Raw genomic sequence first — 115,343 nt, 5'->3', positions numbered from 1 at the left:
GAAAGCGTCCGCCCTGCAGCGGAAATCCTGCGGTAACTTTCTTACGACACAGTATCTCTATACGGGGTAGTATTTGATGTAATTATTAATGCAACTTTCCATGTAAAAAGGCTATCCCTTAAGTCAAAGTTGACTTAAAGGATAGCCTTATTTATTTTATTCCTGCGCACTACATACAACTTGTCCCACAGCTTTTGCCGCGACTAACAATGATGCTTCGTCTATGTCAAACTTTGGATGATGATTGAAATATGGATCTTCCACCCCTTCAGGTGTACAAGCAATATAGAAGAAGCACGCCGGGAATTTTTCTGCATAATAAGCAAAGTCTTCCGATGGCGCCATCGCTGGGAATTCTTTCACTTCTTTAATATGTGGATCATTCGCATTCTTAAGCGTTTCAGCCACTTTAGCTGTCAATTCAGGATTATTGTATAGTGGCGGATAATCCGTCTCATACGTTAATTCACAAGTAACACCAAACTCTTCCTCTAACCCTTTAACAAGACGTTTTACTTCTTGTTCGATCTTTTCTTTCGTTTCAACAGTCATATAGCGAATGTCACCTTCTAGCTCTACGCTGTCTTTAATGACATTAAATGTACCTTTCCCATCAAAAGAACCAATTGTAATAACACCAATTTCAAATGGACTTAATCTACGACTAATAACCGTTTGAACTGCAGTAACGAAATGAGCACTTGCAACAATCGCATCATTCGCTAAATGTGGAGAGGAACCATGCCCTCCTCTACCTTGTACTTTCAATTTCATGTACGCTCTTCCATTGAATGAAAACCCTGCGTGGTAGCCAACTAATCCTGCTGGTCCCATTGGAAGTAAATGGATTCCATACACTTCATCTAAATCATCGAGCAATCCAGATTCTACAATACTTTTTGCACCACCTGGTGGAACTTCTTCTGCATGTTGATGGATTAGTTTAACCGTTCCAGACAACTCTGATTTCAATTCGATTAAGCAATCTGCTAACACTAATAAATACGCTGTATGCCCATCATGACCACATGCATGCATGACGCCTTCATTTTTTGATTTAAATGGTACTGTTGTTTCTTCCACAATTGGGAGTGCGTCGAAATCTGCACGAAGTCCAATTGTTTTACCAGGTTTTGCTCCTTTAATTGTTACAATAATACCGTAGCCATTTCCGACATTTGTTTGAATATCGACTTCTTTTCCTTTATAAAAGGCTTCAATGTACTTAGCTGTCTTTTCCTCTTTAAATGATAACTCTGGGTTTTCGTGTAAGTGACGACGAATTTGAATAATTTCATTTTCTCGTTCTTCTAACATTTTCATTAATTTTTCTCTCATTAATTGCACTCTCCCTTATTTAACGTCACTTTTACCGGCATTATTTGGAACCATGAAGATAATTGATAACAATGCGATAACTCCGAAAATTACATTGGCAATAATACCTCCAGTTGCCGCTGCATCTACCCCACTTTTGGCTGCAATCATTGCATATACTGTTGCTGAAATTGCAACCCCGAAAGCAGAACCAAGGGAGCTCGCCATTTTATAAATACCTGATGCTGCACCAATTTTATCGTCAGGTGCGTTCGATACCGCGGTGTCTGTAGATGGTGTTGCATAGATCCCTAATCCTAAACCAAACAGAGCGAATCCTATAAATACGACCACTGTGTAAGCAACATCTGGTAAGAATGTTAAACCCATCACCCCAACACCGATAAGCGTCAAAACCGTACCCCAAAGCATTGGTTTTTTCGCACCAACTTTTTGAAGAATCTTTTCTCCAACACGAATCATCGCAAGCACAGCAATTAAATAACCGATGGAAAGCATACCCGATTGAAAAGATGTAAAACCTCTTCCTTCTTGTACATACGTATTCGCAACAACAAGCGTTCCGGCTATAGCATTGAGCAAGAAGTTTGACACAGTTGCACCAGTGTACGGCGCATTTTTAAATAATCCAAAATCGATTAACGCATTCGATTTACCATTTTCAACTTTTATAAAGATAATCGCACCAATCACTGTGACAGCTAACAGTACGATCGTAATCCAGTTTGTCCAACCAATTTCAGCACCTTGTGTGATGAAAATATTCAACGCTAACATTGTTATAATGAAGATAATTAGACCACCAACATCAAACTTCGATTTGTCAGTTTGTTTTGCTTTGCTTTCAGGCGTGTCTTTTAATAACCACAATGCAAGAATTGCGATGATAATGGAGAAGATGAAAATCCATTTCCACCCCATATATGTTGCAATTGCTCCGCCGAATAACGAACAAACACCTGAACCACCCCAAGAACCTATTGACCAGTAGCTAAGTGCCCGTTGACGTTCAGCCCCTTCAAAATAGGCTTTCATCAAGCCAATCGATGCAGGCATAATACAAGCAGCCGAAAAACCTTGAATGATCCGACCAATAATGAGTAATGTTGAACCATTTGCTAAAACTAAACAAAGTGAACCAATAATACTTAAAATGAGTCCGATATTCGTCATTTTCTTCCGTCCAATTTTATCAGCAAGTCCACCGGCTGCTACGATGAAAATACCCGAGAATAGCGCTGATAAACTAATTGCAATGTTTAATGTACCAGATGAAACTCCTAAATCACTTTGAACTGCTGGAACTACGTTGACCATTGCTTGGGCAAATAACCAAAATGTTAATACCCCAAATACAATACCTATAATCATTTTATTTGTACCTTTGTAGGTTGTTTCCATAATGTACACTCCTTTAATTTTGTGTCACTTTACTTGAGTATTTGTTAAAAGTTCTGTTTCATGCAAATTACTTAGGAAAATATTCAAGGACTTTATTATGTTGCTAGGTAAGCTTTCCTATAGCTAAATTCTACAACAAGAATCATCTTGTCATCATGCCTTTTTCGATGTATTTCTTTGTAAAATTGTATATTTTTTTGATTGAAGAAATGGTTGGTACAAAAAAGACGGTTAATATTTCACCTTTGAGTTTAACATGTTTTTGGAAGCTTTCTTCGAAGGTAGGAGGACCTTGATAATCTTAGTGCTTTATTCGATTTAGCTATTGATTAGTCAGCAAGCAAGTACCATTGATTTTCGCAGCGGGCGGCGACTCCAGCCCGATGAGTGAAACAGATGTGACATCACAACGTAAGCGTGAGCTGTGGTGATGGCTCATCGCTCACCGGGCGGAAAGCGTCCGCCTGCAGCGAAAATCATAGCGGTAACATAATAGGGCTTTTTAAAACGCTTTATTCCACACCCTAAATTAGCGAGAAAAAGTTATCCACATACCATATAACTCAAAATTTCTTATAGTATAAAAAAACACACCAGTGGACACTAGCTATGCTAGTATTCACTGGTGTGCTTAGGAACATCAATTTTATTATTGTTAGATGAAAGACTTTCGAATATCAAAAAAGTGTATGGCGTTAATTGTTAGATAGGAATAAAATGACCAGTCCCCATCTATTGTTTCATCAAATATTTGCAAAGAAGGATGACTTAATCGATTAATATATTCTGCAATTTCTATATCTACTCCATGTTTACTACCTAAATTCCACCAATTCGTATAAAGTGCTCCATTGTCTTTATCGAACGTATATTTTCGAACCTGATATTCACCATGCTTCAAGCCCGTAATGATAACACGAATATCTTTATTTAATTTTTCCAAAAACGCATCTTCAATGGAGAAATATGGGTTTACATTAATACAATTCATCAGTATTAATTGATAGCCTCTCTCATACTCCGTCATGATGAAATCTGGTCCTTGTGCGATAATGTTCCCAGATAGTTTTTCCGCAAACAACATAGCATAAAAAGCTGGACGTCTCCCATTAAAATAATGAAACAATTCCATCCCTTCTAATTGAATGCGATGATGTTGATCAGCCACTTCATGCAGTTCAGTATTAATCCAAAACGCAAGTGAATGGATATCGTTTGAAATATCCCAGGCACTTTTTAGCACTAATGCCCCACGGAAAAATGTACCATTTGTATAACGTGTATTTCCGGAAAGCGTATTCCATGTTACTAAATGGAGTGGCTTATCCATATGATGCTGCTTCAAATAATATTTCACTTTATTCGTTTTATCTTTAACATAATTCTTTGCGAGCAAAAATCGATCATTACTCGTATCTTCAAAATCAATCACTTCATTTTGATTGGCATGGAAACCAATAAAATCAATGCGTTCGTCTTCTTGTAAAATCCACTCATGACGCTCACTTGTTCTTTCTTCTTCATAGGAGAATGGCAAAAACACACCGATATGAATTCCAGGTACTACCTTTTTAATAATATTATACATTTTCGTATAAACGCGACGCAGTTCTTTTTGATCGACTACTGTGACATAGGATTCGTAAAAAAGAACATGCCACTTACTAACATAACATTCCCCGTACACTTGTAGACAATGCCGTAAAAACCCCTCCAATTTGATAAAATACGACTCTTCATCAGTAGATATATCTTGATAACTAACGCGACTAAATATAGCAAGATCATGCTTTTTCAAAAAGTTTATTGCCAAATCTGCTTTAAAATAAGGGGAAGAAGTAGCAATTGTTTCATCTGTTTCGACTGTTGGTAGAAATGTGGCACTACTGACTAAGTTTTGAATGCCTATATAACTTAGTCGCAACTCCTCTTTTACCGCTAATACTTGTTCACGTATATCCTCTTTTAATAGCTCTTTCAATTCACGAATGATTAAGACATGATCTGGACGTGTAATTTTTTCTCTTGAAGGAACAGACACATCAATATGCAACTCCTCAAAACGAGTTTCCGTATTGCTGTATGTTTTATTTGTTTGAGCAAGCATTGATCCCAATTGAATAAAAATAGAGGTCGAGCTAGTGAGTGTTTCAATGCCTTTTATGTTAGCTGTTTTATCGATATTTACTTTCTCTTTCATATTACGTTCTCGATATACTTTGGGTGTCTCCTCATAAATTTCCTTAAAAAGGCTCGTAAAGGATTTCGTGTTCGGAAAACCATTATTCATTGAAATAGTAGCAATGGAATCTGATGAATAAAGTAAGTCTTTCACACTATGCTTCAATCGAATATCCATCAAAAAACGACTAAATCCCACTCCCATTTTCCGCTTAAAATAGCGTGATAAGTACCCGGGAGACATATAAAGCTTATGAGCCATCTGTTCTAACGTAATTTGTTCTTGATAATGTCTCTCCAAATAATCTACGAGCTGTACAAGTCTATTATCCTCAGTATCAAGCTGTCCTAATGCATTTCCTTCCTCTTTGAAACGACGAATCAGTATTAGAAGAATTTCACTCACGATACGTTGCATTTCAATCGTGTAAATATCGTCTTTACGGAAGTATGTAATGACCATTTCACCAAAGAAAGTACGAAGCTGGTCCATTAATGCTTCTCGACCAATATCAATATCTTGCGAAAAACATTCAAACCGTTGATGCCGATACTCTTTATAGGATTGTTCCATATACGAATCAGAAATTGTGAACCGTAGAACACTATTCTCTTTATTTCCCTTCATTTCAAAGAGCTCGTTTCGATTAATAACAAGTAGATCCTTTTCTTTCATTTGATAAATTCTACTGCTAGTCTCAATCGTAAGCTTACCTTCGATCACTAAAACAAATTCAATTCCACGATTCACCACACGGTCAACATGACCGATTTTCTGTATTCGTAGATGAAAATCCTTTAATCGCTCATCCATGATGATCACCCCTTAAACCTCTTATCGCCATCTTACTAACATAGAAGTAACTTGCGCAACACATATCATTTCCTTAAATGACTGAATAATAAAACTTTCCACCTTATCTTGACAGTTGAGGAGTGAAAACCCTTAAATTGTTGTTGCAGTTGTTTATCAATCGCCAAACCGCTAAATCTTAAATATATTTACTAGAAACAACTTCGTATTAAGTGAAGTTCCATTGTTTTTGTGGTAATAATAGTAGTAGGTAAAAAACTCTGATAAGCATTTTTTACCTTCCTTTAATAATAAAAATCAGAATGTATTATTAGTTCTATTTTTTGAAACTTTTTGTACGCAATAACGTATCATTTATAAGGCTATTTAAATGGAGGGATATGAATGGGCATTAATTTGGTAAAAGGTCAAAAAATAGATTTAACTAAAGGTAGATCTTCCTTATCTAGCGTTATGGTTGGTTTAGGCTGGGATCCAGTAGTAAAAGAAAAGAAAAAAAGCGGTGGATTTTTAAGTGGACTATTAGGTGGCGGTGGTGCTGCTGGTGGTGCTGAAATAGACTGTGACGCTTCTGTAATTCTTTTAGATGAAAAAGGAAAACTATTATCTAAAGAAAACTTAGTCTATTTTGGGAACAAAACAAGTAAAGATGGTAGCGTTGTCCATTCAGGCGATAATCGTACTGGAGATGGCGAAGGTGACGATGAAGTAATAAATGTGAACCTAAGTGCTATTTCACCATCTGTACATAAGTTGGTGTTTGTAGTTAATATTTATCAAGCAGCACAAAGAAAGCAAGATTTTGGACTTATTCAAAATGCCTTCATCCGTCTTGTAGATAGTGGAAGTAAAGAAGAATTAATACATTACAACTTATCCGAAAACTATGCTGGAAAAACATCTCTTTTCCCTGGCGAATTATATCGTCACGGCTCTGAGTGGAAATTCTCTGCTATAGGTGAAGGTACATCAGATTTAGACATTGGTTCGATTGCAAAAAAATACTTATAAGGAGTGGTTTATTAATGGGCATTAACTTATCAAAAGGACAAAAGGTAGATTTAACTAAAACAAACCCAGGTTTGGTGAATGTTACAATAGGATTAGGTTGGGATACAAATAAATACGACGGTGGTAATGATTTCGATCTAGACTCATCAGTATTTTTACTTGGAAGTAACGGGAAATGTTCTTCTGAAAGCGACTTCGTATTCTATAATAATACAACAGGTGCAGGTGGTGCTGTTGTTCATACTGGAGATAATCGCACTGGTGACGGTGATGGTGACGATGAGCAAGTAAACGTTAACTTATCAACCGTTCCAGCTTCCATTGAAAAAATCGCATTTAGCATTACTATTCACGATGCAGAAACACGTGGACAAAACTTTGGTCAAGTAAATAACTCATATGTACGAATTTTAAATGCAGATAGTGGAGAGGAATTAATCCGTTATGACCTTGGGGAAGACTTCTCTATTGAAACTGCAGTTGTTGTAGGAGAATTGTATCGTCACGGCGGCGAATGGAAGTTCAATGCAATTGGTAGTGGATACCAAGGTGGTTTAGCAGCTTTAGTTACTGACTTCGGCCTAAACTAAAACATTACGAACAAAAGCGGAAGCGCCTATATTTGACCCCAAGGGGCAATGCGCTGAAGTCTTGATGCAGAACAAAAAGCAAGGGTATTTTTCCTTGCTTTTTATTTTACAAAAACTATATCAAAAGTGGAATCTGGGTGAACCTAACAGCGCCTTCTTCATATTTTAGGAGTGAAAGTTATGAAACATTTTAGAGGAGTGCATGAAGAGGTAATAAGCCATTTTTTTCATGTACCACCTAAAGAATTCTCGAGAAATTTAGAGAAAAAAAAATTAGGCATCGCACTAGGAGCTACTCTGTATATTCCAGGTTCCATGCCCAATATCACATCAAAGCTAACGAATGATCACTTAAAAAATTTAACGAACGCAATCATTTGTTTAGAAGATTCGATTGCTGACTCGGAACTGATCGAGGCAGAAAATAATGTGGTACATGAGCTCCGATTAATAGAGCAAGCTTTTGAAAAAGGAGTTACTACTAAACACGAGCTCCCCCTTCTATTCCTTCGTATCCGAAACATCGAGCAACTTCAAAAACTAGCAGAACAATTAGGGAGCACCATTCACCTATTTACCGGGATAGTTTTCCCAAAATGCACCACTTCCAATGCAGAAAGCTTTTTAGCTTGCTTACAAACAATCAATCTGCATTATTCAATACATTTATATGCATTGCCTATTTTAGAAACAAAAGAAATAATTTATACAGAGTCCAGGGAACAAGAACTAACTGAACTGTACAAGCTATTCAAGCAATTTGAAGACATGATTTTAACAATTCGTGTTGGTGCAACTGATTTTACAAGTCTTTTCAGTTTAAGACGTCCTGGCAATCGAAACGTATATGATATAAAGCTCATTGCAGATTGTTTAACTGCCATTTTGAATAAATTTACCCGGCAAGAAGATAACTTTGTCATTTCTGGTCCTGTCTATGACTATTTTAAACCACAGAACAACATGGATTTAACAAATAACTTAAGCGATTTTGAAACTGTCTTGTGGAACGAAGTACAACTAGATGTTGCAAATGGTTTTTCGGGAAAAACATGTATTCATCCTTCTCAAATTGAAATCGTTAATGCCGCTTACATAGTACCAAAAGAAATATACGATGATGCACGCTTAATTGTCGGAAACAAACAAGAGACGAACGGAGTTTTACGAAGTTCGGCTAGAAATAAAATGAATGAAGTGAAGCCCCATTACAATTGGGCTTTGAAAATACTAATACAAGCAGAAATATATGGGGTGCTTAAAGAAAATGTTACATCACTCGACTTCCTCCAACATATTAAAAACGTATAACTTACATGGAGATCTGAAATTAACGATTGAAGTAAAAAACAATCCAAATAATTTCTCACCTGAAGCCCTTTTTGAAATGGGTGTAAGAATCAACAAAAAAAGAAGCTTTTTATTCGTAAGCCGCTTACTCGGAAAACATTTGGCGGTAGATCCCGCTATTTCCCTTGGAACCGGCTCAATCTTAGCGTCTATGCTTCTTGAAAGTGAAGGGGAAAAACCTCTTCCGCATTTAATTGAAATTGTGGAAATGGTAAATTCGGGTGTTCCAGATCGAGCGTTAAGCGCAAAATCTTTGGCATACAAAGCAAAATTACCGACAAAAACTGTTTTTATTGGTTTCGCGGAAACCGCAACTGGTTTAGGACACGCTGTATTCCACCACTTTCACGACGCTACGTATATTCATACAACGAGAGAAGAAATAATCAATTTAAAGCCTTCTTTTTATTTTGAAGAGGAACATTCTCATGCTACCTCGCACCGCGTTTATGCACCTGAAGAAATACTAATGGAAGCAGAAACAATTGTCCTGGTGGATGATGAAATTACAACAGGTCTTACCGCGTCCAACCTAATCGCTGCATTAAATGAATCATTCCCTGGAAAACAATATAAAGTATTGTCTATTTTAGACTGGCGAAATGATGACCAACAGATTGAATTTAATCATGTCATGAAAGCTCGTGGTATATCTGCAGAAGTTATTTCCATTCTTTCTGGGCAGTTTTCATTGAGCAATGAAACGTCAATTGAAGAAAAAGAACTGACTTACCTTAACGAATATAAGGAATTTGAAGTATTTGCGAATGAAGCATTAACGGCACCATTTACTTCTACTAATTATAGTGCTCATGCAGCGTACAACACTTTTACAGGTAGATTTGGTTTAACCGCTGATCATCACGAAGAAATGGAAGAATGGATTAAACAACTGATAAACACACTTCCTTCTATTGATAGAAATAAATCTACACTTGTAATTGGTGTTGGAGAAAATATATATATTCCACTAAGATTTGCTTTAGCTTTTGGCAAAGAGACAAAAGTACAAACAACAACAAGAAGTCCTATTTTCGCTAAAAATGAAAAGTCCTATCCTATTAAACAAAAATGTAAATTTACCTTACCGGACTCAAATGGAATAGATCAATATGTATATAACCTATCGGATGTAGCAGTCGAACAAATCATTGTTATTGCAGAATCCGTGAAAGAAAATACTAGCTGGTTTCCACTACTTACACATCTTGAAACCTTTGCACCTGTTACATGGGTATCCCTTACTATGCCATATGAAGGAGGAGAATAAGATGAAGTTACATACGAATGAGTTAGTAAAAACAAGCTATTCTCCAGACGATATTACGTTTTTATTGAAGGATTTATCGAATGTACAAATCGAGTCATCTATTGAAACACGGGAAAAGTCTTTTAAGAACGGGTCCCACTATGCTGAATCTTTACCAATTGAATATCGCCCCACTGCTGAATATAAAAAAGTTTATGATCAAGCACTGGAGGATTCTGCTGACCATGTTGCACAACTAGTTGGCATTTTAACAAGACGAGTACGAAAATTCGCAAACACGGATGATGTCATACTCGTTTCCCTTGCACGAGCAGGAAGTCCAATTGGCATATTAATGAGAAGATATGCTAATAAATTTTTGAAACTTAATTGGCCTCATTTTAGTATATCTATACTAAGGGGAAAAGGAATCGACGTAGAAGCAGTTAAAACGATTAGGGAACTATACCCAAACAGCCATATACAGTTTGTAGACGGTTGGACAGGTAAAGGAGCAATTCAAAACGAACTAACAAAATCAGTAAAGTATTTAAATGAAGCATACCAACTTCGTTTAAATGATGATTTGGCTGTTTTAACCGACCCAGGGGAATGTGCCACACTTTTTGGCACGAGGGAAGATTTCCTCATTCCAAACGCTTGCTTAAACTCAACAGTTTCCGGACTTGTCAGTCGCACTGTTTTAAACGATCAACTTCATCAAGCTGGTGATTTTCACGGCGCTAAATATTATGCAGAACTTGAAGAAGAAGATGTTTCCAATGCATTTATAGACAATATTTCTAAACGATTTCCAGACCTGGAAGCAAGTATTAACAAATTAGCAACAGAATTCCCCATCACGAATGAAAGAACTTGGAAAGGAATGCAAGAAGTAGAAGCAATCTCTAAACAGTTCTATAACACATTAGATATTAGTAAAGTAAAACCAAGTGTTGGGGAAACAACAAGGGTATTATTGAGAAGAAAACCATATAAAATATTAGTACGCAACACGAAACACGAATCAGTTCGCCATATCTTGCAGTTAAGCAAGGAAAAAAATATTCCGATTGAAGTTGTTCCGGAGTTATTTTATCTTGCCATTGGACTGATAGAATCGGAGGATCTACGATGACTATCCTGTTTGCGAGCGATTTAGATCGAACACTTATTTACAGTAAAAACTCTAGAGGTACCGAGGTCGAAGAACAGGATCTTACTGCTGTAGAATGGGTCGACGAAAAACCAACTGCTTTTATGACCAAAAAAGAAATGGAATACTTTCATAAACTTTCACCCGAAATCACTTTTGTACCTGTCACTACAAGGACTGCCAGTCAATATAACCGAATCACAGGAATATTTAAACCATCTGAAAAACCAACCTATGCAATTGTCTCCAATGGTGCTGTCATTTTAGAAAATGGTAAACCTCTTACCGAGTGGTCAGACAAAGTGAAAAAACAACTCCAGATAGATTGTACAACGATTGAACATGTAATGCCCCAGCTAGAGGCATATGTTAAAAAAGAGTTCGTTCTTCGCGTTTTACATGCAGAGTCTTGGTTTGTATATATGATTATTGATGAAAAAATATTCTCAGTGGAGGAACTTGAAAATCTCTCGCAAATTTTTCATGAGCAAGGTTTTACACTTTCCCATCAAGGTAGAAAATTGTACATCATGCCAAATTGTATTAATAAATCAACGGCTCTTCAATTTGTGAAAGAAAGAATACAGGCTAAAACTGTTATTGCTGCAGGTGATTCCATGCTTGACTATGATATGGTTATGAGTGCTGATCAAGGCTACATCCCCTCTCACGGTGAAGCAGTTAAACAAAGAGAGCTACTCCCTCCTCATATTTTCGTTACAAATAATAGCGGAGTGCTTGCTGGTGAAGAAATACTAAAAAAAGTGTGTGAATATTTGTTATAATAGTTGTGAATAGGGGGAGAACCCATGGTGAATTTAAATCCAAAACGGATGAACGCGTGGGATTCATCCAATACTGGAAATTGGTTAAAAGATTCTTTAGGAGATCCTACGAAAGTATCTATTGACGGGGAACGTCTAACTTACCCTCAATTAGTTTGCCAATACGTTGGTATGTCCTTAGATGAAGATGAATATTTCTCTTTCCTGCATACACAAGTAAACGAATCTTCTGGCATGTTAACAATCCTGTCTGATGGACTAAATAAAGAAATCACAGCAGATAGGTTACGCTCTATCAATCAATTATTCGATATGCATCGAAAAGAAAAAGGATTATCCCCAAATCGGATGGTCGCCTTTTTAGATGGATATGCATTATTACCAGCCATAAAAGACGCTGGCCTAAATAGAAGAATTAGGACGACACTCATAGATCTATTAAAAAAACTGCAAGCTACTTATGCGGAAGGAACCCTTCATCATGAATATCGAAGAATTACAACCGATCTTGTGAAGTGGATTTTCAATCATGTAGAACCAGCTTTAGAGAAAGCAGATTTTAATAAAGGACTACCAGGTTATCTTTGGTACGGCTCCTCTTCACCGAGCGAAAAATGGTTTCTTACCTATTTAGCTAATTTCGGTTTTCATGTTGTTCTTTTTAATCCTTCTGATGATCCTAGGCCAAAACAAATGCTAGGAATTGACGCAGAACATAGCCATCGCTTTCCAAAAATAGAAACTGAACTAAAACCATTGCCAGATGAAATGCCTAAAATTGCAGGAACTGTTGCATTTAAAGCAACGCAAGAAATTAATGAACTATTACATCATGAAAACTCAGGATTATATAAGCCGTTCCAATTCAAATCTTTTTCCACTAACTCCATCAGGTTAAAAACGACGGAAGATGAAGTATTTTTAATCGCAAAAGAAAGAGCAATGATTCGTCCATATTTCGAGGTAAGCAATAAGCAAGTAACTATTCCTGTTGTGTTTGCTAAAATGATGGGAATAGATAAAAATCGTAAGCGCTTCTGGAATAATGTGCATTCCTTAACTGAACGAGAAGATACACATGTAATTCGGCATTTTCCATTCACAAAAGAGCAAAAAACAAACCAGCTATTTCATTATCGAGATGCATTAGGAGCAAATGGAATACTAGATCCCGAAAAAATGAAATCTGCTAATTGGTGGACGTACGGCAAATTACCAATAGGAACCCAAACTGTAATTGGAGAAGCGATAGCTAAACATGCGGAAGATCCAATTTTACTCCGCCAAGGAAGAGAGACAATGGAAGATCTTCAGCTATATGCATTTGCACAATCGATGGTATTGCCGGACTTTGTCATTCGCCTAATGCAAACTTTTGACTATCCACAGTTCGTTCCTACCATCTTTCTCTATAATGAAGAAAATGGTCCGGAGTTAAGTAGAGCCGACGCTAACGCATTATGTATGATGCATTTACTTGGGCTAGACGTTATCATTGTTAACCCTAAAGGTCATCTGGATATCGAAAAATGGGTAGAAGAAGGTATGTTTGACTTACACTGGATGGATGATCGTAGCTTTAATGAACCGTTTAAAAATCCGAGCGTCGTACAAAAAATCTTTAAAAAATTTCGTTAGTATGAGGGGGAATTAGAAATGGAACTAGAAAAGTTAGCAATAGACCAAAAAGAAAAGCTATTAGAAGAAAGTACGGATTTAAAGGCACAATTAAAACGAGATCCTCAAGTACTACAGCTAGTAGCTAGAATAGATCCTAAAAACCAAATTGAACTTTTGGAATTTGGGCGCGAACCAGCAAATGAAATATCCACATTTACAGGCAAAATTCTAAGTACTATTAAATCGAGCAGCATGGAAGAATCAAGCGAACTTTTAAAGCAACTCGGTAAAATTATGGATAAATTCGACAAAAAAGATTTTGTTGAAAAGCCTTCTTTCTTAGGAAAGATCTTTAAACAAGGTGAAAAAATTATCGAAAAGTTATTTAACAAATACCAAACGATGGGTAGCGAGATTGATAAAGTATTCGTAGAAATAACAAAATACGAAAAAGAAATGAAAAACTCCACAGCTACGTTAGAGGAACTATACGATAAAAACTTTAACTACTTTATGGAATTAGAAAAGTATATTGTAGCTGGTGAACTAAAAGTAAATCAGTTAAGACAGCTTGTTCCTAATTTACAACAAAAAGCAGAATCCGGTGATCAGCTTGTCTTAATGGAACTAAATAGCCTACAAAATGCGATCGAACTACTTGACCAACGAATTTATGATTTAGAAATGGCCAAACAAGTTTCGTATCAATCAGCACCGCAAATTAGAATGCTACAACGAGGTAATACAAAACTAATTGGAAAGATAAACTCTGCTTTTGTAACAACTATTCCGATTTTTAAAACCGGTCTGATTAATGCTATTTCCGCAAAAAGACAAAACCTTGTTGCACAATCGATGAGTGAATTAGATCGTAGAACAAATGAAATGCTTCTTCGAAATGCCAATGATATTTCGAAACAAAGTGTGGATATCGCTAGAATGTCTGGTCAACCGAGCATTAAAATTGAAACTATTGAACAAACATGGGATACAATTATGCGTGGAATGAACGAAACAAAAGCAATTGAAGAAGAAAACCGTAAAATGAGAGAACAAGGTCGCCTTCGATTAGAAGAGCTACAGAAAAAATACGAAGATGGCCAACGAAAATAATTAACTTTACCTGAGTCAACGCATTTTGCGTTTTAAAAATGGATGAGGAGGAAACAGAATGTCAGTTATTAACCTTTCAAAGGGGCAAAAAATTGATTTAACGAAAACGAATCCAGGATTAAAAAATGTCCTAGTCGGATTAGGCTGGGATACAAATCGGTACAGTGGTGGGAATGATTTTGACTTAGACGCTTCCGCTTTTATCGTTGATGGGAATGGAAAAGCATTTAATGAAAAAAGCTTTATCTTTTACAATAACTTACAAAGCGAAGATGGCTCAGTTATCCACACTGGGGATAATCGTACTGGAGTAGGTGATGGAGATGATGAACAGTTACTCGTTAAATTACCACTTGTACCAAGCGTCGTACAAAAAGTTGTTTTTACTGTTACTATTCATGATGGAGAAGTGCGCAAACAAAACTTTGGTCAAGTTTCCAATGCTTTTATTCGAATTGTCAATGAAGATACGAATGAGGAAATTGTCCGTTATGATTTAGGTGAAGACTTTTCCATTGAAACAGCGCTTGTAGTCGGTGAAATTTACCGACATAATACTGAATGGAAGTTTAATGCAATCGGTAGCGGCTTTCAAGGTGGCTTAGCTGCATTAATTAACGAATTCGGACTAAACTAAAACGACAAGAAATAAAGAACTGGGGCTATCCCCTCGTCAAAAATGACTTGTGGATAACCCCATTCACTTTATCCTGACTTAACCTTTATCTTGGTACATTTTAGCGGCCATCCCCTCTTTACGTTGGTTCGGCGTCATAGGCTCTTGCTTTGGCAGCAGGCTATCAAATTCAGCTAGCTCAATCGAAATTTCTTCATTAACCTTTTTGTTTTTAGCGTCCGGATTTAACGAATTTGTGTATTTACTGGCTTTTTTATAATTCTCAAAAGACATATCAAAACCACCCTTTCATCTCATTCGTACACTTATAATATGGCTAGTAAAGCCGTTTTAATTCATGCACTGAAAATCGACGAAGACAGTCTGAAAGGACAATTGCAACTAGAAGAAAACAAGCGATTATGCTAACAACACCACTCCAACCAAACTTGGACCAAAAAATACCACTAGCAGTCCCACCTATACTCGAGCCAAAATAATAAAAGAATAAATAAAGCGAAGTGGCTTGTGCTTTATCATGTTTTGCTCGCTGACTCACCCAGCCACTCGCAATCGAATGTGCACCAAAAAAACCAAAAGTAAATATTGTAATTCCAACAATTTTTAATGCCAGATGAATATCAAGCGTAATAAGACTACCCGCAAACATGATGATAATACCCGCTATCAAGACTCTTGAGCGACCATAACGATCAGCAAGGCTACCGAACCATGTAGAACTGAACGTCCCAACCAAATAAATAATAAAAATCCAACCGACAATCGTAGTACTTAACGAATACGGGGGATCGAGTAATTTAAAACTAATATAGTTATACAAAGAAACAAAACCCGCCATCAATGTAAAGCCAATACCAAAAAGACATAGCATTCCCGGATCTTTTAAATGGGCTAATAACGAACTGGCCAATGCTTTAACCTGTAATTTTCGCGGTTCAAAATGTTTGGAGTTAGGCAATGCAACAACAAAGTAAATGCTAATCGTAATGCTTAGTAGTCCAAGAAAAATCATTCCAACTTTCCAGCTAAACAAATCTGTCATCGTTCCCATGATAATTCGCCCTGCTAATCCACCAACTGAATTCCCACTTATATAAAGTCCCATAGCAACTCCGAGACTTTTCAGCTCCATTTCTTCTCCTAAATATGCCATCGCAATAGCAGGCAGACCCGCAAACGTAATCCCTTGAATGATCCGCAAAACTAGCAGAAGTTCAAAGCTCGGAGAAAAAGCAATTGCCAACGTTAATACAGATGCTGAAACAATAGAAATCGTCATCAATCTTTTACGTCCCCATGCCTCTGAGAGGGATCCAAATATGACGAGGCTGATCGCTAATGCAAAAGTTGCAAGGGACAAAGACAAACTCGCCACAGTCGGTGAAATATGAAATTCCTTTGAAAACTCCGGAAGCACTGCCTGTGTACTATACAAATTAGCAAATGTAATAAACCCAGCCGCAAACAGGGCCAAATTCGTCTTTCTAAAGTCTCTCGTTCCTTTTTGTATATAATCCATTATTAAAAATCGCCTCTTTACTGAAACTACACATCACATTTTATTATCTCAAAACATTTCGGTATGTGTTCAAGAATCATCTTTCCTCTTTTAATCTTCTGTACCTAAATATGTTGTGGATAACTTTGTTTCTAAGTCCTTATCCACATGATATCCATATGCTTGTGGACGAGAGCTCACTACATCTTCTAATTTCTCATTTACAAAATGTAGCGCAACTCCATCATCGGTAGCGTAACCAGCTACAATAACGCCTTCTTCGATGAATTTTTGATAAGCGGGACGTCTATCTTTCTCTCCATCATAATGTGGACAATTGCTACCGCTTATTAATCCAAGACATGAAATAGGCTCAAGTTCGTCTCCGTATGAATCCGTCACCCCTTCTTCAAACCAGCAAAGCGAGCCGGCACTAATACCCGATAAAATTGTTCCATTGTTATAAGCTTGTCGAATAGCTGTATCTAGCTCCCACTCTCTCCAAAGAATCATTAGGTTTTTGGTGTTGCCTCCACCTACATATAAGATATCCTGTTCCATAATGAATTTCTTAATATCACGCGTCGGAGGTTTAAATAAAGATAAATGTGTCGGCTCACATTCTTCTTGCTGAAAAAAGTGATAAAACTTTTCAATATAACTATCTGCATCCCCACTAGCCGTTCCGATAAAACAAATCTTCGGTCTTTCTTTTGATGATTGCTTCAATATGTATCGATCCAATAACGGGTTTTCCGGTTCCATCGAAAAACCGCCGCCCCCCATTGCAATAATTTGTCTCATTTCTTTATCCTCCTAAGCAATCTTTACTTTAATTATAATAATAACATTAAAGAGGACTTGAACTAAAACTAGTCCAAGTCCCCAATGACTTCTAATATTCCCCTGTCGAAACCGAAAAGATAACGATAAATGTTATGATAAACACAATGATTCCAATAGTTATCGCCGGGATAATTAACGTCGAAAACCCTCTCCAACTAGAAAACTGATGTACTTCACCAATAGCTTTACTTTGAATGATAACCATCCATATCGAAAATGCACTCATGATAAAAAAGGACAATAACAGCCAACCAATTACACCTGCAGGTACTGGCCAAATTGTTATATCTGCAAATCCATTACGGGCAATAATTGCCGCTACTATATAGTATGGTGTCATCCAAATTATCGGAATCATGTTAACCCCACCAGCTTGTAGCATTTCTTTAAATTTTCCAGTACCACCAAACCATTTTCCAACCAAAGTATAAATAGCTGCTCCAATTACTAATCCAATTAAACCAAATATCGGACCAAGTACAAAAATACCAATTAGCATTAGCCAAAAAGGAATATCATAACTCTTTTCCCATTCGCCTATTACACCGATTGTGTTTGGTATACTTGCAACAGCCGCTATCGTTAACGAATATCTTAAATCCTTATAATCTAGCACATAACGAATCGTTTCTCTTGTGGAAAGCCAAATGGAGAAAAACGGATTTAGTATCTCAATTTCTTCCTTTTTCAAACTACTCCCCCCTCGTGAATTTCTTTCTCTCTTAAAATATGCCAAGGTAACCATTTTTATTCAATTCCGTTCCAGATGGACGCTTTGCGCAGGAGAAGGATGTGGCAAATTTAGATTGCCTATCATTGACGCGGCGTTCTTAGCCTTCCTTCCTCAAGGTGTTCCCACAGGAGTCTTCGTGGCGGTCCTTACCTTATAGATATCCACAATCAATACTTTTTTTGATAAAACACCCCTTTAGGAAGTTTATTATTATTCATAACGACTTTATAAATGCTTTTGTCGTCACCCTGAATTGAGTTATATACATATCTCAATTAGAATAAAGCTAGGAAATAATTGTGAGGTGCTGAAAATTGACAAAAGAATCTATACTACTTGTAGAAGATGAAGTGAAAATTTTAAGACTTCTGGAAATCGAGTTAGAATATGAAGGATATCAATTAGGAAAAGCTACAAATGGTGTAGATGCGCTAGAAGCCTATCTCTCTAGGCAATGGGACTTAATATTGTTAGATGTAATGTTGCCAGGGATGAGTGGAATTGAGCTACTTAGACGTATTCGACTGAAAGATTCCTTCATCCCAGTTATTTTGTTAACTGCAAAAGATTCAATTGAAGACAAAGTATCTGGTCTTGATCTCGGTGCCAATGATTATATTACCAAACCTTTTCGAATGGAAGAATTACTTGCCAGAATTCGCGCAGTCCTACGAATAAAACAAGTTGCAACATCCATTGTAGTAGAGGATGAGTGGCTTTATGCCGGTGATTTAAAGGTAAACGAGAAGACTCGAGAAGTTATTCGACAAGAAAGTGATATAGATTTAACACCAAAAGAATATGACTTACTTTTATATTTATTAAAAAATAAGCGGCAAGTTTTAGACCGCGATCAAATTCTCGAAGCGGTTTGGGGCTATGATTATGATGGAGAAACAAAAATAGTCGATGTATATATTCGTTATCTTCGTAAAAAAGTTGATGCCAATTATGATCAGACACTCATCCATACGGTAAGAGGCGTTGGCTATGTCTTAAGGGATGCGACATGAAACTTCGAAATAAGATTAATTTATATACTTCGGTGTTATTTATTGTTTTATTAATACTTATGAACGCTTCTATTTATTTTCTTTTCAGCCATTTAATGACGACAAACGAACTCAATAGAGCAGAAGCTAATGTCGAGAAGATTGTAAGCGATATCGGAAAGACTATGGACCGTATTTCACCTGATCAACTTCTTCTTGCTTATGTTCCCGTCAATGGGATGATTCGAGTATTAAATAATGATTTAACAATTAACAAGAAAATTACTACCCCTTCAGAGGGCGAGGCTGCATTAAAATCACGACCTACTCGTTTTGTAGCTGGTGCAACTAGTGAAGTAATCACCCTTGAAAATAAGCGCTATACGTTTGTCTCCTACCCAGTAGTTTGGAATGATGGAAGTGTTGCAAACCTTCAAGTAACAAGCAGTATCCAGGCAACAGATGACATGATCAATATACTACGAATTTTGCTAATTGTTGTAACTATTACCGCTATGATACCTGCTTTTCTGTCTAGTAGAGTTTTGAGTAACTTAATAATCCTACCAATTAGATCCATGATTGATACGATGAAAGATATTCAAAAAAGTGCTCAATTTAAAAGACTAGAACTAGAAAAAACTTCGGAGAGCGAACTGGTGGAAATGGGAGAAACATTTAATCATATGATTGATATACTTCAGACGAACTTTGAAAAACAAGAACAATTCGTCTCGAATGCTTCACACGAATTAAGAACGCCTTTAACAATCATTGAAAACTATGCTGACCTATTAAAACGAAGAGGTTTAGAAAGACCTGACTTATTTGAAGAATCTATTGAGGCCATTCACTCTGAAGCCGTGCGGATGCGGGAATTGACAGAGCAGTTATTACAATTAGCAAGGCAACAGGAACAATGGAATATCCAATTGGAACAAATAAACGTAACAGAACTTGTGACAAACACGGCAAACACCTTTCAAAACACCTATCAACGAAAAGTATTAGTTGAAGGCAACGAAATAACAAATGGTTACACTGATCCACAAAAACTGAAACAATTACTTTATATCTTTTTAGATAATGCTCGGAAATATAGTGAGGACCAGATTACGATTCATGTCGGCCAAGCATCCGACGAGACATATATCCAAATTGAAGATAAAGGAATGGGAATTCCAAAGCATGATTTACCTCATGTGTTTGACCGTTTTTACCGTGTCGACCAAGCAAGAAGTAGAAAACAAAGTGGGTCAGGATTAGGACTTACGATGGCAAAGCAAATAGCCGATGCAATTGGTATACGAATGGAACTTAATAGTTTAGAAAACCGCGGAACAACTATTATACTTTTTTTCAAACAAACAGAAATTAGTTAAAATAATTACCTATTTCTCATCATTTTCTTACTTTCAGGTTATATACTATGCCTAACAAATTGTTACATGGAGTGATATATATGAAGAATAAGAAATGGATATGGCCGGTAGGAATCATTCTCCTTATTGTTTGTTTAATCTTCAGTTTCCAATGGCTGGTCCCTTCTATATCGGCAAAGGACATAACAGAAGAAGAAGCGAATTCGGTTGTTCTGGAAAAGTATCCAGGAGATATCATCAAGACAAAAAAGACGGAAACTGAATATCAAATAGAAATGAAGCTCGATACTGGGTTATACGTCATTAAAATAGACGCAAAAAGTGGTGATGTAAAATCCTTAGTACAAACAGAAAAAGCAGAGAAGCCCGTCGAAGAAGCACCTCAGCAACCACCAAAAGAAGACATAGCACCTACAAAAGAAACTACTGAAATCAGCGTAATAACAGCACCAGAAGCGGTAGAGATAGCAGCCAATCATCTTAAGGGAACGGCCGATATGGATGATACAGAGTTTTACCAATTACCTGGTCAAACACCATATTACCTAGTAGAAGTAGAAATCGAGAACGGTGAAGATGATCGTGAAGCGGTTGTCCAAGTTGATGCTTACACAGGGGAAGTGAAATCAGTCAATTGGGATGACTAATGAATATAAACACCGGGTTCACCTAATTAGGATTGAATCCGGTTTTTTAATTTAGAGCAAATACGACTCGGCGAATTTGCTTCCGCTTCACTTTGTTCAGCTCCGCAAGAAAAACATTGCTTCCACTTCTCTTCGTTCAGCTCCGCAGAAAACAGTGCGCCATTAGATCCACTAAAATCTGTGGCATTCGCCGAAGACTTTGGCCCAACAAGATGTTGGTCACTCAGGCGTTGAGGCCCACAGCGTCAAGCAATCGTTGCCGCAAGACGCGGCGATTCATCGAGAGTTCCTAAATATTCAGCCCAGAGGTTTGTGGACCCCACTGAATTGTATACCTGCTTTGCATTCATCTCACCATCTATAGAAGTGAGAGACTTCTACTCCCACGCAAGCTTATCGCAAGTAAACATTTGCTGAATGAAGTTAAAATTTTTATTCTAATTCTCTCCAAATTTTAACCTTTCTTTCCCCGTCCTCTAGTTTAGTCTGGTTATAGTATTAACTGTAAGACAAAACAAACTTAGGAGGAATTAAATGATGAAAAAATTATTTATTGGTTCGTTAGCAACTACTCTTTTAGTAAGCGGTGCTGTCGGAATTCATGCATATGCACAAGAAGATGAAGGAAAATTAGAAAGCATACAGATCGAGCCTAGTACAAACTCACTTATCACTGAAAAAGAAGCCATTGCTATTGCAAAAAAACAAGTAAATGGAGAAGTTGTTGAAATTGAGTTAGATTCCGATGATGGAAGATATGAATATGAATTAGACCTCCGAAATGCTAAAGGAGATTACGACATTACTATCGATGCTTCAACCGGCAAAGTGCTTGAACTGGACTGGGACGATCATGATGATAACGATGATGATAAAAAAGCAGCTTTAGCTAATAAAACACTTATCACTGAAAAAGAAGCTATTGCTATTGCAAAAAAACAAGTTAACGGCAAAGTGACTGAATTCGAATTAGATGAAGATGACAATAAATATGAATATGAAATAGAACTCCGTACAAATAAAGGGAAAGCTGAAATTACAATCGACGCTACTAATGGTAAAGTACTTGAGTTAGAACTTGATGACGACAATGATAATGACTAAAAATATTAGATAGTCACCAAATAACCCATCCGAATCATACAGATGGGTTTTTTAATCTTAAGCTTTCTTGTTATTCAGTATTGAAACTTAACCCTAACCGTTGCACTAATCGTGATTTGCCCTTGTTCAATTGGAGTCGTAAAACTTTGTTCGGCCATGGCGACGGACTTAAATGCTATCGGTGGGGTCTGACTCTCCTCCACAATTTCTATCGGATGTGGATGCAAAGGTAATTGCATCGTCTCGGCTATCGTTTTTGCTTTCGTTTGAGCATCTTGGAGAGCTAGACGAAGCGCTTGTTGGTAATATGGGTTCGGATCATCGATTCTAAACTGCACAGATGAAACACGATTTGCACCGTTTTGCACAGCAGTATCAATAACAGTACCAACTTGACTAGTGTCTGTTACTTTTATAGTAATCGCATTCCTCACTTCATACCCTCGAAAAACTTGTCTTCCCTCTACATAGTCATAATTTGGTACTATGTTATAAGCCGAAGTTTGAATATCTTCTCTAGGAATGCCCAACGCTATAATAGACTGAATGACTTGGTTCATCGTGTTGGCATTTTCTTGTTGTGCTACACTTAAATTTTTATCCTCAGTACTTACTCCTAGCTGGAGTTGCACATAGTTTGGTTGTACGTCAACTTTTCCATTCCCCGTCACTGTGATGAACCGCATGGGAGGATATGGAACGCTCGAAAAATACATTAAATTGCCCCTTTCGTATTGTTCTTACTAATTATTCTATGCTCCTAGTTATAGAAACATAATACCCCCTCAATAAAGCAAAGAAGCGACACATTAATTTCAAACGATTCAGGTTTATACTACAACTAGTATGTACAGTTATACCGGAAAAAAGAATTATCTTAAGTGAGCTTTCAACTGAGGGGAGCGTGACGAATTTTTTCCTTTTAAGAGAAGAGAAAGAATGAAGATGCAGAATAACACGTTGTATTATCGTTATTCACCAGGATCATCAAGCGAAGAAGATATGAAGGAAATGTCCCTTCTTAGCAACGTTCTTCTGCGACGAGCTGTGCGTAGGAGCAAGGCGATGGAGCTAGATCAACACTAAGTAAAAAAATTTATACTTTCTTATCCTTTAAAAAAAGACGACGAATCTTTTTGATTCATCGTCTTTTTCGTATTATCCAATTGTAATAACACCTAATACTAACGCTCCGACTGTCATCACAACAACTGTTCCAAAAGCCCATTTTAATGCAAAACGTTGTAAATCACCGAACTCCGTTTCAACTAAGCCAATTAATAAATGTGCTGCTGCAACTAAAGGACTTAGTACATGAATCGGTTGACCAATTAACGACGCACGCCCTATTTCTACTGCACTAACACCATATGCTTCGGCAGCTTGCGAAATAATCGGTAAAACACCAAAATAGAATGCATTGTTGGACATGAAGAACGTAAAAGGTGCACTAAGAAATGCAACGATAACCGTCAAATATGGTCCTAGTGCATCAGGAATAATGGCAACTAATGTCTTTGCCATCGCATCAATCATTTCAGTACCACTCATAATTCCAGTGAAAATACCTGCTGCAATAACAATTGATACAACGGCTAGCGCATTTTTAGAATGCACCGCAATACGTTCTTGTTGAAGTTTTAAATCCGGATAGTTGACAAGCAATGCTATTGCAAAAGCAATCATAAACAAGATAGCTAAAGACATGAAGTCAAGGATTAGGCAAACCATCAGTAAAATCGTTAATCCTAAGTTGAACCAAACAAGTTTTGGTCGTTTATAATGCGGAACCTCAGTTGTTGCAGCTAGCTCTGGGTTTGCATCGAACTGACTCCCCCCAGATTTTTGAATAGGTTCTAGTTCAATAACACCAAGTCTTTTTCGTTCCATTTTTCCTAACATTAAAGCTGCTACAATAACCCAAACAAGACCGATTCCCATTACCGGAATCATTGGGATGAACAATTCCGAAGAATCTAGTCCTAATGATGCCATAGCCATCGCAGATGCTCCGCCCCATGGTGTCATATTCATAACTCCCATAGATAACATAGCTACTGTTGCTAAAACTAGACGATTCATACCAAGTCTTTTATAGAGTGGTAGCAACGAAGATACGGTGATGATATAAGTAGTTGTTCCATCTCCATCTAACGCTACCATCATAGAAAGTACAGCAGTCCCGACAACAATTTTTAAAGGATCCCCTTTTACTACCTGTAATATTTTAGCGATTAAAGGATCAAATAGACCCGTATCAATCATTATTCCAAAATATAAAATAGCAAATAAAATCATAATAGCCGTCATTGAAACTTTTTCTACACCAGCTGCCATCATTGGTCCTAAATCTGTTAGGAATCCACCTATAATCCCAAATATAATTGGAACTATCATAATAGCTACTAATGCTGAAAGTCGCTTCGACATGATTAAATACATAAATACTGCGACCATCGAAAAACCTAATATTGATAACATATATTAACCCCCCATTACTTTTGAAAACGTCCTCGCTGTCATTTAACATCCCCATCGTCCGAACTAAATGATAGCGCTTTCTTGGATTTTTCTAATTTTTATTATCTTATCAGCTATGAATTATTTAACATATAAAAAAATAATAATTGGTATTTTTTTTATTGTTATTATTTTTTTCATATTTTTCACGACTATTTTCTGAAGCTTTCCGCTGGCGAAGAATCGCAAGATCAACGTCGAGAATCGCAAATTGAAGTCCATAAATCGCAAGATTCCTTTTTATTGTGAAGTTATGCCAGAGTAGTAAGTATGTAAAAACCCCTGTTAAGGAACGTATGAAACGGTTCATTAACAGGGGTTTATTTGATGAGCCTTTTATATTTTCTCTCCGGTCTTCCGACGCTTCCGTATAGAACTTCTACTTCCATTTCTTCCAATGAAACCAAATATTCCAAATAGCGTCGAATTGTTGAATAGCTTATCCCAACTAGTTGACTAAATTCATCTGCACTTAAACTTTCACTCGTGTACCGGATTTTATTTCGAACTAACTTCAAAGTATGCTTATCGATTCCTTTTGGATAAGTAACTTGTTTAGTACCAGATACTGACTCTACTTTATTGTTCGAACGGAATAAATCATCTATATTTGCCTGATTTACCAATGCGTTTAGATGTAATTGTTCTCTTACTTCATCGTATTGCTTTAATGTGGCGATAAACTTATCAATGATGATGGGCTTTATAAGATAACCGAAGGCTCCACCCCGAATCGCTTCGCTAACAGTTTTGGTGTCATTTGCTGCGGTAATCATAATAACATCGATGCCACGATACTCTTTCCGAATTTCCCGAAGCAGCTCAATTCCATTCATATCAGGCAAATATACATCAAGCAGTAGTAACTGGGGTTGAACAACTTTTAATAATTGTAACGTTTGACTTCCTGAACTAGCTGTAGCAATGACATTAAAATGATCGAGTTGATTAGTAAACTGCTTATAAATATTCACTGCATCTTCATCATCTTCGACAATAATGACATTTATCGTCTCTTTCGACATATTTACACATCCTTTTTAAGACAACTGTTTTTGTGGAATAATAATGGTAAATCTAGCTCCACCTAATTGACTTTTATCGACATAGATCTGTCCATTCAATAATCCGATGGAACTTTTCACAATAGCCAGTCCAAGCCCATGGTTTTCTCCACTTTTAGTCGTGTATCCTTCTTGGAAAATTATATCCTCCATCATTATAGGAACGCCCGGACCATTATCTTCGATATCAAAAATGATTTCTTTTCCTAAATCAGTAAAAGAAACTTTGACTAAGCCTTTATGCTCGTTCTTTTTTCTTGCTGCTTCCATTGCATTGTCTATAATATTACCTATTATTGGGACAAAATGATTCGACTCTGCATTATCTAAGACGCTATCCAATCGACTATCAGGATCAATTTCCAATGTGACTTGAATTTCTTTTGAACGATTCATTTTACCAAGCAAGCAGGCCGCGATTAAAGGATCTTTTACAGACTCCATAAGGAAAGAAACAATATTTTGTCGTTCACTCACTTCCGAAGAGACGATGTTAATCGCACGGTCATATTCTTTCAAAATGAGCAACCCATAAATCGTGTTTAATTTATTCAAAAATTCATGATTTTGGGCTCTCATGTTTTCGGAGAAAGTTTTTATTTTCGAGAATTCTTCGGTCAATCGTTCAATTTCTGACACTGTTCTTAACGTTAAAACAACCCCCATCAGATCTTGCTTGCTTAATATTGGAGAAGCATCCAAAACATAAAGTTGTTGGTTAAGCAACAGCTTTCTACTTGTATAACTTTCTTTTGTTTTGATTGCTTCATTAATATAGTTCTCTAATTGGTTGTCTGCAATAATTGAACCCACAATAAGCTGCTGATCCTGGAATAATTCACGTGCTCGTCTATTCATAGATGTAATTTTCTTCTCGATGTTCACGGTAATCGTTGCATCGCGAATGGATTCCAGCGTTGCTTCTTTTTCTGTAAAAAGAAAGGATATCTCCCCTGGTTCTAATCCGTAGGTCAGTTTTTTTAACCTTCGTGCTATTAATATTGCACCACCTATTCCTATTAAAAGCGGAATAATAGCTAATTGAATAACATTCTTTTTATAATTTAGTACTTGTTGCTCTATGCTATTTACTAAAAATCCAACAGAAGAGACGCCGATAACTTCTCCTTTATCGTTCCAAATTGGTGTTTTTGCTTTTATGGCCGGACCTGATATCCCGTTACCTCTGTAAATAATGGATTTGTGCTCACGAAGGGACGCATCGTTACTCGTAACGGTTGGTTTTCCGATATTTTCAGGATTAGGATGCGAATAACGTATCCCTTTATCATTCGCAACTGTTACGTAATCTGCTCCGGTTGTTTTACGTATTGTTTCTGAAATTATTTGAATGCGCTTGGATGGATCTTCGTCTCCAAATGCTTCAATAATCGTAGGATTTTGTGCAGTTAGTTTTGCCACAGTCATCGCTTGTTTTCCCATATTGTTTTCCACAATATCATCGAGCATCGTAGAAAAAAGTATGCTTACTAACAATGTGCTGATTAAAACAACAACTATTATAAGTAACGTCATTTGTGTCAATAACGTCACTCGTGATTTTTTCATTGAAACACCCATAAACTCACTGCTCGCCTTCGATATCATTAATAGAGATAGTGTTAAAGCCTATCCAGTTATTATATAGTTTGTATCTCGTTTCTTCAATGTATGGAATAGGAACACTTTTTATCTAACAAAAAAAGTGTAAGTGGACTTTAAGTGTATTTTGTTTACTGGAGCTACCCACAAAGGATTGTTTGTGCAATATAGGAATACTGCTTCTTAAAAAGCTGCCGGCTAATTAATAGTCACATCGAATAGAGCATTATATTTATCAACATCCAACTACCAGTGACTTAGTAAAATTCAATTTTTCCGCAATATAACATCGCCTCTAGGCCATTTTGTCGCTTTCGAAATGTGTTTTGTCGTGTTCGGAAGGTAGTTTGTCGCGTTCACAGCATATTATGTCTTTTTCAACCATTTATTGGATTTTATTTTCAAGAAATACTACTTAAGATTGAATATAAAACAGTGACTCAGATTAGCTAGCAATTTTCGTGGATTGGAGCGGAAGGGCGGCGACTCCAGATGAGGCCAGCAGGATGATGGTCACGAGGGAGTTGAGGCCCACAGGATGTGGGTCATGCAATCGTTGCCGCAGGAAGCGGAGAACTTAGATTGCCTTCCTTTTGATGTGGCGATCTTAACCTTCGTTCCTCTGTTGAGACAGATGAGCAATCTCATCGTACGCGCAAGTGGCGGTGATGGCTCATCGCTCACCCCGCGGTAAGAGTTCGCCCTGCAGCGGTAACTTCCTTACGTCGCATTATTCCTGTAAAGAGGCATAGCTTACGTTGGTTGTGCAGAGAAAGATCCACATACCTTGTATTTGATAATTTCCTAAAACACAAAAAAAGATGAGTGCTAGGACCCACCTTTTACATCTTATCTTAATCTAAAATTTTTATTTTTACGGTTTTCCTACCCCAATTAATCGCATCTTCTTTTGATGGTATGAAAATATCTATTTTATTTCCTTTAATCGCCCCACCAGTATCTCCAGCAATTGCTTCACCATAGCCTTCTACCCATACTTTTGAACCTAGTGGAATAACTGAAGGGTCTACAGATATAACTTTTTGGTCTGGGTTTGCAAGTAAGTCAATCCCTGTCGCTGTTATACCTGTGCATCCTTCACAAGTTGCTGTATAAGCGGTTGAAGTAACAGTCAGTTCTTTTGCTGTCGATGCTACAGGTGCTGATGTTTTAGCCGCAACAGGTGCCGAAGTTTTAGCTGTCGTATTAGATACATTTACGCTTGGTAAAGATGCCGCACTTACTTTATGTACAACCTTTTTAGTTCCTTCAATTACTAATTCATCTCCTGGGTGGATTAATTCACTAGTAAGTTGATTGCGCTCCATTAACTCATCCACAGAAAGATTATGTTGTTTGGCAATATCGAAAAGAGTATCTCCCAAAACAACGATATGTGTTTCAAGCATCTCTTCTATTTTTAACTCTTGAGATGGATATATAACAGTTGAGTCAAGTCCATTCCATGATTGTAAATCTTGCACAGTTACATTCATCTCTTTTGAAATAGACCAGAGTGTATCTCCTTTTTCTACCGTATGAACGCTTGATGCGGATGCTTGTCCCGCTGCTCCTACTGATAGTGCTGCAATTACCGTTAGCGCAACAATTTGTTTTTTCATAAAATGAATTTCCTCCTTTTCACTAACGCTACTTAGTCTAACATCTAAAGATGTCAATACTATTGCAGAATTGTGAGAAGGAGATATCAATTAAATGACGAAATTCTTCATCTTGAAACAATTGTAATCTAAATTGACCTTTATAAAGTTTCAATCCACTAAAAACAATCCCATTGAAGTTATTAAATGGGATTCAAAAAGAAAGTTACCAGGCACTATAATATTCCGTTGTGACCTGGTACTTTACATTCATTTGAAGTGTTTCTTGATTTCTATTAATAGTTTAATCCCATACCCCTCTTTCCAAGTTTAGTTAAATGAGATTACCATACTACCCTTTGTCTACGTCTATATACTTTATTCTCCTTATAGTTCTTTTCCTCTTTTCCTATACCTAAATAATGCTCGCGAACCTCTTCATTTGATAATAGATAGTCCGCATTTCCTTGCATGACGACCCTACCATTCTCCATAATATAACCGTAGTCGGCAATAGATAAGGCAACATGGGCATTTTGCTCCACTACTAACATAGAAGTACCCTCTTCTTGATTGATTCTTTTAATGATTTGGAAAATCTCTTTTACAAGTAACGGTGCAATCCCCAAAGATGGTTCATCCAGTAACAATAGCTTTGGTTTTGCCATAATTCCCCTACCGATTGCAAGCATTTGTTGCTCTCCACCAGATAAGTAACCTGCTTTTCTTGAGCGTAAAGCTTTTAGTTTCGGAAAATAGACAAATATCTTTTCCATATCCGCTTTAATATTGGAACGATCCTTACGTGAATAAGCCCCCGCCATTAAATTTTCCTCGACTGTTAAATCTCTAAATACATGCCGTCCTTCCATACAAAGGAATATGCCATTCTTTACAATTACATCAGGCGTAATATTGTTCAAATTTTTTCCCTGAAACTCAATTGTACCAGCCGTGATTTGTCCACCGTCGCCGGAAAGCAGCCCGGAAATCGACTTTAAAGTAGTCGATTTCCCTGCCCCATTGCTACCTAACAACGTAACAATCTTCCCCTCTGGTACGTGAAGCGACATCCCTTTCAAGGCTAATATTATTTTCGAATATACCGCTTCAATATTATTTACATGGAGCATCTTATTCTCCTCTCCACCAAAATTAGTTATTTAATTCTTCATTAATCTTTATGGCTGAAATAATCAGTCAATGGCTCCCATTTCCCATCTTTTACAATGCCAAGACGTGTCTGTTCAGTACCTGTATGGCTATCTGCACTAAAGCTTACAGGAGCTCCTAAACCACCAAGATCCAAATCCTTTAAAGACTCCAGACCTAAACGAATTTCTTCCCCTGTTAAATCACCATCCGGATGTTTTTTAGCTGCTTCTTGGATCCCCGCTACTAAAATTTTTGCAGTTGTCCATCCTTGAATAAATTTCTGATTTATGTCTTCGAGCGTCTTTCCTTCTGAATCTAAATACTCTTTTATTTCAGCCATTCCTGGAAGATCTTCTGATGGCATCGCATGTGAAAGAATCCCTATATATCCTTCAGCAATATCAGCACCAACAATATCAATTACTCCTTCACCAGATGCCCAGTTCAAACCGATGAATTGCGTTTCAATTCCAAGCGTATTAGCATCTTTTAGAATTGTTGCTGTTGCTCCCCATGTTTCTTGAATAATGGCATAGTCAGGATTTTTCTTTTGCATATTTAATAATTGAGATTGTGCTTCTGTTGCTCGCACATCAACGATTTGCTCATCAACAATTTTCACACCTATTTCCTCACCATATGCTTTAATATCTTCAATCGGCGAACGTCCAAATGCAGTATCATTGTATAATAGCGCTACTGTTGGATCAGATCCTTTATGATTATCTTTAATCCATTTCAAAATGGAGCGCCCTTGGTCTGAGTAAGACGCGGCAGCCAAAAAGTTATACGGACTTTCCTCTAGACTCTTTAAGTTTTCCGAGTAGGAAGCAGAAAAGTATGGTAGCTTATCACTAGCTACTTGTTGACGTAAAGCTTCCGTATCACCAGTTCCCCAACCAAGTACAGCAGAAACCTTTTCCTTATCACGAAGTTCCTGATAAATTTTTTGCGCTTGAGGAATTTCATATGCATAGTCTTTTCCTGTCAATTCAATGTTAAGACCTTCTACTCCACCTTTACTCTTTAAATACTTGAAATATGCTTGCTCCCCTTCTGCGTAAGGCGTTCCGACATCACCAGTTCCCCCAGTAATATCATAAAGTCCACCAATTACAACTGTTCTAGCGCCATTTTCCACTTCTCCGTTTACCGCTACTTTTTCATCTGAACACGCACCAAGCAATAAAACGAACATTATTCCCATTAATAAGCTTGTATACATACTTTTTCTAATTTTCATGAATATCCCCCTCTGTTTTTAAAACGCGTTTTACTAATAGGAAAACGGCCATAGTCTAAAGTACTTCTTCATATTTATCCAAATATGAGCTAACCCACCTGGTTCAAATATTAAAAACAAAATAATTACTGCACCAAATACAAAGTCCTTAAAAGCGGAAAGCAGTTGGTACAAATCTGGTGCAAAAGCAGCTAAAACGTCAATCATTGAACTTAAACTAACCGGCAAAAGTGTGATAAAGAAAGCTCCCAAAATCGAACCAAATATACTACCTAAGCCTCCGATTAAGATCATAGCCAAATATTCTATTGACACATGAAAATTATAAAGTTCTGGGCTAACAATCATCGTATAATGTGCTAATAACGCACCAGCAATTCCTACAAAAAAGGAACTTATAGCGAATGCCATTACTTTATATTTGAAAAGATTAATCCCCATAATTTGTGCTGCAATATCACGATCACGGACCGCTAAAAAAGCTCTACCAGTTCGTGTTCTTAACAGATTTGTTGCATATAATATGGTTAATAAAAGAATAATTGCACATAAATAGTAATAACCTGTATTACTTGATAAAGAAAATTCCCCAATTGTAGGTCGGTTAAGGACCATTCCTGCCGTTCCACCTGTTAAACTGTCCCACCTACTAATAACAAACAGAATAATGACTTGTGCAGCTAGGGTGGCAATTGCTAGGTACAAGCCATTTAAGCGTAATGAAGGAATACCAAATAGACCGCCTATTAGTGCCGTTACGATTCCTGCTATTGGCAATGCAATCCAAAAACTTAAACCATAAGTGGACGTCAATATTGCCGAAGTATAACCTCCAACCCCTAGAAAGGCTCCTACTCCAATCGATATTTGACCCGTTAAGCCGGTCAAAATATTAAGACCGATCGCCCCCACAGAAGCAATTGCACATAATGTGAACAGTCCTATCCAATAATTGGACGCCACAAGAGGAAGTGTGAGAACGATAAGCACAATGAGTAGGGCTTTGACTTTAGCTCCAGTAGTCCCAAACAACTTCATATCGTCACTATAGGAAGTTTTATAATTCCCGCTTTCCCTTACAAATAAATTACGCAATCTATCACACCCTCTCGATTCTTCGACTACCAAATAATCCATGTGGTTTTAACATCAATATAAGGAGGACAATGACAAACGGTACAACATCCTTTAGTCCCCCTCCTACAAGAGGGTCCAAATATCCTCCAGCTAAGTTTTGAAGAATACCAATGATAAATCCACCAATAATTGCTCCTAGAACACTATCGAGGCCACCTAGAATAACGACAGGTAAAACCGTTAAACCTATTGCGGACATGGTAGGACTTAGACCATTTATGTTACCAAGTAGCACTCCCCCAACAGCAGCTACAACCGCAGCAATCATCCAAGTTGCAGCATAGACGTATTTCACACTCATCCCCATGGATAGTGCTGCTTGACGATCATCTGCAACTGCTCTCATAGCAATCCCCATTTTAGAAAACTTGAAGAAGAGAGAAAAAATGACTAGTAGAAAAACTACCACTATAAATGACCAAAGATAAACAGGAGTAATAATGACTCCCGCAATATTAATAGGGGTTTGTGGAAAAACCGGCGGAAATGTACGTGTCTGATGACCCCAAATCATATGCACTGCTCCGCCTAGTAAGCTCGACAATCCTATGGTGGCCATAATGACCGATACAACAGGTGCATTTTGTATAGGTCTAATAACCAGCCTCTCTACAACTAATCCAAGAACAGCGCTAAAGACAAGCGTTATAATTAGCGCATAGAAGAACGGAATTTTATAAGCAGTCATTAAGATTAAACAGATATAAGGTCCAATAATAACGAATTCCCCATTCGCCAAATTCAATGCACCGCTTGCTCTGTAAATTAGAACGAATCCTAATGCGACAAGTCCATAAATACTTCCGACTACCACTCCTGTTACGAGCATTTGAAGAAAAAATGTCATGTTTATGCCACCCCCTGTTTCATGTTCAATTGAATGACCTGCAAACTAATCTCCCCTATAGATTCTTTTTCAAAATTAGTCATCGTCACTTTTTGTGTCTCAGAATACATACCATTTATAAGCATTTGATACTTATCCTCGATGAACTTCCTTCTTACTTTTAATGTACGTGTGAGTTCACCATCATCCGCAGTAAACTTTTTGTGTAAAATAGTAAACTTTTTCACTCGTGCATAAGCTGGTATTTGACCCATTAACCCAGTAACTTGTTGTTCAATAAACTCTACAACTTGGGCATTTCTCGCTAAATCAGAATACTCCGTATAAACAATTCTGTTTTTATCCGCCCAGCGGCCAACGCTATTCAAGTCAATATTCAAAATAGCGGTCATATAAGGCTTATCCTTACCGAAGCAAACAGCCTCTTGGATATACGGACTTGTTTTCAATTTACTTTCTACTATTCTCGGATAAATGAGTTTATCATTTTGGTCCTTTATAATATCCTCTCCGCGATCAAGCATATAAAGATGTCCATCTGTTCCTAAGCGCCCACAATCACCAAGAGTAATCCAACCGTCGATCTTTGTTTCGCGATCTTCCTCATGTAAATATTCCGTAGAAATAGAGGAATTTCTTACATAAATAGCTCCATCTTCTCCAATTCTTACTTCCGTTCCAGGCAGAGGAACACCCGCACTCTCCACATTAATATCGTTATCATGCTGAACAAATGCAATTCCGGCTAATTCTGTCCCACCATACGTTTGTTTTATATTGACTCCAATACTATGAAAGAAATGAAAAGCCTCGGCCTCAAGTGCCGCTCCGGCAATGTACGCCCTTTTTATTCGAGATAATCCAAGATGATCTCGAATTGCACTGAAAATAAGGAGATCACCAAGTTGATACATGAATTTCTCTCCATACGAAAGAGTTTGTTTCTTTAACTTCGCTTGGGCCATTTTGTCACCAATCTTTTTAAAAGTTTGGTAGACTTTTTTCTTAAACCAACTCGACCCTTCCATTCTTATCGTAAAATCAGACATGATCTTTTGGTAAACTCTTGGTGGTGCTAGCAGTGTATTGGGACCTATTTCGCGTAAATCACCGATAACGGTATGTGGCTTTTCCGGAAAATTTACCACGATTCCAGTTGTTAAAGGAATAACACTACTTATCACTTGCTCGTGAATCCAAGAGAGAGGTAAAAAGGAAAAATAATCGTCCTTGTTTTCCATTTTATCTACCATCGTAAGGCTTTTTGCGGCCTCTATTAAACTTTCATGTGTAAGTAATACCCCTTTTGGTTTTCCAGTTGTTGCAGCGCTATAGGCAACCATTGCATAATCGTTTCCTAGTCTCTGCGCTAATTTTTCTTTAATAAATTGATGATTATCTTCTATTAAACTAGTTCCATGATCTAATAAGTCCTCAAAGTCTATTAGCTTCGAATGCTTATAATGGCGCATTCCTTGTTTATTGTAAAAAATAATATGTTCGACAAGTGGAATTTCTTCTTCGATTTCAAGCAATTTATCTACCTGCTCCTGATCCTCCACTACAACGATACGTGCTTGACAGTCGTTTAAATAATAGACAAGCTGTTCTGGAAGCGACTCTTGATAAATTCCAACCGATATGCCACCCAAACTTTGGGCAGCCATTTGTGAATAGAGCCACTGTGGTCGATTTTCCCCTATGATCGCAAGTTTTTCACCACTTTTAAAATCCAGCCTTTTAGCAAGCGATATGGACAATTGCTCTACTTTTTTAAAATAGTCACCCCATGTGATTTCGTTCCATATTCCAAGATGTTTTTGCCTGAGTGCAATTTCGTGTTCGTGCTTAGACGCACGCTCCGCTAAAAGATTAGGTAATGTATTTTTTGACCCCATTTTTGTTCCACCTTTCTATATAACGGTTTCTTCCCCAATATAAGCTCGAATTACATCCGGATTTCTCTGTATTTCTTCCGGAGTACCAAATCCGATACGTTTTCCAAAATCTAAAACTGCAATATGATCAGATAAATTCATGACGATCCCTAAATCATGCTCGATTAATACAACGGTTATATCCATTACTTCATGCATATCTAGTATGAAACGAGCCATCAAATCTTTTTCTGTATTATTCATCCCAGCCATTGGTTCATCTAATAGTATTAACTCCGGCCCGAGTGCCAGTGCTCTGCCTACTTCCACTCGTTTTTGTAATCCGTAAGGGAGTGTTCCAACTGGAGTATGTCGGATATCTTGCAGTTCTAGAAACTCAATGACTTCTTCTACTTTTTTCCGATGCTCAATTTCTTCTTTTGCCGCTTTGCCAACATAAAATCCTCCGCTTATTGCCCCCGAGTTCATCAATGTATGTCTACCTAACTTTAAATTGTCTAATACTGACATATGAGCAAACAATGCTATATTTTGAAAAGCCCGTGCAATCCCAAGTGTTGTCCGATGATAGGGCTTCATGTTCACTATTTCCTGTCCTTTATAACGGATTGAACCGTTAGTTGGTTGATATAAACCGCTAATACAGTTGAGCATACTTGTTTTCCCTGCTCCATTAGGACCAATAAGTGAGAAGATTTCTCCTTGTTGTATATGATAGGTGACGTCATCTAAAGCTTTTACTCCACCGAATTGTAAAGACACGGCTTCTATCTCTAAAATAGGCTCCACTAGGATTCTCCTTCCAAGGTTTGCTAGATAATTTTTAATATATTCTGAATACTACTTCAGGTTCAACGGCTTTGTCAATCTTATTTATGAAACTTAAGAACTAGTATTTTGTCGATAATTGCATTAAATTGCACATCCGATTCTAATGAAATACAGCATATATTTTTCTATATTATTACAATTAAGTAGTCTATATAACTCATTCCGTTTGGTATTTTATTGAATTCTGTTTTTTCTCCGACATAAAAAAACTCCATCTATGACGATTGGTCATAGATGGAGTTACATAAGTTATTCAACTTTCGACATGATTTTCTTCAATCATGCCTCTTTCAGCATTTGAAATTTTTTCTTTAAATGATGGAGATATATTATTTCACCTGAAAATATTATGTTTAAATAAGTATTCATAGGAAATATCAATGAATAAATACCCATTCGCATTTATTGGCACTGAAAAAGTTCGCGTCATTTCCCCAGTGTCGATGTCGCTATACACATCAGAAAAAACACCATTTTGATCATTGCGCATCGTAATAATCGTTTTCAAAAAGTATGGACGCCAGCTCCAATTTTTATTAATCGCTTCTTTTTGTATATGCCATTCGTTATCGATACGCATAATATTAGGAGATGTTTGAAAACCCTCCTCATCGCAAATATAGAGCCGGAAGGAATAATCATCAAGCGTGTGAGCGAGCACCAGAAGCTGTTCGGTATCATTATTTATAGGCTTTAAATGGTGGATAGATTTTTCTAATATACTCTGCAAACTTTTTAACTCTTTGTAATTTTCTTCAAGTAGTCGTTTTTCTGCGGAGATGAACTGCCGACATTTTTCTTTAAAGCTTTCTTTTAATTGATCACGTGGAATCATTGCTGTATGTACATCAGCTAAATACTTCCCTTGATAATAGCGTCCTCCGTTTTTCCATGCAAATTGAAGTTGATGTACACTATCGATGCCTTCAAATAACATATTTGCACCAATTCTACGCGCCATTGTACTAAGTGATGTGAATAAATCATTTTCCACACCCCAAGACTCATAACTTAACTTTGTTATATTCAACTTCAAAATATTAGGCGATAGCATGTTTATATAATCTAAATGACTTTCTGAACCAACTTGGTTTATAGCAATTTTTATCCCGTATGTCCGGAAATAACGAAGTACATTATTTAGTTCTTTAAATGCACCTTTAAAATCATGCTCCGATACGACGATAACTACGCGTTCAAGCTCATCTTCTGGAATATATTGTTTGATGATATCAAAATAACTTTCCCCGTAGTCGAGCACTAGCAAATTGGCGTTGCAAGGTAAGTAAATATCAAAATCCTTCGCTTCCCTCGTTAATTGAGAAAGCGCAAGACTCCAAATTTTATGTGTCACTTCCACACGGTACTCTTCTGGAATTTCCTCATCATAGGCAAATGAATTCAAGTTCACCTTTTTATCGTCAACGGCCAGCTTACCCGAGATTTCATATGCAATAACTACATGCTCATCCGCACTAAAAATTGGCTGAAAACACACTTTTAGTTTATCTAAATTCGTTAGGACTTCTATTGCATCCATTTACGTAATCCCCCTTAAACTTCAATCGATTTCATCCTCTCTTCATGGTATTCCAATAAAATACGATATGCAATCGAATTGTATATGAAAAACTACCCTTATAGGGGATAGTTTGTGCCAAATAGGAATAGTGAGCCAAAAGGAAATTTCCGCTAGAATTTCCGCTGCAGGGCGGACGCTTTCCGCAGGGTGAGCGATGAGCCATCACCACAGCTCTCGCGTACGTTGTGATGTTTCATCTGTCTCACTCATCCTGCTGGAGTCGCCGCCCTTCCGCTCCAATCCAAAGGAGATTGATAACTAAGCAGGGGCGCTGCCCTAATTCCAGTTTTATATAGTATTTCTAAATATAATATCTAATAAATCGTTGAACGAGACAGGATCAACTGCGAATGCGACAAACAAACTATCCTTCGAACGCGACTAAACGACCGCTGAACGGACAAACTAACTCTCTTATAGCAAAGCCTTCACTTGAAATGAGATGGCATTTTTTAATTAGCTTTTAAATATATTACACAAACTGCTTATATATTTCGAATATGCACTGGAATATTGCGCTTAATTATATAATGTGCATAATATGATTCTAACTATTTAATTGCTAGGAGGATATTGATAAACCTAGTAATCGAATTGTATATCCAAATATAGAGGATTGAAAACAAAATACAAGAAAAGCTTAGGACACCCTATATTTTATGGACTCAATATTTTTTTTGCTCTATAATTACGTCTATATTTCTAAAATACGAACGTTGGGGTGTAAACTTTGAAAAAATATGCGCAAATTTTCCAAGGAACTGCTTTTACAAGTAAGTCACCGAAAGAAGTCGAAATTCTAAACAATTATCTTTTTTGTATTAATGACAACGGAATGATTGAAAAAGTCGTTGCACCAGACGATGCAGATTATCAAGTTTTACTAGATACCTATCAAGGTGAAAAAAACTTTCAACGCTTAGTTGAAGGTCAATATTTCTTACCCGGTTTTGTCGATTTGCACGTTCATGCACCACAATGGGCTCAAGCTGGAACCGCATTAGACATTCCACTCTATGATTGGTTAAACACGTATACCTTCCCAATTGAGTCGAAGTTTTCAGATTTAGATTTCGCGAAAAATGTATACGAGGATGTAGTAAGCACTCTACTTGCAAATGGAACAACTACGGCTCTTTATTTTGCAACTGTTCATAAAGAAGCAAGTTTTTTGCTAGCGAAAATATGTTCAAACAAAGGACAACGCGGTCTAGTTGGGAAAGTTGTGATGGATAATCCCGATCAAAATCCAGACTTTTATCGTGACGCTGATACGCAAACTGCATTAGCTGATACGGAAGAATTTATTTTAGCTGTGAAAGAACTAGCGAAGTCAACCAAACAAGGTGTGTATCCAGTTGTAACCCCGCGTTTCATCCCAAGTTGTACTGATGATGCTTTAAAAGGTTTAGGAGAGCTCGCTACTAAGTACGATACGCATATCCAATCTCATTGTAGCGAAAGCGATTGGGAGCATGGCTATGTACAAGATCGTTTCCAGAAGAATGATGCATTTGCCTTACATGATTTTGGTCTATTACGTGAGAAGTCTGTAATGGCACATTGTAATTTCTTAGATGATAACGATGCACACCTATTTGCTGAAACGGGAACTGCCGTTAGTCATTGCCCAATCTCCAACGCATACTTTGCCAACAGCGTCATTCCAATCGCTCATTTACACACTAAAGGTGTGGAGATAGGTTTAGGATCTGATATTTCTGGCGGTTTTTCGCCTAGTCTTTTCGATAATGCTAGACAAGCTGTAATATCGTCTAGAATGTTAGAAGATGGTGTGAATACAGCTCTCCCTACCGAAGAACGTGGAGTACCAAATTCACGTATCACGATTAATGAAGCATTCTATTTAGCAACTGCTGGTGGAGGAAAAAGTTTAAGTTTACCAATAGGTCGTTTAGAAGAAAACTATACGTGGGACGCACAAATCATCGATACAACATTAACAACTGCAAAAATACCAATTTTTAATGCGAATGAAGATTTAGGGGACGTCTTCCAAAAGATAATGTATTTAGTTCGTCCAGAAAATATTCGTGAAGTCTGGGTACAAGGTGAAAAAGTTCATGAACGCAAATAAGAAAAGCGTAAGCGCCTATTAGAGGAATACAGACTAAGTTCGCGACATCGTGGTGCTCCTGCGCAAAGCTCGTCGCAAAATAAAAAAACATTTCGCAACGACTGCATGACCTACATCCTGCAGGGCTCCGACAGGCAAATGGGGATAGGGTAGGTCTGCAAAGTGCGCCACATCCTGTGGCAAAGCAGACATGACCCGCATCGTGCGGGCCCAGGAGGCAGCTCCTCAGCCACCACAAGTGATTTTGTTTGCGACCCTTAGCGCAGGAGCAGCTTTTTCATATTTGACCCCGAGGGGCAACGTTCTTCTGCGACGAGCTGTGCGCAGGAGCATAGCGTTGGACCAATACTGAGTAAAAAGTATATACTTACTTATCTTTTAATAAAAGGCTCATCATCCAATATGGAAGATGAGCCTTTCCTATATAAACCTTCTTATTCTTGTAAATCTTCAATAGATGTAATGTCCATATAAGATGGGACAACTAAACCGATTTTTACACCTGTCATACTAGTACCAAGATCCTCAAATTTTCCATCAAATTTTTCGGAATACGTTGCATGCGTTATCGGTAACCATGCTGCTAGAGATGCATCCGCGCTGCCATCTGCAATCGCAGTCCACATAGGACCTGCTTCTACTTGTACTGTTGTTACTTTATAGCCCATATCTTCTAACACGATTTTCATCACATTTGTGCTAGCAATTTCGCTATCCCATGCAACAAATGCAAGCTTGATTTCATCTCCATCAACCTTTTCAACACCATCTGTCCATTCAGCAATTTTATCTGCATTTGCGTCTACCCAGTTTTGCGCAGCTACTTCTGGTTTTTCACCTTCTTGGATAGCAATCATAATTTCACCCATATCATCTTCTGACCAGCTGAAGTTTGATAAGATTTGGTGAGCTTCAGGTAAATCTTCTTGTAATCCTGTTCGTCCAATTGTATGGATTTCTTCTTCCCCACCATATGAACCTTTTGGATCTTCAAGATATTTCAAATCGTATTGAGCGAATTTCCAGTGCGGTGTCCAGCCTGTAATAATAATTGGTTTCTCTGCATCATACGCTTTTTTCAAAGCAGCAGTCATCGCAGCACCTGATCCAGAAACTAAATCCCATTTTTCTAATTCATAATCTGTTATGGCACGTTCTGTTGCTTCCATAATTCCAGCACCTGGATCTATTCCTGTAATCTTATAATTGACTGACTCTCCAACTGAACTTGCTCCTGCGTTTGAAGTGTTATCTGTATCCTCATCTGACCCACATGCAGCAAGACCGATGGATAGTAGAGCAATTGCTCCTAAACCTGTAATCTTTTTAGCTAAATTCATTACATTCTTCCCCCTATTTTTTGCTTTCTCATTCCTGCTTGTTGTGTAATACGATCTAATATAATCGCTACAATAACGATGGAAACTCCAGTTTCAACACCTACACCTGTTTTCAATTGTGTCACCGATCGGTAAACTTCTTCTCCAAGTCCCGGTGCACCAACCATTGATGCAATAACAACCATCGACAAGGCAAGCATGATACTTTGATTGACCCCAGCCATAATTGTTGGTTTAGCAAGTGGAATTTGTATTTTCATTAATCGTTGACTCGTCGTAGAACCAAATGCTTCTGTTGCTTCTATTAAATCTTTTGGAACCTGTTCAATTCCTAACATCGTTAAACGAATTGTCGGAGGCATCGCAAAAATGACCGACGCTACTACTCCCGGAACGACCCCAATATTAAAGAAGAAGATGGCCGGTATTAAGTAAACGAATGCAGGCATTGTTTGCATTAAGTCTAGTAGCGGATTGACCACCTTACGAACACTCGCTTTTTGAGAGCCCCAAATACCAATTGGAATACCTATTACAACAGCAAGAAAGACAGAGGTCAATACGAGTGCTAACATTTGAAGCATTGGATACCAATAACCTAAGTAATCAATGAATAAAAGTCCAATTAACGTAAATAAGGCAATTTTTCTTGTGGCAATAAAATAAGCGATTAACGCGAAGATGATTGCAAGTAAAATCGATGGAACCATATCCAGAACGGTTACCGCTCCTTCAACAACCCCTCCCAAGACATTTGCAATTCCGTCTAATACAGAACCAAATGTAGAAACGAGCCAATCGACACCACTATCTATCCAATCTGCAAACGGAAGTCTAGGTAATAATTCATTCATATCATATCTCCTCCGTATTCAATTGGTCTGCCGGTGCGATTATTCCATCATTATTGATAAACTGGTTGTCACCTGATAAAGCACCTATCAGTGCACCACGAATAATAATCCCTAGTAACTTTTGATCTTCACTAATAACTGCTACCGGAATGGACGCAGTGGATACAACATCAAAAAGCTCCGTTAACACAGTATCTGGCGAAATCATTGGAAGATTAGAGATTAATACATCTTCTAGTGACTTATCTGTTTCTGATGCTGCTACCGCATCCTGTGCAGTTACTGCGCCCATTAAACGATTACTTTTATCTACTACATAAATAGAAGAAATTCCGAGTTGTTTCATTAAACGAAGGGCAACGCGAGGTCCTCTGTCCACTTGTATAGCTTCTGCCTTTTTCATAATATGTCCCGCTGTTAATACTTTCGCTAAGTCAACGTCCTCGACGAAGCGTTCTACGTATTCATTCGAAGGACTCATCAATATCTCTTCTGGCGTACCAATCTGAACAATTTCTCCGTCTTTCATCAATGCAATGCGATCTCCAATTCGAAGTGCTTCATCTAGATCATGGGTGATAAAAATAAACGTTTTCCCCATGTCACTATGAAGCTGTAGGAGTTCATTTTGCATATCTTTCCGAATAAGGGGATCTAGTGCACTAAAAGCCTCATCCATCAATAGAATATCTGGATCATTGGCAAGTGCTCTTGCAAGTCCCACGCGTTGTTGCATTCCGCCGCTTAGTTGGTTCGGATACTGATCTTCATACCCAGCAAGGCCAACAAGTTTTAATGATTCGACCGCTTTTATTCGGCGCTGATCTTTTGGTACTCCTTGGATTTCCAAACCATATTCGGTATTTTCAACAATCGTCTTATGTGGAAAGAGAGCAAAGTTTTGAAAAACCATACCTATTTTTTTACGTCTTACTTCACGTAGTTGCTCTTTATTCATCTGAACAATGTCTTCACCATCAAGCAAAATTTGCCCTACTGTCGGATCGATCAATCTGTTCAACATTCTAACTAAGGTCGATTTACCACTTCCTGAAAGACCCATAATGACAAAAATTTCGCCATCGTTTACATCAAAAGTTACATTTTTAACACCTACAGTTGCGCCAGTTGCTTTTAAAATGTCGCTTTTTGATTTCCCTTCTTTTAGAAGCTGTACTGCTCGCTTCACGTTCTTTCCGAAAATTTTCGTAGTATCTTTTACCACGATTTTTTTCTTGATACTTTGTTCGTTCATATACACACTCCTAACTGCTCATAATAAATGAACACCTAATCATTATATATGTAATATGTTTGCAAAACAACCGTAATAACTTTATTCATAGTTTATACAGTAAAAACTGTACAAACTATGAATAAAAAAATTGCTTTTTAAACAAGGATATAATACATTTAATAAAGTCAGCTAGTTTAGTGAAGAGAAGCTGATTTCAGTGGAGGGAAGACGCAAATGGAAGGTCACGAAAAACTCGAAAAAGCACGGGAACGCATTATCGAGACAATTGCACAAAATATACATCTATACGGTTTGGTACCTTCTGCAGGTAGACAGTACGGAATGATGTTTTTTCAAAATGAACCATTAACATTAGATGACATGACGGAAAAGCTTGGGATGAGTAAAACAAGCATGAGTACTTCCGTTAGAGCTTTGTCTGATTTAAAATTAGTAGAACGCGCATGGAAAAAAGGAGTTCGAAAGGATTTATATAAAGTATCAGATGACTGGTATCAAAGTTTTATTGATCTGTTTTCAATTAAATGGCGAAGATCTGTTACGCTTCATTTGGTCGCTATTAAAAAATCATTAGCAGAGCTCGAAGAATTATCAAAAGATCCAACAGTTAACGAGGAATTACAAGAAGAAATCAAGATTGATATCGAAAAACTAAAATATATTAGAAATTATTATGACTGGCTCGAACGTTTGGTTGATGTATTTGAAGATCAGAAGATTTTCGATCTTGTCCCAATCATGAACGATTCACAAGACTGACTAATTAAAAGGCACTGCTGAAAGAAAAAACCTTCTTCAGCAGACCTTTTTTTCATTTCATGTAAAATAAACCACCATTTATAATATCAATTTTAATTCTCGCCTCGTATTGCTCTTCCAATGCCTTTTTTTCCATATCGTAGCATTCTGGCTTGTTTTCTACTCCTGCGTAGAAATGTTCTAAAATTGCTTGATCTTTTTGCCATCTTCCTTTTGCTTCTTCCGCCCATGTGTGATCATCTTGCTGTATTAAATTTTCAACTACAGCATCTAATCTATCTAGCGCACGAAGAGGCTTGATAATATATGGCAATAAAAATGCCCTTTCAGACTTCTGTACATCCAACTCTTTTGTCGCTAACGATTCTTGGAAACCATTTATTACTTCTCCAGTCATTAAATTTATTCCTAAAGAATGGAGCATTTCTTTTGTTCGGTCACAATAATACGATATTTTATAATTCACCCCTAGCCATGGGGTTAATATAGGTCTCGTTTCCAAGTTATTTAATACCTTTTCATACATTTGTACATAGGCACCAAGCTGGTTAGTCGTTTGAAAAAGCTGACTTAGTCTCGGAGAACCGAAATGTACCACTTCTCCTTTTATATCCCTACTAATTTTAGTTTGATCGGTGATTAAAGTTATTTGAGCGGGGTCTGGCACCCCGTTTGTATTTTCTATATACTGCCAATGAAAAGGGCGATTCATAATTTTTTTATCGATATCAACTGTTAATTGAACCGTCATGTAGTGCTCATTACCATCTACTATTTCACAATTATTTTCTTTGAAAAATTTCTGTAAGTAATCGTGAACTTGCTGTGGATACATATTGATCCTCCTCAAATTGTCTTCTTATATGTTGATAAAATATCGTCCAGCTCCCCTACTACTTTTTCAAAGACGTCTAATTTAACGTAAAGTAAGTCTAATATATCTTTTTCAATCGTATTTTCGATTGCTAAATTGTATATATGAACGTCATGTTCTTGCCCTAATCGATGGACACGTCCAATCCGCTGCTCTAACTTCATCGGATTCCATGGCAAATCATAATTTATGACGTGATGACAAAATTGGAGGTTAATCCCCTCACCACCAGATTCGGTTGCGATTAACACTTGAAATTTTTCTTTAAATAGATGCTTCATATAATCTCTTTTACTCTTATTAAACTGCCCGTTGAAGGGTACACTTGTGATGCCTTTGGAATTTAAATACCATTGTAAGTAAACTTGACTGGCTTTATATTCTGTAAAAATAATGACCTTATCATTTGCTTTGGAAATAATCTCATATGCTTTTTCCGCCTTCGAATTTATTTCTAATGTCATTAGTTTTTGAATAATACCGTCAACGAAGTCAATTTCTTCTTGGTTGGTACAGTTTTGACGCATTTTTGTTAACGTCAAATAGGTTGCTTCTTTACTGCTACACATTTCCTTTTGCAAAGTAATCATTGAAAATGCACCTGAAAAGACAGAGGAGACATTTTTAAGTTCCAATATTAAATCATAAACTTCTCTTTCTTCATCTGTAAATTCGATTGGTATTGTTTGAACGCGTCGACTTGTCCATTCAATACCAGTCTCTTCTCTTCTATTTCTTACCATTACTTGATTAACCAATTCTCTTAAGTATTCATCATGTTCTAGACTGTGTTTACTAGCGGAAAACGAAGATTGAAATGTCTCGTAATTACCTAGGTGTCCTGGCTTAAGCAGAGAAATAAGGTAAAATAGTTCAAATACGTTATTTTGAACAGGAGTTGCTGTTAATAACAAACAAAACTTTTTCTTCAAACCTTGAACAAACTCGTAAATTTTCGTTTTATGGTTTTTAAGTTTATGTGCTTCGTCAATAATAATCATGTCATAATTTTGTGCATTTATAAGTTCTTTATGTGGGCTTTTTTTTGCGGTATCCATACTCATAACAATTACATCGTAGTAATCGATTGATGTATTTTTTTTATAGGGAATTGCGGGAATGTAAAACTTGTAGTTCAATTCTTCAACCCATTGATTTATTAAAGAAGCGGGTGCCAAAATTAATACTTTTTTCACAAGCCCACGGATGAGATATTCTTTTAATATCAAACCTGCTTCAATCGTTTTACCAAGACCAACCTCATCTGCTAGAATTGCTTTTCCATTCATCCTAGTGATTACCGTTTCTGCCACATCTAATTGGTGGGCTAGTGGCGTAAGGTTTGGTAAGTATTTAGGCGATTGAAGACCTGAAAAATCCGTTATGAGATTGTCTTTTACTACTTCATAACTCATCTTATACAATGTCCAATTATCCCATTGTTCCTGATTTTCTACTCTATTTGTGAAACCTTCTTTCCATTCAGACGACCTTTCTATTATCATAAAATCACCTCATACAACTTTCTTCTTTCTCTTAGATTGTCCAAAAAAGAAGCACCTATGTTCATATAAACGAGATAAATTTTACAATTAAAAAAGATGGAGCATTTCTCTCCATCTTTTTACTAATTATTTATGAATAACCATTTTTTCGTGCATTCTCTTCATCAACGATCTCTTTTCGAAAGGCTTCAAGACTCTCTTCACGACGTTCATTTTTCTGTTTGAGTGCCTCACGTTCCCTACCATTGGTATAACCCATTAATTCTTCAGCGGCTTCCATATTGTCCTTTGTATTCTTCACCATATCTTGAAGCTTTTCTACATTATCTGAACGATCATCTGGCTTTGGAGTGTTTTTACTCATTTTTGTTCCTCCTTTTTTTCAAAATATGTTCACACGACAATTATAGTCCCCATTCAAACTAAAACTATTCAGCTTAATAATTAACACAAAAAAAGATTATAAATAGCATGAATTAAATGAACAAATTAGGAGAAGATAGAAGAGGAAAAATACTACAAAAGAGGCGAAGAGGATATGTCGATGGAATGGTTTAACAGAGTAACTAGTGAGCTTCAGGAACAATTGGAATCCATTTGTGAGGAATATGACAAAAGTGGACATATGAGTATAAATAAGGCTTCCAAACATCCACGAATTGAATTTTTTGTCGAAACAGATACAGATGAAAGAGAATATTTCTATACTCTGCTTTTCGACCCTCACAATGAAGAATTTTACGAGGAAAATTTTGATACAGTACTCCAACAACCAACACGAATTATTTTAGATGACATAACGGATATCATTGAAGCCATTCATGAAAGCTTTCATGAATTTATGGAAGATGATGACGCCGATTATTATGATTTGGAAGAGGAATACGAAGTTCTAGATGGAGAAATTACGCTTGAAGAAATTGACGTTGAATGGGAAACTCCAGAAGTTACCGCTTTCCATATTGAAGATAAGATTGAAGTAACCTATCAATTTGGTATCGACAGTGCAAATGGAGATGGCGTTCTACGAAGAGTTAACCGTATCTGGACGGAAGACTCCGAGTATTTCGAAGATGAAAGTAACTTTAGCTTTAAAAAAGAAGAGGGAAGTACAATCATCGCAATGATTGCCAGCCATCTCGATAAAATGGTAGGTTATGAAGAAATTATAAACGAATAAATTAAGATCGCGTCTCTGGGTAGAGATGCTTTTTTAATTAAATACTTTTTTAAATTTATCGTTGATAATTACGATATAAAAATAACTTATCAATAAGATAGGTAACTTTTCAATTTCTTTAAGGACAGTAAAAGTGCATCAATAATTTGATTATTAGAATGTATTTTGTGGTAAAAACACATAAATCCTATTCCAGCAATGACTTCTCTAATTGCAAGAGTATTATCTGTCTTTAGTACATCCAATAAAACTGGTAGAATCTCTATTTTCATATGAGCTAAAGTTCTGGCTATAATGTCCCTCGGCAAAGGATAACTTTTCTTATTAAAACCATTAGTAGGTAATACTTTATGTTGATTATTACCTATTCGCCCTAAATATTCGACCATAATCTAAGCAGACTGAACATTACCTTTTGAAAGTGCAGACGATCAACTATTCAATTACCAATATAGTTATTTAACAAGCCTAATTAAATAATATTTAGTAGTAAAATAAAACAATTAAACCGCTTTTTTATATTTATTTAAAAAAAGCATTGCATTTATCAGGAAAACAATTTATAATATAATTTGTCGCTGATAATTATTAGCAAAACATATTAGTAACTCGGAGGAATACCCAAGTTCGGCTGAAGGGATCGGTCTTGAAAACCGACAGGCGGGTCATACCGCGCGGGGGTTCGAATCCCTCTTCCTCCTCCATTTTCACTTTTAAAATTATCAACTATATTATTGTCGCGGGGTGGAGCAGTTCGGTAGCTCGTCGGGCTCATAACCCGAAGGTCACAGGTTCAAATCCTGTCCCCGCAACCAAATGGTCCCGTGGTGTAGCGGTTAACATGCCTGCCTGTCACGCAGGAGATCGCCGGTTCGATCCCGGTCGGGACCGCCATTTTTTTTTGAAATTTATTAGTTTAAGATTTAGGATAAGCAAGCAGCTGAAAAAGAAATGCGAAACTTAACGTAAATCAAAATGGCTCAGTAGCTCAGTCGGTAGAGCAAAGGACTGAAAATCCTTGTGTCGGCGGTTCGATTCCGTCCTGAGCCACCATTATAATGCGGGTGTAGTTTAGTGGTAAAACCTCAGCCTTCCAAGCTGATGATGAGAGTTCGATTCTCTTCACCCGCTCCAATCTTAAAAATGTTAACCTTTCTAAGTATTTAACTTATGAATGGTTATTTTTTTTGCCATTAATTAGAAATAATTTAAGCTAGTTTAAAGGAAAAACGCTTATCACTAGAAAATTCTCCATTCAGATATGTACGTTCCGCAAACATAACTTGATTAGTATGATCTATTAATACAATCGTGGAGCATCGAGTACCGTAATTGGGAATTTTAATAAATAACGGTGATAAATTTCGCTCGAGTTCTATACCTACTCCTGTATTTGGTAGATTATCATCCATAGCAACTTCCGCATCCTTCATAATTGCAAACAGTCCCTCTAGATCGAGCTCCTTTTTACTTGAACTATATGCTTTTAAACCCTCTCTTCCCTTAATAACCTTTGGCCACTCCGTGTTCAAAAATTTATTGCTCAATCCATGAGTTCCAGGATCAATCTCTGTAATTTCCCCCTCAATATTATTATAATAGTGCAGTTTTTCTGGATTACCTAGAATCAAGTTGAATCCATTGTACTTTTCTTTGTCCCTATCTAAGGATTTAAGATATTCTTCTGATGATAGACTTCCAACCAAATATTTTTGAACTATTTCACCACGAGAAATCTTCCCAACACCTACTTCTAATGGATTGCGATAATTCGTTAATGCTGCGAACTTTCCTTCTTTTGTAATACCTAACCAAGTTCCTAACCCGACTAAATCTCGACCTGCCAATAAATTTGGAGCATCCTCCCAAAAGCGTGCAGGTTCCGTTTTCCGATCATAAAACTCATCCCGATTTGCCACAACGATCAGTTTATAGTTTGGGTGGTCATGAAATTGAAAATTAATTAAACACATTTGTAGCCCTCTTTTCCTTGTTTATCTTTATATTTTATAAAATTTAGTAGTCATGTTATCAGATTCCTTATATAGTTATCACTATACATTACTTCATATAAAAGGAGCGATTATTTTGGTATCATCGAAAGACGTAGCAAAGCACGCAGGCGTCTCTCAAACGACCGTTTCACGTGTTTTAAATTCTCCAGAGTTTGTTAAAAAGCCTACTTTTGATAAAGTTATGAAAGCAATCAACGAATTAAACTATGTCCCAAATGGACATGCACGTTCTCTCGTACAAAACAAAACCGGGACAATTGCTCTTTTATCAGGACCACTTCACAATCCATTTTTTGTTGACACGACATCTGCCATCGTCAATTATGCCAATGAAATGGGTTACCGTGTTAATGTACAATTCGTGAATGATGAAAAGTTAAATGAAGCATACGCAACTGCCATCGAGCATAAAGTTGACGGTGTTATTTTATCATGTATATTATTAGACGATCCTATATTCGATAAGCTTTCTCGTATGGATATTCCCTTTATTACATATAATCGAAAACATAAAAACAATGAGTATTTTGTAGAAATCGATAATTTCCAAGCAGGTTATTTATCAGCAAAGCATATGATTGAACAAGGTCATACAGCCATTGCATGGGTTGGTGGAACATTGTCTGTTAGTACATTCAACAACCGGTATCTTGGATTTCTTCAAGCGATGAAAGATAATAAATTACCCCTACCTAAACAGTATATTTTTAATACAGACACTTCCAAACAAGATATTACACGTGCTTTTCATGAATTAATGCAACTGGAACACCGCCCGACTGCCATTTGCGCGGGTGCAGATTCTCTTGCTTTATACTTAATAGACATTGCAATTCAAGAAGATTTCACTGTTCCAGAGGATATCAGTATCATTGGAATTGATAATGTGGATTTGAGTAGACACTGTTTGGTTCAACTTACTACTGTCGGTAGCATCTCTGAGCAAAACCTCGGTTATTTAGCTATTTGCAAATTAATTGAAATGATTGAAAACAAAAATAATAGTTGCATACAAATCACTGAATCTGTTAAAGTGTTTGATAGAAGTACAACGCGGAAAATATAAAACAAACTTTTAGAGGTTTGTTTTATATTTTTAAGTAAAATGAATACGTAACCATTTAGAATACAATATTTTTTCTTTATAAATGGTTACGCATTCATTTCACGTTTTACTGTCTATTTTTTTTATTCAGTTTTGTAAGGGGTTTCAGTTGATGACAGGGGGAGAAATTAGTTTATGAAATGGAAAGATAGGAAATATGGAGAAGAAGCGCCATACATACCAGCAGGGCCTTTTAAAATTCGTTTACCTTTTATTCATTACCGTTTTGAGTGGCCAGACTATGTACAAGGTCTATTAATGTGTGCCGTTGATTTATCGGCGATCCCACTATTAATGACCCTACTCGGAATGCCATTTGAAGTAGCTTTAGCAATTGTAATTTTAAACGGCCTTTTCTATTTAACTCACCACTTACTTGGTGACCCAGTCGTGCCGGGCTGGATTACACCAGCGATACCGTTAATTATGCTGTACTGTCAGCAGTTCCCTGAAGGACCAGAACGAGTCCATGCGCTAATTTCCTTCCAGATGACGCTTGGGTTGCTCTCCATATTCCTTGGTGCGACAGGCTTAGCGACAAAAGTAGTTCAATTAATTCCTTCTGCTATGAAAGCAGGTATTATCCTAGGCGCAGGGCTAGCAGCCGTTATTTCTGTATTCCAAATAGGTGGTAAGTTTGACGATTTTCCTTGGACAATTACAATTGCAATAGGGATTGGTTTCTATCTTTTATTCTCTAAACATTTTGCTACATTCCAAAAAAGCAATCCATTTTGGGGTACAATAGCAAAATTAGGGATCTTCCCAGTTATTATTATCGCGGTAGTTATTGCACCATTATTTGGTGAAGCGCCTTGGCCAAAAATTGAATGGGGATTCTCATCTCCTGATTTCATTACATTATGGAATGAATACACAATATTTGGTTTAGGTTTGCCACCATTACTGATGTTCATTACTGGATTACCTACAGTTTTGGCAGCATATATTGTACTTTTCGGTGACGTACTACAGAACAAAGTATTGGTTGCAGATGGAGCTGCGGCTCGTCCAGATGAAAAACTTGAGTATCAGCCTAGCCGCGCACACTTAATTTTCGGTTTGCGTAATAGTTTCATGAGTATTTTAGGTCCAGACGTTACAATGTGTGGTCCAAACTGGACAGCAATGCAAGTAGTAATGATAGAGCGTTATAAAAAAGGGCGTAAAGCGATGGATTCGTTCTTTGGAGGAATTGGATCATTCCGTTGGGGTACAAATACAGGTTTACTCTTACTACCAATCGTTAGCTTAGTACAACCAATCTTAGGTGTTGCTTTAGCGTTAACTATGTTAATTCAAGGTTACGTAAGTGTGAAAGTTGGTGTACTTGAAGCCCGTAGCCAAACAGATTTAGGTATCGCAGGCATTATTGCTGCTGTTCTTTGTATCAAAGGCGCTACATGGGCATTTGCTGTAGGTATTCTACTTTGCTTATTAATTTACGGTAAAAACTTCTTCAAAGGAGAAGTTGATAATACATTTTCCAAAGATCAACAATCAGTTACAGAAAAAGCATAATAGGAGAGGATGATTTCATGAACAAGCAATACTACGTAAATGGTGAATGGAAGTCTTCAGAAAAAAATGCGGAACTAAAGTCGCCACACACAAAAGAAATTATTGCGCACATTCCACAAGCGACTCGCGAAGAGGTAGAACAAGCAATCGAGGTGGCTGACGCTGCGAAAAAACAAATGGCAGAGCTTACTGCCTATGAGCGTGCACAAATTTTGGAGCATATCGCTCAATTATTTACCGACAATCGTCAAAAAGCCGCTGAAATAATTTCGTTAGAAGCTGCGAAACCGATTAAGTATGCAATAGGTGAAATTGATCGCACAATCGAAACATATAAGTTTGCAGCAGAAGAAGCAAAACGGTTGACTGGTGAAATGATTCCGATGGATGCTGCGAAAAACGGAGCAAATCGATTTGGTTACACAATTGAACAGCCGATAGGAGTAATTGGGGCCATTACACCTTTCAACTTCCCACAAAATTTAGTTGCACATAAAGTAGGTCCGGCAATTGCAGCTGGTAACACAATTGTTTTGAAGCCAGCATCGCAAACTCCCCTTTCAGCACTATTTTTAGCTGAATTGATTGACCAAACAGCTTTACCTAAAGGTGCCTTTAATGTCATTACAGGTAGTGGTAAAACGGTTGGCGATGCTTTAGTTGAAAGCGACAAAGTGAAAATGATTACGTTCACTGGTAGCCCTGCTGTTGGCATCGGCATTCGCAATAAGGCAGGTTTGAAAAAAGTTGCACTTGAGTTGGGTTCAAACGCTGGGTTAATTATCGACAAAGGCGTTGATTTATCTCAAATTGTACCTAAATGTGTCATGGGTGCCTTCTCAAACCAAGGTCAAGTTTGTATTTCGCTGCAGCGTACGTATGTAATGGATGAATTATTTGAGGAATTTCTCAAACAATTTGCTACAACAACGAAGCAACTTGTAATTGGAAGCCCATCCGATGAATCGACAGATATTTCTGCAATGATTCATCCTAGTGAGCAAGATCGTGCTATTAATTGGGTGGAGGAAGCAGTTCAAAACGGGGCTGAAATTGTAACAGGTGGCACAACTGAAAACGGGGTTTTCATGCCAACAATTCTGACGAATGTATCCTCCACTTCTAAAGTTTCTTGCCAGGAAGTATTTGCACCAATCGTCATAGTTAATCGTATTTCATCCGTTGAAGAAGGCATCGCAGCTATTAACGATTCAAACTACGGTCTTCAAGCAGGCATATTTACGAATGACATTCAAACAGCTTTCCTTGCTTCTAAACAATTAGAAGTTGGCGGTGTCATGATTAATGATATTCCAACATACCGTGTGGACCAAATGCCATACGGTGGAGTGAAAGAAAGTGGTACAGGTAAAGAAGGCTTAAAATATGCAATTCATGAAATGACAGAAACAAAATTAGTAGTTTGGAATCACAATTAAGGAGTGAACAGCATGTCTGAAAAAATTACATTCACACCAATTAGTTATACTGGCTGGGATTCACTATCTCACCTATTAGATGAAGTAAATCGCTTTAACGTGAAGAAAATCCTTATCATTACAGATCCATTCTTAAAAGATATCGGATTAACTAATAAAGTCGTAGAACCTCTAGAAAACGCTGGCTACTCTACTGAAGTTTATACAGAAGTAGTACCCGAACCACCATTAGCAATTGGTGAAAAACTTGTTGCATACACGCGTGACAATGAATTCGATATGGTTATTGGTGTCGGGGGCGGTAGTGCATTAGATTTAACAAAACTTGCAGGTGTATTAGCATCGCATGAAGGTAATGTGGCAGATTATTTAAATTTAACTGGCACAAAACAAATTACGAAAAAAGGGCTTCCTACGATATTAATCCCAACTACTTCAGGGACAGGATCAGAAGTAACGAATATTTCTGTCCTTTCTCTTGAAACAACAAAGGACGTCGTCACACATGACTATCTATTAGCAGATGTGGCAATCGTTGATCCTGCTTTAACCATCTCTTTACCACCAAAAGTAACCGCTGCTACAGGTGTCGATGCACTAACTCATGCAGTGGAAGCTTATATTTCGAAAAATGCGAGCCCAATTTCTGATGCACTTGCTTTACAGGCAATTCGCTTAATCAGTAATGCTATCCGAACTGCAGTATCGAACGGCGAAGACAAACAAGCTCGTACAGATATGAGCTACGGAAGCTATCTTGCTGGTCTTGCATTCTTCAATGCAGGCGTTGCAGGCGTTCATGCATTAGCATACCCGATAGGTGGTCAATTCCACATAGCACACGGGGACTCTAACGCCGTATTACTTCCATATGTAATGGGCTACATTCGCCAAAGCTGTGAAAAACGCATGAAAGATATTTACGACGCCATGGGCTTTAGCTCTACAAACCTTTCACAGGAAGAAGCTTCTTATAAATGTGTTGACGAATTAAAACGTTTAGTAGAAGACGTTAATATTCCATCTACATTAAAAGGCTTTAACATTACAGAAGATGCACTAGAGAGCCTAACGAATGACGCGATCGAGCAAAAACGTATTTTAGCACGTAGTCCTATGCCTTTGTTGAAAGACGATATTTTTGCAATCTATAAAGCAGCTTTCGAGGGCATTATTGTTGAAAGATAAATAAACCTAAATAATCCCCCATCTGAGTCGTCACTCAAATGGGGGATTATTTTATATACTAGTGTCTATCTTTCAATTCGTGATATTTTGTAAATTTGATTACTTACTGGCATTGCTTTAAAGCGACGGTAAAACATTGGAAGAACAAGACCTACATAGTCATCTAGAAATCTATGCTCTTTTCTTTCCTCAATCAATACTCTATATTTAGCTGAGGCATTTACTTTAAGATTTTCACTTATAGGAGAGATACTAATCGTCTCTATATGTTGAAGTATTGAAGTATTTGACTGTAATATTTCCTCCACTTTTTTGGGATAGTCTTTTGAATTTGTCAATTCTATCACAAAATGTACTACCGTTATCACTTCAATCACTTGATAACCTCCATGAATCAAAATGATCGTACCCTTTATATGGAACCATAATACTATGCAAAAATAAGAAAATCAACATACTTAGGGAATATGCATTCTTATTATTGCATAGATGTTAACTCACAGCATTCACAGTAAGATTAAAAGGCTATCTTCATGGCGAATTTGACAAAATCTTAATTGTAATTATTTTCTTTTATTAGTTAGAATATGGCTAACCGAGACTAAATTAGCTATGAAAGCGACATAACTACATGTGAACGCGACAAAACCACTCGCGAAGACGACAAAACTGGTCTCGAGTGCGACATAATCTCATAATAAAAGGGCTAGAGCTCACATATTGATATACTACCCAATAATGACTGTAGTTCTGTTAAAATAAGAGAAGTATCATAAATATTAGAACTGGAATGGTGAATTAACGTTGAAAACATTTAAAAAAATGTATATTGAAATCACAAGTGTATGTAACCTTGCTTGTAGCTTCTGCCCTCCAACTGCAAGGAAGGCAAATATTCTCAAAGTAGATAAATTTAATGAAATACTGGATCAGATCAAACCACACACGAAATATATTTATCTACATGTTAAAGGAGAGCCCCTTCTCCACCCGAGAGTCGATCAATTATTAGATGCGGCTCATGCCAAAGAATTTAAAGTAAATATAACAACAAATGGGACACTCCTGAAAAAGAATAGACATAAACTTTTAGGTAAACCAGCGCTACGACAAATGAACTTCTCGCTCCATAGTTTTGATGGACATGAAGGTTCTACCGACCGCGAAGGATACTTAGCAGAAATTCTTTCGTTCGCAAAAGAAGCAGCGGCACAAGGAGTCCTCATCTCATTCCGCTTATGGAATTTAGACCCCCTTCATGCTACAAGCGAACAAAAGAGAAAAAACCAAGAAACATTACAAATATTGGAAAAAGAATTTAACTTAGATTACAAAATTGAAGAAAAAGTTGTTCCTGGTAGTGGAGTTAAAATTGCAGACCGCATTTATATTAACCAAGACCACGAATTCCAGTGGCCAAGTTTACTCGCACCAGAAGACGATGGCAAAGGATTTTGTCATGCCCTTCGTAGTCAAGCAGCTATCCTTGTCGATGGAACAGTCGTACCTTGCTGTCTAGACGGAGAAGGTGTGATTGACCTCGGTAACATTAATGACAAGCCCTTCTCAGAAATTATCGAAGGAGAAAGAGCAAATAATCTTTATGATGGTTTTTCTAGAAGAGAAGCTGTGGAAGAAATGTGCAGGAAGTGCGGTTATCGGAAGAGATTCGGAGCATAAGGCTATTCTAGAATAAAGTGATTAAATCCTCATATATAGCCCTCTACTCGAACGAAATTGCTCGATTAGAGGGCTTTTTTCTATTCTATCCACAAGCTAGTATTGACTGCGTTCTATAATTTTTCTCGCTTGCTCTACGACAGGTAAATCAACCATCTTACCATCGAGTTCAAATACGCCTTTTCCTGCTTTTTTGTATTCTTCATAGGCCGTTACAATTTGTTGTGCTTTTTCAATTTCCGTTTGTGTCGGTCTAAATACATTATTTACTATACTTATTTGACTTGGATGTATAACTAGTTTCCCTTGAAAACCTAATTCCTTGATAAGCCTCGTTTCTCTTGTTAATCCTTCACTATCTCTAAAGTCACTAAATACGGTATCGATAGGACTTTCTATACGAGCTGCTCTAGAGGCTATGACAAGTTGAGAACGTGCAAATAATAATTCTAAACCATTGGAAGTGATTTCACCTTTAATATCTAATGTGAAATCTATTGATCCAAATGCTAAAGATCGAACTCTCTTACTGGAACTAGCGATATTAAAAGCATTATGAACACCTAAGGCAGATTCAATTAACGGAATTAAGTGAATCTCTCCTATAGCTATGTCATACTCTTTTTCCTTTTCTTCTATAATTTTAGATACGAATTGAATTTCCTCTTTTGTCTCCGCTTTTGGTAACACAATTCCTTTCACGCCTGGTATGATAACCTCCATCAAATCATCATACATATAAGGTGATGGCATTGCATTAATACGTATATAGTTATTAAGAGTCGGATGATTTTGAATGTGGCTAATTACTTTTTTACGCGCTTCTTTTTTTTCTGTATTGGCAACGGCATCTTCCAAATCATAGATGTATACATCGGCATTAATTGAAACCGCTTTACTTAACTTTTTTTCATCCGATCCAGGAATAAACATCCATGTCGTAGATTTCCCCATTTACAATCCCCCAATCTACTCTTCTATTAAAGAACATTACGCTTCTTATATTCAGTAATCGTTTCTTCCTTCCAACCTAACTCAGTTAAAATAGTCTCTGTATGTTCTCCAACAGTTGGTATAGGATTCATGACATACTCGACATCATTAAACGTAACTGGTGGCAATAAAGCTTTTAGTCTTCCAACTGGAGATTCGACTTCGGTCCAACGATTTCTCGCCTTAAGTTGAGGGTGTTCTATGAAATCTTTTACGGTATTTAAACTTGCATTAGCAATTTTAGAATCTTCTAGTTTGTTAATAATATATTCTGATTCAAACTTGGTAAACTCGTCTTCAATTATTTCCTTCAGTAACTCTTGGTTTTTAAATCTTTTAGAATTCACATTAAATCTTTCATCTGTTGTTAATTCAGGAATATTTAATACCTTTTCACAAAAATTTTTCCATTCCCGCTCATTTTGTATGCTTAAAAACACATACTTATCATCTTTCACCTTAAATGGACCATAAGGGTAAATAGTAGAATGACTTGCACCTGTTCTTTTAGGTTCGGATTCTCCATACTCTGAATAATACATTGGGAAACCCATCCATTCACCAAGTGCCTCGAGCATAGAAACTTCCAATATCTTACCTTTCCCATCTTTTTGCCGAGCAAATAATGCAGCTAGAATACCTGAATAAGCATACATTCCAGTTGCAATATCGGCGATAGCAACCCCTGATTTCGATGGAGTATCTTCTGTCCCTGTAATGGCCATAGCCCCTGATTCACACTGAATTAATAGGTCATATGCTTTCTTATTTGCATACGGTCCTGAAGAACCATATCCTGATATTCCACAAATTATTAACCCGGGATACTTTTTTAATAGATCAGAATCATTAAATCCTAAACGATCCATAGCACCTGGAGCTAAGTTTTGGATAAACACGTCTGCTTTACTTAGTAAACTATCTAATATTTCCTTACCTTCCTCGTGTTTCAAATCGATTGAAATAGATTCTTTTGAACGATTCAGCCATACAAAATGACTAGCCATTCCCTTCACTTCAGAATCGTAGTGTCTTGCAAAATCTCCTGTTTCTGGTCTTTCTACTTTTATGACTCTTGCCCCTAAGTCAGCTAGTTGCCTACTGGCAAAAGGTGCTGCTACAGCTTGTTCTACAGATACGACCGTAATTCCTTCTAACGGTAACATTTCAAATTCCTCCAGTTACTTTTATTGTTCCTAATTAAATATGCCTCGTCGAATTTGCTTCCGCTTCTCTTCGTTCAGCTCCGCAGGAAAAGCAATGCTTCCGCTTCTCTTCGTTCAGCTCCGCAGAAGTTATAATGGAATCACACCAGTAAGTAACGCAACGATAGTCATTACAATCGTACTTCCAAACGCCCACATAAAAGTATGCTTTTGATGTTGACCCAAACTAACACCTGAAAGGCCAAGTAAAACAAAAACAGAAGGATTTAAAGGACTTAAAGAAAATCCTGTAGTTCCGTTACCTAGTAGAGCAGCTTTTCCAACATCCAATGGATCAACTCCGAAGTTTACAGCAGTCTCGCTTAATATTGGAAGAACGCCATAATAGAAAGCATCCGGTGAAAACACTAGACTAAGTGGCATGCTCAGTACCGCTACAACAACAGGTAAATGACTACCTAACCAATCGGGAATAATAGATACAGTTGTCGAAGCCATCGCTTCTATCATTTTCGTTCCAGTTAAAATACCTGTAAATATACCCGCTGCAAATATTGTCGATACTACAGAAACCATACTAGTAGCATGTGATGCAAATTGTTCTTGCTGAGATTTCACATCTCTACAGTTTACTAACAGTGCAATTGCAAAAGCTATCATGAATAAAATGGATGTTGGAATAATATCCATAATTAATATAGTTATCAATAAAACAGTTAATATTAAATTAAACCAAAAGAGTTTTGGAAGCCTCACTTTTATTGTTTCGGTTTCTAAACTAGCAGCAAGTTCTGCATAAACTTGGCCATTAAAACTAAGCATTCCAAGTCTTTTCCTCTCTTTTTTCCCAAATAGGAAAGCTACAAACACTACCCAAATCATTCCCGCTAACATTGGAATAATTAAAGGATTAAATAGTTCGGAAGCCTCCGCATCTAAAGTTACCAATGCCCTTGCTAAAGGGCCTCCCCAAGGAATAATATTCATTACCCCGGCCCCTAAAGCTACGACACCAACCAAAACGACTACATTCATTTTTAAACGCTTATATACTGGTAGTAAAGCTGTTATCGTGATCATAAAAGTAGCAGAACCATCGCCATCTAAAGCAACAATTAACGTAATAATAGCTGTTGCCACTACGATTTTTAATGGATCGCCTTTTGCAAATCTCAACAGGGTTGAAATCATTGGATCAAACAGACCTTTATCTATCATTAAACCAAAATATAAAATAGAGAAACCTATCATTATTGCCGTAGGTGCAACCTTTATGATACCGGCTAGCATCATATCTCCCATTTCCATTCCAAAACCAGCTATAATTGCGAAAACAATAGGTATAATAATAAATGCTATTAGTACGGATATTCGGTTAGTCATTACCAACAATAAAAATACGCCAATCATAAGAAAGCCCAAAATAGCCATAAACAAATCCCCCTTGTATATGAAAACAACCCATCCCAAGTTATTTTTATATTTATTATTTTATGTTCATATATTTTTAATTTTATGTAGATGTCCCGTTAAGTCTCTTGCTGTAAAACTTTTAATTAACTCTACACATTCCATCAATTTAGAAAGATCAATTCCTGTCTCAATTCCCATTTCATGAAGCATAAACACAAAGTCTTCCGTTGAATCATTACCAGCTGCTCCTGGAGCGAAAGGACATCCCCCTAGACCTCCAATAGAAGTGTCAAAAGATGCTATTCCAGCTTGTAAAGCCGCTAATGCGTTAGCTTTTGACAATCCATAAGTATCATGAAAATGTGCTGTGATTTTAGCCTTTGGTGACTTATCTAACACAGTAGAAAATAATTCAAATACTTGTTTTGGATTCGCTTTTCCAACTGTATCGCATAAAACAATTTCATCTACCGAAAAGCTTTCTAACAGATCAACTACTCTAAGTACATTCTCTATAGGTACATACCCCTCAAACGGACAATAAAATGCTGTTGAAATATCAAATCGGATAAATTTTTGTTGTTCTTTAGCACGTTCAATTACTTTCGATAATTGTGAAATGGATTCCGAAACAGACATCCGTACGTTTTTATTATTGAACGTTTCACTTGCAGCTACAAACAAAGCAATATCATTTACACCTATTTCTTCTGCTATTTGATAACCCCTAAGATTCGGTATTAAAGCCATTTGCTGCACACCATTATCTTTTTGTATGTTTTTAAAAACTTCCGCCGAATCGGCCATTTGTGGAACATGTTTAGGAGATACAAAAGAAGTAACTTCCATTCTTTTAATTCCTGTTGTGCTAAGTAAATTTATTAGTTCTATTTTACTTTCTGTAGGAATCATTACTTTCTCATTTTGTATTCCATCTCTAGGTCCAACTTCTATTATTTCAACAAACTTTGGAATATTCATATACTCACCTCATAGTCTATTATTCTATAATGCCTTTGCTTTTTAATTCTTGCACATACTCATCGTCAAAACCTGGTATACTCTTTAAAACTTGTTCTGTATGTTTACCTAGCGTTGGACCAGCCCATTTAATACTCCCAGGTGTTTCGCTTAGTTTTGGTACTATACCAGGCACTTTTAGCGTTCCTAAATTCTCTACTTCTAAATCGCAAATCATATCTCTAGCTAAGTAATGTGGGTCTTCCATAATGTCACTGACACTATAAATTGCTCCTGCTGGAATGCTATTTTTATCTAAAATAACTAACGCATCTTCTAACGAGTGCTGTTTAGTCCAAGATTCTATAATTGAATCTAGATATTCCGAATGTTTAACACGCCCATCGTTAGTCTCATATTTTGGATCATTACACAGATCCAGTCTTTCAATCGCAGTCATGAGTCTTTTAAATATTCCATCGCCATTTGCTCCTATGACTACATATTTACCATCTTTACACAAGTAACTATTAGAAGGCGCTATACCTGGTAATGTACTTCCGGAACGTTCCCGTACTATCCCAAATTGATCATATTCAGGGACTGTACTCTCCATCAAACTAAATATAGCTTCATATAGAGCTACATCTATAAATTGTCCATCTCCTCCCTTAACATCACGATGATAAATAGCCATTAGTGCCCCAATAACAGCATATAAAGCAGCTACGGAATCACCTAAGCTAATTCCCACTCGTGTAGGTGGTCTATCTTCATGACCTGTTAAATAACGAATTCCTCCCATCGCTTCACCAATACTTCCAAATCCAGGTTTGTTTTTATACGGCCCATCTTGTCCATATCCAGATACTCTTACCATAATAATTTTTGGATTTATTTCTTTTAAAGTTTCATAACCAATTCCCCAGCTTTCTAAAGTTCCAGGTTTAAAATTTTCAATAATAACATCTACTTCTTTAGCTAATTTTTTTATTATTTCTTGAGCTTCTTCTGTTCGTAAATCTAGGGTTACACTTTGTTTATTTCGAGATTGTACATACCACCATAAGGAAGTACCTTCGTGTAAAACCCTCCATTTTCTAATTGGATCCCCTTTTTTAGGTGGTTCAACTTTAATAACTTCTGCTCCAAAGTCTGCAAATAATCTACCGGCAAAAGGTCCTGCGATGAGAGACCCCAATTCTAAAACTTTTATTCCTTCTAGTGCACCCATTTTTTTCTTTTGGTTCATAATTCCACCTCTTCACAATCATTTTGAAAGCGCTTTTATTTATAATTTTTGGATAATTTGAATAATACACTAACCCTATATCCTTTGTCAACCGTTGACGGTCTACCGTGAATGGATGTAATATCTAAGTGATTGCTATATTGGTTTAGCTTATTGCCTATATGTATAATAAGAATAATTAGAGGTGAATTGGAGGCCCATATGAGAAAAATACAAAAAACGGATCTGTTGCATAACCAGGTTTATAATATAATTAAAGAACAAATTATGAATGGTGACATTCTTCCAGGTGAAAGAATAATTGAAACGAGAATAGCCGAGCAGCTAGGGGTAAGTAGAGGAACTATTAGAGAAGCATTTCAAATGCTATTAAAAGATGGTCTACTAATAAGAAATGACAAAATTATATCTATTTACAAACCAGACAAAAAAGAAATCTCAGATGTATATGAATGTAGAATAAGTATTGAGTCTTTAGCCGCGAAGTTAGCTACTCAACGTATTTCTTCAAATGAAATAGTGCAGCTAGAAAAAGTGATTTCAGATTCAAAGCAAGCATTGAAAGACAACAATAAGAAAAATTTGACCATTCTTAACCAAGCTTTTCACGATATCATTCAAACAGCATCCAATAATGAACAACTGATAAAAATCTGCGATACTATTAAAACTAAAATATTATTTATTAGAACACGGATATTAAAAGAACATTTGAGTGATTTTAGTGATTTTGTAGAAGATCATGAAAAGATATTTATTGCCATTAAAAATCAAGACGCCAATTTAGCGGAAAAAGAAATGAGAATCCATATTGAAAGTAGTTTTAAAACAATATTAGATGCTATCGAATCTAAGTAAAATGTGAATTGTTCCTTACACAAGGGCTTTTTAAAAAAGTATCCAATTACCACGCTAACAAAGGCATTATATTATGAATGACAAATAAAGGAGGATTCAACTATAAATTATTCAACTGCTAAATGGATCGTAGTTAGTTTAGGTAGTGCAGCAATTGCGGCTATTTCCACTTATTTCTATCTAGACGAAAAAGATATGATGATTCCCTTCTTATCAATTATTATCGAACCGTTCATTATGATAACGATGCCCCCTGTCATCATTTTACTTGCCGCTATGCTCATGGCAAATAACGAAAAAGAAAAAGACATAGATACAGAAAAACGAATCTCCGTTAAAAATTTCAAAAGAGCGCTTGTTCTTATTGCTGGGCTCCTTTCTTATAAGCTATTTACAGGTTATTTTTCGAAATAATTTCAAGTATCACTAGGGAAGCCCTCCAATGTATCGAAAACTTTCGATTAATTGGAGGGCTATTTTTATACGCTAGTAATTAGGGTTATTCCGAAATAAGGCTTCTTTCCTTACGTACATAAACCTGATTCAAAATCAGTGCACCAAACATTTGGATAACCGTCTTCACGATAATTTGTCCCAAAATAGCGAATGGCACAGCTTCCCAAGGAAGAAAATTGGCACCAAGTGGACTTAAGCCAATTACTACGAAAATCGCAGAATCTAGAAACCCTCCAACAATACCGCTATAGAACACACGCCATGCCATTGGTAGTTTTAACCTCGTATAGATCTCGGTATCAGCTGTTTCAGCAATAACAAATGACAGTGCGGATGCCAGCACTATTAATAGCGTGTCCCCAAGCATGGATGAAACCAATGCGGATAGGGCCAAAGCTAAAACAATAAATAAATACGTCTTTGACCTTCCGTATTTATTTTGTACAAGATCGCGGAAAATGAAGGTCGCTCCGATCAAAAGAGTTCCCATAGGGACGATAAACATTCCAAATTGCAATGGCGCAAATGCTGCGGTTACCACATTTGCGGTGACAATAGATAATAAATAAAATAAAATTCTCATGATGTTACTCCTCAAACAATTATTTTGTGGCTATACGCCTCTTTTATTTCCCCAAACGAGAGCGTGCAGCTGTGGTAGTACTTTGACATCTCTTAATTCCTCATCTGCAATCACCCAGTCGATCAGCTCTTCGTACTTCTCTAATAAATGGTTGACTAGCCGTGGATTGTCAGTCGCCGTAATATCATCATTACCGACCTGGAGATAAAATGGGATTGTTGGGTATCGAAGGTGAACTTGCTTCGCATACTCATAATCCGCTTGATCGAATACAACTATTTTGAGAGAGATATGCTGCTCGCTGTTTCGATTTTTAAGTTTACCTAAGATATCAGTGAGCACGGTAAAATCCGTGAGCATTCCGGAACTAGGAGGCTTTGGTGAAATCGTCAGTTCATCGATATCATGCAGCCATTCCTGCCATTTGCTTCCTTGTGTCTCCACTCCTATCTTTATATCGTTTTCTTTTAAAATAGCAATAACTGATTCCAAATTTCGAAGAAGAGCAGGATTCCCACCAGAGAGCGTAACATAGGAAAAACCATTGCCTCCAAGGCGTTTTAATTCAGACCAAATCTCTTCTGCAGTCATTTGTACAATTAGATGCTTGCCGCTACCATCCCATGTAAACGATGAATCACACCAAGAACAAGAATAGTCACAGCCTGCAGTTCGAACAAACATTGTCTTCTGTCCTACTACCATTCCCTCACCTTGAATCGTCGGTCCAAAAATCTCCATAACAGGTACCTTACTCAACTTCCATCCACTCCCTTCTCGCTTCAGCATAGCTAGTCGGAGTTTCATACAGTTTGATAAATTCTACACGCGCCCCGTTATATCGTTGTTCATCAAGTAGGGCTTTAGCTAACTTTTCGTAAATCCAGACAACGATATTTTCTGCCGTTGTATTCATCGGTGGAAGGGTTTCATTTAAATAACGATGATCTAAATAAATCTCTATTTTTTGTTTCCATATTTCTTTTATATCGCCAAAATCAATCATCAAACCGCGTTCATCCGTGTATCCACTCAATCCTAATACGGCACGATACGTATGACCGTGCAGATTTTTACATTTCCCTTCATAGTTATGTAAATGATGGGCAGCATCGAAAGTAAATTCTTTGCTCACGAGAACACGTTTGGAATGATGCTTTAATTGATTACTTTGTATATCTACATCTATTTTTTGAAGCTTATCGACAATTCTAAAATCGGTCATGCCTCAGGACTCCTTCTTGAAGTTTAAATATTCTTCAAGCCCTCTATTTCTCAGCTTGCATGCCGGGCATTCCCCACAGCCATCTGCAATGACACCGTTATAGCAGGTCAGCGTTTTTTCTCGAACGAACTCAAGTGCACCAAGGCTATCAGCAAGCTCCCATGTTTGTGCCTTTGTCAGCCACATAAGTGGCGTATCAATTACAAAGGTATCATCCATTGTTAAATTTAATGTTACGTTTAAGGATTTAACAAAAATATCTCGGCAATCGGGATATCCGCTAAAATCTGTTTCACAAACCCCAGTCACAATATGCTTGGCTCCTACTTGGCTCGCTAAAACTCCGGCAAATGAAAGAAAGAGTAGATTTCTCCCGGGCACAAAAGTCGATGGCAGCTCACCTTCTTCTCCGTCTTCTACCTCGATGTCATCTCGAGTTAATGCATTCGGTGCAAGCTGATTCAAAAGCGACATATCCAAAATATGATGCTTAATACCGAGCTCTTCTGTTATCTCTTTCGCACATTCAATTTCAAGGCTATGCCTTTGCCCATAATCAAAAGTCACGGCCTCAATCTCTTTAAAACGTTCTTTTGCCCAGAATAGACAAGTCGTACTGTCCTGTCCTCCGCTAAACACAATGATTGCCTTTTCCTGCTTCATCTGTAAAACTCCCTTATAACGAAAAAACAGCACCCTAAAAAGAATGCTGTTTTCTTCTTAGTTTTTTAAAGAGGGTAGCTAAAAACCTCTTCCTTCGTCATACGAACTATTCAATTTAGCGATTATCTATTTTTTCTGGGTATAGATCATGGTTCATCAAACGATAATTTGCTATTTCTTCATATTTAGTACCTGGTCTCCCGTAATTGCACCATGGATCAATGGAAATCCCACCACGCGGTGTAAACTTGCCCCAAACCTCAATATACCTTGGATCAAGTAATTTAATTAGATCGTTCATGATGATGTTCACGCAATCTTCATGGAAATCACCATGGTTTCTAAAACTAAACAAATATAACTTTAGTGATTTACTCTCTACAATTTTTTTATCCGGTATGTACGAGATGTACATCGTCGCAAAATCAGGCTGTTGTGTAATTGGGCATAAACTAGTGAACTCTGGGCAATTAAATTTGACGAAATAATCACGATTGGAATGTAGACTATCTACCGACTCCAATACCTCAGGCGCATACTCAAATGAATATTGAGTTCCCTGATTACCTAACAATGTTAAATCCTTTAAACCTTCTTCTTGGCTTCTGCCAGACATAATAAAAAACCTCCCTGAAAATGTTTCCCAACACTTTTAAAAGAGGCATCACCAATCAATCTATTCCAAACTTTGGATATTACATAAAAAAGCCATGTCCAAATATGGACATGGCGAAAAGTCATGTATCCATAGTTTTTTATAGAGGGTATCAGCTATGAACCTCTCCCGATTAAGTCGGGTACTTATTCATCATATAGAATACTTTGGAAAACGTCAAATAAGGATTTATATAGTTTCTTTACAATATACCTTCCCTCCATTAAACTTTTAACGATAACACGCTTTGTTTTAAAGAGGACATGCACTAGACGTAATGTCTCGAGGAGGAATAATACATGCACAACATCGAAAATATTTTAGAAACTAAAGATTTTATTATGACTAAAACGGACCACCGTCCTGTAGTTGGACTGATTTTAGGATCAGGACTAGGAAGCCTTGCGGATGACATTCAAAATGCTGTTAAAATCCCTTATAGCGAAATTCCACACTTTGCAAAGTCGGAAGCAATTGGACATGCGAACGAACTCGTTATAGGAGAGTTGAATGGCAAGATCGTTGCAGCTATGAAAGGTCGTTTTCATTATTATGAAGGGTTCACTTTAGATGAGGTAACTTTCCCAGTACGTGTGATGAAAGCGCTAGGTATTGAAAATATTATCATTACAAATGCTTGCGGTGCTGTGAATACAAGCTTTAGCCCTGGAGATTTAATGTTAATTACGGACCATATTAACTTAACAGGTGCTAATCCATTAATTGGACCAAACAACGACAAACTAGGAACTCGTTTCCCTGATTTATCAGAGGTATATAATAAGGAGCTTCGTAGTATTGCAACGAAAGTAGCGAATGAGCAAAATATACCATTACAGCAAGGTGTATATGCTTGGTGGAGTGGCCCTACTTATGAAACTCCTGCTGAAATTCGTATGTTCCGCACATTAGGAGCTGACGCAGCAGGTATGTCAACGGTACCAGAAGCGATTGTAGCTACTCACGGCGGTATGAAAGTACTTGGTATTTCTTGCATAACGAATATGGCAAGTGGAATATTAGATCAGCCGTTGAACCACGATGAAGTAATTGAGGTTGCTAGTCAGGTAAAGGTAAAATTTATAGGATTGGTAAAAGGAATTTTAGAAGAGATTTAATAAATTTCAAAAAAGGTCCCTGTGTCAGAAACAATTCTAAATTGTTTGCGACACAGGGACAAAAAAATCACTTTCACAACTCATTATATTTTTTCATATCCTCCACAAAAGCTCTTACTTTTTCCTCTTTTGTCGCCCATGATGTTACTAATCGAATCGCCGAATGAGTAGAATCAACCTTTTGCCATACAATAAATGCGTAGTTTTTTTGAAGCTCCGCAATAAGTGCATTCGGTAATATTGGAAAGATTTGATTCGATGGAGAATAGGTCAAAAATGAAAAATTGGCATTGCTACATTCTTCCCTAAGAATGGTTGCCATCTTATTCGCATGCTGGGCCAATTCGAAAAACAAATCATCCCGGAATAGTTCATAAAATTGACTACCTAATAGTCTCCCTTTTGCTAGAAGAGCCCCTTTTTGCTTCAAATGAAAACGAAAGTCTTCTTTTAAAGAATTACAGCAAATAACTAATGCCTCTCCTAAAAGTGCACCGTTCTTCGTCCCACCAATATAGAAAGCATCCACAAGTGATGGAATGTCACGTAGCTTTAAGTCATTATCATCAGAGCACAGCGCTGACCCCAGTCTTGCCCCATCCATATATAATATAAGATTATGCTCTTTACAAAAATCTCTTAAATCCGTCAGTTCACTCTTCATGTAGATAGAGCCAATTTCTGTTGAATTTGATAGGTAAACCAACTTTGGTTTTACCATATGTTCATCTGTATGGAGGTCCAGAACTTCTTTTATTAGAGAGGGATTCAGTTTTCCATCTTTCGTTTCTACCGAAACGACTTTATGTCCAGTAGCTTCAATTGCACCTGTTTCATGTGTGAATATATGACCTGTACTAGCAGCGATTGCCGCTTCATGTGGTCGAAGAAAAGCGGAAATTGCCGTTAAGTTTGTTTGGGTCCCGCCCGATAATAGGTGTATATCAACATCCTGCCTCTCTAATTTCTCCTTCAAAAGCTCGATTGCTTTTTGAGTAAAGCTATCATCTCCATAGCCTTCTTCTTGTACAAAATTCGAATCTATTAAAGCCTGCAAAATTCTAGGATGTGCTCCTTCAGCGTAATCAATCTTGAAGCTATACATATAAATTCCTCCACTCGAAAAATAGCGTTATTGCTTATTAGATATCGTAACATATCATGCTAAATTATCTATATTGAACCCAGAAGCAGCACATGGGCAATATTAAGTTAATCAAATGAAACGTAACGGTTGTACTGGCAGAGAATGAACGAAAATTAGTAAGAGACCATTCCTTTTATAGATATTTTTGTTTTGTGGTGATTCAATTATATCAAAAGGATGGTTTTCTTGTTTTTTATGCATAAAAAACGCCCCAAAAGTGCTCACTTTTGGGGCATCCCTTTTGTATCGTCATTAAGTCCGTTTTAATCATTCAAAAAGAGTTTTATAAATTTTTTTTCATTTTATTTGCTGCCCAGTTTCCAAGCGATTGAATGCATTGTACAATAATGATGAGAATAATTACAGTTACCATCATGACTGGTAAGTCCCACTGTTGATAACCATATCTTAGGGCAAGATCACCCAATCCACCTGCCCCCACTGCACCTGCCATGGCAGTAGCTCCTATTAAACCGATCGTAGCGATCGTCAAGCAAAGTAAAATGCCGGGTCTGGCCTCTCTTATCATAATGCGTCTGATGATCTGAGTGCGGGATGCTCCCATAGACAAATAAGCTTCGATGACACCCTGATCTACCTCGAGCAAAGCCGTTTCCATAAGTCTGGCGATAAAAGGAGCAGTATATACAATAAGTGGTACAACCGCTCCTTCTATACCAATGGCAGAACCCACAAGAATTTCAGTAAAAGGAATGATGGCGACCATCAAAATGATAAATGGCACAGAACGGATAATATTTATTATGATATTTAGAATCTGAAATATCCAGCGATTCGGCGCTAAATGGTTTGGCCGTGTAATAACTAACAGGATCCCTAATGGAATTCCAATTAAAGTTGCGATAACTAGGGAAATCACGACCATCATTAACGTTTCATATATCGATAAAGTAAATAGCGGTGTCAATTCTAGTAATCTCTCTGTCATGTATTTAACACCTCTTGCTTACCTTCTTTTTGGGCTTGAACTTCAACATGGTAAACCGCTCCCTTAATATAGGAAATAGCTTCTTCCACGATATCTCTTTCTCCTGAAAGTTGAATAATGAGAATACCTAAAGCAGTCCCTTTTATAGAAGTGATTGAACCATATAAAATATTTGTATCCACAGCAAATTTTGAAGAAATATTACCGATAACCGAGTCCATTGCTGCATCTCCACGGAATGTTACCCGCAATCTTGTTGTATAAGAATTCACTTTCTTAATCTTGTTTACCATTTCCTCTGGCATTTCATCATTAAAAATAGTCCGCATAAAATTTTTAGTTGTATTGTGTTTTGGTACGCTAAAGATATCAAGAACACTACCTTGTTCAATTACTTGTCCATTTTCCATGACTGCTACTTGATCGCAAATTTTCTGAATGACATGCATTTCATGTGTGATAAGAACAATTGTTAGCCCTAATTTTTCATTAATATCCAGCAATAAATCAAGGATTGATTCAGTAGTCTGAGGGTCTAATGCAGAAGTTGCTTCGTCACACAGCAGGATTTCTGGATCCATCGCTAGTGCGCGAGCAATACCTACACGTTGTTTCTGTCCTCCGGAAAGTTGCGATGGATATGCCTCTGCTTTATCTTCCAATCCCACAAGTTTAAGCAATTCATCTACTTTCCTTTTGATTTCCTGCTTAGATACTTTATTCATACGAAGAATTTCAGCCACATTGTCAAAGATATTATAAGAACTCAACAAATTAAAATGTTGAAAAATTATCCCTATTTTCTTTCGAGCGCCTCTTAATTGCTTTTCATTGAGTTCCAAGAGATCTTGTCCACTGACAATCACCTTTCCACTCGTAGGTTTTTCCAAGAGGTTAATCATACGTAACAAGGTGCTTTTACCAGCGCCGCTGAAGCCTATTACACCATATATCTCGCCTTTTCTCACACGGATGGTAACACCTTTTAAGGCCTCTACTTCACGTTTATCTACTCTAAATGTTTTGTGAATATCTATAAGCTCAATCATTTTTATGCTCCTTGCTCAGTTAAAAGGGTCTTCAGCGTGTCTTATAACTCCGTCATATCTTTCCTCGACAAATTTCTTTACTTCTTCTGCATGATATAATTCTACTATCCTTTTATATGCCTCATTATCTTTATTTTCTTTAGTCGTTACTACCACACCCATAAATTTTTCTTCATTATTTAGGTACATGGCATCCTCTTTTGGCTTATAGCCCTCTTGTAAGGCAAAATTGCTGTTTAAAGTTGAAGCATCTAGACTTGTCATTGCTCTAGCTAGCATGGCAGATTCCAGCTCTTTGAATTTTAGCTCTTTTGGATTTTCAGCTATATCTAGTACAGTTGCATTTTTATCATCAGTTCCAGGTTTTAGTTTGATAAGTCCAGCATTTTGATAAACATATAATGCTCTTGAACGATTGACTGGATCGTTTGGTAATCCTACTGTAGCTCCTTGTGGAAGATCTTCAACACTATCGTATTTTGTTGAGTATAACCCCATAAGCATAGCAACCGATTTTCCAATTGAAACAAGATCTGCATTATGGTCTTCGTTAAATGTCTCTAAAAAGGGAAGGTTTTGATACGAATTTAAATCAATTTCTCCTTTTTCAAGGGCTCTGTTTGGAAGTATGAAATCATTAAAAGTGACAACTTCTAACTTAATTCCTTCTTTTTCAGCGAGTTTTTTAACTTCATTTGTAATTTCTTCATGTGGCCCCGCTGTCACGCCAATTTTAATAACTTTATCAGCTTCACTTCCTGAAGCTTCTTCATTTCCCGCACATCCCACTAATAGGATTACGAGACCAATGGCAATTATTATTTCGTATAAAGTTCTTTTCATATGTATGCCTCCACTTATATTTACAACTTAATAATGTTGTTACCATTAAAATAAAATAAACGTACCTGTCAATTTAATTTTTAGCCATTTAAATGGTATCATTTTTATTTATTGTCCTATTCTAATAACTCAGGTTGTTTTCTCACAATGCTATTCCAATAAGGTTGGAAGCTAAACCAACCGATATCTTCCGTTCCAATTTGGCTTCTTGTCAGCTTTGCTACTTCGTCTGGAATTAAAATCGGTTTCCCTAATGATTCTGCATTGATTTGTACATGGCAGGCACGATCCATTGCCATAAACCACCATGCAGCCGCATCAACGGTTGCTCCAACTGTCAATAATCCATGGTTTTGAAGAATAAGAGCCTTGTTGTTTCCTAGAACTTCTCCAATGACCTTACCCGTTTCCGTTTCTAAAACCTCTCCTGAGTAGCTATTAAACAAAGCATGATCATTGTAGAAATAGCAAGAATCCTGAGTAATTGGGTCAAGTAAACGTCCCTGTGTTGAGAATGCAGTTCCATAAATCGTATGAGCGTGGGCACAAGCTACAACATCAGGGCGAGCTGCATGAACTTGGGAGTGAATGGCAAAAGCTGCTTTATTTAATAATCCTTCTCCTTCAACGATGTCACCATTGTGATTCACAAGCAATAAATCTGAAGTTTTAATCGAGTCAAAATGTAAGCCCATAGGATTTACCCAGAAGCAATCTAGTCGTTCTGGATCACGTGCCGTAATATGACCAGCAACTCCAGCGTCATAACCATAGTGAGCGAATATACGAAAAGCCCCAACAAGATGTTCTTTCCTATACGTTCTTTCTTCCTCAATTGAATTCAAAGTGGGTTTTCCAGGTCTAGTAAAATGATCCATTTTTCATATTCTCCTAACTTTTCTGTTTTTTTATACAAAGCCAATATATGTATAATTCCAATTATTCATATTGGTTTTTATATAACAAGTTTATATACTTTTTAAAAAATGTCAAATAGTAAAAAAATTACAATAATTTTTCAAGGCAAATAAAGTCTCTTCAATTAAGAAGAGACTTTATTTGTTCGACGCCATCTTATTATCTTTCAAGTCATTAAAACTTGCAGGAGCTAGCACCTTATCTAAAAAGCATAATAACAGATTGCAGAGGTGTCATAGGGTTGTACCCTCTACCTCTCTGGATAAGAAATCTATATTGAACTATTATAATATTATAAAGTACCTACCATACCGCCATCTATATTTACCGATGTACCTGTAACATAAGAAGCTGCATCTGAAACAAGGAATGTAATAATTTTAGCTGCTTCTTCTGTATTTCCGATACGTCCAAGAGGAATTTTGCGATCTTCTCTTGAAAACTGTTCCCATGATAGTTCTGGTGCTTGATTTTTCCACATTTTTTCTACTTGTTCACTTCGAATCCAACCAATACATACAGTGTTTACACGAATATTGTCCGGACCAAGATCTTTACTCATTGCCTTTGTAAGAGCCATACCTGCTGCTCTGCTAACTGAAGTAGGTAATGAAGATGCAGGAGGGGTTTTTCCAATTGCCGCTGTCACATTTATTATTGCACCTCCGCCAACTTGTCGCATATATGGTAGCACATAGCGAGAACAATGAATGGCACCAAATAGTTTTAAATCAAGATCTTGTTGCCAAAGTTCCGTTCCTACTTCTTCAAAGGGACGAGCTTGAGAAGTACCGGCGTTATTAACTAAAATGTCTAAACGTCCATATTGTTCTACTGTAGAAGTGACAACCCTTTTACAATCTTCTTCCTTTGTAACATCCGTTTCTATGTATAATACTTCCTTGCCTGTTTGTTCAAATATATAAGCTGCAGCCTCTTTTAAACGGTTTCCATTTCTTGCACAAATGGTTACTTTAGCTCCTTCTTTTACTAAAAGAAGAGCCGTTTCCATTCCAATTCCTTTACTTGATCCTGTAATTAGTGCAACTTTTCCCTCTAATCCTAAATTCATATTGAGCTCCTTTCTTAATATAAATAAATCATTTTATATCTATATTACACTTAATTTCTTAGTTAGCTTCTCAACCTATTTTTCCTCTTTTAATTTCAACCACCATTTTTACTACTTGGTAGAAATCATATAAAAGGAGAGATTAACTAAGTTTCTCCTGAAAAATATATTTTTTCAGCATGTATCCTTGACATAGTATTTCAAGATTATAATACTATGTCAAGTTATTAAATAGTGGTTTTTTAAACTTTTTATAACTTTATAACTACTTAGTTTTGTTATTATTCCCCATCGAGAAAATACCTGTTATGGTAATATTACAATAAGCAAAAGGACCTTTTGGTTTAGAAAATGACTAATCGTTATTCCTTTTTCTTTCTTAAACGAACGCATGGGGTAGGAGAGATGAACATGCAGCATTTAAGTCAATTCCGCTATTAGAATATCCTCTTCAAAGTTCATATCCCACATATTTCGCCGTTCGTTCTACAATCGCCTCATTAGAAACTAGTAGTTATACTCAAAAAAATTCATGAGTTAATACTCCCAAGCCTCAATGTATCAATAAAGATTACGAACACAATAAAGGCGGTGTGAGCGAAGCATTCATTTTCAATATTGTTTCATGATTTAAGTTCTTCAACGTAATTAAATCTATACAATCGTTATAAATTAGCGTAGCTCCACCCCTTTTTCACAATAAAGAGAAGCGAACCAACTGAGAGCTCGCCGTTACTTATGGTACGGTTCACCGTATCTATCGAACTAGTAGTTTCTTATTCTCCAGAGGGGTCAGAAGAAGGAAGCACACTACACTCGAAGTGGTTTAATTTAGATGATTAATAAATGTAAGGGAACTTGTTTCGTCCCTAAAAGTTATTTGTTATTTTTTCTGCTAATTGTTGTGGTTCTGTACCAGGTACAAAAATAACGTTAATGCCTACGCGACCTCCAAAACGTATGATGTAGTTTGGTAAATCAGTACTGCGCGTGCTCCAAAGTCAGAATCTGGTGTTTGCCCACCATGAATTGCTACAGTTTCAAAATTACAATGCTTCAATTTTAAGTTGCCTTTTTAAATAGAATTTCCCGGATATTAATTAAAGCAATCTTATCTTTACAAAACTAACCTGCGAACTATATTTTAACGAGTTACATTGTTAAAACACAAGTTCTGTGATAGGGTTAGTACATAATTAATAATCTGATAATTCCGAGAAGTTAGGAAAGGTGGATTTTACTAATGAAATATGGTTTTTGGTTGCCGGTTTTCGGAGGTTGGCTACGTAATGTAGAGGATGAAAAAATGCCAGCTACATTTGATTATGTTAAAAAAGTGGCACAAAATGCGGAAAACTTAGGCTATGATATGACACTCATTGCGGAGTTAAACTTAAATGATATTAAAGGAATGGAAGCCCCTACATTAGATGCATGGTCTACAACAGCAGCAATTGCAGCAGTTACAAATAAATTAGAGATTTTAACTGCCATCCGCCCTGGGTTTTACAATCCTGCATTATTTGCAAAAACAGCGGCGAATATCGACCATATTAGTGGAGGTAGATTATCGCTAAATGTTGTTTCCGCTTGGTGGGAAGAGGAAGCGCACCAATATGGCGGTGTTTTCACTGCTCACGATGAGCGCTATGCGCGTACAGAGGAGTTCCTTGAGGTACTAAAGGGCTTATGGACGCAAACACCATACTCATACAAAGGCAAATTTTACGAATATAAAAATACGTACTTATCACCTAAACCAATTCGAGATCAACATATCCCCCTATATGCGGGTGGAGAAAGTGAAGCTGGAAAACAAACAATAGCAGAAACTTGTGACTCATACGTTATGCATGGTGGCACTATTGAAGAGGTCCAAGAGAAGATTGAAGATATGAGAAATCGACGTTTACAACTTGGCAAAGTACCATTTGATACGTTTGGAATGTCTGCCTATATTGTTTGTCGTGATACAGAGGAAGAGGTCCAAGCTGAGCTTGCTCGCATTCAAAATATACAAGAGGATAGCCCTGGTTATGCAGGCTATCAAGATTTCATTAGCAAATCTCAGCTAAATGTCAAAGTGAGCTTAGAGGATTATTCGGTATCAAACCGTGGTTTACGTCCGAACTTAATTGGTACACCTGAGCAAATTGCGAAAACAATTTTAGCGTATGAAGAGGTTGGCGTGAACTTACTCATTCTTCAATTCTCTCCACAACTGGAAGAAATGCAGCGCTTCTCTGAAAAAGTAATGCCAATCGTTGAACAGCTTAGATCTCAAAAGTTAGGGGCTAAATAATATGTCGAAAATTTATGTTATCCACGAAAATGATGAATGGACAATTCATTTAACGAAACGATTAGAAGAATTAAAGCTACCTTACGAAGTATGGCATTTAGATGAGGGTATCGTTGATTTGACAGCACCCCCTCCAGAAGGTGTTTTCTATAGTCGTATGAGTGCTTCATCCCATACTCGCAATCACCGTTATGCACCAGAATTAACAGCAGGTGTGCTTGCATGGTTGGAGTTTCACGGACGTACAGTATTTAATGGCACAAGTGCACTATCGTTAGAATTAAGTAAAATTAATCAATACCTTGCATTAGAAAAAGCAGGCATTCGCACTCCTAAAACAGTCGGTGCAGTTGGGAAACAGCAAGTCATAAAGGCTGCTGAAATATTAGGGAAAGCTTCCTTTATTACAAAACATAACCGTGCTGGAAAAGGATTAGGCGTACAATTATTCCACTCCATCGATGCGTTAAAGGCTTACTTAAACAGTGAGCTATATGATGAACCGGTGGACGGTATTACGTTAATTCAGGAATACATCAAAGCACCAGAATCGTTTATTACACGCGCTGAATTTATAGGCGGTAAATTTGTTTATGCAGTAAAAGTAGATACATCAAATGGTTTCGAACTTTGCCCAGCAGACGCTTGCCAAATCGATGATCTGTTTTGCCCTGTCGGCGAACAAGTAGAAGAAAAGCCGAAATTCGAAATCATCCACGAGGTTGATTCAGAACAAATTGCACAATACGAAGCTTTTTTACAGGCCAACAAAATCACAGTGGCAGGGATTGAATTTATTTCGGATGAGACTGGTACAGTGTACACTTATGACATTAACACAAACACAAACTATAACAGTGATGCAGAAGCGAAGGAAGGCAAGTACGGCATGCTTGAGCTAGCCAAGTTCCTAGAAAAAGCATTAGAAGCACAAAAACTAACCGTATAAAGAACAAAAGCGCAAGCGCCTGTGTTAGAGGAATAAGTCTAAGTTCGCGACGAGCTGTGCGCTGGAGCAAGGCGCTGGAGTCTGGACGTAGAGGTTCTTGTAGGAAGTTATCCACATGTCTAGAATATTGTAATTTCCTAAAGCAGGAAAGAGCCGTTTCAAAACCTCCTTTTGGAGAATTTTGAAACGGCTCTTTTAGTTTATAAATGTATAGGTCCCTCAGGCCCAACCGGAAATCCTAATAAGTACCAAACAATAACTAGTAGGATCCACACGATTCCAAAGAATACAGTATACGGGAATAAAGCTGAAATTAAAGTTCCTAATCCAATGTTTTTATCATACTTTTTCGCAAATGATAGCAACAAGACTAAATATGGAAGCATCGGTGTAATTGGATTTGTAATAGAATCCCCTACACGATAAATTGCCTGCGTAAACGCTGGATCATAATCCAAATACATAAACATCGGTACGAATATTGGCGCTAATATTGCCCATTTTGCTGATGCACTTCCGATTAATAAGTTCACACATGCAACAAAAATGATGAATAGGACGATTAAAGGAATACCTGTAATCCCAGCACTATCCAAAATGTTTGCCCCTTTGATTGCGATAATCGGACCAAGGTTACTAGCCGCAAAGAATGAAAGTAATTGAGCTGCAAAGAATACCAAAACAATATACGGCCCCATCGTGCTCATAGACTTCCCTAACATATTCCCAAAGTCTTTTGAGCTCTTAATAGACTTAGAACCAATTCCATAAAACAGTCCCGGAATAAAGAAAAATACCGTTAATAGTGGTACAATCCCATTAATTAATGGTGAACCCTCAATAATAGAACCTGTTTCAGGATTACGTAAAAGTCCGTTTTCAGGAATGATTAACGCTAATAGAATAAGCACAAAAGCAACTGCGGAAATGCCCGCCCATCGGAGTCCTCGCTTTTCTTCAGTTGAGACAACTTCCATTTCTTCCACTTCCCCTGTATAAGCACCAAAACGAGGAATCGTAAACTTATGCGTAACCCATAGCGAAACGAATAATAACACGATGGTTGAGACAGCGATAAAATAATAATTCATCGCCGGATTTGCTACATAACTTGGATCCACCGTTTGCGCAGCAGGTCCCGTAAATCCAGCAACTAGCGTATCTGACATACCGATTATTAGGTTAGCCGCAAATGCCCCTAACGTCGAAGCATATGCGACAACTAATCCAACTAAAGGATGATAACCAAACGCCATCAAGACTGCGGCAGCTAGCGGAGGTAAAACAATTGGACCTGCATCTCCCGCAGCATTCCCAATAATGGCAATAAGAATCACGCTTGGAATGATCAGCTTTTTAGGTGTCGCCATCACCGCACGCTTCATAAGTACCGCAAAGAAACCACTTTGTTCCGCTAGACCAATCCCAATCATCATGACAAGAACCATACCAAGAGGAGCAAATGAACTAAAGTTCGTAACGGAATTCGTCAAAATATTAACTAGACCATCACCGGTTAAGAGATTAGTTGCTTTTACTGTTTCTCCAGTAACTGGATGAATTGCAGATACATTAAATAATGAGGTTACAAAAGAGGCCGCTAAAGCTATCCCGCAAAGAATGATAAATAATACAATCGGATCCGGCAATTTATTACCGGCAAACTCTATTGAATCGAGCATTCGGTCAAAAAACGACCTTTTCTTTTTTACTGTATTTTGAGCCATAATTTCTCCTTCTAAGCTGTTTATTTATTTTGAGTTAGAGTTAAGGCAGTAAACACATGGAATTTTAGGCCATCCATAAAAGCATTTTCATCAATGTCAAATTTCGGATGATGATGTGGATGTGTTATACCTTTTTCTATGTTTCCAGCACCTATAATAACAAAGCAAGCAGGCAACTCATCACTAAAAGCGGAAAAGTCTTCTCCTCCAAGTATCGGATTAACCCATTCAAGCTTCTTTTCCGATAAATGCTCGTTTATTACACCTACTACTTGGTCTGTTACTTCCTTATCATTCATAACAGATCCATAACCATACATATAAGAAACCTCTACTTCAGCACCATTTGCCTTTGCTATTCCTTCCGCAACATCTATTATGCGGTTTTTGACAAGTTCACGGACGTCCGCGCTAAGTGTTCGAACAGAACCACCAATTTCTACTGTATCTGGAATAACATTCAGTGCTTCCCCGCCAGCGGTAAATTTAGTGACAGACACTACACCCGCTTCTAAAGGAGCTACTGAACGAGAAATGATATGATTCAATCCTGTTACAATTTGTGCACCTGTAGCAAGAGGATCTATCGTCAATTCTGGCGTGGAAGCATGTCCACCTTTCCCTTGAACCGTCATTTCAAATACATCGCTTGCTGCCGTAACAGCACCATAACGAATATGGATAGTACCAGTTGGAACCGTTGAAAATAGATGAACGCCTACCACTTGATCTACCCCGTCAAGTACACCTGCAGCCACCATTTCTTGTGCTCCACCCGGTGGTAATTCTTCGGCATGTTGGAAAATGAAAACCAATTCACCACTTAAATCATCCCGGTTATCTTTTAAAACTTTTGCCGCTCCTAAAAGCATTGCCGTATGACCGTCATGTCCGCATGCATGCATCACACCATCATTTGTCGATACGAATGGCAAATCTGTTTCTTCTTTTATAGGAAGAGCATCCATATCCGCACGAAGCGCAATTATTTTTCCAGGGTTACTCCCTTTTAAACGTGCCACTACACTCGTTTTAGTAGGTCTTGATAATTCAAAACCACCAAAGCTTTCGAGTAGATCATACACATATTGAGATGTGTTATATTCTTGAAATGAAAGTTCTGGATGTTGATGTAAATGTCTGCGCCATCCAATTACCTCTTGATATACATCCTCTATTTGTTGAAGAACTTTATTTAATTCCATCTAGATAAACCCCTCTTTCACTTAATAAATTTCGCTTACCGCTCCGGCACTTTAGTGTGCTAATACGTTATAATATACATTGTTTTATACAATATTTCAATATACTTATGGAAAATTGCTAATAAATTGATAGATATTTGCGAATATTTTTTTGAAAGTGATGTTACTAATTTAATGTTCAATTCAGTAAAGGAGACCTAAACAAAAAGAAACACGCAATCACAGTATGCGTGTTTCTTTTTGTTTATATGTGGATATTGCTTCATTTCTAAAACAAACGTAAAAGTGCATCTATGCTACCTTTGCGTTGTGTCCCTTTACATCTACAACAGGATTAAAAGAATTAATTTATGGTGTGACAATAAGTTTTCCTGCTTTTTATATACGAACCGACTCAATCTGAAGGCTTTCGAGAATTTCGCTTTTTTTGCGAGCAAGTAATTCACTACCACGATTTCTTGGACGTTGCTCAGCAATATGAAATTCGCGGTCAATTTCACCAGGTTTACCTGCTAGTACTATGATACGGTCACACAAATAAAGAGCTTCGTCAATGTCATGAGTGACCATAACGACAGTGAGTTTTTGCTCCTGCCAAATATCTAACACCAAATCTTGAAGTTGCATTTTTGTAAAGGCATCTAGTGCACTAAATGGTTCATCCATTAAAAGTAAACCTGGATTTGCAGCCAGTGCTCTAGCTATAGCAACACGTTGTGCCATCCCGCCTGATAATTGCTTTACATAGAGATTTTCTGCATCACCTAGCCCAACTTGCTTTAAAAAGAAACGGGCAATTTCTTCATTGTCCTTTTTCCCGTTGGTTAAGCCAAATTCGACATTTTCCAGTACGGTAAGCCAAGGAAAGAGGCGCGCTTCCTGAAAAACGACACCAATTTCTTTATGTGGGCCATTTATCGTATCACCGTGTATTTGTATCTTCCCTTGGTAGCCTTGATCGAGACCTGCAATGGTACGCAAAATGGTACTTTTACCAGAGCCACTTTTTCCAAGTAATCCGATAATCTCCCCTTTTTTCACGTTGAAGGAAACATTTTTCACACCATTGTTACCTTCAAATATACGTGTAAGCCTGTCAATTTCTAAAATCATCATCTAGCCTCCAATGACACTATTATCACGCCATGATAACACTTTATTTTCTACTATCTTTACTAGCCAATCCGTACATTTCCCAACGACGGCAAATAAAAAGATGCTTGCGATAATTAAGTCTGGAGAAGAAGAGTTTTGACCTATAACGAGTAAATAGCCTAATCCCTGACTAGCTCCCATTAATTCTGCTGCAACGACGAACATCCAACCAAGTCCCAAGCCACTACGTAAACCTGTAAAAAAAGAAGGGAAAGTAGCTGGCAAAATTATTCTACGAACAAGTTCAAAATGGCTTAAACCATAAACTTTACCAACTTCAATGAGCTTTCGATCGACATTTAAAATACCACTTACCATATTTAAATAAACTGGGAAGAATACACCGACCGCGATTAAACTAATTTTAGAAGGCTCCCCAATTCCCATCCATAGTATGAATAGCGGTACCCATGCTAGTGATGGAATCGATTTAAAGGCTTGAATAATCGGATCAAATAAGCGTTCAGCTTTACTATAAAATCCAACGACAGAGCCAAGTAAAACAGCTATGATTGTGCCTATTAAACTACCGATGATTACACGAGAAAATGTAATACCGAGATGCGACCAAAGTGATCCATCTTGTGCTAATCCTACAATTGTTTCTACTACAGCTATCGGTGAAGGAAGCTGATAGGATGGAATGAGCTCAGTAAAAGTTACAATTGACCACACAGCAAGGAGCAATATAGGAATAACTAGACTTAGGGTAATAGCCGACCAATTAGCACTCGTTCTTTTTGCACGTTTTTTACGTTCTTTTACCGTTAAGACTAGCGGCCCGGTCAACTCTATATCCTTTTTACTCATTTACAATCCCTCACTTTCCAGCAGTTTCAGCATATTTCGGTTCAATTAGCTCATCGATTGTTTCCTCTAAATTCACATCTTCTTTCACAACACCTGTTTGTTGAAGGATTTCCCCCGCTTCTTTAATAGCTTTCTTTTGAGTATCTGAAGGTACATACTCATCAAAGTTTGTACGTTCTAATTGTTTTTTGGCTGTAGCTAAATCAATTTGCGCTTCCTCTGCTATAATTTCAGCAGCTTCCTCCGGGTTTTCAATAATCCAGTTACGTGCTTTCTCGTAAGCATTAATAACAGTTTCAACTGCTTCTGGGTGTGTGTCAGCGAAGCTTTCCCGCACGTTTAAAAAGTTATATGTGTTGAAATCTGGGTTACGGTAAAATAAATCAGCATCTGATTCTAATTCCGCTGTTGCCATAATTGGGTCAAGTCCAGCCCATGCAACGACATCCCCTTTTAATAGAGCCTGATAGCCATCATTATGCTGTAGATTAACGAACTCAATATCCTTTTCAGATAATCCAGCTTCATTCAAAGCACGGAGTAAGAAAATATATGGATCTGTTCCATATGTTGCAGCAACTTTTTTTCCTTTCAAATCTTCAATAGATTGAATGCTTGCATCCTTCGTGACAAGCGCAGTCCATTCTGGCTTTGATAATATATAAACATTTTTAATTGGAACGTCCTTCGATTTAGAAATTAATGTTGCCGCACCAGCAGCAGAACCAAAGTCAACGCTATTACTCGATAGAAACTCTAATGCCTTGTTACTACCTTGACTCAACGTCCACTCGACTTTTACTTTGTCCGCTTCAAAAGCTTCTTCTGCCCAACCGAATTTTTTTAATATTAAACTAGTTGGTGAGTAATAAGCGTAGTCTAGTCTAACTGTTTCTAATTCTTTCTCAGATGCACTACCACTGCAAGCTTGCAGTACCAGTGAAGATACTAATAAAAATACAATTGGAATAGTGAGTTTAAATTTTCTTTTCATCTATAATTCCCCCTAAGTTGTTTGTAAAATCGTTTTATTTAACGCTTGATTTAAGTCTTCTTTCAGATCTTCAATGGATTCAATCCCAACAGAAAGGCGAATTAACTCTTCCGTTACACCTGTTTTTATCAAGTCTTCGCCTGAAAGTTGTTGATGTGTTGTTGATGCCGGATGAATGATGAGCGATTTTGCATCACCTACATTTGCAAGATGGGACCAAAGCGTCGTTTCATCTAATACTTTTGCAGCTGTCTTACGATTCCCTTTTATTCCAAAGACGATGATTCCGCCAAAGCCATTTTTAAAATATTTTTGTGCATTTTTATAGGAATCATGAGATGGAAGCCCCGGATAGCGAACCCAATCTACAGCTTCATGGCTTTCTAAGTAACGTGCCAATTCCAACGCGTTTTCATTGTGACGATCCATACGTACGTGTAATGTTTCGAGACCTAATAGAAGTAAGAACGCATTAAATGGTGATAAGGAAGCCCCATAGTCTCGTAAAAGTTGTGAACGAACCTTCGTCGCAAATGTTTGAGCACCAAATTTTTCATAAAAGCGGATGCCCTGGTACGTTGGATCTGGCTCTGTGAATTCTGGGAAACGTCCATTATCCCAAGGGAATTTTCCACTGTCGATAATGACGCCTGCAATAGCTGTACCGTGTCCACCAATCCATTTCGTTGCACTATGCACAACAATGTCAGCTCCCCATTCGATTGGCTTTGAAATATAAGGTGTAGTAAATGTGCTATCAATAACAAGTGGTACGCCATGTGCATGGGCAATTTCTGCCGTTTTTTCAATATCTAAAACATGCAGACTTGGATTGCCAATTGTTTCTGCAAATATCGCCTTTGTCTTATCTGTTATTTTTTCTGCGAATTGCTGTGGTTCTGTACCAGGTACAAAGATAACGTTAATGCCTGCACGACCCAAAGTAGAGGCAAGTAAATTGTAAGTACCTCCATAAATATTAGAAGATGCAATAATTTCATCACCTGGCTTAGCCAATGTTAGCAGAGCTAAAGTAATAGCCGCTTGACCTGATGAAGTTGCTACAGCCGCTACCCCTCCTTCAAGCTGTGCCATTCGCTTTTCAAACACATCAACAGTTGGATTACTCATACGCGAGTAAATATGGCCTTCTTCCTCCAATGCAAATAAGCTACGTGCATGTTCACCACTTTCAAAAACGTATGATGTAGTTTGGTAGATTGGTACCGCGCGTGCTCCAAAGTCAGAATCTGGCGTTTGACCACCGTGAATTGCTACAGTTTCAAAATTATAATGCGTCAATTTTATTCCCCCTTTTTTAAATGGAATTTTCCGAATATTAATTATAAGTAATCTTATCCTTACAAAACCAACCTGTCAACTATATTTTAGTGAATTGCATTGTTAAATCACGAGTTATATGGTAGGATTAATTTGTAATTAATAATCAGATAATTCTAAGAAGTTTGGAAAGGTGGATTTACTAATGAAATATGGTTTTTGGTTGCCGGTTTTCGGAGGATGGCTACGTAATGTAGAGGATGAAAATATGCCAGCTACATTTGATTATGTTAAAAAAGTGGCACAAAATGCGGAAAACTTAGGCTATGATATGACACTCATTGCGGAGTTAAACTTAAATGATATTAAAGGAATGGAAGCTCCTACATTAGATGCATGGACTACAACCGCAGCAATAGCAGCAGTTACGAATAAATTAGAAATTTTAACTGCAATCCGCCCAGGGTTTTACAATCCTGCATTATTTGCAAAAACAGCGGCGAATATCGACCATATTAGTGGAGGTAGATTATCGCTAAATGTTGTTTCTGCTTGGTGGGAAGAGGAAGCGCACCAATATGGCGGTGTTTTCACTGCTCACGATGAGCGCTATGCGCGTACAGAGGAGTTCCTTGAGGTACTAAAGGGCTTATGGACGCAAACACCATACTCATACAAAGGCAAATTTTACGAATATAAAAATACGTACTTATCACCTAAACCAATTCGAGATCAACATATCCCCCTATATGCGGGAGGAGAAAGTGAAGCTGGAAAACAAACAATAGCAGAAACTTGTGACTCATACGTTATGCATGGTGGCACTATTGAAGAGGTCCAAGAGAAGATTGAAGATATGAGAAATCGACGTTTACAACTTGGCAAAGTACCATTTGATACGTTTGGAATGTCTGCCTATATTGTTTGTCGTGATACAGAGGAAGAGGTCCAAGCTGAGCTTGCTCGCATTCAAAATATACAAGAGGATAGCCCTGGTTATGCAGGCTATCAAGATTTCATTAGCAAATCTCAGCTAAATGTCAAAGTTAGCTTAGAGGATTATTCGGTATCAAACCGTGGTTTACGTCCGAACTTAATTGGTACACCTGAGCAAATTGCGAAAAGAATTTTAGCGTATGAAGAAGTTGGAGTGAACTTACTCATTCTTCAATTCTCTCCACAACTGGAAGAAATGCAGCGCTTCTCTGAAAAAGTAATGCCAATCGTTGAACAGCTTAGATCTCAAAAGTTAGGAGCTAAATAATATGTCGAAAATTTATGTTATCCACGAAAATGATGAATGGACCATTCATTTAACTAAACGGTTAGAAGAATTAGCGCTACCTTACGAAGTATGGCATTTAGATGAGGGTATTGTTGATTTGACAGCGACTCCTCCAGAAGGTGTTTTCTATAGTCGTATGAGTGCTTCATCCCATACTCGCAATCACCGTTATGCACCAGAATTAACAGCAGGTGTGCTTGCATGGTTGGAGTTTCACGGGCGTACAGTATTTAATGGCACAAGTGCACTATCTTTAGAATTAAGTAAAATTAATCAATACCTCGCATTAGAAAAAGCAGGCATTCGCACTCCTAAAACAATCGGTGCAGTTGGGAAAGAGCAAGTCATAAAGGCTGCTGAAAAATTAGGGAAAGCTTCCTTTATTACAAAGCATAACCGTGCCGGCAAAGGATTAGGCGTACAATTATTCCAATCTATTGATGCGTTGAAAGCTTATTTAAACAGTGAGCTATACGATGAACCGGTGGACGGCATTACGTTAATTCAGGAATACATTAAAGCACCGGAATCATTTATTACACGCGCTGAATTTGTAGGCGGAAAATTTGTTTATGCAGTCAAAGTAGATACATCAAACGGTTTCGAACTTTGCCCAGCAGACGCTTGCCAAATCGATGATCTATTCTGTCCTGTCGGCGAACAAGTGGAAGAAAAGCCACAATTCGAAATCATACACGAGGTAGATCCAGAACAAATCGCACAATACGAGGCATTTTTACAAGCCAACAAAATAACAGTGGCAGGGATCGAATTTATCTCAGATGAGAACGGTACTGTGTATACTTACGACATTAATACAAACACAAACTATAACAGCGATGCAGAAGCGAAGGAAGGCAAATACGGCATGCTAGAGCTAGCCAAATTCCTCGAAAAAGCATTGGAAGCACAAAAAGTATCAGTTTAAATAGTAAGGGCCGTTTCAAGACCTCCTTTTGGAGAATTTTGAAACGGCTTTTTTATGACCCTGCGTTAAAAACAGACACGAAAGTTTAAACATTCATGTTTGTTTGAATAAACGTGAATGTCTAACACAGGGTCGCTTTAATCCGTTCTATCTCAAACTTCATCAAATGCATTCAAAGCATTGACGCCATGAGCTAAAGCTGAGCCAGCTTTCAAGGCTGTAGCAACAAAGATAGATTCGGCCACTTCTTCTTTCGTCGCTCCTTTTTTCTTAGCGGCTTTCACATGCAAAGAGATGCAGTATGGGCAGCCAGTGGTATGAGCAACAGCGATTGCAATTAGTTCTTTTTCTTTCACTGATAAAAGTCCTTCTTTTAGCGATAAAGTATCGAAGTTGATGAAAGCGCTGAATACTTCTCCGTTAAGCTTTGAGAATTCAGATAGTCGGCTAAAGTATACTTCTTTATAAAGCTCCTCATCTGCTGTTTCGTCATAAGCATTCAGGGCATTAACGCCATGAGCCAGGGCTGATCCGGCTTTTAAAGCGGTCGCCACCATTATGCTCTCGGCCATTTCTTCTTTTGTGGCATTAAGCTTTTTGACATTTTTGACATGAAGGTCAATGCAGTACGCGCAACCGGTTGTATGTGCTACCGCTACCGCGATCAACTCCTTCAGTTTTGCGGAAAGTGCATTTTCCTGCAATGCAAGTTTATCAAATTGGACAAAAGCTTTAAATGTTTCCGGAGCAAGCTTACCAAATTCAGGCAGTCGGGAAAAGTTTTTTTTCTCGTATAGGTTTTTGTTTTCTGTTAGGTTCATTTTTAATATTCTCCATTCTGTTTTTGGATTTCTAACGGGCAAAGGCAAATACGTTCATACCAATAGGTGGTGAGATTAATGCGATTTCTACTACATAAAACAATCATGACGCCGAACCAGATTAAGTCAAAATTCTGAGCTTGTAGAATCGGTAATAAGATGGGTATAGTTACAACCATCATCGTGTGTTCGATACTTGTTCAAGACCTAATTCCTTAGCCAAGAAGTCTTTATTTATTGAAATTGACTTTTGAACAGCATACAAATCACACCCTTCTAATATTTTTAATATTTATAATATTTAATGTTTTAAGTATATGTCATCCTTACTTATTATCCAATACTTGTTAATGTTAAATTTATTATTTTCCTATAAATAATAAAAGACTCTAAAACAAATGGAGTTGTCTTAGAGTCTCTCTTTAAATCTACAAAACATTCTTAATAGCGCGTGACACTAGATACGCCGGCATGGGTTCATGAAGTTTCCAAATAATGCTCACTGATTTACTTCCTGAGTGGCTTATATAATCAGCTGTTCCTAAGAAAACGAATGGCGAAGTATAGCCTTACTCTACTTTATATTCACAAACAAATAGTACAATTTATTGTTGTTGATTCCCTGTGTTAGAAACAACTCAGAATTGTATTCAAACGTGTCCTTCCTAACTCAAGGTGGTTTATAGAAAGTACCAAATGTTTCATACTACGAAACTCTCCTTAATCCTCCACATGCAACCGACTTTTTATGTTCATCTGACACTGCCATAATGGATCAGTAATGACTAGTTCGTGCTGTTTTTCAGATAAAGTTGTGCGAATTTGATCTTCCTAATCAGATTGAACTTTTTCAATCCATTTTGACTTCACGTGGATTTTGGGGATAGTTTGTGTATAAATATATAGGATTTAAAAAAACACTTTAAAAACATCACCTTTATAACTCAGATTATGATTTTTTGAAGACCATCAAGAATAAATTCCTATCAAATTTTTAATGGAAAAAGAATTTTGGGGACAGTTTTGTGTATAAGTCTATAGAATCTTAGAAATTATTTTAAAAGCATCACCTTTATAACTGGGATTGCAATTTTATGGAGAGCATCAAGAAAAATCCTTACCAAAAATTTTTATGCCAAAAGCATTTTGGGGATAGTTTGTTTATAAGTATTAGAGTCGCCCCCCTTTCTTGGTGAATTAATTGTATCAAGACCTACAACGAGCATAAAAAAACTAACCCAGAAAGGATTAGTTCAATAATTTCTGCACCGTTCGTGCCCTCACTATCTTCTTGGTTCTCAATTTTTGTACGATACTCGATAGATTTTTCCTCTTTGAGCCTCTCTTCCCTATCTGGATCATCTATTTCTTCCAAAAGTATTTTAACGTTCCAACTACAGGGATCTTGATTATTGACACAGGGCTACTTCTCTTCATGCTTTTAAAATGAAGTAATCAGATTCCGATTCTATATTTATCATTTTTTTCAGGTATCTTTCATACTACAATTAGTTCGGATATAAAATGTACCACACAGAAATAGTTAGATCACTATTATTAAATTTATGAATAAAAGCTAATCTCAAACGGATTAGCTCAATAAGTTATGTTTCTAACATAGGGGCACTTTTCATCACTATTCCTCTATATCACTCACTATTCTTCCTATATAACTAGCATTCAGCCAATAACATTGTTTCGTAATAGATTGTCCATCAGGTAATTGCACTTTGTCATTCCCATCCGCTCCCTTAGGACGCACATGAGCAACACCATTGAAATCAGATTTTGGGAAATTGTTTTCTACACCTTTTTTAGTCTTGGTTAATATTACTCCCTCATCTAATACTTTACGAACTTCTGCCCAATACTCATACAGTTCTCTCTCAATTGTTTGCATCGGCATATGCCAAAGCTTTATATTTTTAAAACGTAATACTCCCTGTTCATCAAATTGGAAAACAACAAATAATATTTGTGTTTCTACAAAATAATTTCTGATATAGCTGTCTTCCCATTGCTCCCGAACAATTTCCTCAAAGTCTATATTTTTAAATGACATACTTTCTTTTGGTCGGCCATTTTGTTGTACCCGTACTGTTTTAAATTGAATATTTGCTTTTGCAAACTCAGCAATCTGATCCAACTTTGTTCCTTTAACTCCTAATAATGCACTTATTAGATTTGGTACAGCTGAACGATTTCTAGGATTAATTTGAATATTTAACCTTAACGCCATCTCTTCCATTGTCATACCAATAAACGGCTCGAAACGTTCATTCAACAATTGTTCTATCGATTTTTCTTGAAGCTCCTCAAGACTAGAAAAATGAACTAACTTCTCTTTTGAAATATATTGACGCACAAGTGCCGTCATATACGATTGTTTTAAAGAATAAGCACGCTGCATTGCATGTTCATCTGAGAACGGTTGCTCTCTTAAAGAGTTTTTATTAGCACCCTTTGTACATGCACCTAAATAAAGTGTATCGCCTTCCGACAATTCATGCGCCAAACCCGCTTGAATTTTAGCTTGAATCAAAGTCCAGTCGGATTTAATAACAGCTAAATCCTCTTCTGGGTACTTAAAAAGAATTGTCTCAATTATTTTATAGTCTCCTCTATCCACTTCCTTTTTCCACTCATAAAACATTAATAACAACTTTTGATTCTTCTTCCAGAAACTCGACTCGTAAAAACTTTTTTCTGCTTCTGTCATGTAATTAATAATATTCAGCACTAATCGCTCTTTTGCCGATAAACTTTTATTGTTATTTTGTTTAAAAGGCGTTACCTTTAACTCTATACCTAAATTTGAAAAGTCAGCCTCAGCATTGCTATTCACTTTATATTCAAAAAAACTTTCTTCTACAATCTGCCCAAGCGCGCCTGTAGCACGAGTATTGTTCAAACGGCTATACTGATCGATTTCACGAAATGTTTTACCGTGTGCTTCACGAGCCTTAAACAAAAGTTCGTCTTCTGTTTCATAAATCACTTAAATCCCCCTTGAACAAGTCTAATTATTAACATAATTTTACCACAAAAAGAAAAAGCCGACACTTTAGGTATCAGCTTTTTAATGACATTTCTAATTGAATGTCAGTTTGGGTATTTAATTTTTCAATTTCTTCAATTCGTTTTCCCATTCGCTTTATTAATCCAACTACTAAGGCATTACCCATACAAAAATATCGCATACGGTCTGACATAGTACTTGTCCAATTATCATCGAAACCATTAAGTCGTTCACATTCCAGAGGGGTCAAAAAACGTTTTCGACCATTCACTTCTACAATATGAGTACTCCTATTTGTTGACCCTTCACTTGTCAGCATAGTTCTTCCTGGTTTATCCAAATCATCCGTTGGAGACATACCACCTTCAGAGAATAGATAAACATGTCCATCAGCACTTTTTCTCTCTATTTTCTTCGGACCACGTAAATATGCGAACTTTTCTATTTGTGATTCTGATAAATAGAATTTTTCATCTACTTCCGATTCATCTATAAGGATATCCCGTAAAGTAGTTGGTTTTTCTTCTACAGGTATGACATGAGCAGTAAACACTTCGCCATGTTTCATAATTCCGCCAGTATGAAATCCAAAAGAAAAATCATCAGATATCGATACTATATCAGTTGGTAATGTAACAGAGGTTATTCTATCTTGATAAGGTTCAAGTTCTACAGGGAAAGGCTTAGCAAAAAAACCTTTACTGAAAATAATCTGATCTTTAGAATAATTATTTTGGGCCTGTTCAAAAGCAATACCGTTTTTATAGGCAAAGATAAATACACGTCTTCTTCTTTGAGCAAAACCGTAATCTGCTGCATTGAGTACGCGCCATTCTACGGTATAACCTAAATCTCTAAACGTCGCTAACATAACAGCAAAATCACGACCACGCTGAGAGGAAGGAGATTTTAAAAGACGATCTACATTCTCTAATAGCACATACTTAGGTTGTGTATTTTCGATTACTCTTTTAATTTCCCAAAATAAAACTCCCTTTTTCCCTTGTAGTCCTTTCTCTCCGGAAAGAGTACGTGCAACAGAGTAGTCTTGGCAGGGAAAACCACCAACAACCAAATTCGGCTCTAAATCTATAAAAGTTTCGTTTGAAACTGATGTTATATCTTCATTTGAATGTATTCCTGTTTCAAAATTGTGTACATAGCAATCAAAAGCATCTTGGGCTTTTCGAGAAGGTTCCCACTGGTTACCCCAAACCACTTCAAACAATTCAGGGTTCGCTTTTTTAAGTCCTAAGCGGAATCCACCTACACCAGCAAATAATTCAATTACATTAATTTTAGAATTTTGCATATACGAACACCCTTTCGTAGTTTCTCTTTATTATACAACATTTTGTTGAAAAGATCAAGATCTTTTACTCGATTTATTGTAAATCTTAGTTTTTATTGTCGATTAGAGGGGAATTGTAAAGAAAGGAAGGGTTTGATATGGCTAAAAACGTTCCCAAAGCATCAAGTCCTGCAGTTTTTAATACGATGAGCGGAAATCGTGGGAAAGATTCTAAACTTGAAATAGTTGTACGCAAAGCACTGTGGAAAGATGGATATCGTTATCGTAAAAATAATCGTAAACTACCGGGCACACCCGATATCTCTTTTCCAAAGTTAAAAATTGTGGTCTTTCTAGATTCTTGTTATTGGCATGGTTGTCCTATTCATTTCAAGATGCCAAAAAATTAATAGAAATATCGAGCGGGATGATGAAGTGTCCAAGCATTATTCGGAAGAGAATTGGACACTTCTCCGTTTTTGGGAACATGAGGTAAAGAACGATTTAGATATGGTGGTTAAAACAATTGAATACTTTGTAGATAAAAAAAGACGAAACACTCCCTAATATCGAATTCATTATCTGGCCGACTTTGGGAGTGTTTCACTTATCATTATTTATTTTCTAGTCTCTGCATCTAAAGCAGGTACAGTTACCACATGATATGTGGGATTACCAAGTTCTTTGTCTGCTCTCATAAATTGCCCCATAACTAAACATTGGCCTTTTTGGAGCATTCTTAGTTCATCGGTGGAAGCATTTCCTATACGCCCCGCAATAACCCGAAGTTCACTTTCTGCTGGATTAAAGTATATTTTCGTTCCTGCATTATCAAGAATGGAGAGTTCATCTTTCGAGAAGTTATTAAAGGTTTGTGTTGCGAACCAAGCTGACCAACCAAATTTCCGACCTTCTCTTAATATTTTCGCAGATGGAGAACCATCAGAAAAATCTAAATTCTGTGCTTCATCTAATATGACAGGAATCGCTTTATCTTTTGACCCATCTTGTGTGTAGTACCAAAGATCCCATAGGATAAATTCTGCCATTAACCGCTTAATCTCGTCTTGATCGTAGCCTGCAAGTTGAATGATGGTGATATTTCCACCTGGAGCAAAATATTCTTTCCACTGATTTTCGGCATCATAGTCAAATGGATCTATATCAACCAACTGTACTAGACGACTACTTATAGATGTAATTACTTGATTACCATAGCCCTCTAATTCCTCTAATACCTCTAGAAGTAAATCCATTCTCATTTTTTCGCCGTAGAGCTCAATACCCTTTTTCACCGCTGCATATAGAGCACTTTTTTGCTGAGCACCAAAAGAATTCTTGTAGACCGAAGAAAAAACATCTACAATCCTTCTAGCAGCTTCTGATGGCTTCTCTTTTCCAATGATACCTGCAACTTCTTTTTGCTTTAATAAAAATGGGTTTAATGGAAAGCCTTCATGATATACAATTCTTTCCCTTAATTTATCACCCATCTGCTGTATGAATACGTCATCCAATTGTTTTTTTGTGTAACTACTAGAGTAATCAATAACAACCGCTGATTGACCGGATTTTGCCATATCCATCAAAAGAGATTGAATAAAATACGTTTTACCTTGTCCGGAGCGTCCACCAATAACAAGATGCCTGTTTGAGAGACTTCTATGGTCAAATTCCCAATAGACTGGTCTGTTATTTTCTAAGCCCACAAGCGGTCTTACTCCTGTTAAATTTGTCTCAACAATCTCTTCGACTAGAGGTGATGGAATATTTGTTACCTCAGCAGATTTTTCATTCTTCATGTCTTTTCCGCTTAATAAATCTACCGGATTTTCACTTAAGCCGATATCAGGAATTTTCTCTTCCTTATTAGTTGCGTAAGTTATTTCTCGTTCCGCTACTTTCAAGTCTTCTTTTTTTTCAGCATTGCTAATTGTGTTTTTCTCATTAATGAGTTCATTTAATTGATTCATTGGTTTTGCTAGAGTATCGTATCCATATTGTTCAGGAAGCTGAATAACTATAACCCCTTGCTTACGTTCTCTCGATTCACCCTGTGCTCCTTTTTTAAACGAAAGCACCATACCTGCACCCAAATCGGCTCTTAAAGAATTTACAATTTCAAACTCATCATTCAATAATCGATCGATGACATTCGGATCCAGCTGATAATTCCTCTCTGGCCAAATTCTATTATTGTTCATTTTAGTTGCATTATTAATAAATAAACGAACAAAGAAGTTACGTAAAAATCTAGCATCAAAGGTTTTTTCATCAATTAATTGCTCATCTAGGCGACTTTTTAGTTCAATCACCTGTCTTATTCCTTTTTCTATTACATCATTTGCATTGTTACCGATTTTCACTTCAACTGGATACATATGGAATTTTAAGCTACCTTCTTTTTGCTCTAAGCCCATCATCAAAATATCGTCACTGCAGTTTCCACGTTTTCCAATTGTCTTACCGGAAAATATACCATCTTTTCTACTCAGTTTAACATTGCCTGTAACACGGACTATCTCTTCCATTGAAATTGGAACCCACATCACGTTAGTTCTATCAAATAGTTGTAATGATTGTTTAATAGCTGATACAACACTCATTTTTTCACGTTTGTCATGTGCACGCCCTTGAACCGCTCTCAATAGCCATTCACCGTTAAATGTATTAAAAGCACGAATGACATCTTCAATTTGTGAGTCTTCTACGTTAACTTTCTGTGATTTCAAGAAATCCTTTATTACTTTAAAATATTGATTGGATTTATCCGTAATTGTAATAGCATCATAATGGTTCGACGACGAATGCTGATCACTATAATGTACGATAACTAGGTTTTTCGAAGATTCTTGGAAATACTTTAGATCTACAGCAGGATCTATGAATGTAAGCCAATGTGAACGCGCATACAATTCAGAAAGATACACTTCGTCTTGGGTATTAATATGCATAGCAAAAGCAATATCCTTTGAATATGGGTCTTGTCCTCGATTTGTCATATTAGCAACCAATTCGTTCATTTTAACGGCAAAATGCGTTAAAGGAGAGCGTTTAATGTCACTATTTCCAACCCCAAATCCTGCTCGGTATCCACCGTCATCTGTTTTAGAAGATACAACCGTCGTGAATAAACCATTCAAATTTAAACTGTTTGGAGACTGCTTAACGAGCTGTTTAACTATTTGCTCTTCATTTTTCATTTTATAAAAAGAAATATGTGCATACTCAATTGGAGCTTCTATACTTCGTTTTGAGTAATGCAATACTTGTTGAATAGCACGTAAGACATCATCTGCCAAATAGTCTTTCATCGAAAAATCTATATTGAGACGGTTGCCTATTGTTTCTGCGTCTCCAATTCCATTTAACTCGTCAAAAGCACTTGGCCCTTGCTCATCATATTTGTATGAAATAACTTCGATATTACGCAATCCAGAAAGACTTCTATATCTCTTGATCTGTCCTTTTAACCAATCGACGATACCACGTAATACTTCGTGGTCATTCGGAATATTAATAACATTTAATAACAATGAGGTAGATGATTCCAATGCAAATAAATAATCGTAATGATCATAAAACTGTTCTAATTTTTCTTCTACAACTTTGGCCAAATAGTTATTAGTTTCTCCTACCGTTACTTCTTCACGTGGTAAATAAGCAAGCCACTCAGGTAAATTATTATCAGTAGTCGGCTTAAATATTTCTCCGATAGAATCAATGATATAAGGTAATGTATAAACCGCTTTTAGTCTTCTTAAAATATTTGAATCTATTGTGTCCCCAGTGGTTTCTTTATTTATTTGTAATTGGAAAACTACATTTAAAGGTGAGAAAGGGGTCATGTAGATTATGTTTTCATCACGTGCACACCCCAATAAATACAGCGCTCGTTCTTCGTTCGTCATAATTTGTTGTTCACGAATCGATTCTATGGCTTCCACAAAAGATTCTATATATGCTTCTGCTTTTTCTTTCACTTTACCCGAATAGTAAAGTAAAGAAGGGACTGTACCAGATTCACTCACAGCATCTAAAAATGCATTGTATGCATGGTCTACTGCAGGTGGTAAAGTACACTCCACTGGTTTTAATTCATTTAACATAATCATAGCCTGTTTAACTCTTTGCTTTAACCAAGAAGCTTCCATCAATAAAAATGGACGATCCTTTTCGAATGTAGAATAAGGCAAATGATCAATTTCAATTTTTTTTGCTTCTTTATCAATTGTGAATGAACTCTGTTTGCTTCGTTTCATTTCCCAAAGTTTTGCCCCGGAAATAGGTATACTTTTAAACATTTCGTCTTTTATAATAATAGGTAATGTAAATTTAGGTGTTTTAATCGAGAAGCGCAGACTTGTTTCACTATCATCTAATAAACCTGCTTCGAAGTGAATTGTAGCCCCTATTCCTATATCTAGAATCTGTCCATACTCGTCTAATACTTTTATTTCATTACTATTATCACCAATGGTTAACTCTTGATTATCTAAGTCCAATTGAAGGGCAAATTTACTTTTTGATGCCGCTTCCACGATAAAAGAATCACTTTGAGATTCCAAAAAGGATGGCTCACAAGCAACCACAACAATATTAAATGTGTATTTTCCACTTGTAGTATCCTCATGTTGGTAAACAACTCTTTGAAAAGTACTTCCTTCAGATTCCAGTTTAATACTCGCTACTATTGAGGACCCTTTTGTGACCGCAAACTTTTTACTAGTTGAATTTAAGAACCTAGTTTGTGTACTACGATCAAATGGAAAGGCTATTTCAATACACTCTCCCTCTTTATATTGAGGATGAAATACGATAAAACTCCAGTTTCTAAGGCCAGAAGCAGATGTTGACTTTGGTCTCTTCCAAACATCTAATGTTAGTTTCTTTTCATCATTTAAAAGTACCGCTTTTACTTTATCTGATTCAAATGAAATATCCCTTTTTAATTTCATTTGCTCTTTCCAATCAATGATTGATGTGTAATCTACTTCATACCATTCATCCTTAACTAGTTTTGCTCCACCTTTATCAAATTGTTCTTCCAACTTTTCTTTGGGATTTCCAAGTGAGCGTAAACGTTCAACTTCTTCATGTTGAAGAGTATTTTCTGTAAGTCTATTTTCTATAAGTCTTTCTAAGGAATTCCATTTTCCAGAACCGGTAGGATATTGAGTTTTTTCCTGTACCAAATTCTCCAATTCTAAGTCTGGGAAATAATGAAGTTTCAAATAATCGGAACTTGTAACTTCTCCTTTATTTACTAATGTGAGTATATCTTCAAAATCCAAAAACGATGAATTTTCAATACGATGCTCTGATTCACGTCTCTTCAGATAATGTCTGGTGACTGCTTTTTCTGTAGCTGTTAAATCGCTTTTTGACATTAAGTCTTCCAGATTACCTACAATTTCACTAACATGAAGTGGTAACCCTTCACTCGTTAAATCCCTGCTCCCACCTTTAATAGAGTCATTTAACGTATTACATAGTAAAATAATCGATGTATTCTTCCATTGACCTAATTGTCTACTCATTTCATTTCTTAAGGTTACTAAGAAATCGACAGTTGTATTTTCATTGGTAGTGGCAATAACATATTTATATTCACCATAACTTAATGCAATCGTTTCATATGATTTCAAACCTGCTTCATGCAAGTAACTGAACTGCTCACTATTCTTTTGTGCCTTTAAAACTTCATAAAGGCTTGATACTAATTCTTCTGAAGGTAAATATAAATAATACCTTTCAGTCTTTCCTTTTGTAGCTTCTTTTTGAAAAAAGGAAGCCAATTGGTTACCTATATAACTATAAAATGGATTTAACATATTGAGCATCCCCACTATCACTTTTCTTTTCCATATAATTTAGCTTGTCTAGAACTTTAACAACCTCTTCTTTAGAATGATGATCTAACCAAATACCACGATTCTCAATTTCAATCCACAGTTGCTTTAATTCAATTCGTTCATTTCCAACAGAAACTGCTACTAGGAGCAAGAGTTGTTCTTGAGTTAGCGATAATAGTGTTCCAAGTGACCCTCCGTGTTTTCTAAAAAACTTAGTAACAATTGCTTCAAAAGCTTTTTGGTAACGAGAATTGATTTCCTTTGATATACCAGGTCTTATAGCCGAAAGCAAATCTGCAAAAGCATGATCAATTGTTTTGTCTGGAGTGTAACTTTCAACTTGAATACCAGTTTTTACTGTGTAGAATTCATTCAACCAAGTATATATAGACATGACGAACTGTTTCTCCGCTTCAGAGCCTGCTTCTAATAAAATATCTTTTATGTTGTGATAAAAGATATTTCTTTCATTAGAAAAGGTGTTTAGTCCTACTATGTTTAAAGCATGTTCGTGTGCAAAAAAGCCTTCCATTTCACCAACAAGCATCTTATATCCATGCTTGTAGCAGTTTCTCCACCTCGCTGCCTTTTCCCATTGGAGAATATAATAAACTGGTGTTAACTGTTCTTCATTGAAGTTCGTTGTTTTATTGGTTTGTAAAATCATTTGTGATATTGCAACAAATGTGTAATGCACAAATAGGCCAGTAACATGCTCTAACAAAAAACTTTGATTTTGAGATAAAACCTCTAAATCTTTTAGGAATTGCGCTCTCAAACTATGAAAGAAGGTTTTGTATGATTCATTCGAATGACTTTTTTCCATTTCAGCATCTAATGATAGGTGATCTAAGATTTCAGCAATTAAATTAGGATTATCGATATTTTTTAGAATTTCCTTTACACGTTCTTTTTCACTTCCAATAAACGTATCGTAAAAAAAAGATACAAAATCTATTTCACCTTTTTGTTCAGAGGAATCCTCAGCAAATGGAACTTGTTCTAACTGTTTGAAAGAAGAAACTTTTCCATTATTTAATTCTCTCAATTGTTCCTTTAAGTAATAAGTAAAGAGTGCTGCACTCTCATCACTTTTATAGTTGCCAAGCTTAACAACTTCATCAATAGCCGTATCACTTAAATCTAATCTTAAATTCTTTCCATTAATTGTTCTAATTACTCCACCAACAACCGATATAAACCCTTTATCAAACTTCGCGCGTTCCGGTTCCCGTGTGGGTAAAGGTAAAACATTGGCAACTGAGCGTCGTCGATACGTATATTTGCCCTTTTTATCAACAAATTTATTAATTTTCTCGTAGTCTAATTTATATTCCATATCAATTTACCTTCTCCACTTCAAACTTGGCTTTTGAAAACTTAGGCTTTTTCACCTCAAGAATTGCCCCATCAGTTTTATGGACGAGTAACACATGTTTCGTTTTGTCTGCTGATTTCAATATTTTATCGTGAAACTCTGAAAACTGAAGTCCATTTTGTATATCTTGACGATTAGGTCTATAACCACCGCCTACTTTTTTTAGCAACAGATACAACTGGTAATCGAGTTCAAACAAATATTCTCCTCCATTTTGACTAAATCCAATCCGAATAATTGAAGAGAATTGGTCTATCTCATCCTTATCAGCAGCAGAACCAAATGTTTGTTCATCTACTATAGGTTCGATATCTATCTGAATAGCCATTCGAAAATCTTTATTTGGTGAATCCATAAATATGAAACCATCTTTTGGCGAACCCTTCCATGCATAAATCACTTTCTCAAGTAAGTAGAAAAGTTTTCCTATTTCTTCTTCATCTCCTTTATAGAAGGAGTACAGATAACTTATAAATTCCATATACGTTTCATCATAGCCCTTTTTATTTATCAGTTCATGATGACGAATTAATAGTCGGGAGTATTCTATTTGTTGACCTCTTTCAATAGATTTATTTACTTCTTTCCAAGCACCAAGCTGAGAATCTTCCCCTAAATTTTCTGTTACAAACAAGGCCGGGTCAGAACTAAGGATAAAATCCGTAACAAGTCTATCCGCTGCCTCCAACCTAGTTCTTAATGGATCCACTTCATTTAACGCAGCTAAAAGGGGAGATCGATCAGGATGTCCATAAATAAGATTGGGGAGCATATCTTCCACGTTAACAGTGGTCACCTCTAGATTTATTTGATTATGAACCGGTACTATTATTTCATATAGAAAGTTATAAAAAGTCCTTGTAGAAATAAATACTTTTTGTTTTATTATTGCTTCAATCAGTGACTGAATAATGGAATCTTTTATATCAGATTGCAATAGTAAGTAATAGTTCTCATGAGCTACACTGGATATGCCATTTTCTTTATCATGTCTCCACGCTTTATAGAATGGATTGTCGTTATTTTGGTTAGTTATTTTATTAATTAAATTTAAAAAGAATGGAGACTTCGTTCCAATTTTCGTTAGGGTATATGGTTGGGTTTCGGCAAAGTTTAATAACTGGAATATCCCTTCTTTGTTAACTGATTCCTGACTTTTATCAAATATCCCACATGATTCAATAAAATCACATAACGCTGTAAACTTGCACGCCTCACGTTGACGACGGTAAAAATTGTGTAATACCCCCAAATTAATTGCGATAATAGTTGATTTTTCTGCAACATTTCCATTTTCAAAAGGGGATAATACTTGTTCAAGTGTTTCCAATGAATTTTGGTCTGGATCAAATGATTCGGTGGAGTCATTGTGGACAACTACACCATCCAACAGGTCCCCAAATTTTTCTTTCATAAAAGCTAAGAGGTGACTTTTCCCATCTCCTACACTTCCACATAAAAGTATTAAACTTGGTTTTCCTGCATCCCTTATTTCAGTTAGTACTTTCACAAGTTCCAATTGTATAGATCTTTCCACATGCATATAATCACGAAGACTACCAAAAGAATCAGCACTTACTACAGATTCTTTTGAAGAAGACTGTAAAACACTCAACATGGATAAGAACTTACTCTCTTCGTTTGTTCGTATATTTTCTGGACTTTCTGCCTCTATAACCGTTACCGCAGTTTCCTTTTCCCACGTATCTGGTTTTATCGCACTCTCCAAGTCCATTTTCTGATTCAACCAGATTTCTGCGATAAAAGTAAGATTCTTAACAGCTTTTTGAGCATCACTCATGGTAAGCTCGCGTTGAAACTTCTCATCACTAATCTTACAAAAGTCCATTGCAGCATTGTATTCCATCATTGAGCAATTTAACTGTAGTTTAATTTGTATCCATACGTTCTTAAGATTTGTTGCATTCATTATAGTTGAGGATAATTCTTCTTTTCTGTAAACTTCAGCCAATTGTTTCATTCTTTGTTTGGTTAAAGAATAAAAGATGCCATCTAAATCTGAGACTAATTTTGTTGGATTTTCTAATATAAATTTATTAATATAATTATAGTCAAATTTACTCTCGTTATTTCCACCTATTTCACCTAATTTATGCCATAGTAGTTCAATATCCAAGACTACGATCTCCTTTACTTTTCAAGTCTTTCATTCTTTTATATATAATTATAACATTTTACCAATTTCCATTTCTGTTTTTTAATTTCCAGTCTATCCTTTATAAGGATTCAAATTCTACAAAACTGACTCTAATTCTATTAGAAAGATGTTAGTCCCAAAACTCACTTAATCAAATTATTTTAAGCATTCCAAAACAGTGCAAGTAACGCAAGTGTAAAAGTGAATTAAACACACAAAAAACGCTTGAATATTTCTCCAAGCATCTTTTGTGTGTTTATTGTATTCTGTTTTCCAAAAACATTCGTAGTTTATCTAGCTGTATTAACGCCTGCAATTTGTAATGTCACTCAAGGCTGAGAATTATATTTTTTAAGTAATTTAAAAGAATATAACTGCCGAATTTGTATCTTCGGAGCTTGATAGCGCCGGCCAGAAAAAGCTGTCGGAGTTTTTATGGAAAATAAAAAAGAGTAGCAAACCTGAGCTACTCGCCTACCATTTTATTAGTAATTAAATCCAACCAGTAAACAATAATAAAAATACTTTACCGTTTTTTATTTATTTTACTGGACCTTTAGTGATCTCGGTAAGTTTAGAATTGATAGCAAAAATCTTTGCGTTGACTTCTGTTATTCCAAAGCCACCTAGTCGTTTAGAATGCATATCTATATATTTTTCGGCTGTTTCTTTTGTTTCGAAAAGATAAATTCCACCGGCTTCATTCGTTTCGGGACTTTCTGTCCAGATTTTCCACATGAAGCCATCTTCTTCATTGATACTTTTCGCTAAATCGGAAAAAGCCACCGCCATTTCATCTCCGAATGGTCCAGTCATTTTAAAATCTACTTGTAATACATAAGCCATTGTCATTCTACCTCACTTTGTAGTAGTAACATATAATTCACCTAGAATTTCCTTCATTTGAAAACTATTTGGCGAGAGTTCTTTTTCAATAAAACTGTTAATATCTGACTGATCAACATCATACATCACTTCAATTTCTTTTGAAAACAGAAGTTTTTCCTTTTCAAGCAAGCTAGAAAGGGAAGGCTGTTGTTTCGGTTGTAGTTCTTCCACATTTAGAACTTGTTTTAATCCGTCCACATAGTATTCAAATGGGCGGCCACCAACAATTTTAACTCCTTTATTTTCCTCATTCATCATGATGATAGTTGGAAAACCTCTCGCCCCAAGGCTTCTAACAAGGCTAAAATCTTCATTCAATAATTGTTGACTGATTGGTTGTTCAGCTTCATTTACAATAGCTTCTCCATCAAGTTGGATACTGTTCACGATGTCAATTAGAACGGATTTATCCGAAATATTTTGATTAAATGCGAAAAGGGCTTCTCTGGCACGACGTAGATATTCATAGGCTAATTTATCATTATGATGTTTTTGAATCACTTTAAATACTCGAGAGGGCGGGTAGGATGATTGAACGGGATTGTCAATCATTAGACTCCCATCAATTGGCATGCGGGAATATTCCCCCACTTCTCTCCAATGGCCAGCAACGTCCGCAGGTTTATAAATCCCATTTGCAGGATCAATGGGTCCATCATGCCATTTTTCCAGTAACCCCCCCATTACCGTATGGACATTAAAATAGTGTCCATACTGCTCTTTAAAACGACGAAGAACAGGTTCAATTGCCCAGCAATGAGAGCAAATAGGATCCGTCACATAATAGAGATTAATCGATTTTTGGGGTTGATTAAAATCAATAACCTCTATTTCTTCCTCTCCAGCTACTCCACATACACCTGTTTCTAAATCACATACCATATTATTGTTTTTCAATTCATATTCCTCCATTTCTATTTAAAATTAGCGAGGAAAAGGAAGTAAGTCTCTAATACCTCGCTTTAAAGAGTTTCTTCATTAGTTTCTAATTGTTTTTAATGCAGTAGACCAAGCCACGACCTCATTCAACATATTTTGAACGGTTTCTTCATGAAACGGTGCTGGTTTAAAGGTTGACATATTTTCAAAGTCAGTAAAGAGGCTGAATGCAGGTTGTGTTCGTACTGTTGCAACTGCCGGTACTGTTAAAATTAAACGCAAGTTGTTAGCTGCCGTAACTCCAAGAGTAGACCCATAACTTACAATCCCGGCTGCTTTGTTATTCCATTCCACGTATAGATAGTCAATTGCATCTTTCAATCCAGACGTAACAGCTTTGTTATATTCAGGAGTGACGAAAACAAACCCATCGAGCTCACTAATTTTTTTAGACCATGGATGTGCTTCTGGAGTTTGATAGTCTTGTGTCATAATAGCTGGAACTGATTCATTGTATCTTGGTAGGTTATAATCTTTAATATCTACCAACTCAAATTCAACATCCGTTCTTTTATCTGCGATTGATTTCACCCATTCTGCCACTTGAATATTTACTCTTGAATCTCTTGTACTTCCAGTAATAATACCAATTTTAATCATGTTAAACTCTCCTCCTAAAAATGAATGTGTTTTTTAAACAAGCATCATATTTGCCTGATAATTGTATTTTATCCATAATGAAAGCAACGGCATACCAATAGTTCATTGGATTTGTTGTTTATACAACACTTTGAGAAAATTGTTTAAAAAATAGGAGGGATAGTGATATGGTTCAATCAAAAACGGATCCCCGAGTTCTACGTACTCGCAAATTAATCATGGATTCTTTCATTGAACTTTCGGGTAAAAAAGATTTCAAGGATATTACCGTTAAGGATATTACAACAGAGGCTATGATTAATCGCGCCACATTCTATTATCATTTCCAAGATATATATGACTTATTAGAAATGGTACTATCAGAAGTATTATTGATTAATTTGAATAGTAATATCTACGAGAAAAACGAACTAAATGAAGAATCGATTATTAATATCTTCATAGCTATAACGAACTTTCAAAAGTCTTTATCCACTCGTTGTCATAGAGGGTACGAAGATACAATTGCCATTATCATTAGGGAACAGCTCGAAATTATTTTTTACAAAATGTTGTTAAAACAAAATAAAACTGAAGAAGATGAAGCTCTAAATATTACCGCAGTCATATTAAGCTGGGGAATTTACGGGGCTTCTGTAGAATGGAGAAGAAATAGTAAGCAGTTATCGCCGGAAGAATTCATCAAATCAGCTATTCCTTATATATTTTCTGGTATTAATTTTGGTTCTAAAAACTAACACCTATTAGAATGTTTCTACAATGGGTCGCTTTAAAGAATATAAAAAAAGAAACCCCTGGTATAAGTGTTACTCAATCCAAGGGTTTCATCTTTTGTTTATTCTCTGATTACTTATTCATTCTCGAAAGAAAATCTCCAAGTAAATCATCTAAGCTTTCGGTTTCGACATTCTCCTCTGAATCTTCTTCTGCGGACGTCTGCTCATGTTTTACTTGGTCCAAGTCAAAGTTCATCAAATCATCTTCTAATTCGTCAGCAAGATTTTCTTGTTGATTTTCCGTCGGCTTGGTCAATATCTAAAGTATTACTGTTAAGAGGGGCAAGAATAGACATTGCACTTAACAGGATCTGACAACAAATGATTTACAATGTTTCCTAGCATAGCTTCTGAATGTGCGTTTTTTAGCCAATTACGCTGTTCTATCGGAATAGTTATTTGTTTCTCTACCCTTGGATAAGGGGTTACTCACACCATCCATTAGATTTATGACCATGTGTTAAAAAAACATGAATTTTTCTAACACAGGTTCGCTTTATATGGAGTATCTACACGAGCTATTACTCTTACAGAAACTCCAAACCCTTAATCTATTTCTAACTGAAGAGTTCTTGAGTATTTTTCGTATTAATGATGAAGGTATCTTAAAACGAAAGTTGTTGTGTCGCATAAGAAGCTACTAATGAGGGCAAGGTCATTCCGTGAATTAATAATCCTTCTTTATTAAATACGATTAATTCAAATTCATCATTATCTATATTTTTTCTAACTTCACCAGTAGCGCAGAATATAGCAAAATCATTCTGTTCGGAAAAACGCTGAATATACGGAAACAAATTAATGTATGTTGGTGCTGAAGCAAAAAATGCTTTTTCAAATTTCACATTCATATACGTATTGTTTTTAAAAATCCTTACAATTGCATTTTGCTCCGAATAATTTACACTCTGTATTTTACCTATCAACGTTCTAGCTTGACCCAAGTCATTTTTCTTTAATGTGTCTACATCTCTTTTGTACAATCTCGCTTTTAATTTTGGAGAGTCCTCCGTTAACTTACTAGGATCAAGAATCATATGAATAGTGAGTTGTTCTGATGTGCTTCTTTTCCTTAATCGTTTATTTCTATTATTTCTTTGTCTACTTTTATCTTCTAATCGTTTTACTCTTTCCTCTTCACTCAACACTTCCAACTCAAATGCTTCTTTTTGCGATCTATTCATTTGGTCACCATAAACCACACCAATTTGTACATTAGGCCTCTTACCACTGCTTTCCCCTTCTTCTTTATCAAAAAAATGTAGGCAATGCTTGGAATGTAAGCTATACCTCCAAGTTCTTAGATAACTTCTATTCCCAGACTTTGCGACAAACGATAACTTCGCATTGCACCCCTCTGTAGAGCAAAATAATTTCCTTCTATAATTTTCTGTATATCCTTTTGGAGTAATGTCTTTTAATTCGAGAACAATTTTTTGAGCATTATTTACATAAATTGAATCAAAGATTTTAACCAATTTTCCCACCCCTTGGATCAAAATTAGATTAAAGACAATTTACTAACCTACTATAAATTAATAGTTCGACATTTATCTGGAAATTCCTCTCATCATTAAAAGGTAATTCCTAAATAACAGGCATGTTAGACTAATAGTTTTTTGGAGCAATCATTATTAGATAAAACAAGTATTTCCCTCACTAAAATCGCGTCCCTGTCTCGGAAACAAATGATCGTCTTCTTTGAAAACAGGGAGCTATTTAATCTAACACTACTTTTTGCGTGGATATTTTAAATAATTCTGAATAATCACTTTACTTTAAGTGGTTTATTGGATTTAATAGAACTGTACGTTAAAGAATTTATAGGGGGTAGAGAGATGAGAAATAGTTTTAAAAAAGTATATCTATTAATCTCAGTTCTAATGGTAGTTATGTTAGCTGCATGTAGTGAGGATGTTACAAATGCTACAAGTGAAAAATCTGGAGGTCCTGTTTCAGCAAAAATAGGCGTTATATCCTATATGACCGGACCTGGGGCAGCTTACGGGGAAGCCATCACAAATGGATTTAACTTAGCCCTAGATGAGATCAATGAAAAAGGCGATGTGAAGATAGAGCTTATTATTGAAGATTCTGCCGGGAAACAAGACCAAGCATTGACTGTTGCTCAAAAACTGATGAGTTCAGATGATATTGTAGCTTTACTTGGACCAACTTTAAGTACTGAAATGAATGTTGTTGGACCAGAAGCAGACATAAACGGAATTCCTATCATGGGAACTTCTACAACTGCTGCAGGCATTCCACAGATTGGTGAGTATGTTTTTAGAAATTCGATACCTGAATCCCTAGCAATACCCGCAGCTTTAGAAAAAGCAGTGAATAAATATGGGGCAAAAAAGGTTGCAATTTTATACGGAAATGACGATTTGTTTACACAGTCGGGATTTGACACGATGAAAGCAGAAGCAGAAAAGATGGGCCTAGAAATTTTAACAATTGAAACTTTCCAGAAAGGCCAATCCGATTATAATGCACAACTAACAAAAATCAAGGATCTTCAACCAGATTTGATCTTAGCTTCAGCTCTTTACAATGAAGGTGCGGTTATTATGGATCAAGCAAGAAAAATGGGAATTGATTTACCCTTTGTAGGAGGAAATGGATATAACTCTCCACAAGTTATAGAAATAGCTGGAGAAGCATCAGAAGGCTTAATAGTTGCAACTCCTTGGTTTGGTGAAAAGGATGATCCAAAAGTGCAAGATTTCGTTAAAAAGTATGAAACTGAATATGGTCATAAACCAGATCAATTTGCTGCACAAGCGTATGATGCACTTTATATTATGGCTGAGGGCTTGAAGAATGCTGGAGTAGCTGATAGAGACGCACTTCGTGATGCTCTTGCTGAGATAAAGGATTTAGACGGTATACTTGGGAAATTTTCATTTGATGAAGATGGCGATGTCATCATGGAACCAACAGTACTCATTATTAAGGATGGGACATTCCAACTATTTGAGTAAGTAGGTTTACACTTAGCCATTTTGTACAAATACAGGTAAGGGTAACTTGCCCTTACCTAATTTGAAAGGGTGAGATTTCTTGCTATTAGAACAAATAATCAATGGAATAACACTTGGAAGCATTTATGCCATTGTTGCCCTAGGTTTCACTCTTGTATTTGGTGTACTTGGCATTATTAATATGGCACATGGCGAGATTTTTATGATTGGGGCTTTTATTGGGGTACTAATAACAAGTGTATTAGGATTGCCATTGTGGATTGCGTTCATTGCTGCAATTGGAGTCACAGTTATTTTAGGTTATATGCTTGAGCGTATTGCATTACGCCCTCTTCGCGGTAAACAGGGTGTTTCACATCTTGCTCCTTTAATAAGTACGATCGGAGTTTCTATTTTATTGGAGAATCTCTCCCATCATATATTTGGGGCTGGTAACCATCCCTTCCGCCATTCTTTTGCGCAGATTCAATTTCAAATTGGTTCCATAACCGTTTATCTTGTACAAATTTTAATATTTGTCATATCTATTACATTAATGGTTGTACTCTCTTATTGGCTTTCCAAAACGAAAGCTGGGAAAGCTCTTCGTGCTACAGCAGAAAATTTAGAAACTGCAAGTCTGCTTGGTGTGAATACAAAACGAACGATAACAACAACAGTAATTCTTGCTTCTGCACTTGGGGGGATCGCTGGTATTTTAGTTGGAATGGCATTTAACTCCGTTAACCCCCAAATGGGATTATCAATGGGGCTAAAGGGTTTAGCAATTATTATTTTAGGTGGAATGGGGAATGTCAAAGGAGCAATGGCAGGAGGATTACTTCTTGGTCTTGCTGAAACGATGATTGTTGCCTACGGTGACTCCGGATATCGTGATGCGGTTGCCTTTATAACAATCATATTCATTCTTCTCTTACGACCACAGGGGATTTTTGGTAAGAATACCGCTGAGGCAGGAAGGTGATGATGGGATGTTAGGAGATATTATAAATCCATATCATTTACAAATAGTCTCTTTTATTCTTATTAATATAATTCTAGGAATAAGTATTTACATTACTCTTTCCTCAGGTCAACTATCTTTAGGAAATGCAGGTTTTATGGGTATCGGGGCTTATACTTCCGCCTTATTAACAATTAACTTTGATCTTCCAATTTTCCTAGGCATCATCTTAGGTGCAGTTGTGGCAGGTGTATTTGGGATTCTAATTGGTATTCCTGCGCTTAGACTATCTGGAGTCTATTTGGCCATTGCTACCTTAGGTTTTGGTGAAGTTATTCGGGTAATCTTTGTTAATTGGGATTCTATTACACAGGGCTCCATAGGTCTATCTGGTATTCCACATCTAGGAAGAGAACTATTTAAGACCTTTAAGCTTACAGGATTCGATCCTGACATGCTCGGGTTAAAGAACAATCAATTTATTTATTTACTAGTCGTGTTGATCTTATTATTAGTGAACATTTTACTCGTATGGTTCTTTATTAGACAAAATAAATCACGTGTTGGAAGGGCTTTTGCAGCCATTAAAATGGATGAAAAAGCTGCAGAGTCCATGGGAATAAATATTACCTATTATAAAGTTCTGTCCTTTACGCAAGGAGCCATTTTGGCTGGCTTTGCTGGTGCCTTGTATGCCCATGTAATGGCCTATATCAGTCCTGCTGACTTTGCCTATCACCGCGCAATAGATATCCTTATCTTCTCCATATTTGGTGGTAGTGAATTAATCTGGGGTGCGATATTCGGAGCAACATTTATGACCATTTTACCTGAGGCTTTACGATTTATAAGTGATTACCGTTATATGATTTATGGTGTAATCCTTATTGCCATGATGGCATTCCGTCCTCAAGGAATTATAGATGTGTCTCTTCTAAAGTGGTTCAAAAGGAAATTAAAGTTAAAAAGGAGGGGCAGCCTTGGTATTGGAACTAAAAAATATAACTAAAAACTTTGGCGGGATCTCCGCTTTAACAGATGTATCCTTCCAGATTAATGAGGGTGAAATATTCGGTTTAATCGGACCTAATGGTGCTGGTAAAACGACCTTATTTAATGTGATTACGAACATGTTCTCCCCTACTTCTGGAGAGATCAGCTTTCTTGGTGAAAAAATATCAGGCCTTAAACCTCATAAAATTACCGATAAAGGAATTTGTCGTACATTCCAGAATATCCGACTTTTTTCGCAAATGTCGGTACTCGAAAATGTTTTAGTTGGAGGCCATTGCCGCAGTAAATCAGGTGTGATAAAAAGTGTTTTGAGAACTAAATCGCAACGTAAAGAAGAAACTAATTCTCATGATGTTGCATTAGAACTATTAGAACTAGTAGGCTTATCTAAGTTTCAAGACTCTATCGCTGAAAATTTAGCATACGGACAACAAAGAAGACTTGAAATTGCCAGAGCTTTGGCTAGTAACCCGAAACTGTTACTGTTAGATGAGCCGGCAGCTGGAATGAATGAAACCGAAACAGAAAGCCTATTTGATTTAATAAAAAAAGTACAAAAAAGAGGCGTTACAGTGCTATTAATCGAACACGATATGCCCTTTGTTATGAAACTTTGTGATAGAATTACCGTTTTGAATTTTGGGAAGAAACTTGCAGAAGGAACACCTGCGGAAATCCAGAACAACCAAGAAGTTATTGAGGCATACCTCGGTGCAGAGGAGGACGACGAGATTGCTTAAAGTAACGGACATTGAAACTTTTTACGGAAAAATCCAGGCTCTTAAACGCGTAAGCCTTGAAGTGGAACAAGGTCAGGTCGTAACTCTTCTTGGTGCAAACGGCGCAGGAAAAACGACGACGATGAAAACTATCTCTGGATTATTGAAACCAAAGCATGGAACAGTTGAATTCTTAGGGGAAAATATTACTGGACTTAGACCCGATCAGCTTCTAAGAAAAGGAATTGCTCTTGTACCTGAAGGTAGAGCAATATTATCCAGTATGACCGTTATGGAAAATCTAGAAATGGGTGCTTACCATCGAAATGATAAAGAGATAAAAAGAGATATTGAAGAAGTAATGTCCCAATTTCCTATTTTAAAAGAACGAAAAGAACAACTTGGAGGGACACTTTCAGGCGGACAACAACAAATGCTCGCTATAGCTAGAGCTTTACTTTCCAAGCCGAAGTTATTATTACTAGATGAACCTTCTATGGGATTAGCTCCATTAATTGTAGCTGATATTTTTAAAATGATCCGAGAAATAAAGGAGAATGGAACGACAGTCCTTCTGGTAGAACAAAATGCAAAACAAGCTCTTAAAGTCGCCGATTATGGTTACGTGATGGAAACCGGGAAAGTAATTATCAATGGTGAGGCTAAAAGTTTATTAGAAGATTCAAGAGTCGTAGAAGCTTATCTTGGCAAAAAATCAAGTTAATGTGACGATAAACTCTTTTTACACATCCAAGGAGGTAAGAAAGGAAGATACCAATGACAAATTCTATTTCTAATCTAGAATTACCCCATTCTGTTTCACTATTAGAAAAAATGGCCGCTGAGTCTATAGAAAACGGCCCTTTTACATATGTTCATAGTGGATCTGGCAATGAGATTACGTTAAAAGCTAATATTGATGCTTTTGAAAGTTGGCAAATCGTCCCTAAATATTTAAATGACGTCAACATTCGGGATACTTCCTCCAAAATATTAGGTACTACATTTCCTAATTCTTTCGCAATAGCTCCTGTTGGTGTACAAAGCATCTTCCATCCAGAAGGAGAGCTAGCTTCAGCACGGGCTGCTGCCCACCACGGGGTGCCGTTTATCGCTAGTACTTTTACATCTCATTCACTTGAGGAAATTGCTAATCATCTTGGAGATACCCCTCGCTGGTTTCAATTATATTGGTCTAAGGATGAGGAGTTAGCAATAAGCATGGTTAAACGGGCAGAAAAAGCAGGTTACTCAGCTATCGTGATTACGGTTGATACATCTTTAATCGGAAACCGAGAACGAGACTTAAATAATGGATACTCTCCTCTTAAACTAGGAAAGGGATCAGCTAACTATTTAAATGATCCTGTTTTTCTAGAGAGATTCAAAACTCGCCCTTCTTCTGATGACAAGGGAGTTATAGAAAAAATAGGGGAAGTATTATTTAATCCTTCATTAACATGGGAAGACTTACGCACGATTAAAAAGCATACCTCTCTACCAATCTTATTAAAGGGTATTCTTCACGAAGAAGATGCATCTAAGGCACTGGATTACGGGGTGGATGGACTAATTGTTTCCAATCATGGTGGTAGACAACTTGATGGTTGTATCTCTTCATTAGAAGCCTTACCTCCTATTGCTGATGTAATTCAGGGTAGAATACCGATCTTGTTAGACAGTGGAATTAGAAGAGGATCAGACGTTATTAAAGCACGTGCTCTTGGTGCTTCAGCGGTTTTACTAGGCAGACCCTTTGTCTATGGATTAGCTGTTGCAGGGGAACAAGGTGTTCGACACGTTCTAAAGGACTTTATAAATGATATTGACACCTCCTTGGCGTTAACAGGATGCTCGTCCATGAGCCAAGTCAATAAGTCATTAATCCGTAGAAAGAAATAAAACTTAGGCTACAAATAGTTATATGACAAAATAAGCACCCGTTTTGGGTGCTTATTTTGAATTAACGCGGATGTTTTTAGCACAGGGTCGCTGATGTTTTGAAGTTTTAAATAGTCCGGATTCTAACTTTAATAGTCGGAATTCGGATTTTTTTATTGGTTTTATTAATATTTTAATTTGCAGGAACCAATCCGGGATCTCTATAATTTTGCATTTTTGCGATGCAACATGCACTGTCATTATTGCAGCAGTTCTTTTGTATATTCAATATAATCCGTAAAGTATCCATCAACATTGAATGCTTTGACACGTTCTTGCTCATTCTTTTGTGTTTCTTTATCTATAAAGTACACATGAACTTCTTTTCCATTTTGATGTAGTTCATTTACAACATCTAACGTTACATCGGTCGATTCAATACCTATGAATGGATAAGGAGAGAATACAGCATCTTTTAGATCAAATTCCCCTTTACTATATAACAAAGTTAAGGGGATTTCAGGTTCTAGTTCATGTATTTTGCTTAAGCTTTGGTTGGAAAAGGATTGAATCGTAACCAATCCTTTTGATATTAAATTATTTTCTTTGAGCAATTTGATTAAGTCTTCCTCCATCTTTAATTCACCATTAACCAACCTTGTCTCAATATAGTAATGTTCTGTATCGGTAAAAGTTGCAATGATTTCATCCAATGTTGGTATTTCTTCCGATAATGTTTGACCATTGTGTATGCCAATAGTTGGAATAGATTTGATTTCTTCCAAAGAATAATCTATAACTTCCCCGTTTCCACTCGTTGTACGGTCAATGGTTTTATCATGCAATGCGATTAGTGAACCGTCTTTTGTCATACGTAAGTCAATTTCTAAAGCATCAACACCATCTTGTGCCGCAACTTTATAAGCTGTTATCGTCTCTTCATTTACTCGGTCATTAGCACCGCGATGTGCAATTATTTTTGGTGAATCTGTTACAGACTGCGTAACATACAACGTTTTGTTTGAAATTATATTGGATTCGTTTACTATATTAGTTCTAAGTATCCCTAAAATAGAGACGATTGCTACTATGGACAGAATAGTAATTAAAATACTTTTTTTAGTCAATTACTCCCGCTCATTTCTAAAGGATAGTCATTCTCTATCTTCTTTCTGTTTTTTATTTCATAATCATAATAAACAAAATTAGAAAAAATAAGAGAAAAAAGTATGGACAAGCATACTTTTTTCTCTTGAATTTTATTCTTGGAATTTATTTACTCGCCTCTTGCAGCATTTGCCTGTTCAATGGCAACATTAAATTGTTCAACGGCAGTATTATAAGCTTCATCTACATCTCCGCCATTATAAATCTTTTCAAGAGCAGTTTCCATAATTTTACGGCCTTCTGGAAGCATATCCATTAAGGCCCCTTGTGTTGCATAAGAAGCTTTTGTATCTTGTAACTGGTCAACTGTAACTTGTAATTGTGGTTTTTCAGCATGAGCATCTTTTACAACTTGTTCTTCATATGCACCTGGGTTGATAGCAAAGTAACCTGTACCAACATGCCACTCGGCTTGGATTTCTGGAGTTTGTAAGTATTTCATGAACTCCCAAGCAGCTTTTTGTTCTTCTTCTGATTTACCATCAATCATCCAAAGACTTGCCCCACCGATAACAACACCTTGACGTTCTTTATCTTCTGGATGTGGTAAGTAAGCAATTCCTACTTCAAATGGCGCATTATCAATAACATCTCTTGAACTAGCAGAAGATTGTAAAAACATGGACACATCACCTGCTAAGAAACCAGCCATCATGTTATCTCCATTTGTACCATAGTTAGCAAATGTTTCATCATCAACCATACGTTTTACCCATTCTAAAATGGATTTACCTTCTTCTTCAGTCCAACCAATTTCAGTAGGAGTATCCGTACGTCCATTATCATTATTCAATAATAATGCACCTTGGTTAGCTAATAATTGCTCCCATAACCAACCATATGCTTGTAATGCAAAACCTTTCATCTCCGGATTAGATTCAACGATTTTTTTGCTTGCTTCTTCTACTTCTTCGTATGTTGCTGGTGGAGTCTCTGGGTCAAGTCCTGCCGCTTTAAATGCATCTTTGTTGTAATACATAACAGGTGTTGATGAGTTAAACGGCATTGAATAGAATTTACCATCTAAAGAATAGTAATTAGTAATATTTTCTTCTAAGCCACTCATATCATAGCTATCCGCATCAACGAACTCTTGAATTGGCGTGATTTGTCCGCTATTGATCATTGACATTGTTCCAATTTCAAACGTTTGAATTACTGAAGGTGCACTATCTGAACCGGCAACTGCATTAAACTTGGTTAATGATTCGTCATAAGTTCCTTGATATTCAGCATTTACTTGAATACCATCTTGAGACGTATTGTATTCTTCCACAATTTTGTTCAATGCTTCCTGACCAGCTCCACCCATAGAATGCCAAAAAGTTACCTCTTGTTTTTCTGCATTTTCTGCTGAATCAGATGTATCTCCATTATTTCCAGGTTCTTTTGCAGAACCTCCTTCTGAACTACATGCTGCTAAAAATAAAAGAAGACCAAGTGTAAGGAATGCGAGTAGTTTTTTCATTGTTTATTCTCCCTTTTTGTTAGATTATTTTAAAGCACCTTCCGTTAATCCTTTTTGAAGCTTTTTCTGTCCGAAGAACAATAGAATTAATGTTGGAATAATAACAATGACAGCACCTGCCATTATGACACCCCATTCGTTTAATTGTTCCTGGGTTTGTAATTGTTTTAAGCCGATTTGTACAGTACGAACCTTATCATTTGTCGTCGAAAGTAGTGGCCATAAGTACATATTCCAAGAGGATAAAAATCCGTAAATACCCAATGTCACTAAACTAGCCCTGGATACCGGCAAAACGACGGTTAAATAATATTTAAAATCACCCATACCTGCAATTTGACTGGCTTCTCTCAACTCCTTTGGTATTTGTTTAAAGTTTTGCCTCAGCAAAAATGTACCAAAGGCTGTTGCAAAGAATGGTACCGCCAAGCCTGAATAAGTATCAATCCACCCTAAATCACGGATGATTTGAAAGTTAGGAATAATCGATGCTTCAAATGGCACCATCATCGTTGCGATAAATAAGTAAAATAATAAATCTCTTCCTTTAAACTCCAGAAAAACAAAAGCATAAGCAGCCAAACTAGATAAGACAAGTTGGCCAATCATAATTACAATTGAAACTACTAAACTATTAAATAAATACTGAAATAAAGGAAAGCGTTCGAATGCACGAACATAGTTATCTAAAGTAAATGTACTAGGCATACTACCGGTTAATATATCTTTATTGGTCATGA

The 115,343-nt window shown here is 36.8% G+C and carries 102 protein-coding genes, 5 tRNA genes and 1 riboswitch (1 of these 108 cut by a window edge); of the genes, 42 read left to right on the top strand and 65 right to left on the bottom strand.

What is annotated here, in order from left to right; translation table 11 throughout:
- Positions 1-156 precede the first annotated feature (156 nt).
- From BMZ04_RS13770 to BMZ04_RS13760, 3 genes are all read right to left on the bottom strand, one after another.
- Positions 157-1,338: an amidohydrolase gene (locus BMZ04_RS13770; protein WP_093271737.1), complete on the bottom strand. Its 1,182-nt coding sequence runs from the start codon at positions 1,336-1,338 to the stop codon at positions 157-159.
- A 15-nt stretch (positions 1,339-1,353) separates the two neighbouring features.
- A complete protein-coding gene (locus tag BMZ04_RS13765; RefSeq protein ID WP_304442101.1) occupies positions 1,354-2,742 on the bottom strand; it encodes an MFS transporter in 1,389 nt (462 codons plus the stop codon).
- Between the two features lie 652 nt (positions 2,743-3,394).
- Positions 3,395-5,734, bottom strand: a complete 2,340-nt coding sequence (locus BMZ04_RS13760; protein ID WP_093271730.1) for a helix-turn-helix domain-containing protein — start codon at positions 5,732-5,734, stop codon at positions 3,395-3,397.
- A gap of 384 nt (positions 5,735-6,118) precedes the next feature.
- Here BMZ04_RS13760 and BMZ04_RS13755 point away from each other — a divergent pair, with 384 nt between their 5' ends.
- The 9 genes from BMZ04_RS13755 to BMZ04_RS13715 all read left to right on the top strand — a co-directional run bounded on the left by BMZ04_RS13755 (position 6,119) and on the right by BMZ04_RS13715 (position 15,245).
- On the top strand, positions 6,119-6,745 hold the full coding sequence (locus BMZ04_RS13755; protein WP_093271727.1) for a TerD family protein: 627 nt from the start codon (positions 6,119-6,121) through the stop codon (positions 6,743-6,745).
- A 14-nt stretch (positions 6,746-6,759) separates the two neighbouring features.
- On the top strand, positions 6,760-7,335 hold the full coding sequence (locus tag BMZ04_RS13750) for a TerD family protein (RefSeq protein WP_093271724.1): 576 nt from the start codon (positions 6,760-6,762) through the stop codon (positions 7,333-7,335).
- Between the two features lie 180 nt (positions 7,336-7,515).
- A complete protein-coding gene (locus BMZ04_RS13745; protein WP_093271720.1) occupies positions 7,516-8,646 on the top strand; it encodes an HpcH/HpaI aldolase/citrate lyase family protein in 1,131 nt (376 codons plus the stop codon).
- Complete coding sequence (locus BMZ04_RS13740; protein ID WP_255367918.1) at positions 8,603-9,955, top strand: phosphoribosyltransferase domain-containing protein; 1,353 nt, start codon at positions 8,603-8,605, stop codon at positions 9,953-9,955. The genes BMZ04_RS13745 and BMZ04_RS13740 overlap by 44 nt, the downstream gene beginning before the upstream one ends.
- A gap of 1 nt (position 9,956) precedes the next feature.
- Entirely contained in the window at positions 9,957-11,072 is a 1,116-nt protein-coding gene (locus BMZ04_RS13735; RefSeq protein ID WP_093271716.1) for a cysteine protease StiP family protein, read from the top strand.
- On the top strand, positions 11,069-11,875 hold the full coding sequence (locus BMZ04_RS13730) for an HAD family hydrolase (protein ID WP_093271713.1): 807 nt from the start codon (positions 11,069-11,071) through the stop codon (positions 11,873-11,875). The genes BMZ04_RS13735 and BMZ04_RS13730 overlap by 4 nt, the downstream gene beginning before the upstream one ends.
- A gap of 24 nt (positions 11,876-11,899) precedes the next feature.
- Positions 11,900-13,513, top strand: a complete 1,614-nt coding sequence (locus tag BMZ04_RS13725; protein WP_093271710.1) for a YceG family protein — start codon at positions 11,900-11,902, stop codon at positions 13,511-13,513.
- Between the two features lie 18 nt (positions 13,514-13,531).
- Positions 13,532-14,608: a toxic anion resistance protein gene (locus tag BMZ04_RS13720; RefSeq protein ID WP_093271707.1), complete on the top strand. Its 1,077-nt coding sequence runs from the start codon at positions 13,532-13,534 to the stop codon at positions 14,606-14,608.
- A gap of 58 nt (positions 14,609-14,666) precedes the next feature.
- Entirely contained in the window at positions 14,667-15,245 is a 579-nt protein-coding gene (locus tag BMZ04_RS13715) for a TerD family protein (RefSeq protein ID WP_093271704.1), read from the top strand.
- Positions 15,246-15,323: 78 nt separating this feature from the next.
- Here the strand turns inward: BMZ04_RS13715 and BMZ04_RS13710 are convergent, their stop codons facing one another.
- The 4 genes from BMZ04_RS13710 to BMZ04_RS13695 all read right to left on the bottom strand — a co-directional run bounded on the left by BMZ04_RS13710 (position 15,324) and on the right by BMZ04_RS13695 (position 18,280).
- Positions 15,324-15,518, bottom strand: coding sequence for a hypothetical protein (locus tag BMZ04_RS13710; protein WP_093271699.1), 195 nt, complete (start codon positions 15,516-15,518; stop codon positions 15,324-15,326).
- Positions 15,519-15,561: 43 nt separating this feature from the next.
- Positions 15,562-16,764, bottom strand: a complete 1,203-nt coding sequence (locus BMZ04_RS13705; RefSeq protein ID WP_093271696.1) for an MFS transporter — start codon at positions 16,762-16,764, stop codon at positions 15,562-15,564.
- Between the two features lie 90 nt (positions 16,765-16,854).
- Positions 16,855-17,547 (bottom strand): Type 1 glutamine amidotransferase-like domain-containing protein, encoded by a 693-nt coding sequence (locus BMZ04_RS13700; protein WP_093271691.1) that lies wholly within the window; start codon positions 17,545-17,547, stop codon positions 16,855-16,857.
- A 91-nt stretch (positions 17,548-17,638) separates the two neighbouring features.
- Positions 17,639-18,280, bottom strand: coding sequence for a YIP1 family protein (locus BMZ04_RS13695; protein ID WP_177184444.1), 642 nt, complete (start codon positions 18,278-18,280; stop codon positions 17,639-17,641).
- A gap of 356 nt (positions 18,281-18,636) precedes the next feature.
- Here BMZ04_RS13695 and BMZ04_RS13690 point away from each other — a divergent pair, with 356 nt between their 5' ends.
- The 4 genes from BMZ04_RS13690 (at position 18,637) to BMZ04_RS13675 (ending at position 22,447) form a co-directional block, all read left to right on the top strand.
- A complete protein-coding gene (locus BMZ04_RS13690) occupies positions 18,637-19,335 on the top strand; it encodes a response regulator transcription factor (RefSeq protein WP_093271679.1) in 699 nt (232 codons plus the stop codon).
- Positions 19,332-20,696 carry a sensor histidine kinase gene (locus BMZ04_RS13685; RefSeq protein ID WP_093271674.1) on the top strand — a complete coding sequence of 455 codons (1,365 nt, stop codon included), beginning with the start codon at positions 19,332-19,334 and terminating at the stop codon, positions 20,694-20,696. Before BMZ04_RS13690 ends, BMZ04_RS13685 begins: the two co-directional genes overlap by 4 nt.
- Before the next feature lie 80 nt (positions 20,697-20,776).
- Positions 20,777-21,343, top strand: a complete 567-nt coding sequence (locus BMZ04_RS13680) for a PepSY domain-containing protein (protein WP_177184443.1) — start codon at positions 20,777-20,779, stop codon at positions 21,341-21,343.
- Positions 21,344-21,880: 537 nt separating this feature from the next.
- On the top strand, positions 21,881-22,447 hold the full coding sequence (locus BMZ04_RS13675; protein WP_177184442.1) for a PepSY domain-containing protein: 567 nt from the start codon (positions 21,881-21,883) through the stop codon (positions 22,445-22,447).
- 74 nt (positions 22,448-22,521) lie between these two features.
- On the opposite strand, the gene BMZ04_RS13670 is transcribed toward BMZ04_RS13675, so the two are convergent.
- The 12 genes from BMZ04_RS13670 to BMZ04_RS13615 form a co-directional block, all read right to left on the bottom strand.
- Positions 22,522-23,163 carry an SIMPL domain-containing protein gene (locus BMZ04_RS13670; RefSeq protein ID WP_093271659.1) on the bottom strand — a complete coding sequence of 214 codons (642 nt, stop codon included), beginning with the start codon at positions 23,161-23,163 and terminating at the stop codon, positions 22,522-22,524.
- 442 nt (positions 23,164-23,605) lie between these two features.
- The gene (locus tag BMZ04_RS13665; RefSeq protein ID WP_093271656.1) at positions 23,606-24,928 is read right to left on the bottom strand and encodes a CitMHS family transporter; all 1,323 of its coding nucleotides are present in this window, start codon (positions 24,926-24,928) and stop codon (positions 23,606-23,608) included.
- 359 nt (positions 24,929-25,287) lie between these two features.
- Positions 25,288-25,992, bottom strand: coding sequence for a response regulator (locus tag BMZ04_RS13660; RefSeq protein WP_093271651.1), 705 nt, complete (start codon positions 25,990-25,992; stop codon positions 25,288-25,290).
- A gap of 15 nt (positions 25,993-26,007) precedes the next feature.
- A complete protein-coding gene (locus BMZ04_RS13655) occupies positions 26,008-27,600 on the bottom strand; it encodes an ATP-binding protein (RefSeq protein WP_255367917.1) in 1,593 nt (530 codons plus the stop codon).
- 887 nt (positions 27,601-28,487) lie between these two features.
- A complete protein-coding gene (locus BMZ04_RS13650) occupies positions 28,488-29,255 on the bottom strand; it encodes a LysM peptidoglycan-binding and 3D domain-containing protein (RefSeq protein WP_093271644.1) in 768 nt (255 codons plus the stop codon).
- Between the two features lie 323 nt (positions 29,256-29,578).
- On the bottom strand, positions 29,579-30,367 hold the full coding sequence (locus BMZ04_RS13645; protein WP_093271639.1) for an ABC transporter ATP-binding protein: 789 nt from the start codon (positions 30,365-30,367) through the stop codon (positions 29,579-29,581).
- Positions 30,368-30,408: 41 nt separating this feature from the next.
- Positions 30,409-31,632: an ABC transporter substrate-binding protein gene (locus BMZ04_RS13640; protein WP_093271634.1), complete on the bottom strand. Its 1,224-nt coding sequence runs from the start codon at positions 31,630-31,632 to the stop codon at positions 30,409-30,411.
- Between the two features lie 33 nt (positions 31,633-31,665).
- Entirely contained in the window at positions 31,666-32,727 is a 1,062-nt protein-coding gene (locus tag BMZ04_RS13635; protein WP_093271628.1) for a branched-chain amino acid ABC transporter permease, read from the bottom strand.
- 4 nt (positions 32,728-32,731) lie between these two features.
- A complete protein-coding gene (locus BMZ04_RS13630; RefSeq protein ID WP_093271624.1) occupies positions 32,732-33,616 on the bottom strand; it encodes a branched-chain amino acid ABC transporter permease in 885 nt (294 codons plus the stop codon).
- A gap of 2 nt (positions 33,617-33,618) precedes the next feature.
- The gene (locus BMZ04_RS13625; protein ID WP_093271619.1) at positions 33,619-35,514 is read right to left on the bottom strand and encodes an AMP-binding protein; all 1,896 of its coding nucleotides are present in this window, start codon (positions 35,512-35,514) and stop codon (positions 33,619-33,621) included.
- A gap of 15 nt (positions 35,515-35,529) precedes the next feature.
- Complete coding sequence (locus BMZ04_RS13620; protein ID WP_093271614.1) at positions 35,530-36,303, bottom strand: ABC transporter ATP-binding protein; 774 nt, start codon at positions 36,301-36,303, stop codon at positions 35,530-35,532.
- Between the two features lie 376 nt (positions 36,304-36,679).
- Positions 36,680-37,885, bottom strand: coding sequence for an EAL domain-containing protein (locus tag BMZ04_RS13615; protein ID WP_093271610.1), 1,206 nt, complete (start codon positions 37,883-37,885; stop codon positions 36,680-36,682).
- Positions 37,886-38,657: 772 nt separating this feature from the next.
- Here BMZ04_RS13615 and guaD point away from each other — a divergent pair.
- Complete coding sequence (guaD, locus tag BMZ04_RS13610) at positions 38,658-40,025, top strand: guanine deaminase (protein WP_093271605.1); 1,368 nt, start codon at positions 38,658-38,660, stop codon at positions 40,023-40,025.
- A gap of 434 nt (positions 40,026-40,459) precedes the next feature.
- Here the strand turns inward: guaD and BMZ04_RS13605 are convergent, their stop codons facing one another.
- From BMZ04_RS13605 to BMZ04_RS13595, 3 genes are read right to left on the bottom strand one after another with little or no spacing between them, the layout of a single operon-like run.
- Entirely contained in the window at positions 40,460-41,365 is a 906-nt protein-coding gene (locus tag BMZ04_RS13605; RefSeq protein ID WP_093271601.1) for a glycine betaine ABC transporter substrate-binding protein, read from the bottom strand.
- On the bottom strand, positions 41,365-42,219 hold the full coding sequence (locus BMZ04_RS13600) for an ABC transporter permease (RefSeq protein WP_093271598.1): 855 nt from the start codon (positions 42,217-42,219) through the stop codon (positions 41,365-41,367). Before BMZ04_RS13600 ends, BMZ04_RS13605 begins: the two co-directional genes overlap by 1 nt.
- 1 nt (position 42,220) lies before the next feature.
- Positions 42,221-43,474, bottom strand: coding sequence for a quaternary amine ABC transporter ATP-binding protein (locus BMZ04_RS13595; RefSeq protein WP_093271595.1), 1,254 nt, complete (start codon positions 43,472-43,474; stop codon positions 42,221-42,223).
- Between the two features lie 216 nt (positions 43,475-43,690).
- Here BMZ04_RS13595 and BMZ04_RS13590 point away from each other — a divergent pair, with 216 nt between their 5' ends.
- A complete protein-coding gene (locus BMZ04_RS13590) occupies positions 43,691-44,236 on the top strand; it encodes a GbsR/MarR family transcriptional regulator (protein ID WP_093271592.1) in 546 nt (181 codons plus the stop codon).
- Between the two features lie 52 nt (positions 44,237-44,288).
- On the opposite strand, the gene BMZ04_RS13585 is transcribed toward BMZ04_RS13590, so the two are convergent.
- The 3 genes from BMZ04_RS13585 to tlp form a co-directional block, all read right to left on the bottom strand.
- Positions 44,289-45,071: a YqhG family protein gene (locus tag BMZ04_RS13585; protein WP_093271588.1), complete on the bottom strand. Its 783-nt coding sequence runs from the start codon at positions 45,069-45,071 to the stop codon at positions 44,289-44,291.
- Positions 45,072-45,082: 11 nt separating this feature from the next.
- On the bottom strand, positions 45,083-46,615 hold the full coding sequence (locus BMZ04_RS13580; RefSeq protein ID WP_093271585.1) for a DEAD/DEAH box helicase: 1,533 nt from the start codon (positions 46,613-46,615) through the stop codon (positions 45,083-45,085).
- A 130-nt stretch (positions 46,616-46,745) separates the two neighbouring features.
- The gene (gene tlp / locus BMZ04_RS13575; protein WP_093271582.1) at positions 46,746-46,979 is read right to left on the bottom strand and encodes a small acid-soluble spore protein Tlp; all 234 of its coding nucleotides are present in this window, start codon (positions 46,977-46,979) and stop codon (positions 46,746-46,748) included.
- A gap of 174 nt (positions 46,980-47,153) precedes the next feature.
- Between tlp and BMZ04_RS13570 the strand changes: the two genes are divergently transcribed.
- Complete coding sequence (locus tag BMZ04_RS13570; protein WP_093271577.1) at positions 47,154-47,795, top strand: hypothetical protein; 642 nt, start codon at positions 47,154-47,156, stop codon at positions 47,793-47,795.
- Positions 47,796-47,884: 89 nt separating this feature from the next.
- Here the strand turns inward: BMZ04_RS13570 and BMZ04_RS13565 are convergent, their stop codons facing one another.
- On the bottom strand, positions 47,885-48,184 hold the full coding sequence (locus BMZ04_RS13565) for a hypothetical protein (RefSeq protein ID WP_255367916.1): 300 nt from the start codon (positions 48,182-48,184) through the stop codon (positions 47,885-47,887).
- Between the two features lie 222 nt (positions 48,185-48,406).
- Between BMZ04_RS13565 and BMZ04_RS13560 the strand changes: the two genes are divergently transcribed.
- The 5 genes from BMZ04_RS13560 to BMZ04_RS13540 all read left to right on the top strand — a co-directional run bounded on the left by BMZ04_RS13560 (position 48,407) and on the right by BMZ04_RS13540 (position 48,929).
- Positions 48,407-48,499 (top strand) — tRNA-Ser (locus tag BMZ04_RS13560).
- 34 nt (positions 48,500-48,533) lie between these two features.
- Positions 48,534-48,610: transfer RNA gene (locus BMZ04_RS13555), tRNA-Met, on the top strand.
- A gap of 3 nt (positions 48,611-48,613) precedes the next feature.
- Positions 48,614-48,689 (top strand) — tRNA-Asp (locus BMZ04_RS13550).
- Between the two features lie 83 nt (positions 48,690-48,772).
- Positions 48,773-48,848 (top strand) — tRNA-Phe (locus BMZ04_RS13545).
- 7 nt (positions 48,849-48,855) lie between these two features.
- A tRNA-Gly gene (locus BMZ04_RS13540) sits at positions 48,856-48,929 on the top strand.
- 74 nt (positions 48,930-49,003) lie between these two features.
- Here BMZ04_RS13540 and BMZ04_RS13535 read toward each other — a convergent pair.
- The gene (locus tag BMZ04_RS13535; RefSeq protein ID WP_093271572.1) at positions 49,004-49,768 is read right to left on the bottom strand and encodes an NRDE family protein; all 765 of its coding nucleotides are present in this window, start codon (positions 49,766-49,768) and stop codon (positions 49,004-49,006) included.
- 115 nt (positions 49,769-49,883) lie between these two features.
- Here BMZ04_RS13535 and BMZ04_RS13530 point away from each other — a divergent pair, with 115 nt between their 5' ends.
- The 4 genes from BMZ04_RS13530 (at position 49,884) to BMZ04_RS13515 (ending at position 55,063) form a co-directional block, all read left to right on the top strand.
- Entirely contained in the window at positions 49,884-50,876 is a 993-nt protein-coding gene (locus BMZ04_RS13530) for a LacI family DNA-binding transcriptional regulator (RefSeq protein ID WP_093271568.1), read from the top strand.
- Between the two features lie 174 nt (positions 50,877-51,050).
- Complete coding sequence (locus tag BMZ04_RS13525; RefSeq protein ID WP_093271565.1) at positions 51,051-52,436, top strand: permease family protein; 1,386 nt, start codon at positions 51,051-51,053, stop codon at positions 52,434-52,436.
- A gap of 17 nt (positions 52,437-52,453) precedes the next feature.
- Complete coding sequence (locus BMZ04_RS13520; protein WP_093271561.1) at positions 52,454-53,875, top strand: aldehyde dehydrogenase family protein; 1,422 nt, start codon at positions 52,454-52,456, stop codon at positions 53,873-53,875.
- 12 nt (positions 53,876-53,887) lie between these two features.
- Complete coding sequence (locus BMZ04_RS13515; RefSeq protein ID WP_093271554.1) at positions 53,888-55,063, top strand: iron-containing alcohol dehydrogenase; 1,176 nt, start codon at positions 53,888-53,890, stop codon at positions 55,061-55,063.
- Between the two features lie 65 nt (positions 55,064-55,128).
- Here BMZ04_RS13515 and BMZ04_RS13510 read toward each other — a convergent pair whose 3' ends face one another.
- Positions 55,129-55,440: a hypothetical protein gene (locus tag BMZ04_RS13510; RefSeq protein ID WP_093271550.1), complete on the bottom strand. Its 312-nt coding sequence runs from the start codon at positions 55,438-55,440 to the stop codon at positions 55,129-55,131.
- A gap of 427 nt (positions 55,441-55,867) precedes the next feature.
- Between BMZ04_RS13510 and BMZ04_RS13505 the strand changes: the two genes are divergently transcribed.
- On the top strand, positions 55,868-56,743 hold the full coding sequence (locus BMZ04_RS13505; RefSeq protein WP_093271545.1) for a radical SAM/SPASM domain-containing protein: 876 nt from the start codon (positions 55,868-55,870) through the stop codon (positions 56,741-56,743).
- 96 nt (positions 56,744-56,839) lie between these two features.
- Here BMZ04_RS13505 and BMZ04_RS13500 read toward each other — a convergent pair whose 3' ends face one another.
- The 5 genes from BMZ04_RS13500 to BMZ04_RS13480 all read right to left on the bottom strand — a co-directional run bounded on the left by BMZ04_RS13500 (position 56,840) and on the right by BMZ04_RS13480 (position 62,530).
- Positions 56,840-57,697 (bottom strand): HpcH/HpaI aldolase/citrate lyase family protein, encoded by an 858-nt coding sequence (locus BMZ04_RS13500; protein WP_093271541.1) that lies wholly within the window; start codon positions 57,695-57,697, stop codon positions 56,840-56,842.
- Positions 57,698-57,723: 26 nt separating this feature from the next.
- A complete protein-coding gene (locus BMZ04_RS13495) occupies positions 57,724-58,902 on the bottom strand; it encodes a CaiB/BaiF CoA transferase family protein (protein ID WP_093271538.1) in 1,179 nt (392 codons plus the stop codon).
- A gap of 129 nt (positions 58,903-59,031) precedes the next feature.
- Entirely contained in the window at positions 59,032-60,333 is a 1,302-nt protein-coding gene (locus tag BMZ04_RS13490; protein ID WP_093271534.1) for a CitMHS family transporter, read from the bottom strand.
- A gap of 66 nt (positions 60,334-60,399) precedes the next feature.
- Positions 60,400-61,296: a hydroxymethylglutaryl-CoA lyase gene (locus BMZ04_RS13485; RefSeq protein WP_093271530.1), complete on the bottom strand. Its 897-nt coding sequence runs from the start codon at positions 61,294-61,296 to the stop codon at positions 60,400-60,402.
- Between the two features lie 19 nt (positions 61,297-61,315).
- Entirely contained in the window at positions 61,316-62,530 is a 1,215-nt protein-coding gene (locus BMZ04_RS13480) for a CaiB/BaiF CoA transferase family protein (RefSeq protein ID WP_369802669.1), read from the bottom strand.
- Between the two features lie 198 nt (positions 62,531-62,728).
- Here BMZ04_RS13480 and BMZ04_RS13475 point away from each other — a divergent pair, with 198 nt between their 5' ends.
- Together BMZ04_RS13475 and BMZ04_RS13470 are read left to right on the top strand one after the other, a co-directional pair.
- Positions 62,729-63,385 carry a GntR family transcriptional regulator gene (locus BMZ04_RS13475; RefSeq protein WP_093271527.1) on the top strand — a complete coding sequence of 219 codons (657 nt, stop codon included), beginning with the start codon at positions 62,729-62,731 and terminating at the stop codon, positions 63,383-63,385.
- Positions 63,386-63,580: 195 nt separating this feature from the next.
- Positions 63,581-63,799: a hypothetical protein gene (locus BMZ04_RS13470; RefSeq protein WP_093271524.1), complete on the top strand. Its 219-nt coding sequence runs from the start codon at positions 63,581-63,583 to the stop codon at positions 63,797-63,799.
- 85 nt (positions 63,800-63,884) lie between these two features.
- On the opposite strand, the gene BMZ04_RS13465 is transcribed toward BMZ04_RS13470, so the two are convergent.
- The 5 genes from BMZ04_RS13465 to queF all read right to left on the bottom strand — a co-directional run bounded on the left by BMZ04_RS13465 (position 63,885) and on the right by queF (position 66,928).
- Positions 63,885-64,424, bottom strand: a complete 540-nt coding sequence (locus tag BMZ04_RS13465; RefSeq protein WP_093271520.1) for a VUT family protein — start codon at positions 64,422-64,424, stop codon at positions 63,885-63,887.
- Positions 64,425-64,454: 30 nt separating this feature from the next.
- A complete protein-coding gene (gene queE, locus BMZ04_RS13460) occupies positions 64,455-65,183 on the bottom strand; it encodes a 7-carboxy-7-deazaguanine synthase QueE (RefSeq protein WP_093271515.1) in 729 nt (242 codons plus the stop codon).
- Positions 65,176-65,649: a 6-carboxytetrahydropterin synthase QueD gene (gene queD, locus BMZ04_RS13455; RefSeq protein ID WP_093271510.1), complete on the bottom strand. Its 474-nt coding sequence runs from the start codon at positions 65,647-65,649 to the stop codon at positions 65,176-65,178. Before queD ends, queE begins: the two co-directional genes overlap by 8 nt.
- 3 nt (positions 65,650-65,652) lie before the next feature.
- Positions 65,653-66,312, bottom strand: coding sequence for a 7-cyano-7-deazaguanine synthase QueC (gene queC, locus BMZ04_RS13450; RefSeq protein ID WP_093271507.1), 660 nt, complete (start codon positions 66,310-66,312; stop codon positions 65,653-65,655).
- Between the two features lie 115 nt (positions 66,313-66,427).
- Entirely contained in the window at positions 66,428-66,928 is a 501-nt protein-coding gene (gene queF, locus BMZ04_RS13445; protein WP_093271502.1) for a preQ(1) synthase, read from the bottom strand.
- Positions 66,929-67,266: 338 nt separating this feature from the next.
- On the opposite strand from queF, the gene BMZ04_RS13440 reads away from it, so the two are divergent.
- Positions 67,267-68,085: a purine-nucleoside phosphorylase gene (locus tag BMZ04_RS13440; RefSeq protein ID WP_093271497.1), complete on the top strand. Its 819-nt coding sequence runs from the start codon at positions 67,267-67,269 to the stop codon at positions 68,083-68,085.
- Positions 68,086-68,158: 73 nt separating this feature from the next.
- Here the strand turns inward: BMZ04_RS13440 and BMZ04_RS13435 are convergent, their stop codons facing one another.
- From BMZ04_RS13435 to BMZ04_RS13410, 6 genes are all read right to left on the bottom strand, one after another.
- Complete coding sequence (locus BMZ04_RS13435; RefSeq protein ID WP_093271493.1) at positions 68,159-69,190, bottom strand: threonine aldolase family protein; 1,032 nt, start codon at positions 69,188-69,190, stop codon at positions 68,159-68,161.
- Between the two features lie 325 nt (positions 69,191-69,515).
- The gene (locus tag BMZ04_RS13430) at positions 69,516-70,181 is read right to left on the bottom strand and encodes a methionine ABC transporter permease (RefSeq protein ID WP_093271489.1); all 666 of its coding nucleotides are present in this window, start codon (positions 70,179-70,181) and stop codon (positions 69,516-69,518) included.
- On the bottom strand, positions 70,178-71,230 hold the full coding sequence (locus BMZ04_RS13425) for a methionine ABC transporter ATP-binding protein (protein ID WP_093271484.1): 1,053 nt from the start codon (positions 71,228-71,230) through the stop codon (positions 70,178-70,180). Before BMZ04_RS13425 ends, BMZ04_RS13430 begins: the two co-directional genes overlap by 4 nt.
- A gap of 15 nt (positions 71,231-71,245) precedes the next feature.
- Positions 71,246-72,073, bottom strand: coding sequence for a MetQ/NlpA family ABC transporter substrate-binding protein (locus BMZ04_RS13420; RefSeq protein WP_093271481.1), 828 nt, complete (start codon positions 72,071-72,073; stop codon positions 71,246-71,248).
- A gap of 116 nt (positions 72,074-72,189) precedes the next feature.
- Positions 72,190-72,951, bottom strand: a complete 762-nt coding sequence (locus tag BMZ04_RS13415) for a class II aldolase/adducin family protein (RefSeq protein WP_093271477.1) — start codon at positions 72,949-72,951, stop codon at positions 72,190-72,192.
- A 196-nt stretch (positions 72,952-73,147) separates the two neighbouring features.
- Positions 73,148-73,260, bottom strand: a riboswitch (SAM riboswitch).
- Positions 73,261-73,283: 23 nt separating this feature from the next.
- Positions 73,284-74,063 carry an SDR family NAD(P)-dependent oxidoreductase gene (locus tag BMZ04_RS13410; protein WP_093271474.1) on the bottom strand — a complete coding sequence of 260 codons (780 nt, stop codon included), beginning with the start codon at positions 74,061-74,063 and terminating at the stop codon, positions 73,284-73,286.
- Between the two features lie 1,243 nt (positions 74,064-75,306).
- Between BMZ04_RS13410 and BMZ04_RS13405 the strand changes: the two genes are divergently transcribed.
- Together BMZ04_RS13405 and BMZ04_RS13400 are read left to right on the top strand one after the other, a co-directional pair.
- On the top strand, positions 75,307-76,365 hold the full coding sequence (locus tag BMZ04_RS13405; protein ID WP_093271471.1) for an LLM class flavin-dependent oxidoreductase: 1,059 nt from the start codon (positions 75,307-75,309) through the stop codon (positions 76,363-76,365).
- 1 nt (position 76,366) lies between these two features.
- Entirely contained in the window at positions 76,367-77,314 is a 948-nt protein-coding gene (locus BMZ04_RS13400; protein WP_093271468.1) for an ATP-grasp domain-containing protein, read from the top strand.
- A 200-nt stretch (positions 77,315-77,514) separates the two neighbouring features.
- On the opposite strand, the gene BMZ04_RS13395 is transcribed toward BMZ04_RS13400, so the two are convergent.
- The 6 genes from BMZ04_RS13395 to BMZ04_RS13370 form a co-directional block, all read right to left on the bottom strand.
- Positions 77,515-79,041 carry an AbgT family transporter gene (locus tag BMZ04_RS13395; RefSeq protein WP_093271465.1) on the bottom strand — a complete coding sequence of 509 codons (1,527 nt, stop codon included), beginning with the start codon at positions 79,039-79,041 and terminating at the stop codon, positions 77,515-77,517.
- Between the two features lie 20 nt (positions 79,042-79,061).
- Positions 79,062-80,246, bottom strand: a complete 1,185-nt coding sequence (locus BMZ04_RS13390; protein WP_093271460.1) for a M20 metallopeptidase family protein — start codon at positions 80,244-80,246, stop codon at positions 79,062-79,064.
- A 378-nt stretch (positions 80,247-80,624) separates the two neighbouring features.
- The gene (locus BMZ04_RS13385) at positions 80,625-81,359 is read right to left on the bottom strand and encodes an ABC transporter ATP-binding protein (protein ID WP_093271453.1); all 735 of its coding nucleotides are present in this window, start codon (positions 81,357-81,359) and stop codon (positions 80,625-80,627) included.
- A 3-nt stretch (positions 81,360-81,362) separates the two neighbouring features.
- Complete coding sequence (locus tag BMZ04_RS13380) at positions 81,363-82,211, bottom strand: ABC transporter permease (protein WP_093271448.1); 849 nt, start codon at positions 82,209-82,211, stop codon at positions 81,363-81,365.
- 10 nt (positions 82,212-82,221) lie between these two features.
- Positions 82,222-83,205: an aliphatic sulfonate ABC transporter substrate-binding protein gene (locus BMZ04_RS13375; protein ID WP_093271444.1), complete on the bottom strand. Its 984-nt coding sequence runs from the start codon at positions 83,203-83,205 to the stop codon at positions 82,222-82,224.
- A 12-nt stretch (positions 83,206-83,217) separates the two neighbouring features.
- On the bottom strand, positions 83,218-84,507 hold the full coding sequence (locus BMZ04_RS13370; protein WP_093271440.1) for an O-acetylhomoserine aminocarboxypropyltransferase/cysteine synthase family protein: 1,290 nt from the start codon (positions 84,505-84,507) through the stop codon (positions 83,218-83,220).
- A gap of 184 nt (positions 84,508-84,691) precedes the next feature.
- Between BMZ04_RS13370 and BMZ04_RS13365 the strand changes: the two genes are divergently transcribed.
- Positions 84,692-85,750: an LLM class flavin-dependent oxidoreductase gene (locus tag BMZ04_RS13365; RefSeq protein ID WP_093271435.1), complete on the top strand. Its 1,059-nt coding sequence runs from the start codon at positions 84,692-84,694 to the stop codon at positions 85,748-85,750.
- A gap of 1 nt (position 85,751) precedes the next feature.
- Positions 85,752-86,699 carry an ATP-grasp domain-containing protein gene (locus BMZ04_RS13360; RefSeq protein WP_093271430.1) on the top strand — a complete coding sequence of 316 codons (948 nt, stop codon included), beginning with the start codon at positions 85,752-85,754 and terminating at the stop codon, positions 86,697-86,699.
- A 152-nt stretch (positions 86,700-86,851) separates the two neighbouring features.
- Here the strand turns inward: BMZ04_RS13360 and BMZ04_RS13355 are convergent, their stop codons facing one another.
- The 4 genes from BMZ04_RS13355 to dcm all read right to left on the bottom strand — a co-directional run bounded on the left by BMZ04_RS13355 (position 86,852) and on the right by dcm (position 91,851).
- On the bottom strand, positions 86,852-87,520 hold the full coding sequence (locus tag BMZ04_RS13355) for a carboxymuconolactone decarboxylase family protein (protein WP_093271426.1): 669 nt from the start codon (positions 87,518-87,520) through the stop codon (positions 86,852-86,854).
- Between the two features lie 1,213 nt (positions 87,521-88,733).
- Complete coding sequence (locus BMZ04_RS22415; RefSeq protein ID WP_177184441.1) at positions 88,734-88,895, bottom strand: hypothetical protein; 162 nt, start codon at positions 88,893-88,895, stop codon at positions 88,734-88,736.
- A 261-nt stretch (positions 88,896-89,156) separates the two neighbouring features.
- On the bottom strand, positions 89,157-90,518 hold the full coding sequence (locus tag BMZ04_RS13350) for a Sau3AI family type II restriction endonuclease (protein WP_093271422.1): 1,362 nt from the start codon (positions 90,516-90,518) through the stop codon (positions 89,157-89,159).
- Between the two features lie 73 nt (positions 90,519-90,591).
- The gene (dcm, locus tag BMZ04_RS13345) at positions 90,592-91,851 is read right to left on the bottom strand and encodes a DNA (cytosine-5-)-methyltransferase (RefSeq protein ID WP_093271419.1); all 1,260 of its coding nucleotides are present in this window, start codon (positions 91,849-91,851) and stop codon (positions 90,592-90,594) included.
- Between the two features lie 137 nt (positions 91,852-91,988).
- Between dcm and BMZ04_RS23170 the strand changes: the two genes are divergently transcribed.
- Positions 91,989-92,240, top strand: a complete 252-nt coding sequence (locus tag BMZ04_RS23170) for a PDDEXK family nuclease (RefSeq protein WP_369802666.1) — start codon at positions 91,989-91,991, stop codon at positions 92,238-92,240.
- Positions 92,203-92,397 (top strand): DUF559 domain-containing protein, encoded by a 195-nt coding sequence (locus BMZ04_RS23165; protein WP_369802665.1) that lies wholly within the window; start codon positions 92,203-92,205, stop codon positions 92,395-92,397. The genes BMZ04_RS23170 and BMZ04_RS23165 overlap by 38 nt, the downstream gene beginning before the upstream one ends.
- Before the next feature lie 50 nt (positions 92,398-92,447).
- On the opposite strand, the gene dptH is transcribed toward BMZ04_RS23165, so the two are convergent.
- From dptH to BMZ04_RS13310, 6 genes are all read right to left on the bottom strand, one after another.
- Entirely contained in the window at positions 92,448-97,664 is a 5,217-nt protein-coding gene (gene dptH, locus BMZ04_RS13335) for a DNA phosphorothioation-dependent restriction protein DptH (RefSeq protein WP_177184440.1), read from the bottom strand.
- Entirely contained in the window at positions 97,645-99,024 is a 1,380-nt protein-coding gene (gene dptG / locus BMZ04_RS13330) for a DNA phosphorothioation-dependent restriction protein DptG (RefSeq protein ID WP_093271411.1), read from the bottom strand. Before dptG ends, dptH begins: the two co-directional genes overlap by 20 nt.
- A gap of 1 nt (position 99,025) precedes the next feature.
- Positions 99,026-101,200 (bottom strand): DNA phosphorothioation-dependent restriction protein DptF, encoded by a 2,175-nt coding sequence (gene dptF, locus BMZ04_RS13325; protein ID WP_093271406.1) that lies wholly within the window; start codon positions 101,198-101,200, stop codon positions 99,026-99,028.
- Positions 101,201-101,761: 561 nt separating this feature from the next.
- Entirely contained in the window at positions 101,762-102,067 is a 306-nt protein-coding gene (locus BMZ04_RS13320; RefSeq protein ID WP_093271401.1) for a monooxygenase, read from the bottom strand.
- Between the two features lie 12 nt (positions 102,068-102,079).
- Positions 102,080-103,006, bottom strand: coding sequence for a DsbA family protein (locus BMZ04_RS13315; RefSeq protein ID WP_093271398.1), 927 nt, complete (start codon positions 103,004-103,006; stop codon positions 102,080-102,082).
- An 81-nt stretch (positions 103,007-103,087) separates the two neighbouring features.
- Positions 103,088-103,648 (bottom strand): NADPH-dependent FMN reductase, encoded by a 561-nt coding sequence (locus BMZ04_RS13310; protein ID WP_093271393.1) that lies wholly within the window; start codon positions 103,646-103,648, stop codon positions 103,088-103,090.
- Between the two features lie 167 nt (positions 103,649-103,815).
- Between BMZ04_RS13310 and BMZ04_RS13305 the strand changes: the two genes are divergently transcribed.
- Positions 103,816-104,385 (top strand): TetR/AcrR family transcriptional regulator, encoded by a 570-nt coding sequence (locus tag BMZ04_RS13305; RefSeq protein ID WP_093271389.1) that lies wholly within the window; start codon positions 103,816-103,818, stop codon positions 104,383-104,385.
- A gap of 109 nt (positions 104,386-104,494) precedes the next feature.
- On the opposite strand, the gene BMZ04_RS13300 is transcribed toward BMZ04_RS13305, so the two are convergent.
- Positions 104,495-104,680 (bottom strand): hypothetical protein, encoded by a 186-nt coding sequence (locus tag BMZ04_RS13300; protein ID WP_093271384.1) that lies wholly within the window; start codon positions 104,678-104,680, stop codon positions 104,495-104,497.
- 349 nt (positions 104,681-105,029) lie between these two features.
- On the bottom strand, positions 105,030-105,902 hold the full coding sequence (locus BMZ04_RS13295) for a hypothetical protein (protein ID WP_093271379.1): 873 nt from the start codon (positions 105,900-105,902) through the stop codon (positions 105,030-105,032).
- A gap of 360 nt (positions 105,903-106,262) precedes the next feature.
- Here BMZ04_RS13295 and BMZ04_RS13290 point away from each other — a divergent pair, with 360 nt between their 5' ends.
- The 6 genes from BMZ04_RS13290 to BMZ04_RS13265 all read left to right on the top strand — a co-directional run bounded on the left by BMZ04_RS13290 (position 106,263) and on the right by BMZ04_RS13265 (position 111,989).
- Entirely contained in the window at positions 106,263-107,411 is a 1,149-nt protein-coding gene (locus BMZ04_RS13290; RefSeq protein ID WP_093271374.1) for an ABC transporter substrate-binding protein, read from the top strand.
- Positions 107,412-107,490: 79 nt separating this feature from the next.
- Positions 107,491-108,375 (top strand): branched-chain amino acid ABC transporter permease, encoded by an 885-nt coding sequence (locus tag BMZ04_RS13285; protein ID WP_093271371.1) that lies wholly within the window; start codon positions 107,491-107,493, stop codon positions 108,373-108,375.
- Positions 108,376-108,382: 7 nt separating this feature from the next.
- The gene (locus tag BMZ04_RS13280) at positions 108,383-109,363 is read left to right on the top strand and encodes a branched-chain amino acid ABC transporter permease (protein WP_093271367.1); all 981 of its coding nucleotides are present in this window, start codon (positions 108,383-108,385) and stop codon (positions 109,361-109,363) included.
- A complete protein-coding gene (locus BMZ04_RS13275; RefSeq protein ID WP_093271364.1) occupies positions 109,335-110,108 on the top strand; it encodes an ABC transporter ATP-binding protein in 774 nt (257 codons plus the stop codon). The genes BMZ04_RS13280 and BMZ04_RS13275 overlap by 29 nt, the downstream gene beginning before the upstream one ends.
- Positions 110,101-110,811 carry an ABC transporter ATP-binding protein gene (locus BMZ04_RS13270; protein WP_093271360.1) on the top strand — a complete coding sequence of 237 codons (711 nt, stop codon included), beginning with the start codon at positions 110,101-110,103 and terminating at the stop codon, positions 110,809-110,811. Before BMZ04_RS13275 ends, BMZ04_RS13270 begins: the two co-directional genes overlap by 8 nt.
- A gap of 53 nt (positions 110,812-110,864) precedes the next feature.
- Positions 110,865-111,989: an alpha-hydroxy-acid oxidizing protein gene (locus BMZ04_RS13265; RefSeq protein ID WP_093271357.1), complete on the top strand. Its 1,125-nt coding sequence runs from the start codon at positions 110,865-110,867 to the stop codon at positions 111,987-111,989.
- Positions 111,990-112,228: 239 nt separating this feature from the next.
- On the opposite strand, the gene BMZ04_RS13260 is transcribed toward BMZ04_RS13265, so the two are convergent.
- The 3 genes from BMZ04_RS13260 to BMZ04_RS13250 all read right to left on the bottom strand — a co-directional run.
- Positions 112,229-113,095: a glycerophosphodiester phosphodiesterase gene (locus BMZ04_RS13260; protein ID WP_093271352.1), complete on the bottom strand. Its 867-nt coding sequence runs from the start codon at positions 113,093-113,095 to the stop codon at positions 112,229-112,231.
- 149 nt (positions 113,096-113,244) lie between these two features.
- Complete coding sequence (locus tag BMZ04_RS13255) at positions 113,245-114,603, bottom strand: ABC transporter substrate-binding protein (protein ID WP_093271349.1); 1,359 nt, start codon at positions 114,601-114,603, stop codon at positions 113,245-113,247.
- Between the two features lie 24 nt (positions 114,604-114,627).
- Positions 114,628-115,343 carry the 3' portion of a carbohydrate ABC transporter permease gene (locus BMZ04_RS13250; protein WP_093271346.1) on the bottom strand. Its footprint extends 100 nt past the window's final position, so the window shows 716 of its 816 coding nt (coding positions 101-816); the start codon falls outside the window, past its right edge; the stop codon is at positions 114,628-114,630.

It is taken from the genome of Psychrobacillus sp. OK032 (assembly GCF_900111345.1).
Taxonomy (GTDB): Bacteria; Bacillota; Bacilli; order Bacillales_A; family Planococcaceae; genus Psychrobacillus.
The sequence above is the reverse complement of the archived record's forward strand: the minus strand, read 5'-3'. Positions and strand labels throughout refer to the sequence as shown.

Excerpts from the sequence above, each read along its gene's own strand:
- BMZ04_RS13770 (WP_093271737.1), bottom strand. The coding sequence starts at position 1,338 with ATGAGAGAAAAATTAATGAAAATGTTAGAAGAACGAGAAAATGAAATT.
- BMZ04_RS13760 (WP_093271730.1), bottom strand. The coding sequence starts at position 5,734 with ATGGATGAGCGATTAAAGGATTTTCATCTACGAATACAGAAAATCGGT.
- BMZ04_RS13755 (WP_093271727.1), top strand. The coding sequence starts at position 6,119 with ATGGGCATTAATTTGGTAAAAGGTCAAAAAATAGATTTAACTAAAGGT.
- BMZ04_RS13750 (WP_093271724.1), top strand. The coding sequence starts at position 6,760 with ATGGGCATTAACTTATCAAAAGGACAAAAGGTAGATTTAACTAAAACA.
- BMZ04_RS13745 (WP_093271720.1), top strand. The coding sequence starts at position 7,516 with ATGAAACATTTTAGAGGAGTGCATGAAGAGGTAATAAGCCATTTTTTT.
- BMZ04_RS13740 (WP_255367918.1), top strand. The coding sequence starts at position 8,603 with ATGTTACATCACTCGACTTCCTCCAACATATTAAAAACGTATAACTTA.
- BMZ04_RS13735 (WP_093271716.1), top strand. The coding sequence starts at position 9,957 with ATGAAGTTACATACGAATGAGTTAGTAAAAACAAGCTATTCTCCAGAC.
- BMZ04_RS13730 (WP_093271713.1), top strand. The coding sequence starts at position 11,069 with ATGACTATCCTGTTTGCGAGCGATTTAGATCGAACACTTATTTACAGT.
- BMZ04_RS13725 (WP_093271710.1), top strand. The coding sequence starts at position 11,900 with ATGGTGAATTTAAATCCAAAACGGATGAACGCGTGGGATTCATCCAAT.
- BMZ04_RS13720 (WP_093271707.1), top strand. The coding sequence starts at position 13,532 with ATGGAACTAGAAAAGTTAGCAATAGACCAAAAAGAAAAGCTATTAGAA.
- BMZ04_RS13715 (WP_093271704.1), top strand. The coding sequence starts at position 14,667 with ATGTCAGTTATTAACCTTTCAAAGGGGCAAAAAATTGATTTAACGAAA.
- BMZ04_RS13710 (WP_093271699.1), bottom strand. The coding sequence starts at position 15,518 with ATGTCTTTTGAGAATTATAAAAAAGCCAGTAAATACACAAATTCGTTA.
- BMZ04_RS13705 (WP_093271696.1), bottom strand. The coding sequence starts at position 16,764 with ATGGATTATATACAAAAAGGAACGAGAGACTTTAGAAAGACGAATTTG.
- BMZ04_RS13700 (WP_093271691.1), bottom strand. The coding sequence starts at position 17,547 with ATGAGACAAATTATTGCAATGGGGGGCGGCGGTTTTTCGATGGAACCG.
- BMZ04_RS13685 (WP_093271674.1), top strand. The coding sequence starts at position 19,332 with ATGAAACTTCGAAATAAGATTAATTTATATACTTCGGTGTTATTTATT.
- BMZ04_RS13680 (WP_177184443.1), top strand. The coding sequence starts at position 20,777 with ATGAAGAATAAGAAATGGATATGGCCGGTAGGAATCATTCTCCTTATT.
- BMZ04_RS13675 (WP_177184442.1), top strand. The coding sequence starts at position 21,881 with ATGAAAAAATTATTTATTGGTTCGTTAGCAACTACTCTTTTAGTAAGC.
- BMZ04_RS13670 (WP_093271659.1), bottom strand. The coding sequence starts at position 23,163 with ATGTATTTTTCGAGCGTTCCATATCCTCCCATGCGGTTCATCACAGTG.
- BMZ04_RS13665 (WP_093271656.1), bottom strand. The coding sequence starts at position 24,928 with ATGTTATCAATATTAGGTTTTTCGATGGTCGCAGTATTTATGTATTTA.
- BMZ04_RS13660 (WP_093271651.1), bottom strand. The coding sequence starts at position 25,992 with ATGTCGAAAGAGACGATAAATGTCATTATTGTCGAAGATGATGAAGAT.
- BMZ04_RS13655 (WP_255367917.1), bottom strand. The coding sequence starts at position 27,600 with ATGAAAAAATCACGAGTGACGTTATTGACACAAATGACGTTACTTATA.
- BMZ04_RS13650 (WP_093271644.1), bottom strand. The coding sequence starts at position 29,255 with ATGAAAAAACAAATTGTTGCGCTAACGGTAATTGCAGCACTATCAGTA.
- BMZ04_RS13645 (WP_093271639.1), bottom strand. The coding sequence starts at position 30,367 with ATGCTCCATGTAAATAATATTGAAGCGGTATATTCGAAAATAATATTA.
- BMZ04_RS13640 (WP_093271634.1), bottom strand. The coding sequence starts at position 31,632 with ATGAAAATTAGAAAAAGTATGTATACAAGCTTATTAATGGGAATAATG.
- BMZ04_RS13630 (WP_093271624.1), bottom strand. The coding sequence starts at position 33,616 with ATGACATTTTTTCTTCAAATGCTCGTAACAGGAGTGGTAGTCGGAAGT.
- BMZ04_RS13625 (WP_093271619.1), bottom strand. The coding sequence starts at position 35,514 with ATGGGGTCAAAAAATACATTACCTAATCTTTTAGCGGAGCGTGCGTCT.
- BMZ04_RS13615 (WP_093271610.1), bottom strand. The coding sequence starts at position 37,885 with ATGGATGCAATAGAAGTCCTAACGAATTTAGATAAACTAAAAGTGTGT.
- BMZ04_RS13605 (WP_093271601.1), bottom strand. The coding sequence starts at position 41,365 with ATGAATTTAGCTAAAAAGATTACAGGTTTAGGAGCAATTGCTCTACTA.
- BMZ04_RS13600 (WP_093271598.1), bottom strand. The coding sequence starts at position 42,219 with ATGAATGAATTATTACCTAGACTTCCGTTTGCAGATTGGATAGATAGT.
- BMZ04_RS13595 (WP_093271595.1), bottom strand. The coding sequence starts at position 43,474 with ATGAACGAACAAAGTATCAAGAAAAAAATCGTGGTAAAAGATACTACG.
- BMZ04_RS13590 (WP_093271592.1), top strand. The coding sequence starts at position 43,691 with ATGGAAGGTCACGAAAAACTCGAAAAAGCACGGGAACGCATTATCGAG.
- BMZ04_RS13585 (WP_093271588.1), bottom strand. The coding sequence starts at position 45,071 with ATGTATCCACAGCAAGTTCACGATTACTTACAGAAATTTTTCAAAGAA.
- BMZ04_RS13580 (WP_093271585.1), bottom strand. The coding sequence starts at position 46,615 with ATGATAATAGAAAGGTCGTCTGAATGGAAAGAAGGTTTCACAAATAGA.
- tlp (WP_093271582.1), bottom strand. The coding sequence starts at position 46,979 with ATGAGTAAAAACACTCCAAAGCCAGATGATCGTTCAGATAATGTAGAA.
- BMZ04_RS13570 (WP_093271577.1), top strand. The coding sequence starts at position 47,154 with ATGTCGATGGAATGGTTTAACAGAGTAACTAGTGAGCTTCAGGAACAA.
- BMZ04_RS13565 (WP_255367916.1), bottom strand. The coding sequence starts at position 48,184 with ATGGTCGAATATTTAGGGCGAATAGGTAATAATCAACATAAAGTATTA.
- BMZ04_RS13535 (WP_093271572.1), bottom strand. The coding sequence starts at position 49,768 with ATGTGTTTAATTAATTTTCAATTTCATGACCACCCAAACTATAAACTG.
- BMZ04_RS13525 (WP_093271565.1), top strand. The coding sequence starts at position 51,051 with ATGAAATGGAAAGATAGGAAATATGGAGAAGAAGCGCCATACATACCA.
- BMZ04_RS13520 (WP_093271561.1), top strand. The coding sequence starts at position 52,454 with ATGAACAAGCAATACTACGTAAATGGTGAATGGAAGTCTTCAGAAAAA.
- BMZ04_RS13515 (WP_093271554.1), top strand. The coding sequence starts at position 53,888 with ATGTCTGAAAAAATTACATTCACACCAATTAGTTATACTGGCTGGGAT.
- BMZ04_RS13500 (WP_093271541.1), bottom strand. The coding sequence starts at position 57,697 with ATGGGGAAATCTACGACATGGATGTTTATTCCTGGATCGGATGAAAAA.
- BMZ04_RS13495 (WP_093271538.1), bottom strand. The coding sequence starts at position 58,902 with ATGTTACCGTTAGAAGGAATTACGGTCGTATCTGTAGAACAAGCTGTA.
- BMZ04_RS13490 (WP_093271534.1), bottom strand. The coding sequence starts at position 60,333 with ATGGCTATTTTGGGCTTTCTTATGATTGGCGTATTTTTATTGTTGGTA.
- BMZ04_RS13485 (WP_093271530.1), bottom strand. The coding sequence starts at position 61,296 with ATGAATATTCCAAAGTTTGTTGAAATAATAGAAGTTGGACCTAGAGAT.
- BMZ04_RS13475 (WP_093271527.1), top strand. The coding sequence starts at position 62,729 with ATGAGAAAAATACAAAAAACGGATCTGTTGCATAACCAGGTTTATAAT.
- BMZ04_RS13470 (WP_093271524.1), top strand. The coding sequence starts at position 63,581 with ATGATGATTCCCTTCTTATCAATTATTATCGAACCGTTCATTATGATA.
- BMZ04_RS13465 (WP_093271520.1), bottom strand. The coding sequence starts at position 64,424 with ATGAGAATTTTATTTTATTTATTATCTATTGTCACCGCAAATGTGGTA.
- queD (WP_093271510.1), bottom strand. The coding sequence starts at position 65,649 with ATGACCGATTTTAGAATTGTCGATAAGCTTCAAAAAATAGATGTAGAT.
- queC (WP_093271507.1), bottom strand. The coding sequence starts at position 66,312 with ATGAAGCAGGAAAAGGCAATCATTGTGTTTAGCGGAGGACAGGACAGT.
- queF (WP_093271502.1), bottom strand. The coding sequence starts at position 66,928 with ATGTCTGGCAGAAGCCAAGAAGAAGGTTTAAAGGATTTAACATTGTTA.
- BMZ04_RS13440 (WP_093271497.1), top strand. The coding sequence starts at position 67,267 with ATGCACAACATCGAAAATATTTTAGAAACTAAAGATTTTATTATGACT.
- BMZ04_RS13435 (WP_093271493.1), bottom strand. The coding sequence starts at position 69,190 with ATGTATAGCTTCAAGATTGATTACGCTGAAGGAGCACATCCTAGAATT.
- BMZ04_RS13430 (WP_093271489.1), bottom strand. The coding sequence starts at position 70,181 with ATGACAGAGAGATTACTAGAATTGACACCGCTATTTACTTTATCGATA.
- BMZ04_RS13425 (WP_093271484.1), bottom strand. The coding sequence starts at position 71,230 with ATGATTGAGCTTATAGATATTCACAAAACATTTAGAGTAGATAAACGT.
- BMZ04_RS13420 (WP_093271481.1), bottom strand. The coding sequence starts at position 72,073 with ATGAAAAGAACTTTATACGAAATAATAATTGCCATTGGTCTCGTAATC.
- BMZ04_RS13415 (WP_093271477.1), bottom strand. The coding sequence starts at position 72,951 with ATGGATCATTTTACTAGACCTGGAAAACCCACTTTGAATTCAATTGAG.
- BMZ04_RS13410 (WP_093271474.1), bottom strand. The coding sequence starts at position 74,063 with ATGAATTTAGGATTAGAGGGAAAAGTTGCACTAATTACAGGATCAAGT.
- BMZ04_RS13405 (WP_093271471.1), top strand. The coding sequence starts at position 75,307 with ATGAAATATGGTTTTTGGTTGCCGGTTTTCGGAGGTTGGCTACGTAAT.
- BMZ04_RS13400 (WP_093271468.1), top strand. The coding sequence starts at position 76,367 with ATGTCGAAAATTTATGTTATCCACGAAAATGATGAATGGACAATTCAT.
- BMZ04_RS13395 (WP_093271465.1), bottom strand. The coding sequence starts at position 79,041 with ATGGCTCAAAATACAGTAAAAAAGAAAAGGTCGTTTTTTGACCGAATG.
- BMZ04_RS13390 (WP_093271460.1), bottom strand. The coding sequence starts at position 80,246 with ATGGAATTAAATAAAGTTCTTCAACAAATAGAGGATGTATATCAAGAG.
- BMZ04_RS13385 (WP_093271453.1), bottom strand. The coding sequence starts at position 81,359 with ATGATTTTAGAAATTGACAGGCTTACACGTATATTTGAAGGTAACAAT.
- BMZ04_RS13380 (WP_093271448.1), bottom strand. The coding sequence starts at position 82,211 with ATGAGTAAAAAGGATATAGAGTTGACCGGGCCGCTAGTCTTAACGGTA.
- BMZ04_RS13375 (WP_093271444.1), bottom strand. The coding sequence starts at position 83,205 with ATGAAAAGAAAATTTAAACTCACTATTCCAATTGTATTTTTATTAGTA.
- BMZ04_RS13365 (WP_093271435.1), top strand. The coding sequence starts at position 84,692 with ATGAAATATGGTTTTTGGTTGCCGGTTTTCGGAGGATGGCTACGTAAT.
- BMZ04_RS13360 (WP_093271430.1), top strand. The coding sequence starts at position 85,752 with ATGTCGAAAATTTATGTTATCCACGAAAATGATGAATGGACCATTCAT.
- BMZ04_RS13355 (WP_093271426.1), bottom strand. The coding sequence starts at position 87,520 with ATGAACCTAACAGAAAACAAAAACCTATACGAGAAAAAAAACTTTTCC.
- dcm (WP_093271419.1), bottom strand. The coding sequence starts at position 91,851 with ATGCAAAATTCTAAAATTAATGTAATTGAATTATTTGCTGGTGTAGGT.
- BMZ04_RS23170 (WP_369802666.1), top strand. The coding sequence starts at position 91,989 with ATGGCTAAAAACGTTCCCAAAGCATCAAGTCCTGCAGTTTTTAATACG.
- BMZ04_RS23165 (WP_369802665.1), top strand. The coding sequence starts at position 92,203 with ATGGTTGTCCTATTCATTTCAAGATGCCAAAAAATTAATAGAAATATC.
- dptH (WP_177184440.1), bottom strand. The coding sequence starts at position 97,664 with ATGTTAAATCCATTTTATAGTTATATAGGTAACCAATTGGCTTCCTTT.
- dptG (WP_093271411.1), bottom strand. The coding sequence starts at position 99,024 with ATGGAATATAAATTAGACTACGAGAAAATTAATAAATTTGTTGATAAA.
- BMZ04_RS13320 (WP_093271401.1), bottom strand. The coding sequence starts at position 102,067 with ATGGCTTATGTATTACAAGTAGATTTTAAAATGACTGGACCATTCGGA.
- BMZ04_RS13310 (WP_093271393.1), bottom strand. The coding sequence starts at position 103,648 with ATGATTAAAATTGGTATTATTACTGGAAGTACAAGAGATTCAAGAGTA.
- BMZ04_RS13305 (WP_093271389.1), top strand. The coding sequence starts at position 103,816 with ATGGTTCAATCAAAAACGGATCCCCGAGTTCTACGTACTCGCAAATTA.
- BMZ04_RS13290 (WP_093271374.1), top strand. The coding sequence starts at position 106,263 with ATGAGAAATAGTTTTAAAAAAGTATATCTATTAATCTCAGTTCTAATG.
- BMZ04_RS13280 (WP_093271367.1), top strand. The coding sequence starts at position 108,383 with ATGTTAGGAGATATTATAAATCCATATCATTTACAAATAGTCTCTTTT.
- BMZ04_RS13265 (WP_093271357.1), top strand. The coding sequence starts at position 110,865 with ATGACAAATTCTATTTCTAATCTAGAATTACCCCATTCTGTTTCACTA.
- BMZ04_RS13255 (WP_093271349.1), bottom strand. The coding sequence starts at position 114,603 with ATGAAAAAACTACTCGCATTCCTTACACTTGGTCTTCTTTTATTTTTA.